Source organism: Clostridium swellfunianum (assembly GCF_023656515.1).
GTDB classification, from domain to species: Bacteria; Bacillota; Clostridia; order Clostridiales; family Clostridiaceae; genus Clostridium_AT; species Clostridium_AT swellfunianum.
In genome coordinates this window covers 4168529-4275000 of sequence record NZ_JAMOFV010000006.1, presented here as the reverse complement: position 1 = coordinate 4275000, position 106472 = coordinate 4168529, and the positions used below count along the sequence as shown (strand labels likewise).

Below are 106472 nucleotides of genomic sequence, written 5' to 3'. Positions count from 1 at the left end.
GCCATATACTTTTATCCCGGCAGTCAGACTGCGAGTGATAAGATCCGTAGTCAAAAGGGAAACAGCCCAGATCATCAGCTAAGGTCCCAAAGTGTAAGTTAAGTGGAAAAGGATGTGGGATTTCTAAGACAACTAGGATGTTGGCTTAGAAGCAGCCACTCATTTAAAGAGTGCGTAATAGCTCACTAGTCGAGAGATCCTGCGCCGAAGATGTCCGGGGCTAAAACTTACCACCGAAGCTATGAATGTACCGTAAGGTACGTGGTAGAGGAGCTTCCTGTATGGGCAGAAGTCATACCGTAAGGAGTGGTGGACTGTACAGGAGTGAGTATGCTGGCATAAGTAGCGAGAAATGAGTGAGAATCTCATTGGTCGAAAACCTAAGGTTTCCTGAGGAAGGCTCGTCCGCTCAGGGTTAGTCGGGACCTAAGCCGAGGCCGAAAGGCGTAGGTGATGGACAATCGGTTGATATTCCGATACCACCAATGGCGTTATTAGAGATGGAGTGACACAGAAGGATAGGATGTGCAGACTGTTGGATTAGTCTGTCTAAGCATTTAGGTATTCAGGTAGGCAAATCCGCCTGGATTAGCTGAGGTGCGATGGGGAGCGAAATTTAAGTAGCGAAGTATCTGATTCCACACTGTCAAGAAAAGCTTCTATCGAGGTAATTGGTGCCCGTACCGCAAACCGACACAGGTAGGTGAGGAGAGAATCCTAAGACCAGCGGAAGAATCGTTGTTAAGGAACTCGGCAAATTGACCCCGTAACTTCGGGAGAAGGGGTGCCACAGCAATGTGGCCGCAGAGAATAGTCCCAAGCAACTGTTTAGCAAAAACACAGGTCTCTGCTAAAGCGAAAGCTGATGTATAGGGGCTGACGCCTGCCCGGTGCTGGAAGGTTAAGGGGATTGGTTAGCCGTAAGGCGAAGCCATGAACTTAAGCCCCAGTAAACGGCGGCCGTAACTATAACGGTCCTAAGGTAGCGAAATTCCTTGTCAGGTAAGTTCTGACCCGCACGAATGGCGTAATGACTTGGGAACTGTCTCAACAACGAATCCGGCGAAATTGTATTGCGAGTGAAGATGCTCGCTACCCGCGATTGGACGGAAAGACCCCGTAGAGCTTTACTGTAGCTTAGCATTGAGATTCGGTATTGTCTGTACAGGATAGGTGGGAGACTGGGAAACAGGGTCGTTAGGCCCTGCGGAGTCATCCTTGGGATACCACCCTGACAGTACTGAGTTTCTAACTGGCGGCCATGAATCTGGTCACAGGACATTGTTAGGTGGGCAGTTTGACTGGGGCGGTCGCCTCCTAAAATGTAACGGAGGCGCTCAAAGGTTCCCTCAGAGCGGTTGGAAATCGCTCGAAGAGTGTAAAGGCAGAAGGGAGCCTGACTGCGACACTTACAAGTGGAGCAGGTACGAAAGTAGGACTTAGTGATCCGGTGGTTCCTCGTGGGAGGGCCATCGCTCAACGGATAAAAGCTACCTCGGGGATAACAGGCTGATCTCCCCCAAGAGTCCACATCGACGGGGAGGTTTGGCACCTCGATGTCGGCTCGTCGCATCCTGGGGCTGAAGTAGGTCCCAAGGGTTGGGCTGTTCGCCCATTAAAGCGGCACGCGAGCTGGGTTCAGAACGTCGTGAGACAGTTCGGTCCCTATCCGTCGCGGGCGCAAGAAGTTTGAGAGGAGCTGTCCTTAGTACGAGAGGACCGGGATGGACTAACCTCTGGTGCACCAGTTGTCACGCCAGTGGCACGGCTGGGTAGCTATGTTAGGACGGGATAAACGCTGAAAGCATCTAAGCGTGAAGCCCACCTCAAGATAAGACTTCTCATAGCGTAAGCTAGTAAGACCCCTTGAAGAACACAAGGTTGATAGGTCAGAGGTGTAAGTGTGGTAACATATTTAGCTGACTGATACTAATAGGTCGAGGGCTTGACCAAATATATTTTAATCTGTGCAATTTTGAAAGAACAAAATTCTTTCTACATATTCCGTGGTAGCTCAATGGCGGAGCATTCGGCTGTTAACCGAAGGGTTGGAGGTTCGAGTCCTCTCCACGGAGCCATTTATCTGGTGATGATGGCGAGAAGGTTACACCCGTTCCCATTCCGAACACGATGGTTAAGCTTCTCAGCGCCGATGGTACTGCTCGGGAGACTGAGTGGAAGAGTAGGACGTTGCCAGGTTGAAAACACTAAGTATTTACTTAGTGTTTTTTTGTTATGTATTTGACGAAAAATCTATTTTTTTAATAAAATATAGAGAAATGCAAAAAAATATGCTATTATATGAATATATAACTATAAAATTGATGTACTGTAAAAAAATTGATAAACTATGTAAGATTTAAGAACTAGGGGGATTTATATGTTCTTTAAAAGGAAAAGGCTAGAAGAGCCAGAGCTTGCTTTAACAAATACTTTTGAGAAGACAGTCAGGCCTAAGGGGATAAATAGGCAAGTCTATCAAAACATAGTTGCTAAAAGAGTTTCGAGTGAAGCTGAAGAAGCACTCGAAGTTACAGAAATACTTATTAGGTCTGTCGAAGATATAAATATGGAGATGGAAAAACACAGTGAGCATATTTTAAAAACTGTAGATGTTTCTTCTGAGGTTGGAGCTTTTTCAGAAGAAGTTAATGCTGGTGCTGATGAGACAATGAAGGTCATTGAGGATACTTTAAATAGAGCTAAAATAGGACAAGTATCTGTAAATAACGTTATTTCAAGTATTGAGACAGTACAGAACACAGTTGAAAATATGAAAGGAACAATCATTGAGTTAGCTGAGAAATCTAATAAAATAAAGGTAATATTAGATACTATTAAAGGTATAGCAAAAACCACACATTTACTTTCTTTAAATGCGAATATAGAGGCTGCCCGGGCTGGAGAAGCAGGAAGAGGTTTTGCGGTAGTAGCCGGTGAAGTAAAAAAACTTGCAGAGAATAGTTCAAAGTCTGCAGATGAAATAGATCGCATAGTAACAGAAATAACTGAAGTAACAGAAGATACATTAAATATAATAATGGATGGTACAGAAAAAGTTTTAGAGAGTACTACGATAGCTGAAAATGCTGGACGAGCAATAAATGATATGATGGAATCTGTTGAGAGAACAAAAATAATTTCAAATCAAATAAGCGGCGCGGTAAAGCAGCAAGTAGATAAAAATCAAAACCTAATTTCTGTAATTGATGAAATGGTGCAGGTGTCAGAAAAAGTAAGGGCTTTTAATGAAAATATATCTGTAAATGCTGATAGGCAAAAGGCTGCGTTAAACAATCTTAAACAGACAATTACTAACCTAAATATGTTATCTGAAATAGAAAGATTAGATAAGGATATTCAAAAAACAAGTTTCACAATGGCAGCAGCTGCTCTAAAAGCCCTAGACCCAGCTATGGCAACAGAAATAAACGATTCTAATGTTTTAACAGCTATTAACCTTGGACTAGTACAATTTGGTCCCGGAACTGAGGTAATAAGTGCTATAGCAAAGACTTGGCATATTGAAAGCGACAACTTAACTTGGAACTTTAATTTAAGAAAAAATATGAAATTTCATAATGGCAGAAATATAACAGCAAGAGATGTTAAGTACACCTTTGAAAGGCTATTAAGCAAGAAGTTGGATTCGCCTAATAGATGGTTCTTGTCTATGGTCAGGGGTGCTGAAGAATTTTATAGCGAAAAAACAAATGAAGTTGCAGGTATTATCGTAAATGGCGACTATAATTTAAAAATAGTATTGAAGTATCCGTACAGTTCATTTATCAATAATTTAGCTCATTGCTCATGCTCAATCTTACCTAAAGAAGAATTTAACAATTTACAGTTAAAGCCTGTAGGGGCAGGACCGTATAAGTTTGCAGATTGGGATAAAGCAACTAATGAAATTATTTTAGAGAAATTTGATGGCTTTGATCTTGGTGAAGCACTAGTTAATAGTATAAGGATTATATGTGATATTGAAGATACTTTTGAACAGTTTGAAAAAGGGAATTTGGACTATATAACAGTTAATGCTTCAAATATTGATAGAATAAGAGAAAAAAACTATAAAACGGATTTATCACAGTGTATAGGACTTAGATTTATTGCCTTTAACTATAGAAGTAATAATCCTATAATAAAGAATAAATTTGCTAGACAAGCTATAAACTGCTGTGTAGATAAGGATAGAATAATTAAAGAAGCTTTAGGAGGGTTTGAAATAGTTTCAAAGGGAGTATTCCCGGCAAGTATTTTAAACAATCCAAGCTTAATTACCTACGGAAGAAATTTAAGTAAAGCAAAAGAGCTTATCAGAAAAAGCGGCATTAGCTCAGGTACTCTAACTTTACAGATATCTAGCAATGGAGGAAATACAGGATTTCATTCAAGGTTGGCAGTGGTACTTAAGGAAAACCTAAAGGAAATAGGAATTGAACTAAGAACTATGGAAGTTAATGGAGCAAAGTATTATGATGAGGAATCTTTTAGAAAGAGTGATTTATTTACTTATGGCTGGCTAGGAGATTCAGGAACTGCAGATAACTTTATCGAGCCGCTTATTGATATAAATAATTCGTCAAACAGGAGTAGATATAACAATCCAGAACTAATGAAGCTTATTGATAAAGCTAAGAAAACCAAAAACCCATATAAATATAGGGAATTATTATGCAAACTGGAAAATATAGTAATGGAGGATGCAGCTTGGGTACCATTGTCTAATATTTGTGTCTCATATGCTTATAGAGATTCAGTTAAAGGTTTAAAGGTTCATCCGCTTAATATTATAAATTTTGCAGATATTTGGAAGGAAGAATAGATTAAAAGCCCAGTAGAATAAACTCTGCTGGGCTATTTCTTATCTCTTTTTTATATTTTTGCCATCAGATTGAAGTACAATTGTACTGTCTATATCAGTTCTATATACCGTATATCCTCTTTTCTTAAATTCAGCCAAGGTTTCTTTGTGCGGGTGGCCATAGTCGTTATCTTTCCCAACACTTATTACTACAATTTTAGGAGCAGCTTTATCAAGAAATTCCTTTGAAGAGGAAGTAGTGCTTCCATGATGACCGACCTTAATTACATCTGCTGAAATATCCGAATTTGTATTTAGAATTTCTTTTTCACTTAATTTTTCAGCATCCCCCATAAACAAAAATTTATTGCTTCCATATTTAAGCTTTAAAACCGCAGAGTAGTTGTTTATGTCTTCATAGTTATTGTTATTTGGAGCCAAAAGCACAGCTTCGGTATTTTCTCCAAGGTCTAGTGTTACATCAGCTCTTGCAGCAATTATCTTCTTTCCATTTAAAGCATTAATCATGTTTTCAAAAGTTTTAGTTGAAGCAGTTTTCTTTGGTGCATAAAATTCACTAATAGGAAATTTTTTAATTATATCACTCATAGCTCCTATATGATCCTCATGAGGGTGAGTAGCTATAACGTAATCGAGTTTTTTTACTCCCTGTTTTTGAAGGTATGAGATAACAGTATCGGCATCACCTCTATTTCCTGCATCAATAAGCATATTCTTACCATTAACCTGTATTAAGATGCTGTCAGCTTGACCTACATCTATATAATGAATAAGCATTAGGGATTTATCCTGGGAGTTTATAGGTGTATTAGTGCTTGACTGAGTGCAGCCTGAAAGAGTTAAAATTAATATCAACAATACTAATGTATATTTTAAATAACCTTTAATGAACTTCATAAATACCTCCTATTTAGAGATTCAAACATCTTTATACATACTAACATATATGCTGCGGTGTTGCAATAAAGTATATATGTTAGTATAATGATGTATATTAGAAAGAAATTGTGATTATCTAATACAACATAGATTTAAGGGGGACAACTATGCCATACTTGTGGTTAATTTACGGTATTTATTTTCTTATTAAATTATTTGTGAAGAAGACTAAATTCCAAATCCTAAAAAAGAAGATGACACCTGAAGAAATAGATAAATATGCATATGAGGAGTTATGGAAACTTGCAACTAGCTTAGTAGTGGCAACAGGTTCCACTGTTAAGATAACTGGTGAAGAGAATATTCCTGAAGGAAGCTGTGTTTTTGTTGGCAATCATCAAGGCAATTTTGATGTATTAGTTCTAGCTGGATATATCCATAAGCCTATTGGATTTATAGCTAAGAAGGAACTTGAGAGTTTTCCACTTGTAAGCTATTGGATGAAACAGCAGCATAGTGTTTTTATGGATAGAGAAGATCCTAGAGCTTCAGTGAAGGCTATATTAGAAGGTACAGAAAATTTAAAGAAAGGCTATTGTATGGCTATTTATCCTGAAGGAACAAGAAGCAAGGGGCCAGATATGGGTGAATTCAAGAAGGGCGCTATGAAGCTTGCTTTAAAAGCGGGAGTACCTATAGTTCCAGTAACAATAAACGGAACCTATAAAATGTTTGAATCACAAAATGGTAAAAAGACAAAGCCAGTAGAAGTAGATTTGATAATATCAAAGCCGATAAATACTAAATCCTTAAGCAAAGAAGAGCAGAATAATTTATCGGAGCATGTGAAAGCAATTATACAAAAGAATTTAGATGAATTAAACGGGTAAAATAGAGCCTTCTGCAAAATGATAGTAATGCAGAAGGCTTTTTAGCATTATTTTAGTTTATGTTTAAAACTACAGACTTGGGTCGACTCATAGCTTCTATACTATATCTAATGCCTTGAGTACCCATTCCTGAAGCTTTTACACCAAGGAAAGGGAAATGATCAGGACCTCTTTCTGTTTTGCTATTTATATGAACAGTTCCAACTTCAAGTTTATTTGCAATATAAAAGGCGTCTTTTATACTACTTGTAAACACAGATGCTTGAAGCCCGTATTGCGATGCATTTGAGATTTGAATTGCTTCATTAGTGTTTTTAACTCGGATTACAGGAAGTATTGGGCCAAAAGGCTCTTCCCAAGCAAGCCTCATATCTGTAGTTACATAGTCAAAGAGAGAAGGATACATTAAGTTATTGTTTCTTTTGTTTCCTATTATAAGTTTTGCCCCTTTAGAAATAGCATCATCAATAAGTTCTTGAACAAAATTTGCCGCTTCATTATTGATAAGTGGAGTAATCTGAGCCCCTTCTAGTGGAGATCCGACCTTAAGCTTACTTATTAAGCAATTCATTTCTGCAATAAGCGTGTCAGCGATTTTATCTACAGCGAGGACTCTTTTAACAGCCGTACAACGCTGACCAGAGTAGCTGTAAGCTCCAGCAACAATTTGCTTTGCTGCTTCACCCACATCTGCATCCTCAAGTACTATGGCAGCATCCTTACCACCTAGTTCCATCAACATTGGAACCTTGCCTGCTACTTTTGCAATATGCTTACCTACCTCTGTGCTACCTGTGAAATTGATAAAATTTATATCTTCATGAGAAACAATATAATCGCCTATTTCAGAGCTTTTTCCAGTAACAGTGTTTAAAACACCACTTGGAAGTCCAGCCCTATTAAATATTTCAGCGAGATGTAGAGCACTTAAAGCACCTTGAGTAGGCGGCTTTAGTATTACGCTGTTGCCTGCAATCAAAGCTGGGGCAAGCTTTGAAGCTGAAAGATTGATAGGATAATTAAAAGGAGAAATAGCAAGTACAACACCTATAGGGATTCTATTTACAATGGAAACTCTATCTCTTTTATATCCTGGAAAATTATCAGGAAATATAGTTTCACCTTCCATGTGTTTTCCCTCATCGGCGGTAAAGCGTATAAAATCTGCTGTTCTTCTTATCTCAGAAGCTGAGGACTCTTTATCTTTGGCTATTTCCATTTGAAGAAGCTGAGATAATTCTTCTAAGTTATCTTCTAAAAGCTCAGCTGTCTTATGTAAAATAGACGCTCTTTCATTTATAGGAGTATCTGCCCATAACTTTTGAGACTGTCGTGAATTTTCAATAGTTTTATTCACTTCTTCTTTTTCAAAAGCCTGAACTTTTCCTATACAAGAGTTATCATTTGGAGAATATATATCTATCGTATTGCCGGATTTAGATACAATCCATTCACCATTATACAAATTTTTAAAGGTTTTGTTTTCTTGAATATTGTCAAACATAGGCGGCACCTCTGTAATTAATTTTTGCACTAAAAGAATTATCAGATGAATAACTTTTATGCTATACTGAACATAGTATTAACTAAAGAGAAGCCCATTATCTATAACACATGCTACTTTTTTAGAAGCAGTTCCTGGATGGCTGAGAGTTTATCTTTTAATAAGCTATTTTCTACTTCAAGTTTTTCAATTCTTTTGGTCAGGCTATTATTTTCTTTTTTTAAAATAGTTAGCTTTAATGAAAGTTCCTCAATGATTTTAATTCTATTTTCTTTTAGTGGTTCATACATTTTTTGAAGTGTTAATTGTTTGCTGAACATAAAAGAAGCTTTTTTATAAGTTTTATAGAAAAAATTCTTAATATAAATCAAAATTTCGCTTAGAGTAATTAATAATTTATCCATATAATATCACCTAATAATATAATCGTAATTTTATATAAAAACCTAACAGGATGGTATAAGTATATGAAAAATTTAAATAAATACTATATAAAACAAAAAGAAAATGAATTTAGTAAGCTCGAAGAAAAAAAACTAAAACTTTCCCGGGAAATAGAACAGGAAAAAGAAATATTTAAGACAAATGAAGAAAAGCTTGGAAAACTAGAAATTCAGAATTTACAGCTTAGGGATCAATATAATAGTTTGAAAAAAATAATTATAAATAGAGGAATTGTACTTGATATTGAAAACAATAGGTATGATATTAAGGAATGGGACAATCTTTATCTTGAGAAGAAAGGAAACAAATATGTTGTAGTGCTTAAAGGTGGAATAGTAATCTATAATTTTGAAAGTTATGTTTATGAAATACTAAAAGATTTATTTGAGGAGCAATTAACCAGCAGCTTAGTAGTTATTAGAATTACGCCTAGACTAATCAAGGTGCAATTAAGGTTTAGAGAAAAGGAACAATAGTGTTTAATCTAAACCTTTTTGTTCCAAAGATATTATTTTTCTTTTTTAGAATTAAAATAGGTATCTATTATTTTTTCAGCCATTCTTTTATGAGTGTTAGCTGAATTTACAAGCATCAAAACAATTAGGATAAGGAGCATAGTTTCCTTGTTTTCAGTTTCGGAGGAACTTAGTTTGTTAGATAAAAAATCTAGTTTGTTTGTAAACCAGCTGCAAAATTCATCTGCTTGAAGTTTGTTAATATCCAAATTTTCATTATATATTTTTTCGAGAGAAACCGAGTTATCTTTTAAATTAAGCCCTTCTAAGATTGGAGCTAGTACTAGGCTTATATCATTTATAGACAATACTTGTTTTAGGTTGTATATAAGAGAAAGTAGAACCATCTGCTCCTTACTGTACTTTTTTCCTTTAACAGGGGTTAAAAGCTTAGCTTTAGCATAATTGTTTATCATTGTTTTAGTAAGTATCTTATCGTCCTTATCTCTCTTAAAGTCCTTCAGCTTTTCGTCAAAAAAAGTAGTTACTTGGTCCATATATAAATCTACCCAAGGAATATCAGTAAGTTTTATATCATCGTAGTTTATCGTTTCATTTAGAAGCTTAAAAAGCTCTTCTTTAGTTAAATCCATGATTATCACACTCCGCTTATTTTAAGCTATTAATTTAGCTATGCATGAATAATTATAATATTAAATTATTAAGTTAACAAGTAAACATTCATTAGTATTAGTGCTTATTAGAAATTAATTAAAACATAGGTATTATTAATGCCAGACTAAGGAATATAATATTTATATATAAACAAGCTGTTAATAAGGGGAAAATTATATGAAATTATTTATCAGCCATAAGAGAATATATATATTTATATGTTTTTTTATTTTTATGTTTAACGGCTGCAATATTTTTAATAAAGGGGAGATTAGGATGACAGATATAAGAATGATTAAAAGATTAGAGGAGTTTCCGTCAAATAGCATAATTACACCAGGAATTGAGAATAAAATGCTGAATTATAGTTTTTGGACGTCTAAGCTACATGACGGCAAAGGTCTTGTTATGAATAGTAAAGATATTAAGCAATTTAATGAAGAAACTATAAGAAAAGCTGATACAGTTTATAATCTTCAGCAATATAAAGAGAGTTTAAGTAAAAAAGAGTTATCAGCTTTTATAAAAGAATATAAGTTTACAGATAAAATGAAAGTAGATGATGAAGGCAAACAAATAAAAAAAGATTTCTTAGATTCTCTTATTAAGAACACTAACTTAGAAGGAATTAAAGAAGAAAACAAAATAGAATATGGAATGAGCATAAAAAAGCTCCAAGTTAGAGGATTTCCAACCGAAGCAGGAACTTATGAATCTGCAGATTCAAACTTGGATAGATTTCAAGAGACAAGTTGTGAGCCTTGTGAGGCTGTACTTATCCTTCACAAAAGCAAAGATAAAAAGTGGTATTTTATTCAAACGTATAATTATAGAGGTTGGGTAAAAGCTGAAGGAATAGCAATTGCTAAGGATAAGAAAACTGTATTTGACTATATAAATTCTGAAAATTTTGTTATAGTTACTGGAAATCATGTGACTATAGACAAGAATGTTAAAGAAAATAATAAATATAATGAAGTGTTTAATATGGGAAACAAAATATCTTTAGTAGCTAATGGAGAAGTATTTGATAAATATAACAGACAGTATTATGTTTTGAATTTGCCTTTAAAAACTGAGGAAGGGTATCTAGGGTTTAAGGAATCACTTATAGCTAAAGGAAAAGATATAGTAGAAGGATACCTGCCCTATACTAGAGAAAACATTATAAAACAAGCCTTTAAGCTTCAGGGAGAAAAATATGATTGGGGCAATAAATTTAGCGGAAGAGATTGCTCAAGCTTTATTGCAGATATCTATAAGACCTTTGGAATAATGCTTCCACGAAATGCAGGCGATCAGGAAAGTAGCCACGGTAAGCACTATAAATTTGATGAAACAGAGTCAGTAGAAGAGAGAAACAAGATATTAGATAATTTAAGTCCTGGCGCAGCTATTTTTTCACCAGGACATGTAATGATGTATCTTGGCAAAATAGACGGAGTACACTACATGATACATGATTTTTTAGCATATGGTAAAAAGATAGAAGATAAATATGTTGCTGTACCTGTAGCAGCTGTTGCTGTAACTTCGACTCTTTTAACCGTTTCTTCAGGAGTACCTTATATTCGAAAGTTTTCTTCGGCAGTTCAATTCGAAAATTAATTATAACCCTCAGCTTAAGGATTTTAAGCTGAGGGTTATTTTATATAAACAAATTACCTTCAGAAACAATACACGCATTACCCCCAATTAGTATTTTTGGTTGTTTATTATCTGAAATTTTGGAAAAAATTCTTGAGGGTTTTCCCATAGAGTCGCCCTGACTGAACATGTAAACTTTGCCTAGGTCTTTTATAACATTATTTTTATAAAGATAGTAGGTAAGCGAAGCATTTGAAGTACCAGTAGCGGCTTCTTCATCGATTCCGTATAGAGGAGCGAAGTTCCTACATTTTGCAGTAAACCTATCAGCGTCTAAAGTAAAAGCGTGAACACCAACTACGGATAGTTCCTTTGAAAGCTTAGAAAGTTTCTTATAGTTTGGATTAATTTTAGCTAATGCAGAAGTAGTTTTAATAGGCAGCATTATGTCATATAGCCCTGTTGATATAATCTCAGGTTTTAAACTCATGCTATAATCTCCAACATCAGAGACAGAGATACCAAGTACTGAACATAATTTTTTTATATTAGCTTCGGCTATAAAAGGACCATTCTTTGGTGCATTGGATTCCATAAACAATAAGTCATCCTGTATATGTACTGGCAATATCCCAGCTAGCGTCTCTATTTTATAACTCTGATAATTTTGAACTATACCCTTATGCAATAACACTTTAAAGCTAGCTATTGTAGCATGACCACAAAGTTCAATTTCAGAAGTTGAAGTAAAATATTTAATACCAAAAAGTTCTGGAGAAAGCCTTGTAATAAAGGCAGTTTCAGAAAATCTGAGTTCTGAAGCTAAATTTTGCATTCTAAACGTGTCAAGTTCTTCGCATAAAACTACTCCTGCTGTGTTGCCACAAAAGGGTTTATCAGTAAAAGCATCAACTATGTATAATTCCATAAAATTCTCCTAATCTTTTTATAATCTAACACTTAATAATATTATAAAGCTTTAAAACCTAAATTTAGAATATGTTTAAAAAATTTTACATAAACTAAGAAATGTACAAATATGTTTAGCAATTTATTATAAAGACTTGATTTTTATTTTCATTTATGTTGAAATGATTATGAAGGGAAAAAGGAAAGGATGGTAATTATGAGTAATAATGTGCTAAAGAATCTAAAACCATATGAAGTTTTTAAATATTTTGAGGAGATTACTCAAATTCCAAGGGGCTCTGGGAATGAAAAAGGTATTAGCGATTATTTAGTTGCTTTTGCTAAAGAACATAATTTAGAAGTTATTCAGGATGAAGCTTTAAACGTTATCATAAAAAAGCCTGGAACTGCAGGTTACGAAGGTGCTCCTACAATTGTTCTTCAAGGACATATGGACATGGTAAATGAAAAAAATCAGGGAACAGAACATGATTTTGATAAGGATCCTCTAAAGTTAAGAGTTGAGGGGGATATGCTTTACGCCACTGGTACTACTCTTGGTGCTGACAACGGTATTGCAATGGCTTATGCAATGGCACTTCTAGCATCAAAGGATATCGCACATCCTCCAGTTGAAGCGTTAATGACAACTGATGAGGAAGCAGGCATGAGCGGTGCTATGGCACTTAATCCAGAACATATTAACGGAAGAATATTAATAAACATAGATTCTGAAGAAGAAGGGAAGCTTTTAGTTAGCTGCGCTGGCGGCGTAAGAGTTTCAGTTACTCTTCCAATTAAATGGGAAGATATAAAAGAGGATAAAACACCGATTGTTATTAGATTGAGAGGCTTAAAGGGCGGACACTCAGGAATGGAAATACATAAGGGAAGAGGAAACTCCAACAAGATTATGGGAAGAATCCTTTATGATCTTCAAGATAGAGTAAGCTATAATCTTTGTTCATTAAATGGCGGAGCAAAGAATAATGCTATTCCACGTGAAGCAGATGCTGTGCTACTAGTTAATAAGGAAGATGTAGAAGGCTTAAAAGCAGTGGCATCAAGCTGGAATGAAGTATTAAAGAATGAACTTAAGGCTTCAGATCCTGATGTAAATGTTCAAGTGGAAGTTCTACCTGACAGATATAATAAAATGTTTTCAAAGGAAACAACCAAGAAGGCTGTTCAGCTTCTTTATTTAATTCCAAGCGGAATCCAAACCATGAGCATGGAAATAGCAGGACTTGTACAAAGCTCAACAAACCTTGGAGTTGTTACTACTAGTAAAGATATGATTACCTATGATAGTGCAACAAGAAGCTCTGTTAAAACTTTAAAGGAAGATTTAGTAAATCAATTTAAACTTTTAGCTGAAGTTGTTGGAGTTGAATGTGAAACCCGTGCTGACTACCCAGATTGGCAGTATGATGCGGATTCAAAAATTAGAAGAGTTTTTGAAAGAGTTTATAAGGAAATGACAGGTAATGATCCTGAGATAGTTGCAATTCATGCTGGTGTTGAGTGCGGATTATTTAAAGAAAAGTTTGGGGAAATGGATATGATATCCTTTGGACCAAACCTATATGATGTACACACACCAGATGAACACATCAGTATTTCATCAACTGAAAGAATGTGGAACTATCTTATTGCTGTACTTAAAGAAATTAAATAGTATATTGCCTCGCACCATAGTGTGCGAGGTTTTTAATTATGTAATAATTTTATTAGAATTGTATAATCTAAAATTGAGTATGTAGAAAGAAGGTGTATTTATGAGCAAGGCAATATTTTTAGATAGAGATGGTGTGATAAATGACAATACAAAGAAACATGTAAATAAGCCTAAAGATTTGATAATATATGATGGTGTCGGTGATGCTTTGAAAAAGGCTGTTGAAGCAGGCTATGAATTATTTATTGTTACTAATCAAGGTGGTATTGAAATGGGGCATTTAACTCATGAACAGCTTCAGGACATTCATCATAAAATGGAAGAGGAATTAAGACCTTATTGCAGTTTTAAGGAAATTAAGTATTGCCCTGACTTTAAAAGGGTATCTGAATGTAGAAAACCTAAGCCAGGTATGATTCTTGAGCTTACTGAAAAGTATGATATAAACTTAAAAGACAGCTGGATGATAGGAGATATGGATACAGATGTTGAAGCAGGTATAGCAGCAGGATGCAGAACTGCAAAAATTGGTGTAAAAAACAAGTTAGCGGATGTAAATGGAGCAAATCTTTCAGAAATAATAGATAAAATATTGAAAAATAGTTAAAATAGTTTAAACATGCTTAGCAAAGTAAATAAAATATGGTATAATTTTATAAATATAATATATAACTAAATAATAGGTTCGTCTATTTTATTTTTATGTGAATTAGAGGGGGAATTTTTTCAATGCCAAGTGAGCCGGATAGTATTTTGCTTCAAGTAATCCTAATTTTTATTTTAGTTTTAATTAATGCGTTTTTCGCAGCCAGCGAAATGGCCGTGGTATCTTTAAACAGAACTAAAATAAATTATATGGCTAATGATGGAAACAAGAAAGCAAAATTACTAGTCAAGTTGTTGGAGGAGCCAAGTAAATTTTTAGCAACCATACAGGTTGGTATAACCTTGGCAGGTTTTTTAGCTAGTGCATCTGCTGCTGTAAGCATATCAGAACACTTAGCTAAGAGAATAGGAGGTTTTGATATTCCATTTATAACATCTGCTAGTGATGAGATTTCATTGGTAGTTGTAACTATTTTATTATCTTTTATAACTCTTGTTTTAGGAGAACTTCTTCCTAAGAGAGTGGCAATGCAAAGTGCCGAAGCAATAGCCCTGTTTGCAGTAAGGCCAATTATTTTCATATCTAAAATAACGTTGCCTTTTGTAAAGGTGCTTACAGCATCAACTAATTTCTTTGCCAAAATTTTCAACGTTCAATCTGAAAAAAATGAAGAAGAAGTTACTGAAGAAGAGATTAGAATGATGATTGATGTAGGAGAGGAAAATGGAGTACTTAATGAAACTGAAAAAGAAATGATTGATGGAATTTTCGAATTTGACAATACGTTAGCTAAGGAAATAATGACTCCAAGAACGAATGTATTTACAGTGGATATAGACACTCCTATTCAAGGACTTATTGATGAGGTTTTGGAAGAACAGTATTCAAGAATACCTGTTTATGAGCATGAAACAGATAATATTATTGGGATACTATTTATGAAGGATATATTTACTGTTTTAAGGAAACAAAAAAGCGAAGATATATGTATTAGAGAACTTTTAAGACCAGCATATTTTGTTCCTGAGACTAAAAATATTGATATATTGTTTAGAGAATTACAAAAAAGCAAAAATCATATGGCGATATTAATAGATGAATATGGCGGATTCTCAGGAATAGTTACCATAGAAGATTTAATAGAAGAAGTAATGGGTAATATCTTTGACGAATATGATGAGGATTATGAGTCGAGTGAATACATCCAAAAGATTGATAATACTACCTATATTGTTAATGGAATGGTTGGAATTGGGGAGATAAATCAAACTTTAAACGTTGAATTGACTTCTGAGCACTGCGATACAATCGGAGGATTAGTTATAGATCTTTTAGGAAGTATACCAAGAGAAAATGAAGAAAATATAGTAGAATATGAAAATCTTATTTTTAAGGTTGAGAAAGTAAATGAGAAGCGTATTGAATTAGTTAAAATATGTTTACAATAAAGGAAGCTAATGAGCTTCCTTTATTGCTTGAAATTGACAGTTTTTTGAATAAGTGCTATTATTGAAGAATGTTATTCAGACTAAATTGGGGCATGGGGGATTATATTGTGTATAAAAAGGTTTTTTCTATTTTATTAGCCGTATTCTTTATTGCTATTGCAGGTTTCCATTTTACCTTAAACTTTAGTAAGAGGGCTGAGCCGCCATCTTATAAATGGGCAAAAGAAGTTTTGATATCTTCGGGAAATCTACAAAGTAATCCATCATTAATAAAATTTAAAGATAATTATATAGTGGTACATAGTGATAGTGATAAAATAAAAGTTATTTCGATTGACAACAATGGAAAAAAACTTAAAGAAAAGACTTTAAATGTTAATGCTCCAGAGCCATTAAGTACAAGCGTAGTAACTGATGGGAAAGAAATTATTGTTTATTGGACCATAATTGAAGAAGGAAAAAGAAATGTTTATAGCCAAAGATTAGATGAAAGACTCAATGCACTTCAACAGTCACGAATTGATGGCACAATGGAAATTGCATCAATTGGAGATAATATCTCAGCATTTAGCTATATAGATAAAGTAATAGTTGAGGATTTTAATACAGGTAAAAGCTTTAGTGTACAAGCTAATGAGCCTCAGCTTATATCTGGGGCAAAAAATAAAAATAGTTACGTTCTGAGCTTTAAGGAAAAAGGCGGGAAAGTAAAATATTTTGATATTACAAATGATAAAGTATCAAAAGTTAAGACAGCAGGAGAGGTTCCAGGGGTTACTTCTATAGTTTATACGGGTGCTTCTCTCACAGTAGATGAAGACTTTGCATACCTAATGATAGAATATAGAAATAAGGGAGAGTTTGGAGAAACAAAGCTCATGAGATTCTCTCTAAAAGAAGAGGGGAATTTTGAGCTAGATGACTTTAAAGTAAATAACTCAAAGGTTGGACTTTCTAATGTAGTAACGTACGCCAACAAAGAGGGAGAAGCAAAATTTTTAGCAATAAAAAGCGTTCCTTATGATAAAAAGGACTCCTATAAAAATATAGTTGAATATAATTTTACCAATCCAACAGGTTTTGTAAATGTCTCAAGGACTAAGGAATTGTCCATGTATCCTGCTGCAGTTGATGATGTGGCTGTATTTTGTGACGTTGTAGGAAAAGATAAGTTTAATGTATACATGACCTCTTCTAGTGAGCAATTTATAAAAACACATAATAATCTAAGAAATTCAGAAATTAAGCTGGCCTTAATGGATACAATTTCAGGAATACTATTTAGCTTTGCTTACATACTGCCTTATGGAGCACTTTGGGTATTACCTTCTATTGGAGTGATATTTTTATATAGTATATTTGAATTTAAATTGTCTCCTATAAAAAAGAAGAGAGGGTTTGCGATTGTATATATAGCTTACTTTATTTTTAAAGTTGCAGGAGTAAAGCTGATATCCTTTGAAAGATTTGCACATTATTTACCAGAGTTTATGACTTTTGGGTTGAGTTTCGTTATTTCATTGATTATTAGTTTGCTGTGTGGAGTATATGCATATTTGAAATATTCTAGTGGAATAGAAGACAACGTGGGTGCAACCAGTTTATTTATACCTATAGTGTGGGACACAGTTTTAAGCCTGATGTTTGTAGTACCTTTTATTGTTTAAACTATAGTGACAAATACTGTGACTGCAATTTTTATATTTATGTGATTTATATTTACATTTAAAGAGTATAAAACCTAGCTTGAAACAACCTTGTAAGGGGTTCAAGCTAGGTTTTTGATTTTCAAAATGTACCTTAGAAGAATTTTATACCTGCCCAGTAATATATTGAACTGCCAAACTTGCCAAAGAAACTGTAAACCATACAATAAGTCCAAGTATCATTGGCTTTACGCCAGTTTTAAGCATCTTTTTAAAGTCTGCGCTCAGGCCAACCGCTGATAGTGCCATAACTATCATAAATTTGCCAAGAGCATTTATTAATTTAACAATCTCAGGGCTAAATAAGCCCAATGTATTCAACAGAGAGGCAACTAAGAACCAAAGTATGAACCAAGGAAATATTTTCTTAAAGCTGAAGTTGACCTTTCCATTGTCTCTTGCTTCTTTCTTTTTCTTAATTGAAACAAGAACCGAAAAAATTAAAGATATAGGAATAATCATTGTAGTTCTTGTAAGCTTTACTATGGTAGCATAGGCTCCTGCCGCATTGCTAAATGCATAACCAGCAGCAACAACTGAAGAAGTATCATTTATTGCTGTGCCAGCCCAAAGTCCAAAGGCATTATCAGAAAAGCCTAGTAAGTGACCTAATGGAGGGAAAACTAATACAGCTATTATATTGAATAAAAATATAGTTGAAATGGAATACGCTATTTCCGTTTCATCTGCTTCAATTATTGGAGATATCGCTGCTATGGCAGAGCCGCCGCATATTGCTGTTCCCACGCCTATAAGAGCCTTTAACTTAGACGGTATTCCCATAAGTTTGCCAAAACCATAAGCTGCTAAGAAGGCTGCAGAAAGCGTGAATATCATAACTGAAAAAGAGCTTAAACCAGTTTTCCATACTTGCTTAAGACTCAAGCCAGCACCTAGAACAATAATGGCCCATTGAAGTATTTTCTTTGACGTAAAAGTAACACCTTTTAAACTTTGACTAGGCTTACCTACTGTATTGTTGATCAGAATACCAATAATAATTGCAAATACTGCACCGCCTATTATTGGAAATTTTTTTCCAAGATATGTAGAAATAAGTGCGATTATAAAAGACAATAAAAAACCATAACCATTTTGTTTTATCCAGTTCATTATTCCATCCTCCTTTTGTTAATACAATTTATATATTAATACTAAATATATAAATAAACAAATAGTAAATTTTTATTTTAGATAAGTATAGTCTATAAGTTATAGTGTATAATGACAAAAGAATATATAAAATTTTCTAGGAGAAGAGAATGAAGAAGAAAATAGTGCTTAGCATACTAGTAGCGGCAGTCATGGCAGTAATTGTCGGGGCTATTATTAATAGTTTTATCAAAAATAACAATATAACAAAAAATAACAAAAATGTATTTTATACTATACCTAAGGAAGCTAATATAGAAGCGTTGTCAAGGGACTTTTATTCAATAGGGATAATTAAAAATAAGCTCTATTTTAAGTTTATTGCAAAAAGAAGGGGCTTAGAAGGAAATATAAGAAACGAAAGGATTATGATACAGCCTAACATAAATATAGAAGAGGTTATAGGAAAACTTAAGTCTAGTAAGCCTGAGTTTGCTATAGTAACCATTCCAGAAGGCTTCAGAGTGTATCAAATTGCTGAAAGATTAGAAAAAAATAATCTTGTAGATAAGAAAGCATTTATGAATTTGAATCTTAAGGATATAAAGGGAGCTCCCTTAATATCTCAAAGAGAATATGTACTTTGGGATTTAGAAGGATTTCTATTTCCTGATACTTATTTTATTCCTACAAGCTTTACAGAAAAGGATATTGCACAGCTCATGTTTAACAGGTTTAAAGAGATTTTCTCTCAAAGGTATATGGATAGAGTTAAGGAATTAAAATTGACTATAAACGATATTATTTCTATTGCTTCATTAATTGAGAGAGAAGCTATAACAGAAGAGGAAAGAAGCAGGATAGCAGGAGTTATATATAACAGGCTAAAAAAAGGAATGCTTTTACAGATAGATGCGGCTGTAATTTATGCAAATACAAATGGAGAAGGTCATTTAACAAAAGTGCTTTATAGTCATCTAAAGTTTGATTCGAAGTATAACAGCTATGTTTATAAGGGATTTCCTCCAGGACCTATTGCCTCTCCTGGAAAACCTTCTATTGAAGCGGCACTTTATCCTGAACAGCATGATTTTCTATATTATGTTGCTGGAGAAAATGGCCATGTATTCAGCAAAACTTATGAGGAACATTTAAATAATGTAAAAAAGTATATAAAAAAGTGACATATTACTTAATTAATAAATAATATATAATTAACAATTACTTTAGGAAGGTTAAAAAGTGGCTGTTAGATTTGTTGTGTTTGGAGATACAAAAGGAAAAAATGATGGTATAAATAGAACTGTTTTGGAAAAAATAATGCGGCAGATTAAACTTCTTGATAAAAAGCCAAACTTTTTTGTAACTCTTGGTGATACGATTGGAGGGAGCAATGATTTAGGTAAGCATAGGAGTCAAATGACAAGCTTTAAGGAAATTGTAAGTCAATACTTTCCTAACAATTTAATTCTGCATGTTGTAGGAAATCATGAGGTTAATAATTTTCCAATAGATGATACCTATGAGAAACTTATAAATGAAGAGTATTTAACTTTTAAGAAGCATGGCAGTTTAAACATTTGCAATGATACCGCTTATTATATGGATCTTCCATACTGTAGATTCATAGTATTAAATTGTTATCATCATGGAGAATTAAGGAAGATTGAAAATAAACAACTGGAATGGTTTAAGAAAATATCAGCAGTTGACAAGAAATTTAAAATTGTATTTATTCATTGTCCCCCATTTCCAACAGGAGCCCATTTAGGAACTTGCTTAGATGAATTTGCAGAGCAAAGAGACGAGTTTTGGAGAGCTGTAGAAAAAAGCAAGGTGAATATTGTATTTGCTGGACACGAGCATAATTATTCTAGGAGGCTCCTGCATGGAATTTCTGATGATATAAGCCAAATAGTAACTGGAGGCGGCGGGGAAAAATTACGAGATAGCTTTAAATCAAAGCAAGGTGTTGTAGTGTCTCCAAAGGCTTTATATCACTTTGTTGTTGTTGATTTAGATAGAGAATGCATTGAGATTAAAGCAATATCAATTAATGGGAAAGTTATTGACGAATTTATGATTAGAAATTAATAAAAGGTTTGCTAGACTTAATAAGTTTAGCAGACCTTTTATTTTAGCCTTTTTAGATGAAGGAAGATAGATAATATTAAAGATCTTAAGGCATATAATATAAAGAAAAAATAATGAGAGGTTATCATGGGGATTTATTATGATTGGCAAACAATAAGACAATTGATTGGAGCAGGTGCATTTAGAGAAGGAAAGATGTTTACCTTGGAGGAATTAGCTCAAAATGATGGAAGCAATGGAAGACCTGCTTATGTTGCTGTTAATGGTATTGTATACGATGTTTCTAATGAGAGAACTTGGGGCGGAGGTACTCATTTTGGACTCATAGCAGGTAAAGATTTAACAATGCAATTCCAATCCTGCCATGGTATGGAGCAAATATTAAGCAGGCTTACAAAGGTTGGAGTGTTAAAAGGAGGCGGAGTAGGAATTGTCTAGTGACTACTGCTGCCCTACAATGAAAGCAAAAGAAACCATGGCTGAGAGTTTATCAAGACTTGCTTTAGAAAAAATTAAAAATGAAGGCTACCGCAAACTAAATGCTGTATGGATAGAGGCTGCTGGCTGTTCTGGAAACATAATATCATTACTAAATGCTAAAGCCCCAGACATGATTTATTTCCTTAGGGAAATGATTAACTTGAAATATAATAACAGCATAATGGCTGCTGAGGGGGAGGCAGCTTATGAGAAACTTCTTTCTGTTTTGGATACAGAATTTATTTTAATTGTTGATGGTGCAGTTTCTATAAAGGAGAATGGAGCTTATAATATTATAGCAAACTATAAAGGAAAGAAAATTACTGGTATGGAAGCCATAAAACTGGCTGGAGAGAAAGCAAAGTATATACTTGCTGTAGGAACCTGTGCATCACATGGAGGCATATCTGCCGCAGCTCCAAATCCTTCTGAAAGTATAAGCCTTGATAAATTTCTTGGAAAAGAGGTAATCAAGCTTCCTGGCTGCCCTTGTCATCCCGATTGGCTTATAGGGACTATCGCACATATCTTAGTTAATGGGAGACCTCAGCTTGATGGAATAGGAAGACCAATAATGTTCTATGGAATTACTATTCATGACCACTGTACAAGGCGATCTTACTTTAATAGAGGGATTTTTGCACAAAAGCTTGGAGAAATAGCCTGCATGTTTAAGCTTGGTTGCAGAGGTCCTGTAACTAGAACAGATTGCCCTACAAGGAAATGGAATGAGTATGTAAACTGGCCAATAGGAGATAATACACCTTGCATTGGTTGTGCACAGGCTTATTTTCCTGATGGCATGGAACCCTTTGTAAGATATTAATTAGTAAGGAGAAATAAATGAGGACTATTACTATAAATCCTTTAACTAGGATAAGCGGATTCTTAGAGATAGAGGTAATGGTTGAAAACCATAAGGTAATAGACGCAAAAAGCAGCGGACTTTTGTTTAGGGGATTTGAAAAAATGTTGAAAGGCAGACATCCATTAGATGCAATATACTTTACAGAACGAATTTGCGGTATATGTTCTACTGCGCATTCAATGGCATCTGCTTTAGCACTTGAAGATGCGCTTAAAATTGTTCCAAACGAAAATGATAAAATGATAAGGGATTTTCTACATGGCTGTGAATTTCTGCAAAACCATTTAAGACATTTTTATCTATACACTCTTCCCGATTTTATTAAGGGTCCCAATGTTGAGCCTGTTTATAATAATAGCCACACAGACTTCAGACTACGTAAAAATTTAAATGACAGATTAGCAAATAGCTATGTGGAGGCAGTAAAATACAGCAGAAAAGCTCACGAAGCTTTAGCTGTCTTAGGAGGAAAAGCTCCTCATAACCATGGTATATTTGTAGGAGGAGTAACGGTAAATTTAGATGCCTCAAAGTATAGTCAGATAAAAGCATTGATTTATGAGATAGATGATTTTGTAACTAATAGAATGCTTGAAGATGTTCAAATAATAGCTGAGTACTACAGTGATTACTTTAATAATGGAGCAGGCTATGGGAATCTTCTTAGCTATGGTGTTTATGATGACTACAGTGAAGTGCAATTAACTTATGTAAAGCCTAAAGTTTCAGTAAATAATAATTTTTACAAGCTAAATGAGAATCGAATAACTGAGGATATAAAAAGAGCTTGGTATAGCGAAGACACAAACCCATCTATTCCGAAGGAAGGGGCATATACTTGGGTAAAAGCACCAAGATATAATGGCTATGCTTTTGAAGTAGGACCGCTTGCAAGAATGATACTTAGTTCAAACTATCCGAAAAAAGTCTCAACTATGGATAGAACTATTGCAAGGGTGCTAGAAGCAAAAAAGATAATAGAAATTATGAAAGAACTTTTAAGAAGGATTAAGTTTCAGCCAGCAGAACAAAAACGATATGATATATTAGACAGCACTACTGGGCGTGGATTAACCGATACAACAAGAGGTGCTTTAGGACACTGGATATCTATAAAGGATAAAAGAATTGAGCATTATAATATTATCACTCCAAGTGTTTGGAACTGTTCGCCAACTGATTCGAATGGAGTAAAAGGCACAATCGAACAGGCCCTTATTGGAACTGAAATAATAGACGAAGAACATCCAGTTGAGATTGGAAGAATAGTGAGATCCTTTGATCCCTGTATATCTTGTGCTACACACGTTATTACTGGAACAACAAAACCAATACAAATAATTGTGTAAAGGAATAGAAGGCTGGCATTTTAATGATTCAGCCTTCTATTATATATTTTTATCTTAAATATGAAAATGGGTTAACTGGAGCACCATTTTTCCTTACTTCGAAGTGAACATGAGGACCGGTAGATCTTCCAGTATTGCCTGATTTAGCAATAATATCTCCAACAGATACTCTTTGCCCATCTTTAACAAGTAGTTTTGAATTGTGTCCATAATAAGTTTGTAGTCCGTTGCTGTGACTTATGATAACTACATTTCCATAGCCGCTTTGCCACCCGCTATAGGTTACCTTTCCATCAGCATAAGCCTTCACGTTTGTTCCTGTTGAAACTGCTATATCAATACCTTCATGCTGTTTGCCCCAACGAGCTCCATATCTAGAAGTTACAGAACCACTAACAGGCCAAATACCGCCTCTGCTTACAGTTTTAGAAGAAGCTTTTACATCTGCTTTCTTAGATTCAGCTTTTGCTTCGGTTTTTAATGCTTCTACTCCTGGAAGTATAATCTTCTGGCCTAATTTAAGCTTGTCTGGTGACCCTAAATTGTTTATTTCTAACAAATCATAAAAGTCTATTTTATATAAAGAAGCTAAGTCCCATAGGTTTTCGCCATCTTTAATCTTATATGCTATGCCATCTATAGAAGGAAATACTAACGATTGTCCTTCTTGAAGGGCTGTATTTGCACTAATTCCATTTGATACAGTAATAGTGCTGACCTTTATTGCATATGTATTTGCTACTGTTTCTACAGTGTCGCCAGCTTTTACTAAATACTCTATTAGTCTTGGTTGACTTATTTGAATATCAAAGGCTTCAGCTATTTGCTGAGAATCTAAGATTAAGGTGTCGTTATCTATTTGTTCTACTGCTGAGACAGATTCCGAGTCAGCATATACCTTTAAAGTGGTAGAGGCTACTGTAATAGAAACAGATAAAGCTATTACTGAAAGCAATGCTATTGATATTTTTCTTTTTTTCATAATTATCCTCCTCTATAACGCCTACGAGGTTAGTTGACGGGTTAGGTCATAGAGTAACCTTCATCAAATGATTCACCCCAAAATTTTAATCCCCCGTTCCATTAGATGGATTCGGCACGTATGTCAAATATTATATACAAAAGTAGACAGGCATGCAAATATAAATTTTGGTATTTATCAATTTGGCATCAAATACAAAGCTTTTAAACAACAAAAATTATAAAAATGTATAAATATATGTTTTTAAGAAAATATAACTAATGAAATACCTATATAGGAGGCAACACAATGAGCGTTACAGTTTACACAACACAAACCTGACCTTGGTGCAAGGTGGTAAAGGATTACCTAAAGTCAAACAATGTAGCTTATGAAGAAAAGGATGTTTCTAAAGATCATGATGCAGCAATGGAAATGATTAGCAAGTCTGGACAACGAGGGGTGCCTGTTGTTGATATTAATGGCAACATAGTTGTAGGTTTTGACCAAGACAGTATTGACGAATTATTAGGAATATAAATTTAAGGGAAGGCTAAATATAGGCCTTCCCTTAAATCTTCAGATAGTTTTTTGGTATTATAAAATAAAATTCTGTTCCATTTTCAAATGAGCTTGTAACTCCATAATGAAAACCATGCATTTTTAATATTTCTCTACATATTGGCAAGCCTAACCCCATACCGCCGCTTTGGGAATTTTTGTAGTATTTATTCCAAATCTCATCAAGTTCATGGGGTTTAATGCCTTCACCGTAGTCTTTTACTGATAATTTTATATTTTCGCCGTCATAGGAAGTAAATACCTCAACTTTGCCATTTTGCATACTAAACTTAATTGCATTATCTAAGAAATTATATAATACTCTTTGGAGGTACTTTAAATCTGCATAAATTTCTATAGATGGTACGTTGACTAATGTAGTTATATTTTTTTGAGCTGATATTATTCTAAATTGATTAGTGCATACATTCACCAATTCAGATAGGTTTACATATTGCCTGTTCAAGATATAGGCCCCATCCTGCAGCTTTGATAACTGAAGCAAATCCATTACCATAGAATTTAACCTATCTACTTCCTTTATTATTTCGTTTGAGTATTTTTTAGTTTCTGATTCATCAACTAGCTCATCTTTAATAGCCTCGCTATAGCTCCTAATAACACTTAGGGGGGTCTTAAAATCATGAGATACATTTGCTATAAAGTCTCTTTGAAGCTGATATTTTTTCTTTAAATCGAGTGCCATCTGATTAATACTGTTTGATAAGGTTTCAATTTCATCCTTAGTTTTAATATTTAGATTAACATCAAAGTCTCCCTTTGAAATTGAGGAAGCTGCTTTTTCAATTTGCAGCACAGGCTTTGTAAATTTTTTGCCTATAAAAGATATCAAAGGTATTGAAAGCAGCAAGGCAGAAATAAATATAAAAAATAAAGTTATGTAAACTACTCTTAGATATTCAGAAGAGTAGTTATTATTTTGAAAAACTACTATATTACCTAAATCTGTTTGAAGGTTATAATATAAGAATTCTGCATCCATGGCATTTGTAAAGATACCTTTCGTTTTAAAGCTTATATTCTCTACAGAGCGAAGAAAGGGCATCATTCCCATTTTTCCATGGGTTAAGGATGTTATATTATCACCATTTATTAGTATAGCACTAATGTTTGTTTCAGCTATTGGTTCCTTATTGCTTAAAGCTTTATATATTTCTCTCGCAGAATTTTCAAGATTGTCATACTGACTGTTAAGATAAAATCTTGAAAGAAACACACTGCTAGCGGCAAAGCATATTACTATAATTATAGTTATTATGGTCAGGAAGTATTTTGCAAGCTTGATAGTTATCTTATCCATTATTAATCTCCTGCTTTAAATCAAATTTATAACCAATTCCCCACACAGTTGCAAGATGCTCCTCGCAAAATTTTATTTTTTCTCTAAGCTTTTTAATATGGGTATCTATAGTTCTTGAATCACCAATAAAATCATATCCCCAAACAGTGCTTAAAAGCTGTTCCCTATTGAAAACTTGACCTGGATTTTTACCTAGGAATAGCAGTAGGTCGAATTCCTTGGGCGTTAGGCTGATTGATTGGCCATCCTCAATCACTTCTCTGCTATCTTCTAAGACAGAAAGATTATTAAAGCTTAGAGATTTGAGAATATTAACTTTACTGTTTATTCTTAGATTTACGCGTAGCACAAGCTCTCTCATGCTGATTGGCTTTACCATATAATCATCGGCACCTAGCTCTAATCCAAATATCCTGTCATCTTCTTCACCTCTAGCTGTAGTTAATATAACTGGGGTGTTGTCCTTAGTTTTTATTTTTCTTAAAAGAGCCCAGCCGTCCTTGCCTGGAAGCATAACATCTAATATTATCAAATCAAAACTATCACTATTTATTAAGTCTTCTGCTTCCCTGCCGTCACTTACAGTTGTGACTGTATAATTTTCTTTTTTTAAATATAAACTCATAACTTCTGATAGTTTAGTTTCATCTTCAATAATTAATATTTTACCCTTCATAATTATCTCCTAAAGTGAACGTATTATATAAAATAATTATATATTAGTTAATTGATTAAAGCTTGTTCTAATTGTGATAAATTTGTGAAAAAAGATCATGGTTTTAGAAATAGAATAATTAGCAGTAAAAAAGTGTAACATAAATTTAAGTGTCATTATTAATATTAACATATAGGGAGAGAATATGAATGGATAAGGAAGTAAAGGAACTGGATTTACTGATAGTAGGTGGTGGACCAGCAGGACTTACAGCAGCTATATATGCTTCTAGAGCAAAAATTAATATGGTTTTATTAGAAAATCAGCTGCTTGGAGGACAAGTAAGGAATAGTTATACTATTGAAAATTATCCTGGCTTTAAGGAAATATCAGGAGGAGAATTGGCAGATATAATTTCTGACCAGGCAAAAGCGCTAGGGGCAACCATACAGAACTTTAGTAATATTACCAGCGTTAAGCTAAGTGACAATGAAAAGATAATTGAAACAAAAAAAGTTATATATAAGCCAAAGGCAGTAATTATTGCAAGCGGTGCAACCCCTAAGAAACTTCCAATAACAAATGAAGAAAAGTACTCAAGCCGAGGGATTCATTATTGTGCTGTCTGTGATGGAGCTATGTATGAGGGAAGTATAGTTGGAGTTGTTGGTGGAGGAAATTCTGCCCTTGAAGAAGCAATATTTCTTACAAAGTTTGCTTCAAAGGTTATTATGATTAGAAGGTATGACTACTTTAAGGGCGAAAAAGCTATGATTGATGAAGTTATGGATAATCCTAAAATTGAAATTATGTATAATTGGGATTTAGTTAATGTAGAGGGAGAAGATTTTGTAAATAAGGCAATTATTAAAAATACTAAAACAGAAGAGCAAAAAGAAATAGAACTAAGTGCAGTGTTTGGATATATCGGCACAGAGCCAAAAACAGAGTTGTTTAAAGAATATATAAGCCTTTCACCTCAGGGATATATCATAACTGACGAGAGTATGCAGACAAATATTAAAGGAGTATACGGTGCTGGAGATATAAGAGAAAAGCTATTTAGGCAAATCACTACTGCAGTTTCGGACGGTACAATAGCAGCATTGGCAGCTGAAAAATATCTCACCGAAAAAAATAAAGATAAACTATAAGATCAATAGTTGTAGGTGTAGCAAATTAGCACATCTACAACTATTATTATGTTAAAGATTCAATATTAATGAAATTATATAATTATAAATTTTACAGTGATATAATAGAGAAAAGAAATTTATGAAAATAAGTTTGGAGGTGTAAGCTACGTGTGGAAATTATATGCGATTTTGTCGGCGGTATTTGCAGCCTTAACTTCAATTCTTGCGAAAATTGGTATAAAGGGTGTAGATTCTAATCTTGCCACAGCTATTCGTACAGTAGTTATTATAATATTAGCTTGGGGAATTGTTTTTGCAACTGGTGCACAAAATGGAATAACCCAGCTTAGTAAGCGAAGTTGGGCATTTTTGGTTCTATCAGGTCTGGCAACAGGTCTGTCTTGGGTGTTTTACTACAAAGCAATATCCATAGGAAAGGTAAATCAAGTTGCTCCTATTGATAAATCCAGCATAGTTCTTACTTTAATTTTATCTTACATAATCTTAAAAGAGCAATTTACAGTAAAAACATTAATTGCAGGAGGGCTTATAACTGCCGGGACCTTTGTAATGTTGTGGAAATAATAGTTAACCTATATCTTTTATATAGTTTTCATAAGGAAGGTGTAAGCACCTTCCTTAGTTGTTTTTGTCAAAGAAATTAAAGAAGGTTGACAGAAGATAAGTGTATTAGTAAGATAAGTATATAATTAATTTCTTATATAGGTTTTGGGGTTAATATTGTAAGTAATATGAAAGGACGATTTTATATGTTAGGTAGGTTAAAAGAGATGGCGGAATTATTAAAAGTACTAGCAAACGAAAACAGATTGGCAATTGTATGTTATTTAATAGATAGACCAATGACTGTAAGCGAGCTGCATGAAAAGCTTCAACATGTGACTCAGCCAGCGTTATCACAGCATCTAGCTGTTCTTAAAATGAATAAAATATTGGATTCTAATAAGAGTGGACTTACAATAACATACTTTATTCAGGATAAAAGAATTATAAATATAGTAGATGCTTTAAAGAAAAATTATTGTAGTTAGAATAAAAAGTGATCTTAAATGGAGCTGATTTAATATGATTATGATGAATTCAAGTGAATCTATAGAAGAATTGATAAGCAATAACGAAGTTGCATTAGTATATTTTGGGAGTGTCGGTTGTAATGTATGTAATGTTATGAAACCAAAGGTAGAGGAACTTCTGAAAGCCTATCCTAAAATTAAAAGTGCACAAGTGGATATTGAGAACTCAATAGAATTATCAGGTTTCTATAATATTTTCACTATACCTGCTATTCTTGTTTATATTGAAGGAAAAGAAATTATTAGAGAGGCAAGGCATATTAGTATACAAGAATTAAATAGCAAAATTGAAAGATATTATAATATGCTGTTTGAGTAATATTTGATTTTTAGGGTTGACAAAGGTGAAGTATGCTCATAATATAAGCATATAAGAAGTTGCTAATATAGTTATGAGTCATTAAGGGAGGAATTTATATGTTTCCATTTATGAAAAAAAGCTCAGTTAAATCCGTTGATGTTAATGAAATAGATAATTTAAAGAAAGAAATAGAATTGATAGATATTAGAGAGCCCTACGAATATAATGCTGGACATTTACCCAAGGCTAAGAACATTCCAATGGATATGATGTTATCACAACCTGAAAAATATCTTGATAAAGAAAAAGAATATCATATCATATGCCATTCTGGCTCAAGAAGCTCCATGGCTTGCGGTATTCTAAAGGACTGTGGATTTAATATAATAAATGTAGCTGGTGGAACTGGAAGATATAAAGGAAAATTAGATAGATAATTATAGGTAAGATAGATACATTATAATAACTTTTTTATGTGTATCTATCTTTTTTATATCTCAGTGAAAGGAATAAGTTACAAGTGAAATATTATAACAGATAATTTTAGTCCTTCCGTAATATATCCTTAGATTTTTCCTCTGAAAACTCCGGAATAAAGTATCTTATTTCTTTAAGCTTTGTTTCTTCTGGTACATTTTTAGGAATGCTAGCCTTTTATATAGTTCTTTTATGTCAATTTTTAGTCCGTTGGATACCTGTATTAAGGGCATATATCCCCTTATTTCATCAGCAGTAAGTACTGCACTAACAGTTATAGGTTCAGGAATAGTATTATAAATACCAACAGATTTACTTATGAGTATGTCACCAATGAATATTGAAATAACCAATGTTAATGCTAAATATGGTTTTAACGCCTTTGTAGCTTGGTTACTTTCCCGACAGCCTTCCTTAGGACATGCTAGTACGCAAAGTTGGCAATTTATACATTCTGCCGAGGTTATATTTTTGCTGTTGGCTACTTCTATGTTCATAGGGCAGCTTTTTGTACAAACTTTCTAAGCCGCCATAAGGACACAAAGCATGTGTAGAAGCCCCTTCTCCACCCCCCTTAACATTATGAAGATAGCCTTGAACAGTGAGCACAATTAGAAAAAATGCTAATATAGACCACCTTATAAATTTAGTTTTCTTGTTTTTTTTCATGTTAAACACATACGAATAAATGTACAATTAAATGTTAATTTATAGAAGTGATTAACTTATGAGATGTATGTGATATGATTGTGAAAATAAATTTATATTTAAATTATAATTTTTTGCAATTTCATCACAATTAGACCAATATTTAAACAAAAAGAGTGGTTATTATAAAGATACACCACATGAGTGGCGAAAACTAAGCATGCTTAAAACAAAGAAAACAAGGAGGAATTAATAATGAAGAAGAGAAGTATTGTTTCAGCTTTAGCGCTAACCTTAGCAATAGGAATGGGAGCAACTGCATATGCTGCCTCTGCAGATAGCACAGCAGCAAGTATACCAGGGCAAAGACTAGGCTTAGGAAGAATAACAGCTATGAGAGGGTATGACTATATAACAAATATCCTTAAAAACAAATTAGGACTATCAGACGAAGACATTACTAGAGCTATGAATTCAGGAAAAACACCTTATGATATAGCTGCAGAAAAAGGACTGTCCCAAGAACAATTAAAATCAGCTTTACTTGAGGAGAGAACTAAGGCAATTGATGCTGCTGTAAGTAAAGGAACAATAACCAAAGAAGATGCAGAAACATTAAAGAAAAATTTAAATGAGAATATAGAAAATTGTACTGGTAATTTTGGGCAGAGACAAGGAAGAGGTCAAGGTCGAGGAATGATGGGTAACGGACAGGGAAGAGGATACTATGCAGCACCTAACATGGGAACCTCTAACTAAGATATATAAGTATTTTGTATGATTAGAGTTTATAAAAGCGGTATATTTGAAAGCTATATAAAGTAAAAGAAGCAGAGCAACTCTGCTTCTTTTACTTTATATAAAAATTCTTAATAAGGTTGGGTAATATATTATGATAATAGACGCTGAAGCTGAAAGCCAAAATATTAGTTTTGTTTTTTTACTGGAATTCTTTCTTTCAATAATGCTATAAGACAAGTATAGCATTAAGGCTGTAATTATAACAAATATTGGCTTGTATTTCGTAAAATTTGAAAAGTATGCTGCTCCAAAGGTCCCCAAACCTAGGGACGCCAATATAAGACCTCCGCCTCAGCAAAAGGCAGCGAAGAAAGCAGGTATAACAGAAAATATGCTGAGTAGTCTTTCTTTCATAAAACATGTCCTCCGAAAACTAAAAGTTAATAAAATTCAGGTAGTTGCTTAATATTCCAATTTTGTTAGTAAAAATCAATACTCCCATTAAAATCATTAAAATACCACTTATTATAGATATTAGTTTTAAGTATTTTCCTAAGTTGTTTATTTTTGACGATAAAGAATCAATTACTAAGGCAGTTAATATAAATGGAATTGCAAGACCTAAGGAGTAAACAACTAGCAGCATAATACCCTTACTTATAGTATCCATACTGCTTGCATAAGCAAGAATAGAATATAGTATAGGGCCAACACAAGGGGTCCAGCCAGCAGCAAAAGCCATTCCAAGTAAAACTGATCCAAAGGTGCCTCGAGTATTTTTAAAGGATAAAAACTTTTTTTCTTTTGAAAATACACTTAGTTTCAGAATACCTGAGGTATGCAATCCAAATATGATAATTAAAATCCCGGACAATCTTCTGAACAAGCGAAGATTCTGATTAAAGATTTTCCCAAGAGAAGTAACGGAAGCTCCCATTACTACAAAAATAATAGAAAAACCAATAACGAAACCCAATGATTTATAAAATACTGTAAGTTTTGAACTTTTATTATGTATATCATTAATAGATGCACCAGTTAGATAACTTATGTATGCAGGAACTAAAGGTAAAACACAGGGAGATAAAAATGAAAGCACTCCTGCTGAAAAGGCCAATATAAATGAAACATTACTCAAATTCAGATCACCATCCTTTTAATTATTCATAAAAAATCTAAAATCATATTATTTCAACTATCCGTATGTTAATATTATATGATAATTACTATTAAATATAAACATAAAAATTGTGAACAGATTAATAAAAACAGCGTTATATTACAATATTACGATATTTAGTTACAAAATTGCAATACATAGCTTGACATATTAGCGAATACTAATATAATATTTATATACCGGGTATGGGTATGTGAATTGGCATATAACAGGAGGGATGGTATGAAAAATTTATTTAAGCTATGGAAAAAGTATTCATATGTGCTTTTACTAGCGTTTATTATTGTGAGCCTATTTGATTTTAGAGTAGGTATGATAGCAATTATTTGTATGATTGCACCTATTATCGTTTCTATTTTTAGAGGAAGATTTTGGTGTGGAAATTTGTGCCCAAGAGGAAGCTTTTATGATAATTTAGTATCTAAATTTAGCAACAAAAAATCAGTTCCTAAATTTTTAAAGTCTATACATTATAGATTATTTGTAGTTATATTTATGTTCACTATGTTTAGCATAGGAGTTAAAAATAACTGGGGTAATCCTGCTGGAATTGGTATGGTATTCTATAGAATTATTGTAATCACAACTATAATTGGTGTACTCCTATCCTTGTTCTACAATAATAGAGTTTGGTGTAACTTCTGTCCTATGGGAAGCATAGCATCATTTATATCATATTTAAAGAGGGATAAGAAGGTATTAGAAGTATCTAATACTTGCGTTAATTGTAAGATATGTGCTAAGAAGTGTCCTATGGGTATATCTCCCTATGAATATAGAGGTAATGTGTTAAGTCACCCAGATTGTATTCAGTGTGAAAAGTGTGTGATAGCTTGCCCTAAAAAATCTATTGGATATAGCATGATAGATAATCATATAGACAGCTAGAAAGATAACTTTTTAACTTGTTAACTTTTTCCTTAAGTGATTTACAATATTTTCTAAATAAAGATCGGTAAAATGTTAGGGAAGGTATTAGAGGAAAAAGTTATTTGTATATTAAATATTTAAAGGTATATTGACTAATTTAGGATAAAGTAATACTATGTATATGTACCATACAGGGGTATGTAATTAATTTGTTACTAAAAGTTCATATAAATTATAGACGTTTAAATAATAGGAGGCAATAATTATGACAATAAGTATTAATGAAGCAAATTTCAATAAAATAGTAAACAGTGACATACCAGTAGTAGTAGATTTTTGGGCACCGTGGTGCGGACCATGCAAGATGCTTGGTCCAATTATAGAAGAGATAGCAATTGAACTAGAGGGTAAGGCTGTAGTTGGGAAAATAAATGTTGATGATAATCAAAGTATTGCGATGCAGTACAAAGTATTAAGCATTCCAACAGTGCTTATATTTAAAAATGGGCAAGTTATTGACCAAATTGTTGGATTTATGCCTAAAAGTGCTATAATGGAGAAGATACAAAAACACATATAAAATTTAATTAAAGATAAAATGTGGTTAATGTACAAAAGAAGTACTCTTATGAGGTGGTAGTTTTATGAGCGAGAGATATGATATAGCGATAGTAGGAAGTGGTCCAGCAGGAATTACAGCTGCTATTAATGCGAAGATAAGGAACAAAAGGATAATAATTTTTGGTTATGAGAATCTAAGTAATAAACTATACCTTGCACCTAAGATAAACAATTATGTTGGTTTTCCAGGGATAAGTGGCAAGGATTTAACAGAAAAGTTTAAAGATCATCTAAAAGAGATGGATATTGAGATAACCTATGAAAGAGTTGACAGTATATATGCCATGGGTGATTATTACGCTTTAATGGTTAATGACAAAACCTATGAAGCTACCGGTATAGTATTAGCTACAGGGGTTTCCTTTGGAAAGCCTTTTAAAGGTGAGAGTGAGTTTCTTGGAAGAGGTGTAGGGTATTGTGCAACCTGCGATGCTCCTTTATATAAAAATAAAGTAGTTACAATAATAGGTTATAATAAAGAATCCATTGAAGAAGCAAACTATGTAAGTGAACTTGCAGCTAAGGTATACTATATACCAATGTTCAAAGGTGATGTTGATCTAAACAGTAATATAGAGGTTATAAATGACAAGCCTGTAGAGATAATAGGCGATAGTCATGTTAATAAGTTAGTATTAAAAAACAGTGAAGTAGAAACAGATGGATTATTTATTTTAAGAGATAATATATCACCAGATCAATTAGTGCCAGGTCTTTTAGTTGAGGAGGGGCACATAAAAGTAAGTAGAGATATGGAGACAAATCTTAAAGGCTGCTATGCAGCAGGAGATGCTGTGGGTAAGCCTTATCAATACTTGAAGTCAATGGGAGAAGGTCAGGTAGCTGCTTTAAATGCAGTTTCTTATTTAGATAAATTATCTCGTGAAAAATAATATAATATCTTTTATATTAAAATGCGGCAACTGATAAACAGTATGGCCGTTTTTTTTCGTCTCATAGGTAATACCTATTATATTGATTATATAATTATATTTTACAATATATAGTTAAGGCATTATCATATAAGTAAAGTAAATTAGCTTATAAGGAGGAGATAAGATGAACACTGGCCTTAATAGTAGAAAGTTTAACAATAAAAACGGCTTTAAAAAAATTATATCAACAAGAAAACTAATCTCTATGCTGATTTTAACTGGTTTGATTACACAGATATTTATAGGGTGTAAAGCAAAGACAATATCAATAAATAATAAATATTACTATAGCTTTACTGATTCATTGAAAAATACTATCCACTTAAAAGACAAGCCCCAAAGGGTGGTTTCGCTTGTCGGCTCCTATGCTGAAACTTGGATTTTAGCTGGTGGTGAGCTTGTAGGTGTTACTAATGATGTTATTAGCGAAAGGAAAATGGAAGTATCTAAGGAAACAAAAATGCTAGGTACAATAAAAGATCCAAATGTAGAAGAAATTATAGCACTATCTCCTGAATTTGTTTTGCTTTCTACAGATATAGAAAGTCATGTAAGGATTTCAGAAACTCTTAAGAAATCTAATATACCTTTTGCATTTTTCAAGGTAGAGCATTTTGAGGATTACCTAAATATGCTTAAAGTATGCACAGAAATAACAGGAAATAAGGAATTATATGAGAAAAATGGATTAGCAGTTAAAAAACAAATTGAAAATATCTTAGCCAAAATCGACAAGAAGAATAATCCTGATGTACTGTTTATTCGTGCTTTTTCAAGCGGTGCAAAAGCTAAAAATGATGATAATATGGCCTGCAAAATTCTTAATGATTTAGGTACTGTAAATATAGCCTCAAAGCATAAGTCTCTTTTAGAGGATTTGAGTATTGAAGAAATTATTCAAGAGGATCCAGACTATATTTTTGTAGTAACAATGGGGGACAGCAAAGAAGCCTTAAAAGCTTTAAAAGATGGAATAGAGAAAAATCCAGCATGGAGCAGTTTATCAGCAGTAAAAAATAATCGATATATTGTGCTTCCAAAGGAATTATTTCACTATAAGCCTAATGCAAGATGGGGTGAAAGCTATGAATATGTTGCAAAAATTCTCTACCCGGATACATTTAAATAAAAACAGTAAGAGCTATAACTGCAGCGTTATAGCTCTCCTTACAATTTTGCTTCTAATTGGAGTTTTTATGAGTATCAGCATTGGTTCTTCAAAAATATCTTTATCAGAAATAATTTCTTCTATGCAGCAGGGAGATAATGCATCGAAAACATATAGAATCATAAGCTTTGTAAGGATACCAAGAACATTGGCTGCAGTTCTTTCAGGCTGTGCTTTGTCAATGTCAGGTGCTATACTCCAGTCCGTATTGAACAATTCTCTTGCAAGTCCCAATATTATTGGTGTAAATTCTGGAGCAGGATTATTTACTGTATTAATAGCAGCTTTTTTTCCTGCAAATCTGTATTTTACAACAATTGCTTCTTTTATAGGGGCGCTCCTAGCTATGCTTTTAGTTTATTTTATAGCACAAAAGACAGGAGCTTCCAGAATGGCTATAGTTTTATCGGGAGTTGCTGTATCAAGCTTTATAGGTGCAATGACGGATACTGTACTAACTCTAAAACCTGATACAGCGATTAGTCGAACAGCATTTATGATAGGAGGCTTTTCTGGTATAACAATGGACAAGGTAAGTTTTGCCGGCTGGTTTATTGTTTTTGCCTTTATTATAGCCTTAATTCTAGGCTATGATATGAATATACTGGCTCTAGGAGATGAAAGTGCAAAGTCCTTAGGTTTAAATGTAGTTAGGATTCGCTTTGTGTTTTTAATCCTTGCAGCAATGTTAGCAGGAAGTGCTATAAGTTTTGCTGGTCTATTGGGCTTTGTTGGACTTATTGTTCCTCATGTATCAAGATTTTTGGTTGGATATGATAATAGAATTTTGCTTCCAGTGTCAGCACTGTTAGGAAGTATTTTTACTCTGCTTTGTGATTTACTGGCACGAGTACTTTTTGCTCCCTTTGAAATTCCTGTTGGAATTATAATGTCCTTCTTGGGAGGACCATTCTTTATATACCTATTAATAAAGGGTAAGAGAGGTCAGCTTTATGATTAAATTAAATAATATAACTTCAGGGTATAATGGAGTTGAAATCATTAAAGATATAAATATAGCTTTTGAAGAAGGCAGTATCACGAGTATTGTAGGTAAAAATGGCTGTGGAAAAACTACCGTACTAAAGACAGCAGCAAATCTGCTAAAGCCTTTTAGTGGTGAAATTACTATAAAGGGTGAGGATATTTCTAGTATTTCAAGCAAGGAGCTTGCAAAGAAGGTTTCTTTTCTACCTCAACTTAGAACTGTGCCAAATATAACTGTGTATAATTTGGTTATGCACGGCAGATATCCGTATTTAGGCTTTTCACGTACTCCTCAGAAAACAGACAAGGAAATTGTAGAGAAGGCTATGGAAAATATGGGTCTTAAGGATTGTATAAATAAAAGTATTCAAGAGCTTTCCGGAGGACAGCGTCAAAAAGTTTATATATCAATGATTTTAGCTCAGGATACAGATATAATCTTTTTGGATGAGCCTACTACCTATTTGGATATTAATCATCAGCTTGAAATATTAGAAATAATAAAAAAGCTTAAAAAAATGGGTAAGACTATAGTTATGGTGCTCCATGATTTAAGCAATGCTCTTTCCTACTCGGACAAGCTATGTCTTATGGAGAAAGGTCAGGTAGTAATATATGATACTCCACAAGCAGTATTTGACAGCAAGGAGATGGATAGAATCTTTAAGATTTCTTCTGAACAGGTATTAGTTGAAGAGAAGGCCTCACCGCAGTATGTATTCTATCTAAAGTAAAATAAAAAGCCTTCATTGCTCTAAAACTTTAGTATAGGACAATAAAGGCCTTTTAATATTTAACCTACATAAGCTGCAAACAGCTTTACAAATATTAAGGATGATAGGGCAACAGCTGCCCAGGTACAGCCTCCAAGTATGATTGGTTTAATACCCTTTGTAATTAAATCTTTGAATTGAATTTTAAAGCCTACACCAGCTAAAGCTGCTGCAATTAAAAATTTATATCCTTTTTTAAAGAAATTTGAGGCACCCCCAATGTTTTGAAATACTCCTAGGGTGTTTAAAATAGCCATAACTAGGAATATAAGAATAAACCATGGGAAAACCTTTATTATAGTTTGGCCTATCGACATTTTCTTTTGAGCATCTGAAGCTGCTGAAGGCTCGCCTAAAGAATCAATGGACTGAGCTTGCTTTCTTACAGTCATTACAGTAAATATAACTGCAAGTACAATAAGCATTGTAGTTCTTGTAAGCTTCACTGTTATGGCCAGGTTTAAGTCAAGATTATTTAAAACGTTATATGTAGCTTCTGCAGCGGCAACACTTGAAGTATCGTTAATAGCAGTACCCGCAAGGAAACCAAATTGGTTGGCAGTTAAACCAAGAAAGCCTGATGCATATGGGTAAACTAGAGCCGCAAATATGTCAAATAAAAAGATTGCTGTCATAGCATAAGCTATTTCAGTTTCTTTAGCTTTAATTATGGAGGCTAAGGTTGCAATAGCAGTACCACCACAAATGCATGTACCACCACCCACTAAGGTACAGGTATTTTGTGATACCTTTAATTTTCTACCTACAAAATAGGCAACACTAAAAGCAATTATTATGTTGAATATAATAAGTGGAAGTGCTTTTGCTCCATAGCCTAAGATTTCTTTAAAGTTAAGAGTAGCACCAGCTAAAATAATACCAAAGCTTAAGAATTTTTTTCCTGCAAAAGTAGTTCCAGCTTTGAAATCCTTATCTACAGATGGCATAAAGTTTACAATAAGCATGCTTATAAACAATCCAATCATAGGAGCCCCAATAAGCTTTTGCGTTCCTCCTAAGTAGGTTGCTACCGTAGCAATGCCAACGCATAAGGCGATAGCAAAGTGTTTTTTTAGGTTAAAATTGGTAGTTGGTTTAGTGTTTAAATTAGTGTTCATGAATGATAACCCCTTTCAATTAAGATGAAATTTAAAGTTGTTAATAAAGTAACAAAACAACTTAAAAAAATAAAGGTTTAAAAACATAAGGTTATTATATAAATAAGTGTTAAATATATAACAAAGCAATGCAAAAAAATAATTAGTGCCCAGAAGAAAGCCTTGTACAGAGGCTTTCTTCTGAAACTATAATTAAACTGAGTGGGTTTAGGGTATATAGAAACCTAGATTAACAGGTAGCTCCGCCTACGATGTGAAGCTTTGCATCCAGGATTTCCTGCTTTCTTTCTAAAATATCATTTGATAATAATTGAGCTTGTACATTTTCAAAGCCAAGCCTTTCAATAGTTTGAGATAAACGCTCTCCTGTCTTTCCTTGTTCTCTATATAAAAGTATAGTCTTTTCTATTACATCCATAGCTTCTTCTTTGCTGGTAAAGATTTTGCTTAGAGGTATTCCTTGCGCAACGCGTTTTCCCCATCTTCCGCCTATATATATTTTGTATCCAACTTTTCCATCTTCTATAGCGTCAAAGTGGCATTTTCCAACACAGCGTCCACAGTTGTTGCACTCGTCTTGGTCAATAGCAAGCATACCATCAAATATCTTTGCAGCATTTACTGGGCAGGCATCCTCTACAGAACACTTCTTGCATCCATTGCATGAATCCTCATCAAAGTTAGGTATTAACTGACCAATAATTCCTAGGTCATTTAAATCAGGTTTAACACAGTTGTTAGGACAACCCCCAACACCAATTTTAAATTTATGAGGAAGCTTAACATCGTTATAGCCATTAAAAAATCTTTCGTGAATTTCCTCTGATAAGCCAAAGGTATCTATTAAACCATACTGACAGGTTGTACCCTTACAGGATACTACTGGACGAACCTTTGAACCAGTGCCTCCTGTTACAAGACCTTCCTTAGCAATGTAAGCTCTAAAGTCTTCAATTTTGTCATAGGGAATTCCTTGACACTCAATAGTTAGTCTAGTTGTAAAAGTTACAATGCCATTACCAAAAAGCTGTGCAGCTTCTGATAAGCATTTGTTTTGAGCAGCTGTAATTTTGCCATTTACAGTGATAATTCTTCCTGAAAAGTTGTCAGTACCCTTGTTACTTAGAAAGCCTAAGGCCTTTACTCTTTTTTCGTCTGCAGCACTTACAGTTAAACATGCCATAATTCTAATCCTCCAGTTAAATAAATAATAGTTTTATATTGATATTTCATTAAAGGTAGTACCACCTTCAAGAACTAGTGTGTTAGTATACCCAAAATACTTTAAGCGGTTTTGAAGCATATAAGCTCTTTTTCCCTTAGCACACACTAAGAGAAGCTTTTCATCCTTAGCAAATTCGGGAAGTTCTCCGTTAACCTTTGTAAGATCTACGTAAGGAACTCCTTCAATGCTTGGGGTAAGAGAGGCATCAATTATTTTGTAGTCTTCAGCATTTCCAGCAGCATACTCAGCAGGTGTTATAGTTTCAAAAGCACCACTGATCTTATTTAATAAAATGTTCACAGTATGTGAGAAAGGATGGATTGCTGTTGAGAATGGTGGAGCATAAGCTAAATCCATATTTTCAATTTGCTCAAGAGTTGCCCTCATTGATATTGCTGTGACAGCAATATCAACCATTTTATCTACAGCACCCTTGCCAAGCACTTGTAGACCTAGTAATTTATTAGTTTCTATATCTGCTATCATCTTAACAATAAAGGATGAAGCGCCAGGATAGTATTGTGCTTTATCGTCTACAACAGTTACAACACTTACAGCATTATAACCAGACTGTTTTGCAGCAGCTTCTGTTAAGCCTGTTCGTCCTACATTAAGCTCAGGAAGCTTAGCAACTGCTGTTCCTAGAACACCTTGATAAGCTACATTAGCACCGTTAATATTTTTAGCAGCAATACGACCAGCGATATTAGCTGAAGAGCCCATAGGAGACCAAGCAGGTTCTTTAGTAAGCTTATTAGTTACAGTAGCACAGTCGCCAACTGCATATATATCTTCTATATTTGTTTGCAAGAACTCATTTACTTTAATAGTTTTATTTGGCATTAATTTAATGTCTGTGTCAGCTAGAAAAGCTGTGTTAGCTCTTATTCCTACAGAAAGTATAACAGCATCAGTTTTAATAGCGCGCTTGTCTGTTTTAATTTTTTCGACTTTTGTTTCACCAAGGATAGCTTCAAGTTTTGTTTCAGTAAAGGTCATGATGCCTTGATTAGCTAAATGGTTTTCAACATACTCAGCGAACTCTTCATCAAAACCAGGAAGTACATGCTTTGCCATATCTATGACAGATACCTTAACTCCTTGAGTAGATAAATTTTCAGCAACCTCAAGTCCTATGTATCCGCCACCAACTACAACAGCACGCTTAATTTCACCTTCTTCAATAGCTTCCCGTAAGGCGATAGCATCATCTGGAGTTCTCATAAAGAACACACCTTTTAAATTTACCCCATCTACTGGAGGCTTTATGGCTTCAGCACCAGAGGCAATAACTAACTTGTCATATTTATAATTAAGAGTTTCCTTTGTATTTAAATCTAGTGCATCTACAGTTTTATCTACAGGATTAACATTTTTTACTTCTACTTCGGTGAGTACTTGAACTCCAGTCAATCTTGAAAAATTATCGGGAGTATTAACAATTAATTGACTGCGTTCTGGAATTACTTTGCCAACATAGTAAGGGAGTCCACAACCTGCATAGGAAATTTCTTTGCTTTTAGTTAAAATCGTAACCTCGCAGCTGCGGTTTTCACGTTTTAGCTTTGCAGCAACCTTAGTACCGGCAGCTACACCACCAATAATAAGAACCTTCATGTATTCAACCTCCTTATATTCCTTTTGAGAGCATAATAATTGTCAATTATTATGCTCTTTGTTTATTTTTTAACATCATTTACAATACTAATATAACACTTGTTAAAATAATAATAAAATGATATTATCTTATAATACTCATAGGTAAAACCTATCAATGATTCAAAGTAGTGTTAATATTGGGGGGGGTAAATGTGACAATAAGGCATTTAAAAATATTTATTGAAGTAGCAGACAGTGGAAAGATGAGTATGGCCGCAGCTAAGTTTTTTATTTCACAGCCGACTGTAAGCCAGGTCATTAGAGAACTTGAGGAGCATTATGGGGTGCTCTTATTTGAACGTCTGTGCAAGAAATTATTTATAACAGAAAAAGGGAAAAAACTTCTTTCTTATGCAAGAAGTGTAGTAAAGCAGTTTGATGATATGGAAGAAATGATGTTTCAGGCTAATTATGTAGATAAAATCAAAATTGGGGCTACTATTACAGTAGGTAATTGTATTCTTAGCGATGTTATCAAAAGTTTTAAAGAGGTTAATCCTGAGGTTGAGACATATTCTTATGTAAACAATACAAGAGACATAGAAGAAAAATTGTTAAGGTCAGAACTAGATATTGGTATAGTAGAAGGTAAAGTTAAAAGTCCAGATTTAATTTCTATTCCAGAAGTAAATGATTGCTTGATTCTTGCCTGCAGCACAAAACATAGCTTTGCCAGAAAGAAAACAGTTAAACTATCCGAATTGGCTTACGAGAGGTTTGCTATGCGCGAGCAAGGCAGCGGAACAAGAGAGCTTTTTGAAAGATATATGATGGAAAACGGAATGGAAATAAAAATAGCTTTTGAAGGAAACAGTTCTGCTTCTATTAAAAAAGCAGTAATGGAAAACCAATGTTTGGCGGTTATTTCTATACGCTTAGTAGAAGAGGAAATTAAAAATGGATATATACATGTTATTCAGAATATGGAATGTGACTGGGACAGATCCTTTAGCGTGGTATATCATAAAAATAAGCTTGTAACTAACGAAATGAAAAGTCTTATTGATATAGTAAAAAACTATAAGCATGCAGATATTCTTCAGAGAATAGATTCAGGTAAGTTAATAAGAGGATAAAATAGGCAATGCTATAAAGAGTATAGTGCTTTATGGCGTTGCCTATTTATAAAAAATATATACTAAATACTTATTTACTTTTCATATAGCTTTTTAACATATCTATAAATACTACAGTACCCCTTGAAGGGATGATTCCCTTTTGCAGTACATAGGAAAAACTTCTATAATATGTCTGTCCAGTTTCTATAACAGATAGTTCTTTGCTTGTTGCTGAAGCTTCAGTAACAAGAGATGAAATAAAAGTAATGCCTAAGTTGTTTCTTACTGCTTCTTTAACTGCATAATTACTTCCAAATACAATAAAATTTTTAGGACTTATATTGTTATTGGACAAAAAAAGCATCAAATATTCTCTTGTACCAGAACCGATTTCTCTAGTAATCCAGGTTTGATTCTGCAAATTATCCATTGAAAATTTTTTGTTAGTCAAGGAATGATTATAAGGAACTGCAATTTTCATTATGTCTTTATAAAAATGTTCAATTGTTAAACTAGAACTTGGGACTGTACCTTCCACTAATCCTAAGTCAATTTGAAAGTTTTTAACTCTCTCGCAAATACTCTGAGTATTTTCAATTGTAATTTCTAACTCTAAATCTGGATATGTTTTTGTAAACTTACCTAAAAAGTCTGGCAGCAGATATTCTCCAATAGTAAAGCTTGCGCCTATACGCAAACGCCCTTTTACCATGTGTTCATAATACATTAAATCATTTTTGGTATCATCTAATAATTTAGTAATTTGTTTCGAACGTTCGTAAAGCAGATGACCAGATTCAGTAATATATATATTTTTCTGCTTAACTGAACGCTGAACTAAGATTGTATTAAAATATTGTTCTAGGTGTTTAATATGAAGACTAACACTTGCTTGAGATAAGTTAATATTTTCAGCGGCCTTGGTAAAGCTATTATATTCTACAACTGCTATGAAAGTTCTAAGTTCGTCTATCATTATAAATGTCCTTTCTAAGACTATTATATATTAATGATTATAATAAAATATCTTTGTTTTACTCATGATTTAAACCTATGAATTAACTTGAAATTACAAAAGCTTAATTATACTATCAGCAGCCTCTTCAATAGTGGTATCATTTAAAACTTCTAAATCATTGAACTGCATATATAGAGGGTACCTTTCTTCAAACAATTTATAAAGCTTTGATTGTCCTTCTAAAAGCAGCGGGCGGGTGGAGGTATCTATATCTTTTATTATATTTTCTAATGGTCTGTTTATAAATATAATTATAGAATTTTTTTGTAATATCTCCATATTTCGAGGAACTTTTACAGCACCGCCTCCAGTTGAGATTACCGAAGGGCAGTTATTGACTATTTCTTTTATGGAGCTACTTTCAAGTTCTCTAAAATATGCTTCTCCTTTAAGAAAAATATCTTTTATAGGTTTGCCTTCTTTTGCTTCTAGGTATTCATCAACATCATAGAAAGGTAAGAATAGTTTTTCGGAAACAATTTTTCCGATAGAAGTTTTCCCGCAGCCAGGCATTCCAATAAGTACAATATTTTTATTTAACATTTTAATATCCTCACTTATGTTCAAGTTTCCTCAATAATTCTACAATAAAGTTTAAAATCTTCATAGTATCTTTAAACTAAATTGTTATAATAATCTTACAAGCATAAATATTTAGCTGTATAAGAGGTGAAGTTTAGTTGCAGACAATTAGAAAAAGACTAAGTATTTTATTCGTTATATGTTCTATATTAGCAATATTTTTAATTACTTTATTTGTTAATACAACTATAAATAAAAAATTCAATCAATACATGGCAGATATTCAAAACAAAAGATATGAAAGAATCGTAGTTTACCTTGAAGAAATTTATAAAAGAGAAGGTAATTGGAATGATAATTCTGGCATTGAGTTAATGCATGAGGCATACATGGGAAACTACTGTTTAACTTTATTAGACATCAATAAGAAAACTGTATGGGGAATGGACCCTAATGAAATAAAAAATAATTTGCATTTTAATACAATGCTTACTCAAGATAAAGGAGTTTATAATTCAAAACGATTTGAAATTCATTACAATGGTAAGGTTGTTGGATTCGTAGATATTGGGCAGTATGCTCCGATTTTACTTACAGAGGAAGATGTAAATTTCAAAAAATCAATAAATGAGAGTATTATAGCAAGTGGAATACTAACGCTGCTAATTATTATATTTGTAAGTTTATACTTTTCCAAGCAGTTTTCAAGACCAATAAAAGCTGTAGCCAATATGTCTGTAAATCTTTCAAAAGGAAATTTTGATGCAAAATCCAATGTTGAAAGCAATATTGAAGAGCTTGAAAATTTAAGGAATAGTGTCAATATACTAGCTGAAAAGCTAAAATATCAAGATAGCCTTAGAAAAAGATTGGTTTCAGATATATCACATGAGATTAGAACTCCTCTAAATGTGCTGCAAAACAATCTTGAAGCCATGATAGATGGTGTTCTTCCTGTTACGAGTGAGAGATTAAGTAACCTCAATGAAGAAGTAGTGAGATTTGGAAAGCTTTTGAATAGTCTAAATGCTCTAAAGGAGTTTGAGACAGAAAGTATAAAACTTGATTTTGAAACAATTTTATTGAATGAATTAATTAAGGATATTTGTAAGGATTTTCAAACAGCGGTAGAAAAGAAAAATATAAAGTTAAGATGTAAATTTCAGAATAATTCAGATTATAGCATAACCGGAGATAGAGATAAGCTAAAACAGGTTTTCATAAATCTGTTATCCAATTCTGTTAAATTTACCGAAGCAGAAGGAGAAATAACCTTTGAACTGTATGAAACCTATAAAAATATTGTAGTTGAAATAAAAGATACTGGTGTCGGCATTAAGAAAGAAGACTTGCCTTTTATTTTTGAAAGACTCTATAGAGGGGATAAAAGCAGGAGTGAAATTGAAGGAAGTGGTCTTGGGCTTACTATTGTTAAAAATATTCTTAAACTGCATTCTGCAAGCATTGAAGTGAAAAGCGAAGAGGGTAAAGGTACAACCTTCAAAATCAGTTTTATCCATAGTGTAGATAAATAAAAAACTGATATTAAAATAACAAAGGAGAAGTCTATTTCAGACTTCTCCTTTCATTATTGAAGATACTTTTCTCTTATTTTTTCTGCATCTGCAGATTTTAAATCATCAACTACTTCGATAATTCCTAGAATACCGTTGTCTTTTAAAATTGCATAACCGCCTGATTTTTTTGGATTGAATTCAACTTCATTTATACCTTTCTTAGCCTTAAAGGAACTAACCTTACTTCCTGTTTCAGCATCTAATATAAGATACTCACCCTCAACGTTATCGAAAGAACTTAGGTCAAAAGTTAATTTTGTGCTTGAACTGTTTCCTGTAATAACTATCAAAGGTTGAAGCTCATAGCCAATACCTTTAAATTTTGCGCTTTGATATTTTCCGGCAGATAATGCTTTACCTACCAAATTTTCTGTTGGAATTTTTGTTAAATCATTTCCGTAAATGCTTGGCTGAGCTGGAGCCTCAGAATCATCTCCTACAGGACCAGCGCAGCAGCTAGGGCCATTGCTAGCAGGGGGAATAGTAGGGTCAGCTTTTGAAGCATCCACATTGTCAAGCTTATCTACAACCTTTATTACACCTCTTATCATACCCATCCAGCAGCTAAAGTTTATATCTTTATCTCCAGGAGTAAATTCTATAACATTTTCACCACTTTTTAATTTATGCTGCTTGTTATCTATTGCTTTAGCAACAATTGCATTATTACAAGAATTAATTTGTTTTCCATCGATTATCCATTTGACAGGTATATCTTTTTGAACATAAAAAGCGTTAGGGGTATAGCCTCTGTTATCAGCAGTCATTCTTATGACTTGAACACCGTTTTCTAAAGAAGCTTTGGCTGCATTTGAACTAGAAGAATTACTTGATCCACTGCCTAATAGTGATTTCGAACTGCTTGAAAGTGCTCTCATAGGATTAATATTGATTCCAGCGAGTGCAAAACCTCTATTCCCCATAATTAGACCTAGGATTATAACAAGAATTCCGCTAAACTTAAGTATCTTCTTAGTATATCCTTTGCTTAAAAGTCCTGATAATGCTCCAAATGTAAGCATAAGCGGTACTGTTCCTATAGAGAACATAAACATGGACAAGGCTCCTTTTACAGGACTACCTGTTCCAAGAGCAAACAGCTGCATGGTTTGAAGAGGACCGCAGGGCATAAATCCATTCAATAATCCAACAATAAATGGTGATCCAGATTTATTCTTAGCTTTACAGGCTGCATGAGGAAGTTTTATCTGAAACCTTCTAAAAGCGCTGAATCCAGCCATGTTAAAGCCCATCATAATCATGAAGAGTCCTGCTAAAATTTGAAGTATTGCTTGTGTAGTAATTGAAAGCGAAAATACCGACCCAATTGCTCCTATAACTCCGCCAAGGATAGTATAAGATACAACTCTTCCAAGGTTGTATAGAATTGCTGGTTCTAGAGCATCGAATTTATTTTTGCTTTCTTTTGAAAGGGTTTGGGAAAGCATTATTCCACCGCACATGCCTACACAATGTATTGAGGTAAAAACACCCACTATGAAAAGAACAGCATAGGAAGCGTTTGTGAGCTTCGATTCCATATCATACCCAGAGGTATTTAGACTTAGTAATATTATTGCAGCTGCTATTATAAGAATCCCAAGGAATTTAAAATCACTAGAACCTTCTGTTGTATATCCAGCCTTTTTTACTGCTGTTTTAACTTTTGCTAGGCTGCAGATCTCGTCATCGTATTCTACTTCAGCAAATTGGCCGCTGTAGCTTGCTTTAGCGGTTAATACACCATCTAAACTTTTAATAGCCTTCTCAACTCGATTTTCACAAGAACCGCAGGTCATGTCATACACTTTAAACCTATCTTTCCTAATACCCATAAATTCCCTCCTAATATGTATTTAAAAGATATAGCAGGATGATCTCGACATAGTAAAGTACAATTTTTAATTTGCTACATACTAGAGTATATAAAAAACTTGTGTGGATTTTATGAAGATATAGATTCAAAATCAAAAGGTAATCATAATTTTACAGCTAGCATGAGTATTTGATTTTATCACGATCTTTGTTTATAATTGACTATGATTATCTATGTAAAATAATTAAGCTGGTATTATTAAAAAAGATTGAAGCATTGCAAGTTAATAATTATAGGGAAATGAGGATGAAGCTTTATGGCTATAACTGTTAAGGAAGCTTTAGATCTTGATATACTTAAAGGTTTTAAAGTTATTGCTGGTAAGAAGGGACTATCAAAAGAAATAACTCATGTGGCAGTTTGGGATTATGAAACTGGCGATTTAATAGAACAAAATTTTAGCAGAGGAGATTTTGCTCTAAGTACATTAGTTGCCATAAAAGATAATATTGATCAGCTTTATGAGATTGTAGAAAGAATGATCAAAGTTGGTATAAGCTGCCTCGCAGTTAAAGATATTTATATAAAGGAAATTCCAGGGGAAGTTATCAAGCTTGCTGATAAGGAGCACTTTCCTATTATGATGTTTAACGGTACCTTCACTGAAGATGTAATTGTTTATGTAAATTTAGCTATAAGCGAGAAAAAACAGTATGAAGATTTAGCATCACAAATAGATAGTATTTTATATAATAATTTAAATGAGCTGCGAATAAAGCAAATCGCTCTCAAAATAAATATTAACTTTAAAGATAAAAACATAGTGGCCTTCTGTAAGAGAAAAAGCAACAAATTATCTGGAATTAAAAGTCCTTTTAATAAAGAAATGGAACAGGTTTTTAGTGAGATTATACCATATGAAGACGGGTATCTTTTTATAAATACCTTTGAAGAAGGGGAAGAACAGGATGTCACTAAGACTGTTCTGAGAAGATTAAAGTGGTGCGGCTTTGACGAGAAAACTTATATTATAGGGGTAAGCGGGTTGTATGAAGGACTAGGAAATCTTGACAAGTCCATACATGAAAGTTTATACGCATATAAACACTCGGCATGTTATAGAAAAGATATTTCATTCTTTCATGAGATAGGCATTAATAAGATAATACTGCCGCTTTTAGACAATCCATGGGTATTAAAATATTACGATGAAATGATATGGCCTCTTATTGATTATGATAAAAATCATGAAACTGAATTGTTAATAACTGCAGTAAAATATGTTGAACATAACGGAGATATAAAAGCAGTAGCAGAGGAGTTGTTTCAGCATGGTAATACTATTAGATACAGAATAGATAAGATAAATAAAATATTATTTAATGCTTATAAAAGCGAGCATTTTTATGAGGAATTAGCTATGGCAGTTAGAATATATACTTTACTAAACAACTCTTTGTAATTTTTACAAAGGGTTATATTTTTTTATTTGAATTATTACAATTCCTAAATGTCGCTAAAAGGTGTATTATATCGAATGTAGATAAATTAATGAATTTTTTGTAAATAAGTATGGTTGGAGGAGAACAATGAAACATTTAAGAATTTCATACACTTCAGAAGCACAAAAGTTTTTTAAAACTGATAGAAATCTTGTATTAGCTGAAAATACAGATTATACAGATGTAGCTGCTGTTGTAATTACTGATTCAGAAATAGATGTTTTTAATAGTGTTGTTAGTACAAAGTTTGGAATTCCAATATTTGTTATAGCGAAAAACGTGGACAATCTTAATGATGATGTAAAAAGAACAGCTTGCAAGGTCATAGAAGAAAACGGATTAGATATAGAGCTTGTCAGCAGAGAAATAGAAACTGCTGCTAAGCAGTATGAAGAGCACATGCTTCCACCTTTCTTCAAAACTTTAAGCGAGTATGTAGAAAGAGAAAATCTTCAGTTTGATTGCCCTGGACACCAAGGCGGTCAATACTTCGCAAAACATCCAGCAGGAAAATATTTTTATGATTTCTATGGTCAAAATGTTTTTCGTTCAGATATATGCAATGCAGACGTAGCACTTGGAGATTTATTGATACATGAAGGCCCAGCTGTTGACGCTGAAGTGCATGCTGCGAAAGTATACAATGCAGATAAAACTTATTTTGTTATGAATGGTACAAGCACTTCTAATACAGTAGCTATAAATGCTGTAGTTGCTCCTGGAGATTTAGTTTTATTTGATAGAAACAATCATAAGTCAGTATATAATGCTGCTTTGGTTTTATCAGGTGGTAAACCAGTTTACTTAGAAACAGCTCGTAATCCATTTGGATTCATTGGTGGTATTGATGCACATTGCTTTGATGAAAATTATTTAAGAGAAGCAGCAGCAAAGGTTGACTCTGAAAAGGCAAATGCTAAAAGACCGTTTAGACTAGCTGTAATTCAGCTTGGAACTTACGATGGAACTATTTATAATGCTAAACAAGTTGTTGAAAAAATAGGACATCTTTGCGACTATATTTTATTCGATTCAGCATGGGTTGGATATGAGCAATTTATACCAATGATGAGAGATTGTTCACCATTATTAATAGACCTAAAGGAAAGTGATCCTGGTATATTAGTAACTCAATCTGTCCATAAGCAGCAGGCAGGATTCTCTCAAACTTCACAAATTCATAAAAAGGACAGCCATCTAAAAGGTCAAAGCAGATATGTAGACCACAAAAGATTTAACAATGCCTTTAGACTACATGCATCAACAAGTCCTTTCTACCCATTGTTTGCATCTTTAGATGTTAATGCAAGAATGCAGGATGGGGAAGCAGGCAGACGTTTATGGGATGACTGTATAAAGATGGGAATTGAAGCTAGAAAGTCAGTTATAAGGAATTGTTCAATGTTCAAACCATTTATACCACCAGTGGTTAATGAAAAAAAATGGGAAGAATACGGTACAGAAGAAATTGCTAATAACATTGAATTCTTTAAATTTGTGCCAGGTGAGAAGTGGCATTCCTTTGAAGGCTATGGTGAGAATCAATATTTTGTTGATCCAAATAAATTTATGCTTACCACACCAGGAATAAATGTTGAAACTGGAGAATATGAAGACTTTGGTATTCCAGCGACAATACTTGCAAACTACTTAAGAGAAAATAGAATAATACCAGAAAAGAACGATTTGAATTCTATATTATTTTTATTAACTCCTGCAGAGACTACAGAAAAAATGGATAAGCTTGTAGCACAGCTTGTTAAGTTTGAGCAGCTTGTTAAAGCAGATGCTCCTTTAAGCGAGGTTCTTCCAACTCTATATAAGAATAACGAAGGACGTTATAAAGGTTATACAATAAGAAGACTTTGTCAGGAAATGCATGACTTCTATAAGAAGAATGATGCAAAGAACTATCAAAAGAAACTATTTAGAGCTGATTACTTGCCAAAGCCAGCATTGATTTCACAGAAGTTTGATTGGGAGTCCTTAGGAGAAGTAGCTGCGACATTACAGGATGTTCTTCCTAAGCTTATGACTGAGAGGGCTATGACTCCACAGGAAGCTAATTGGGAGTTAGTAAAAAATAATGCTAAGTTAGTTGCTTTAGAAAATATTGTAGGTGAAGTGGCACTTGAAGGTGCTCTTCCATATCCACCAGGAATCTTCTGCGTTGTTCCAGGGGAAGTATGGAATGAAGTTGCACAAAAGTACTTCTTAATACTACAAGAGGGAATTAATGAGTTTCCAGGTTTTGCTCCAGAGATTCAAGGTGTTTACCTTGAAAAGGAAAATGGAAGAGTTAAGGCTTATGGATATGTATTAGACAAGAAGAACTAGTCAAAAAATAAACTAATAGCTAGGATATAGTAAAACTTTATCCTAGCTAATTATAAAAAGGAGTAATTAACTATGAGTAACGAAAAAAACAAAATGAGCGTTGTTCAGTTAACCATTATGACTACAATTAATATGATGGGTTCAGGAATAATAATGCTTCCGACTAACTTAGCAAAGGTTGGAACCATGTCTATACTTTCATGGCTCGTTACAGCAGTGGGCTCAATGGCTCTTGCTTATGCTTTTGCTCAAGCTGGCATGTTCAGTAGAAAAGCTGCCGGAATGGGAGGCTATTCTGAGTATTCTTTTGGAAAAGCTGGTAGCTTCATGGCAAACTACACTTATGGAGTTTCATTATTAATTGCAAATGTGGCAATAGCAATTTCGGTGGTAGGTTACGCTTGTGGATTTTTAAGCAAAGAGTTATCACCTGTTTCAGTGGCAATATGGACAATATTTACTTTATGGTTAGCTACAGTGCTTAACTTTAAAGGCGCTAGATACACAGGTAAAATTAGTTCAATAACTATTTGGGGCGTTATAGCACCAGTTGTAGTACTTTCAGTTTTTGGATGGTTCTGGTTTAGTGGGACCTTATATGTATCTTCATGGAATCCTAATAAATTACCTTTCTTTACTGCTGTTAGCAAATCTATATCAATAACTTTATGGGCATTTTTAGGACTTGAATCTGCTTCTGCGAACATGGATGCAGTTGAAAATCCAAAAAGAAACGTTCCAATAGCCTGCCTAGGTGGAACAATTGGCGCTGCAATTGTATATGTTATTTCTACAAATGTTATGGCTGGTATAGTACCAAATGCTGACCTTTTAAATTCAACAGCTCCATTTGGATTAACTTTCGCACGTATGTTTAACCCAGCCGTAGGTAAACTAGTTATGGGATTGATGGTAATTTCCTGTTTTGGTTCATTATTTAGTTGGCAGTTTACAATCGCACAAGTATTTAAAGGATCTGCAGTAGAAGGTTATTTCCCTAAATTCTTAGGCAAGGTTACAAAAGACGAGGCTCCTATAGCAGCAATGGTTGTTATTACAATTATACAAAGCTTGCTTGCACTTATGACAATCAGTCCAACCTTGGCGACACAGTTTAATGTATTAGTAAACTTAGCTGTTGTTACAAATGTTATACCATATCTACTATCTATGGCTGCGGTTAATGTAATACAAAGGTCGGAAAACTTACCTTCTAGCAAGATAAAAATGACAAGCTTTATTGCTGTTGTAGGCTCATTATACAGTTTATACGCACTTTATGCTTCAGGCTCAGAAGCATTGGTATATGGTTCCATAGTAACTTTTGCTGGATGGACTTTATACGGATTCGTTTCACATCGCTTTGATTTAAAGAAAGAAAAAATCAATGAAAGTTACGATATAAGTGCCTAAAAGATAATACAGAGCTTATTAAGAATGGCTTTTGATATCTATAAAAGATGTCAAAAGTCATTTTTGTATTAATTAAAATCCACTTAGGGTTATGCTGCTATAGTTTTAGTAACATAATCTTAAGTGGATTTTAATTATATAGCTGGCTTTCCACACATTTTTAATAATTCTTCTTTAACTAATGCTGCATCCTTTTCACTTGCTAAAACATGTATATAATCTCCGGATTGCAGGACTGTATTACCTCTAGGTATGATCTCTTTTTCTCCTCTCTTTATTGCAACTAACAAGAAGTTTTTAGAGAATTTAAGATCCTTAATTGCTTTACAGTCCATTTTAGAATCTAAGCATACTGGGATTTCTAATATTACTTTATTTTTACTATCTCCGTTAAATTCATATACACCATTGTTTTTCAATAGTCTTTCAAGCAAGGATTCATATATTGGTTCTGATTTAAGCAAATCTGCAACCGCATAGGCAATAAGTGATATCATGCTTAGAGAAAGCAAATGTGAAAAAGATCCTGTCATTTCAGTAATTAGAATACTGCCTGTAATAGGAGCTCTCACTATAGCAGTGAAGTAACCGGCCATAGCCAGGATTATAAAGTTATTAATATAACCAGCATTAAAACCAAAAAATTTAACTAATACTTCCCCATAGATAGCACCAGTTAATGCACCTAAAACCAAAAGTGGGAAAAAGATACCACCAGGGGCTCCAGACCCGTAGCTTACCATGGAAAATAAAAATTTGACACAAAGAATTATGAATAGCATTTTTAACGTAAAACTTCCTTCGATCATTGACTCTATGATTGAATGTCCGCCACCTAATACTTGGGGTATAACCAAAGCTAATAGACCTGAAAGTAAAAAAGGAAGCATAGGCCTAAATTTTACCTGAAGCCATTTTTGCTTACTATAAATATCTTGAGTTTTTAATAAAAAATAGTTATAGAAGGCTCCGAAAATTCCTACGATTACCCCAAGAAGTACAATATATCCATAGCTTTCAAGAGGCAATGGAGTAATATTATTAAAACTGAAAACTGGTTTTAGGCCAAAAAAATGCTTTGATATAAAGTCAGCAGTTAGTGATGCTGACATTGCTGACAAAAGCACCAAAGGAGAAAAATGTTTATGAACCTCTTCCAGAGCAAACATTACACCAGCCAAAGGCGCGTTAAATGCAGCTGCAAGGCCTGCAGATGCTCCACTTGTAATTAAATATTTCTCTTCAACTTTAAGTCTCTTGAAAATTCTGCTTACACCTTGTCCCATTGCTGCACCAAGTTGTATAGAAGGACCTTCTCTTCCAAGTGATAAACCTGCTCCAATGGAAATTACTCCACCAATAAATTTTTTAATTATAACGGAAAGCCAATTCATATTAATTTTTCTAAGCAGTACGCCCTCTACCTGAGGTATTCCACTGCCGCTTATCAATGGTTCATTAGTTATTAGTTTTCCAACGATGAACGCCGCTACTACCAAAAACAAAAACCATAAAGGCATAAGTTTGTATTTTGAAATATTGAGATTTAAGATAAAACTTCTTAGACTCTCAGCTTTCTCAAGAACAATTCTGTAAAATACAATTAAAAACCCAGAGAAAATACCTACAATAATACCTTGTAATAAAAGTTTAAGTCTTAAGCTTTGCCAATGTGATAGTGTATTATATACATCATTCTTATTTGTACTATCCATTATTCAACCTCCTACCTAGTGTTGATAGAACCTATGTTTTCTCTATCTGGAATACAATTCCAATGAGTTTAATATTTCTGTATTCAGAGCTGAGACTTTTGTTCTATAAATACTACACGTCTTATTTAATTTTTCTGTATTACATTTTTATTATAGCAGTTTAATTAAAAATTATTGAGGTTATAACGAAAAAAGCTAAGGATTATATGGTTTTGTTACTTTTTTAATTACTCTCTACATATAAATTTAAAAATCGGTGCACACTTTTATAGGCGCCGAATACTATAATTTGTGGAATATAATTGCAATGGAGGAAGACATATGGAAAAGAAGAGGGAAGTTTTAAATTTAACAAAAGAGATGCTAGAGGATTTATATATCATAGCAACAGTATATGGGACAACAGTAGAAGAGGTCATAAGAGAGTTGGTTGGAGTGGAGTATGATATTGAATACGTTGCATAGAAATATAGGGACAGTTAGTAATGCTAACTGTCCCTATATTTTTATAAAATAATTTTTCTAAGGCAATTTACGTGTTTTTTCTTCTACAGAAATTCTAGGAGGGGCAGCAGGGATATTACTAGAATAGCCAATAGCCAGGATTCCGCCTATAAACCCGCCTTCATTAATTTCAAGTATTGATTGGGCCTCTGGGTTAATACCGAAGGAGAGCCATACGCCAGCAACTTCATTATCCCAAGCCTCTAATAGCATATTTTGTATTACTGCACCAGCGGTTAATGGAAAGTCATATCTATCCATATCATTAGAAGCTGGGGGGCATGCTACCGCAATTAAGACAGGTGCATCACCAAAATTTGTAGCAAATTTTCTAATAGCTGCTTTTCTGTCCTCAGGAAATGAAGGGTTTTTTAGTGGCCCATTTTCCATCATGTTTAAGTAAGTTTCAGATAGCTTTCTTCGTGTATTTGGACCAATTACAATAAATTCCCATGGCTGAGTATTACCATGGGAAGGAGCCCAGATTCCCGCTTCTAAAATCTTGTTAAGCACATCATCGTTTAAAGGTTTTTCGGTAAACATACGCACGGTTCTTCTATCATGTATAGCCTTTATCACTTCCATTAGCGTCACCTCTTAAAATTAGATTGGTATTTGTGGTTAGTATATAACTTAAAAACATTTATATACAGCTAAAGCAAAATATAAATAATTTATCATGGAAATACTTTTTTACTTAGTTAAGCATTATAAATTATCATAAAACCTGACAAGTATGAATATAAGTTACAGGGAGTGGTATTATGAGTAAATTTGAAAGAACAGCATGCTGTCCAAAATGTGGCTCCGTGCTCTTAGTGGCAATGCCTGCTTTTTCTAAAGTTGATTATATTTGTTCGGAATGCAATGAATATGTAGCAACAGTTAACTATAAGCAATATGAGACATTAAATTCTTTATGTGAAAAGTGTAATAATGATACCTTTAAGGTAAGAGTCACAGAGGAGGAGGGCGAAAAGCACTGGACCCCTTTCTGCAGTAAATGCAACGAAGAGGGTACAGAGCGCTATACTGATAAGGAAGGAAAAACAATAGATGCTGCTACAAGGGAGATTTATATTGTTAAAGATACTGTAACTGAACTTGTTGATAGAGTAGATTCACTGAAGAACAATTTAGCTGATGCGGACAGTACAATTGATGACGTTGAAGAAAATGGATTAGATGAGGTTGCTTATACACTAAAGCTTCAAATTGGTGCGTGTAATGATGATGCTGGTTGCATAAATGAATTAGCATTAATACTGGCAAGAAAATTTGATATTATCAATGAATAACATTAGTATGAGAGCTCATTTAGGAGCTCTTTTTTGCGCTCTCATTATAAATATTGAAAAATTGTCTTCATAAGTTCTACACATAAAAATGTTAAGATATATTTTAAATGAAAAAACATGTGTACACCTAGGAGGAAAAGATGAAGAGAACATCAAGATATATTGCAATAATGCTTACATTAAATGTTATCGTATATAAACCAGTATTTGCAGCACCATCATCTAATCAGATTCAAAGCGAAAGAGAGCAGCTTCAAGCTGATAAAAATGAATTAAAGAGGGCACAAGAAAAAAGATTTGAAATAGAGCAAAGAATAGAAAATCTAGATAACCAAATTGAAGAAGTAATGGTTCAGGTAGAAGAAAATAAGAAGAAAATTTTAAAAGGTAATCAGGATATTAAAATAACTGAAAAGGATTTAAATGAGTCAGAAGAAAATTTAAGGAAAGAACAAGAGCTATTTAGTAAAAGAATGAAAGCCATGTATGTTAATGGTATTGATAGTTACATACAAATAATACTTGAATCAAAAGGGTTCAATGATTTTCTGTCAAGGGTAGAGATAGTGAAAAATATTATAGAAACAGACAAAAAGATTACTGCAAATCTAAAAGCAAAACAAGAGGAACTAAACATCAAAAGAAAAAAACTAAGCGATATAAACAATCAGCTAATAGCAATAAATAATGAAAATAATAAAAAGATGAGCAACCTTAAGTTAAGTAAGGACGAGCAAAATGAGCTGATTAAAGAGGCAGAAAGGCAAGAAAGATCGTTAGCGGCCGAGGTAAATGAATCGCAGGCAAGATTAAATGAAACCTTAAGACAAATACAATCAATAAGAAACTCAACACCTAAATATACACCATCTAGAGGAGCTGTATCAGTTTCAAGCAATGCCGTAGTAGCTTACGCATCCAATTTTTTAGGTACGCCTTATAAGTGGGGTGGAACTACACCAGCAGGATTTGACTGTTCAGGATTTACTCAATATGTGTACAGGCACTTCGGAATAAACCTAGGAAGGACAACCTATAATCAAATAAATGACGGTTATTCTGTTTCTAGAGACGAACTCCAGCCGGGAGATTTAGTTTTCTATGGCAAGGGAGGAAGTCCAAGTCACATGGGGATATATGTTGGCAATGGAATGTATATTCATGCGCCAAGAACTGGTGATGTTGTAAAAATATCATCTTATAGTAGGCCGGATTATATTACAGCTAGAAGAGTTATGAAATAAAAAATTTATGAAACATATTGTTAGACAGTTAGAGATAAAAGCAGCAAAGGAGATTGATAACGAACGAAGTACACTTAAAGCCATATTGAAAGAATTGCTCTAGAATATATTGACACAAATTGAATACAATAATATAATATAGTGTAAATATTTAAAGAAAAATTCTTTGATGAGAAGAGTACTTTTTTGAATTTCTTAAAGAGAGCAGGGAAGGGTGGAAGCCTTGCAGAATATAAAAAAGGAAGAGAGCCTCTGAGAAGCTGCCTGAAGTATACGAAAACAAACGTAAATCTATTTATAAGATGATAAAATTGCGAGGCTTCATTGCTTTTAGCAGATTGTAAATTATCTTGGTGTTGTTTTTCTACATGAGTAGGGCAAGCCGCTGACAGCGTTAAAGTTTCGAGTGGATGTGAATTATATTTGCATCAACTAGAGTGGTACCACGGATACAATGCCCGTCTCTATATTTTTAGAGGCGGGCTTTTTATATACATATAATGATGTGTTTATTGTGGTCTGCATATGGAAAGCATATAGTGTGTAAAAATTTAACTTTTTAACTTCTTATCTTCTTATCTTCTTATCTAGATATCTAGTTATAGTTAAAATGTTAAAGACTTAACTCATCAAAAAAGTAAATATATTAAAGGAGATGGTTTTATGGATTACAAAGCACTAGTTGCGCAAAGGATTAAGGAGCATGTTGATTTAGAACTTGATTTAATAGAAAGACTTATAGAGATTCCACCAAGGTCAGAAATGGGAGACTTTGCATTTCCTTGCTTCCAGCTTTCAAAGGCTTTAAGAAAAGCTCCAGTTATGATAGCTCAGGAACTTCAGGGAAAAATAAATAAAGAAGGCTTTGAAAAGATTGAAAACCTTGGACCATATCTAAATTTTTTCATGGATAAGTCTTTGTTTATAAAGGAGACTTTAGATAAGGCTCTTGAAGAAGGAGACAAATATGGTTCATCCAAAATTGGAGAGGGAAAAAATGTTGTGGTTGAATATTCTTCACCTAACATAGCTAAAAACTTTCACGTAGGACACCTTACAACTACAGTTATAGGTAATTCGCTATATAGACTTATGAATTTCGAAGGCTATAAGGCCATAGGAGTTAATCACCTTGGAGACTGGGGTACTCAATACGGAAGACTTATAGCTGCTTACCATAGGTGGGTAGATATAGAAGCTCTTCACAAAAATGCAATACGTGAGCTTGAAAGGCTTTACGTTAAATTCTATGATGAGGCTGAAAAAGATCCTTCTCTTGAAGATATTGCAAGAAAACATTTTAAGAACCTTGAAGACGGATGCGAAGAGGAAGTTAGACTTTGGAATGAGTTTAAGGAATTAAGCTTGAAGGAATTTAAGAGAGTATACGATATGCTTAACGTAAACTTTGATTCTTATGCTGGTGAAAGTTTCTACAGTGATAAGATGGATGCTGTAGTTGACGAGATAGAACAAAAGGGACTATTGGTTGAAAGCAATGGTGCAAAGGTAGTAATGCTGGATGAATACAATATGCCTCCATGTATAATTAAAAAGTCTGATGGGGCAACAATTTATGCTACAAGAGACCTAGCAGCTGCTTTTTATAGAAAAAAAACATATGATTTTCATAAGAATATTTATGTTGTTGGAACTTCACAAGCTTTACATTTTAAGCAGGTATTTACCACTATAAAACTTATGGGGCATGACTGGGCTGATGACTGCAAGCATGTTGGCTTTGGTCTTGTGAAGTTTGCTGAGGGAAAGTTCTCAACAAGAAGCGGTAATGCTATTTATCTTGAAGAACTATTAAATGAAGCTGTAGTTAAGGCTTTAGAAGTAATAAATGAAAAGAATCCAAACCTTGAAAATAAGGAAGAGGTAGCTAAGAAGATAGGTATTGGATCTATAGTATTCACATACCTTAAGAACAATAGAGAAAAAGATATAATATTTGATTGGAAGGAAATGCTTAACTTTGAAGGTGAGACTGGTCCATATGCTCAGTACACCTATGCAAGAGGAAAGAGTATTTTAAGAAAGGCTGGAGAAACCACTGGCAACGCAGATTTCAGTAAGATAACTTCACCAGAAGAATTTGAACTAGTTAAACTTATTTCAAGACTTCAGGATGCGATACTTGCTGCTATTGATAAGCTAGAACCTTCAATATTGACAAGACACGTTATTGAAATTGCCAAAGCCTTTAACAAATTCTACAACGCACACAGTATATTAAATGCGCAAGATGAGGAAGTTAAGATTGCAAGGCTAAAGCTAGTTGAAGCTACCTGTCAGGCTGTTAAAAACGGCTTAAGCTTAATAGGACTTGAAGTAGTAGAAAAGATGTAATTATGACTCCATAGAGTTTTTACGTACTCTATGGAGTTTTTCTATTTTAAAATCTTCCAATATGTTATATAATCTATTAGTAAGCCTTTGACTAGACGGAGGAAATGATGTTTATTAGAGAGTATAAAGATAAAATTAAAGTTGATAGAAAAGTCATAGATAAATACGATATGCATAATATTGCTTATTTTGATATAGAGACTACAGGGTTTGAGAAGGACAAGGATCATATAATTTTAATATCCTTGGGGTATTTTAATGAAGAAGGACTTCTTACAATAAAACAGTATTTCGCTGAGGAACTTGAGGATGAAACTGACATATTACATGCTTTCAGCAGTGATTTAGAAAAGTTTTCAAAATGGTGCTCCTATAATGGAATAGCCTTTGATGAGCCTTTTGTAGTGAGAAGATCAGAAAAGAATAATATATATTTTAATATTCCTTCTGAACATATTGACTTGTATAGAATGATAAGACCTTATTACAGACAGCTTGGCATGGAACGCTGCAATCTAAAAACAGTTGAAAAGTTTTTAGGTGTTGAAAGAGAAGATCAAATAGATGGGGCTATTAGCGTTGAGATGTATAATCAATATCTTCAAACTAAAGATGAAGAGTTAAAGGATATCATTATGCTTCATAACTATGAAGATGTATTAAACCTTCCTAGAATATTTACTCTTATATATAAGGTCCAAAGCAGTGATACTATCGTAAGGGATGATTGTATAACAGAAAAACAGCTTAGGTTTTTAAGAAGTTTGATAAAAAAGAATAAAATAGAGTTGAATGTAGATGTTGAAAGAATTTCTAAAAAAGCTGCCTCAAAGGTGATTGATGCAATACTAAGAGGAACCAAGGATGAAACAGAATTGACAGCTATTGCAAATAACAGCTATTAAAAAAAGCAGGAACTAATCCTGCTTTTTTTCTTTTGACATTGAATACTTTGGACAGCTATTTGAGCAGCTTCCACAGTTACATTCACCAGAGGCGCTCTTTTTAAAGTTTTTATAAAATATATATCCTGCAGCAGCTATTAGTACAGCAGCTATGATTATTTCAGGCATTAAGACCACACTCCTTTTTAAGGACACTACTAAGAAGTAATATGTCCAATTAAAATATTCTTAATATTAAGCTTCCTATATTAAATACCAGGAAGGAAACTACCCATGCTAGTATAAATTGATAAGTAACTGAAAAAGTAGCCATCTTTGTTCCGTACTCTTTTTTCATTGTAGCTATTAATGATACACATGGTGTATATAAAAGAACAAATACTAGAAAGCTGTAAGCTGAAAGAGAAGTAAATACTGTTGGAAGTATTTCTGTTAATTCACCGCCATATATAACTCCCATAGTACCAACTACAACTTCTTTAGCCATTATTCCAGCAAGCAAAGATACTGCATTTTGCCAGGAAGCAAAGCCAAGAGGATAAAATATAGGACTTATAGCTCTTCCAATATTGGACATGAAGCTTGAATTTATATCTGTATATCCATTAAAGTTAAAGTTTGAAAGTACCCACACAATAATAGATACTGAGAATATTATTGTTCCAGCTTTCTTTAAAAAGCCTTTTCCTTTTTCCCAAGTATGAAGTGCCAGTCCTTTTGCCTCAGGAAGCTTATATTCAGGGAGTTCTATTATAAAAGGTTCATCATCCTTTTTAAATAAAGTATTCTTAAATAATATTCCTATTATAAATGCAATTATTACACCAATTAAATAAAGTGAAGCTACAACTAAGGATTCATGACCCTTAAAAAATGCTCCAGCAAATACTAAATAAACAGGTAATCTTGCGTTGCAGGACATAAGTGGAACTATTAAAGCTGCCAGCTTTCTGTCTTTTTCACTTTCAAGGGTTCTTGCGGACATTACTCCTGGAACAGAACAGCCAAAACCAATTATAAGTGGAATAAATGCTTTTCCGGAAAGTCCCATCTTTCTAATTATTCTATCCATTATAAAGGCAACTCTAGCCATGTATCCGCTATCTTCTAAGAAAGAGATGCATAAAAACAATGCCAATATTACAGGAAGAAATACTATGACTGAGCCAACACCGCCTATGATACCATCTATTATCAATGATTTGAACCAATCACTGCTGCTAGAGAGCATCACATCAACTGCAGGAACAAGTTTATCTGATACTAGTGCATCAAGCCAATCCGCAAGGGGTTGACCTACCCAGCTAAAAGTGAACTGAAATATAAAAAATAGTATAAGCAAAAATAATGGATAAGCTAAAAATCTATTTATAACATACCGATCTATTTTTTCAGTGGTGGAAACTTTATTTTTAGAAGTATAGGTTAAGCATTTACTTAATACAGTTTCAATATAGCCATAGGCTTCTTTTTCTGTGTGAAACTGAAAGTTATTATCATCAGAATCTTTTAAAAAAACAGAACTATTCAAAAGTTCCTTCAGTTTATCGATGCCTTTACCTTTTGAAGCTATTATTGGAACTACAGTTACTCCAAGCTCTTTTGAGAGCATTTCATAATCAAATTTTATACCCTTGCTTTCAGCGGAATCTATCATGTTTAAAACTAAGACGATAGGCTTTTTAAACTGTTTAAGTTGTGTTGTAAGATAGAGATTTCTATTTAGATTAGAGGCATCAACTATGTTGATGATTAAATCTACATTTCCATTAACAATGAAGTTTTTAGATACCTTTTCTTCGTAAGAATAAGTATCCATGGCATATATTCCAGGCAAATCTACGATCTTAATGTTATTTCCAAGAAAACCTTCCTTTTTTTCAACAGTTACTCCAGCCCAATTTCCTACGTGTTGATTTGAACCTGTAAGCAGATTAAAAAGAGTTGTTTTTCCTACGTTAGGATTACCAAGCAATGCAGCTGTAATCATCTAAATCCCCCTTGTATTCCTATTTAGTACTTAAGAATTATTAATACCTAAACTCTTTGTATTCTTTGTTTTGAACTCTACACTTAACAATCCTTAAGTTGTTTGTTTCTATTTTGCGTTTCTTACTACAATGTTTCTTGCATCTTGCTTCCTAATTGCTAAATCGAAGCCTCTAAAATTGATTATAATTGGATCACCTAGTGGAGCTGCTGTTTTAACTGAAACCTCGGTACCCTCTATAGCGCCTAAAGCTAGCAATCTCTTCGCTAGTTTTTCATCTCCTACAATTCTAGTGACAAATGCTTTTTGTCCTGGCTTTAAATCATAAATGCTCATTATTACCACCCCACACTGAAAATCATTCTCAAGTAAATATTACCACTAATATATTTGTCTGTCAAGGAAAAAGGTTAAAATTCTAACGGACTAATGAAAATAGTATGCATTAAAAGGTTTACAAGAGGAATAACAATAAAGTTTTTATATCATAATAACAATTAATAAATAATAAATATCGAATGATACAGCAAATGTGAGAAAATGAAACAGAATAGTAAACTGTTCTAATATAATGAGCAAAAATGGCTGAAAACAACAAAAATTACTATTGATACAGATGAAAAAACATTGTATAATAGAACTGTAATAAGACGAAGCAAGGAGTGAAGTTAATGTTTAAACAATGGGAAGGTTTTATACAAGGCGAATGGATGGATAATATCGACGTTAGAGATTTTATTCAAAAGAACTATAAATTATATGAAGGTGACAAGAGCTTCTTAGCAGGTCCAACTGATAAGACTAAGAAGGTATGGGAAAAATGCAGTGAATTAATATTGGAAGAAATCAAAAAAGGTATTCTAGATGCTGACACTGAAACTGTATCAGGTGTAGATGCATTCGGACCTGGCTATATAGATAGAGAAAATGAAGTTGTTGTTGGACTTCAAACAGATGCTCCTTTAAAGAGAATAACAAATCCATGGGGCGGAATCAGAATGGCTGAAAGTGCTCTTGAATCCTATGGCTATAAGATAAGCGAAAGAATGGATGATATATTCAGTAACTACAGAAAGACTCATAACCAAGGTGTTTTCGATGCTTATACAGAAGAAATAAGAGCAGCTAGAAAAACTGGAGTATTAACTGGACTTCCAGATGCTTATGGTAGAGGAAGAATAATAGGTGACTACAGAAGGATAGTGCTTTACGGTGTAGACAGATTAATAGCTGAAAAGAAGAAAGATCTTAAGAATACTAAAGGAATAATGGTTGAAGAAACTATTAGACTTAGAGAAGAATTAAACGAGCAAATAAGAGCTCTTGCTAAAATAAAGAATATGGCAGCTTCTTATGGCTTTGATATATCACAGCCAGCTACTAACGCTGTTGAAGCAGCTCAATGGTTATACTTTGGTTATCTTGCAGCTGTTAAAGAAAACAATGGTGCTGCAATGTCATTAGGAAGAACAAGCACATTCTTAGATATATTCATTGAGAGAGATTTAGAAGCAGGTTTAATAACTGAAGAGCAAGCTCAAGAAATAATTGATCAATTCATAATCAAGCTAAGACTTGTAAGACATTTAAGAACTCCAGAGTACAATGATTTATTTGCTGGAGACCCAACTTGGGTAACTGAATCAATAGGTGGTGTTGGTGTAGACGGAAGACCTCTTGTTACTAAGAGCTCTTATAGATACCTGCACACATTAATTAATCTTGGAACAGCTCCAGAACCAAATATGACAGTTCTTTGGTCACAGCAATTACCAGAAAACTTCAAGAAGTTCTGCGCTGAAATGTCAATATTAACTGACTCAATTCAATATGAAAATGATGACGTTATGAGACCAACTTACGGAGACGACTATGCTATAGCTTGCTGTGTATCTGCAATGCAGGTTGGAAAGCAAATGCAGTTCTTCGGAGCAAGATGTAACCTAGCTAAGGGATTACTACTTGCTATCAACGGTGGTGTTGATGAAAAGCAAGGAATAAAAGTTGTTCCTGGAATTGACCCAATAATGGATGAAGTTCTTGATTATGAAAAAGTTAAAGCTAACTATGTAAAAGTTATGGAATACTTAAGTGAGCTTTATGTAAATACAATGAATATAATCCACTACATGCACGACAAGTATGCTTATGAAGCAGCGCAATTAGCTTTACATGATACTAATGTTGGAAGACTTATGGCCTTTGGAGTAGCTGGTTTATCTGTTGCTACAGACTCATTAAGTGCTATTAAGTATGCTAAGGTTAAGCCTATAAGAGAAAATGGAATAACTGTAGACTTTGAAGTAGAAGGAGATTTCCCTAAATACGGAAACGATGATGATAGAGTTGACAGCATAGCAATAGAGTTAGTTAACTTCTTCTCAAACGAACTTAAGAAGACTCCAACTTACAGAGGTGCAAAGCATACATTATCTATACTAACTATAACTTCAAACGTTGTTTATGGTAAGAAGACAGGTTCAACACCAGACGGAAGAAAGGCTGGAGAGCCATTTGCACCTGGAGCTAACCCAATGCATGGAAGAGACTTAGAAGGTGCACTTGCATCACTTAACTCAGTTGCTAAGGTTCCATATTCAAGCTGCGAAGACGGGGTATCCAATACATTCTCAATACTTCCAGATGCACTAGGAAAAGATCATGAATCAAGAATAAACAACCTTGCATCAATAATGGACGGATACTTTGGTCAAGATGCTCACCACTTAAATGTAAATGTATTAAACAGAGAAACATTAATGGATGCTATGGAACACCCAGAGAAGTATCCAACATTAACAATAAGAGTTTCAGGATATGCAGTTAACTTCAACAGATTAACAAAATCACAACAAAAAGAAGTTATAAGCAGAACATTCCACGAAAAAATGTAATCAAATAGGCTCTCCATGCCTATGGCAGGGCTTAATTCTGAGACTTAAATAGGCACTTGCTTTGAGCTGAGCAACAGACTATTGTAGGCTGCTTCTGGCAGGGCTCAACTCTAAAGCTTAAGGTGGTACTCGTTTATACGATTACCACCTTAAATTAACAGTGGTTTTAATATAGTTAATAAATTCTGAAGGAGGGGATTTAAATGCTAAAAGGCAGAATACACTCAATTGAAAGTATGGGGCTAGTAGATGGACCGGGAGTTAGAACGGTTGTGTTTTTTCAGGGATGCAAGCTGAGATGCGCTTATTGTCATAATCCAGATACTTGGGCTATGGATGGAGGAAATGAAATGACTCCAGAGGAGCTTTTAAGAAAGATTATGCGATTTAGACCATACTTTGAACGCTCAGGCGGTGGTGTTACCTTTTCAGGAGGAGATCCTCTTCTTCAGCCTGAATTTCTGCTGGAAATGCTTAAACTTTGTAAGGAAAAGGGAATACACACTGCGTTAGATACAGCTGGATATGGCTTTGGAGAATATTCTGAAATACTAAAGTATGTAGATTTGGTACTTTTAGATATAAAGCATGTAGATGATTTTGGATACAAAAACCTTACAGGCAGAAGTAAGCATGGTCTAGATCAGTTTCTTGAAGAATTAGATAAATCTAATACAAAGGTTTGGATTAGACATGTGGTTGTACCAGGAATAACAGATTCTGCAGAGCATATTGAAAAGCTTAAGGGCATTATAAAAGAAATTAAAAATGTTGATAAAGTTGAACTTCTTCCTTATCATACAATGGGAGTTTCCAAATATGAGCAACTTGGCATTCCATACAGATTAGAAAATTTAGAACCTATGGACAAAAAATATACTAAGGACTTAGAAAAGCAACTAAACGATTTCATTAAATATGCTTAACAATTGCAAAATATGAAAATAAAAATTGCAAAAATCTATTGACATATACACCAAATGTTAATATAATTAAATCAATGCAGGAACACAGTATTACTGCATTTAACTAAAGTAATTTAATATTGATGATATACTTATCTAGAGAGGTGGAGGGACTGGCCCTATGAAGCCCGGCAACCGGCATTGTTATTATAACAATGCAATGGTGCCAATTCCTGCAGTGTTTTATAAACACTGGGAGATGAGGAAACACGGAATGCTTATAGAGCCCCGAGGTTTTCTCGGGGCTTATTTTTATATTTTTAATTAGAATAGTTATTAATATCAATTGATAGTATTTGGATTCTTAAATAAGTATGTAAGGGGGAAATGAATGATTCATATAAGTAAAGTTTCAAAAAGCTTTGGAAATACAGAGGTGCTTCGTGAAGTAAGCTTAGAAGTAGAGCAAGGGGAAATCTTTGGAATAGTTGGACATAGCGGAGCAGGAAAGTCAACATTGCTTAGGTGTCTTAATGGTCTTGAGGGCTACGATAGTGGAAGTATAATTGTTATGGATAAAGAGGTTAGGAGCCTTAAAACTAAATCATTAAGAGAATTTAGAAAAGAACTGGGAATGATATTTCAAAGTTTTAATCTATTAAACAGAGTAAATGTGTATGAAAATGTCGCTCTACCAATGCAGCTATGGAGAGTTCCTAAAGAAGAAATAAAGGAGAGAGTACACAGCCTCTTAAAGCTGGTAGGTTTGGAGGAAAAGACGAAAAGTTATCCTAGGGAGCTGAGCGGAGGACAAAAACAAAGAGTTGCAATAGCAAGGGCTCTTGCTCTTCAGCCTAAAATACTTTTATGTGATGAAGCTACTTCAGCTTTAGACCCTAAGACTACAAAATCAATACTTCAGCTTTTAAGAGAAATAAACCAAAAGCTTAATATAACAATAGTTATAGTTACACACCAAATGGAGGTTATAAAAGAGGTGTGCAGCAGAGTAGCTTTAATGGAAGACGGTGAAGTTAAAGCTATTGGTGTGGTTGAAGATTTATTCCTTGAACCTCCACATGAATTGAGGGACCTTATGGGCGAGGAAGAGCTTTTGCCTCGTGAAGGCTCAAATATAAAAATATTCTTTCCAAAAGATCAAAGTCAAAGGACTATAATAACCTCAATGGCTAGAGATCTTGATATAGATTTTTCAATAGTTTGGGGTAAGCTTGAAAGGTTTAGAGAGGATGTTTTGGGAAGCTTAGTCATAAATGTAGAGGAAAGATATGAAAAACAAATATTCGAATTCTTAAGAAAGCAGGAAGTAAGCTGGGAGGTAATAAAAGATGCCGTTAAATAAATTATTATTAGATATACTTTTGCCCGGGTTATGGGACACATTGTACATGGTACTGCTATCAACTCTTTATGCGGTAATTATTGGTTTTATTCCTGCTATTGCTTTGGTAATAACAGATGCTAAAGGTTTGAAGCCTAATAAAGCAGTAAATAGCATTTTGAATTTTTTTATAAATCTTTTAAGATCCTTCCCATTTATAATATTGATGATAGCAATATTTCCACTAACAAAGCTTATTGCGGGAACTACCATTGGAAGGGAAGCAGCTATAGTGCCTCTTACAATTGGGGCAGCTCCTTTTGCAGCTAGAGTTATTGAATCAGCTCTTAAAGAAGTTGATCCAGGAATTATTGAAGCAGCAAAATCCTTTGGTGCAAGTACTTGGCAGATAATAATTAAAGTTATGATAAAAGAGGCTCTTCCATCTATAATCCTTGGAATAACACTTACAGTTATAAGTGTTATTGGCTATTCAGCAATGGCTGGTACCATAGGTGCAGGAGGTCTTGGGGACATAGCTGTCAGGTATGGGTATCAAAGGTTTAAGACAGATATAATGATTTACACTGTTATTATACTTATTATTGTGGTTCAGATACTTCAAGGCTTAGGTAATCTAGCTTATAAAAAGCTAAGCAAATAAATTTTAAAATATTATATTTTTAAAGAGGGGGTTTTTAAAAATGAAAAAAACATTAAGTATTTTATTAGCTGTAGCATTAACAGCAGGACTTGCAGGCTGCGGAGCAAAACAAACATCTCCGGCGTCAGGCACACCAACAAGCACAGGTTCATCCGAAAAAAAGATAATTAAGGTCGGAGCAAGCCCGGTACCGCATAAAGAAATATTAGAGGTTGTTAAGCCGTTACTTGAAAAGAAAGGCTATAAACTTGAAATAACAGAGTTTACTGATTATGTTCAGCCAAATCTTGCAGTAAATGACGGTCAATTAGATGCAAATTTCTTTCAACACGTGCCTTATCTTCAGAATATGGTTAAGGAAAAAAATCTTTCATTAGATTATACTGTTAAAGTTCACCTAGAACCAATGGGAGTTTATTCTAAGAAGGTTAAGGCAATAACTGAATTAAAAGACGGAGCTTCCATAGCAGTACCAAATGATCCAACTAATGAAGCAAGAGCTTTAAGAGTTCTTGAAAATGCCGGTCTTATAAAACTCAAGAGCGGAGATTTAGTAACAGCTATAGATATTACTGAGAATCCTAAGAACTTAAAATTTAAAGAACTTGAAGCAGCACAGCTTCCAAGAACTCTAGATGATGTTGATGCAGCTGTTATTAACGGGAATTATGCATTGGAAGCTAAATTAAATCCATCTAAGGATGCACTTGCAATTGAAGCAAAAGATTCTCCATTTGCAAATATTTTAGCTGTAAAAAAGTCTGATAAGGATAAGGATTATATCAAAGCACTTTCAGAGGCGCTAACTTCACCAGAGGTTAAACAGTTCCTTCAAAATAAGTATACAGACGGCAGCGTAATACCAGCATTTTAAAAAAATGAAGAATGTGAGATTCTTACTCTCCATTCTTCATTTTTTATTCTTACTTTCATTACAAATGAAAGATTTGGTTATACTTAATATATATCTTACAAAATATTGATAGCATAATTACCGTATTTATAATATTATATTATTAAACATGGTATTGGAGGCAGGAATGAGCAAAAATATAGGAGCTTTTTTTGATATTGATGGTACTCTTTACAGAGAAGGACTTATTGCTGAGATATTCAAAAAATTGGTTAAATATGAGATAATAGACCCTGAAAGATGGTATAATGATGTAAGGCTTGAGTATCAGAAATGGGATAAGAGACAAGGGAACTATGATAATTATCTATTAAGAATGGCAGACATATATGTTGAAGCAATAAAAGGATTGCATAGGTCTCAGGTGGAGTTTATTGCTAGAAATGTAGTTAATCAGAAAGGTGACAGAGTTTATACTTTTACAAGAGACAGGATAAAGTGGCATAAACAACAGGGGCATGTACTTATAACTATTTCAGGCAGCCCTATAGAACTTGTTAGAGAAATGGCTCAAAAGCACGGATTTGATGACTATAAGGGTGCTGTTTACATGCTTGATAAGAATGAGCTTTACACGGGCGAGGTTGTCCCTATGTGGGACAGCAAGAGCAAGAAAGTAGCTATACATCATTTTGCAGATAAATATAATATAGACCTAAGTAAGAGTTATGCTTATGGAGATACTGCGGGAGATTTTACAATGTTTCAGCTGGTAGGTGCGCCAGTGCTTGTAAATCCAACAAGAGAGCTTATTAAAAAAGTACAGGAGAGCAAGGAAACTAGAGAAAAATCCTTAATTGTTGTTGAAAGAAAAGATATGGTATACAAATTGACCCCAGATTTGATTCAGATTGATTAGGAAAGAGTGGTTTTGTGATAGCTAGAGAAAATGAAATATATATTGGAGAGGTTGATAATAGTTTTGCCTTAGATATCGAAAATAGAAAAGATTTATATAAGAATGCTCTATTCTTTGATTTGGAGCATTATGTCTATAAAAAGCCTATATGTGTTGGAGTATTTGGTTGCTGCTATTATGATGAAAAGGATAAAATATTAAGAGTTACTCAATATATGATTGAAAATAAAGATGATGCTTACGATATATTGGTGTTGGCTAAGGACTATTTTGATCAAATGCTTAAGCTTGGAAAGAAATATATCGTTACTTTTTCAGGGAATAATGATTATACTATTATTAACTATTTGTTCAATAAGTATAAGATGGATTTTAATGTAGAAGAAATTTTTAAGGGTATAGATTTGCAGAAAGAATATGAAAAAGTCAGAAAAACATCTATAGGACTTAAGGCACTTGAGAAAGAATTTGGTATATCTAGAGACAGCGAGCTTATAAGCGGCGCAAATCTTGCAAAGACCTTCCATAAAATTATGCAGGATGAGGATTATGTAAACAGAATGCCTGAAGAAAAGAAAGAAAAAATACTTCTTTATAATGATCAGGATGTGGTAAGCCTATTTCATATGTTTGTAAATTGGAATAGTTTTATTAGAGCTGTGGAGGAAAAAGAAGAAACGGAAAAAAAAGATGCTGTGGAGTAAGAACTTCACAGCATCTTTTTTTTTGCCCATTTTTAAAAGTGTAATATATTTAATCTTCCTTAATATAAATTAACAAGAGTAGAAATAGCTAGAGCGGTTTGACTGTTACATAAAGGGGGGCATTATGTGAGATATATTGGAAAAGAGTTTAATAGGGTAGACGGAAAAATTAAGGCTGATGGAACACATAAATATCCATCTGACTACAACGAGGAGAGTACTCTTATACTTGGTGTAAGGAGAGCTGAAATTCCTCATGCAAATATACTTAGTATTGATTTGGAGAGGGCATTGAAAGTGCCAGGTGTTGTAGCGATTTACACTGCAAAGGATATACCAGGAAGAAATAGATACGGAATTGTGCATAAGGATCAGGAAATTTTAGTAGAAAGGAAGGTCAGATGCATTGGAGACCCTATTTGTCTGGTAGTTGCAGAAAATAAGTGGGCTGTAGAAGAAGCTATACGAGAAATAAAAATAGAATATGAGATACTTGACATAATAACAGATCCTTTTAAAGGATTGAGTGAAGGAGCAGAAAAGGTTCATGAGGGTGGAAATCTGCTTCATCACATAGAAGTGTCAAAGGGAGATATAGAAAAGGCTTTTAAAGAAGCAGATATAATTATAGAAAACAAGTATAGTGTGCCATTTCAGGATCATATGCCCCTTGAAACAGAAGCAGGGTTCGGGAAAATAGACGAAGATGGAAAGCTTGCTATATGGGCAGGCACACAGACTATTTACAGAGATATTTCGGAAATCTCCTATGCTTTCGGAATTGCGCAGGAAGATATAAGGGTTTCGGCGCCTTTTTTTGGAGGAGGTTTTGGAAGAAAGGATGGTATAACGATTCAGCTATTGATAGCTTTGGCGGTAATAAAGCTCAAAAGACCTGTAAAAATTTTTCTTGAAAGATCTGAGTCTATAAATTCAAGTTATCATAGACATGCTGCTTATATGCATTATAAGACTGCCGCTAAAAGAGACGGAACAATAATTGGCTGCGAAGCCAAGCTTTACTTTGATAAAGGAGCTTATGCAAGTCTTGGGGCGGAGGTTCTGAATCTTGCGGTAGAGCATTTTGCGGGTCCTTATAGAGTTGACAATACTCACGTAGAGGGTTTCGCAGTTTATACGAACAATCCAATTGGAGGAGCATTTAGAGGCTTTGGAGTGCCTCAAGTAAATTTTGCTTTTGAATCACAAATGGATATACTGTCAGAAAAATGTAATATAGAGCCTCTTGAATTTAGAAAACTGAATGTTATTAAGCAATGGGATACTTCATGTATTGGGCATACCTTTATATACAGTACAGGGCTTAAGGAATGCTTGGAAGCTTTAGAAAGAACGGAACTATATAAAAATAGAGAGCAGTATCTAGAAAATGTTAAGCCTAATAAAAAAAGAGGACTTGGAATAGCATGCTCTTATCAAGGAGGAGGTCTAGGAGTAAACATACCAGACTTTGCTCAAGCCAAACTAGAGCTTTGCGGCAACGGAAGCCTCATTGTTTATGGAGGAATTTCGGACATGGGGCAGGGAAACACAACCGCTTATGTTCAAATTATTGCAGAACATTTCGATATGGATAGGTCTAAAATTAAGTACACCACACCAGATTCAAAGTTCACATTAGATTCAGGACCAGCCTCTGCTTCACGAACTACCTATATATATGGAAAAGCGTTAGATGGTGCAGCAAAGATAATGAAAGATAGGATGCTTAGTGCTGCGGCTATGTTATTACAAGAAAATAAGGAAAACTTAAGTTTTAAGGAAGGTAAAATAAAAGGAAGAAAAGGCAATATAAGTTTTGACGTTGTGTGCAAAGCGATTTCAAAGGAGGATAGAATTGCAGTATGCTATGCAGATAATCCAGTGGCGAAAGATAAGCACGAGATAGGTCACGGACTGCCTCATATAATTTATTCGCATGCAGCTCATATGGCATTAGTTGAAGTTGATTTGCTAACAGGTGAAGTTAGTGTGGTTAAATATATAACTGCTACTGAATGCGGAAAGGTTATTAATCTGCAATCTCTTAAGGGACAGATACATGGAGGAGCGGCACAAGGGATAGGTTATGCTCTTTATGAAGGATTAAAGCTTAAAGACTCAAGGGTATTAAATAATAAAATGTCAACTTATATTATTCCAAGCATAATGGATGTGCCTGATATTGAAACTTTGCATGTTGAGACTTATGAGACTACAGGTGTTTTCGGCATGAAGGGAGTTGGAGAGATAAGCATAGATGCACCTGCACCAACTATTTCAAATGCTGTTTATAATGCTGTTGGATACAGGTGTTTCAGTTTACCAGTAAGTGCAGAAAAAATACTGCTTAGAGACAGCCACACTTGGTAAGAATGGAGGAGGTTTAATGAATTATATTGGCAAAGAGTACGACAGGGTAGATGGACTTGAAAAGATTAAAGGTTCAGCAATATATGTAGACGATTACAAATTTCCTAACATGCTTTATGTGTCTGTAGTAAGAAGTTCTATACCTTCTGGAAGGATATCTTCAATTGATACAAGCAAAGCGTTTATTGAAGGTGTGGTTGGAATATATAAGGCTGAGGATTTTGAAGGTGACAACAGCTACGGATTTCCAATTTGCGATAATCAAATTCTTTCAAAGGGTGAGGTTAAATATATAGGTGATGCTGTATGTATAGTTTGCGCCAAAAATAAAGAAACAGCTGATAAAGCTGCAAAGCTAATTAGAGTTGAGTATGAAGCTTTAAAGCCTAAATTTAATATAGAAGACTCAGAAGATATGTTTAACAAGCTTGTACTTAAGAAAAATGTTGAGCAAGTCTCAATGAATTTAGAAGATGTTGTAGTTGAATTAGAACTTAGTACAAAGCATCAGGAACATATGTATATAGAGCCAGAAGGTGCTGTGGCTTGTTACGAGGACAATGTGCTTAATATATATTCACCCATGCAAACTCCATTAACTGCTAGAAATATTGTTGCCAAGGTTTTAGGGTTAGGCAGTAACAAAGTAAGAGTAATACAGTCTACAGTAGGAGGTGCATTTGGAGGAAAAGATGATGTAGTTTACGAGGCTTGCGGCTTTGCAGCTCTTGGTACGTTTAAAACTGGAAGACCATGTAAATTTGTAGCGTCCAGAGAGGAATCAATTATATCAAGCTATAAGAGGCACCCTATAAAAAGCAAAATACAGCTCGTAGCGAACAAGGAAGGTAAGCTTAAAGGTATAAAAGTAAGAAATAAAATGGATGGTGGGGCGTATGCTTCTGTAAGTACTTTCGTGCAGTATAGAAACACAACCCATTCAGCAGGTCCGTACGTATATGACTGGGTAGATGTAGAAAATGAGGTTTATTATACAAATAATGTGTATTGCGGAGCTTTTAGAGGGTTTGGAGGATTACAGGCATGTTATTTCTATGATACAGCTATAGATGAAATGTCTTACAAGCTTGATATGGATCCAATAGATTTAAGACTAAAAAATGTTTGGAGAAAAGGAAAAACCACTTCAACAAATCAACAGGTGGATTGGGAACCACCAATTGAAAATATCTTAAATAGAATAAGAGAGATTTCTAACTGGGACAGAACCATTAGGGAATTTGAAAAATTTAACAGAACCAATAAGTATCTTAAAAAAGGGATAGGAGTTTCTTTGGGTTACCATGGTATAAGTCTAGGAGCAGAAGGTGCAGATTATGCTCAATCTGAGGTGATTTATCTTACTGAGGAAAGAAAACTACTGGTTACTTGTGGTATATCTGAGCTTGGCCAAGGATCTAGAACTGTATTTTCTCAAATTGCCAGCGAGGTTTTTAATATTGAGGCTAGCTTCATAGAGGTAAATAATTATGATACCGCTAAAATTTTAGACAGCGGTCCAACTGTTGCCTCTCGCGGGTCTACTGTAGGGGGAAGAGCAGTAAAGATTGCCTGTGAAAACTTTATTCATCTTTTAAAGCAAGAGCTAGCTGAATATGAAGGTATAACTCCAGAAAGTATTTGTTTTAAAGAAGGATATCTATATATAAACGATAAAAAGAGAGTATTTATAATAGATTTTTGCAGAATGCTTTCACAGAAAAAAGAAGTTAAAGCTGTAGGTCGCTTTGATATGCCAAATATAGATTGGAATGAACAGACGGGCCTTGGAATACCTTATGTAGCATATCACTACGGAGCACATGTAAGCTGCATAACTGTAGATATTACTACAGGTGAGGTATCAGTAGATAAATACTTCGCAGTTCATGATATAGGAAAGGTTATAAACCCAACAGCCCTTAAGGGACAAATAAACGGAGGAATAGCAACAGGCATAGGGTATGCGCTTATGGAAGATTTGGAGATTCATGATGGAATTATAGAAAACATAAATTTTGACGGATATATAATACCAACCTCACAGGATATTCCGCAAATTTACAGTGAGGCTTACGAAAGCGATGAGCCTGTAGGACCTTATGGAGCAAAGGGTACAGGAGAGCCAGTACTAACACCAGTACCAGCTTGCATAGGCAACGCCATAAGATTTGCAACAGGCAAGAGACTTACCCATTTGCCCTTCAGCCTTGAAAAAATAGTATTAGGTAAGGAGCTGAGCAAGTATGATAAAAAGCTTTGTAAAGCCTAAAAAACTTCAAGAAGTATTGGAGATTCTGAATCAGGGAAGCGTTACTATTTTAGCAGGTGGAACTGATATTATGGTAGAAGCAAGAGGCAGGAAAGAACTTTTGAACAGTGTTGTAGATATATCAGGAGTGGAAGAACTGAAAGGAATTATATACACGGATAATGTTGTTTCCATATTGGCTGGAACTACCCATGCTGAAGTAGAAAAAAGTGAAATAATAAAGACTAATATTTCAATGCTTTCAAAAGCCTGTAGTTTAGTAGGCTCAACACTTATAAGAAATAGGGCAACCATTGGGGGAAATATTGCTAACAACGCAAATTGTGCTGATAGTATACCACCTCTTTTAATATACGATGCAAAGTTAGTACTCAAAAACCTTAATGGCGAAAGGGTCTTAAGCCTTGATGAGTTTTTAGGAAAGAATGGCTCAGTAAATTTACGACCTGATGAAATTTTATATTCAATTGAAGTGGAAAAGCTTGTAGGCTACAAGTGGGAGTTGGTGAAGGTTGGCAGAAGAAAGTCGCTTGCCATATCAAGAATGACTTTGGCTATTGCGTTAAAAGAAAAGGATGGATTCATAGAGGACCTAAGATTATGTCCAGGAGCAATGCTGCCCAAACATACAAGACTATATAATACTGAGAAAAATTTTAAAGGACAAAAGCTTACAAGTGAAGTCATAGAATCAATAGCTGGCAGTGCGGTCGAAGAGGCTATAGCAATGAGTGGAAGACGCTGGTCTGCGGAATACAAGGAGCCTGTACTTAAAGGATTAATAATAAGAACTCTTGAACAATGGAGGATTTAATATGGAACTTGAATTTATCTTAAACGGAACTAAAGTGATTACTGATGCAGACCCAACTAAAAGTCTTTTAGATTTTATAAGAGAAGATATGGAACTAACAGGAACTAAAAAAGGCTGTGCTATAGGTGAATGCGGTGCTTGTACAGTCCTTATAGATAAAAAAGCGGTAAATTCCTGCATGGTTATGGCAGGTCAGATTCAAGGCTGCGAAATTATAACTATCGAAGGAGTTGGGGCAGAGGTGCTTCATCCTCTACAACAAAAGCTGCTTAAAGGAGGTGCAGTGCAGTGTGGTTTCTGTACTCCTGGAATGATCATGGCAATATTGGGGCTTTTATATGAAAATACAGAGCCAAACGCAGAGGAAATAAAGAGAGCCATAGATGGCAATTTATGCAGATGCACAGGCTATAATCAGATAATTAAGAGCGTAGAGGAACTAAAGCTTAATGAACTTGTGCTTTAAAAATGGGGGGATTAAGGTGAAGATAACCTTTAAAATAAATGGGGAACAGAGGACGGCTGATGTTAATCCAAGAGACAGATTATTAGATTTTATTAGAGAAGAGTTGGGATTAACAGGAACTAAAGAAGGCTGTGGTGAAGGCGAATGTGGTGCCTGCACGGTAATAATGGAAAATAGAACGGTTGCTTCTTGTATGGTATATGCTTACCAGGCAGATGGCAAAGATATTTACACCATAGAAGGAAAGAACACTTTGGAGGAGCTTGAACTTATTCAGCAGGCTTATGTAGATGCGGGAGCAGTACAATGCGGCTTCTGTATACCAGGTATGGTTATGTCCACAAAGGTGCTTTTAGACAAAAACTTAAGCCCAACTCGTGAGGAAATTCGTGAAGAGCTTCAAGGCAATTTATGCAGATGTACTGGATACGTAAAAATAGTTGATGCTGTTGAGCTGGCAGCAGAAAGGTTTAGAAATAAAAAGGAAACTAGGAGGGCAGTGAGATGATGGAAGTATTCATACCTAAAACTATTAGTGAATTGCTGCCTAACATAGACAATGAAAAAAGAAGAATATCAGCAGGCTGTACTGATATAACAGTAGCTTTAAGAAGCAATAAGTATATCTGCAAGCCAACTACAGATATAACAGAAATAGCTGAGCTTAAGGAAATACTCGAAAAGAAAGACAGAATTTATATAGGCTGTAATGTAACTTTAAGCGAAATATGTGAAAATGATCTTATAAAGAAAGATTTTAAGGTACTGGTAGATGCTGTTAAAACTATAGGCTCCCCTCAAATTAGAAACAGAGCTACCTTAGCAGGGAATGTGCAAAATGCTTCTCCAAGCGGTGATGGAACTTTAGCCTTAGTTCTTTTAGAAGCTTCTATTGTTCTTAGAAGTTTAAGGGGAGCAAGGGAAGTTCTAGTTGAAGACTTTATTCTTGGAGCAGGAAAGACAGATCTTAAGAATGATGAATTTATAGAATATATTGTTTTAAATAAAGCCTATAGAGACTATTCCTCTTACTTTGAAAAAGTAGGATTAAGAGGAGCGATGGTTATTTCAGTTGCTTCCATGGGAGCTTTAATTAACGCAGAAGAAAGGGTTATTAAAGATATAAGGCTTGTATTTGGCGCTGTTGCTCCTAAAATATTAAGGCTTAAAGAAGCAGAGGAATTTTTAAAGGGAAAGAAACTTGAAGAAAAAACTTTAAAAGAAGCAGGAGATATAATAGGCAAAAGTGTTACTCCAATAGATGACTTAAGAGCTTCAGCAGAATATAGAAGAACAGTTTGCAGAAATCTTATTCTAAGACTTTGGGAATAAAAGAAGGAAGGTTGAATTATGAAAACCTTGATTAAAAATGTCTTTATCTTAACCATGGACGAGAAGCTTTCAAAGTTTAAAGGAAACCTTCTCATAATTGATGACAAAATTGAAAGAATCTGCACTGAAGAAATATACGGAGATTTTGATAAGGTTATAGAGGCTGAAGGAAAGGTGGCAATGCCAGGCTTTGTTCAGCCTCATATTCACCTCTGCCAAACTCTTTTTAGAGGCTTGGCAGATGACATGGAGCTTTTAGACTGGCTTAAGTACAGAATTTGGCCACTGGAAGGAGCTCATGATGAGGAAAGCATTTATTACTCTGCCAAGCTTGGCTTAAGTGAACTTATAAGAGGAGGAACTACTTCAATTGTTGATATGGAAACAGTACACCATACTGACAGAGCAATTCAAGCTATATATGAAAGCGGCATAAGAGCTATAACTGGAAAGGTTATGATGGATTATGGTTCTGATGTCCCTGAAAGCCTTATGGAGCGTAAAGAAAGTTCTATTAAAGAAAGCATAGAGCTTCTTCAAAAGTGGCACGGAAGAGACGGAGGACGAATTGAATATGCCTTTACTCCAAGATTTGTAGTATCCTGCTCTGAAGAGCTTTTGCTTGAAGTTGAAAAGCTTTCAAAGCATTATGGTGTCAAGGTTCATACTCATGCCTCAGAAAACAGAGGAGAAATAGAATTTGTTGAAAAAGATAGAGGCATGAGAAATATAACTTATCTTAAAAAGCTTGGACTCTTAAATGAAAATTTGATATTGGCGCACTGCATCTGGCTGGATGAAGAAGAAGAAGACTTAATCCAAGCATCAGGAACAAAGGTAGTTCACTGCCCAGCCTCAAATCTTAAGCTTGCTTCGGGAGTAGCTAAAATTCCAAAGCTTATGGACAAAGGAATAGACATAGGTCTTGCTTCAGACGGTCCTCCCTGTTCAAACAATCTCGATGCCTTTATAGAAATGAGATTGAGTTCTTTAATTCAAAAGCTCAGTCTTGGACCAAAGGCTATGGATTGCAGCAAAGTCCTTTATCTTGCTACCATGGGCGGTGCAAAGGTAATGGGAAAGGAAAAGGAAATAGGCTCTCTTGAGGAAGGAAAGAAGGCTGACATAGTACTTTTAGACCTAAACAAGGTATATAATGCACCAAGCTTTAGAAATAATGTTGAAAGCCAGATCGTGTTTTCTGGAAAGACGGAAAATATAGATACAACCATAGTAAATGGAAAGATTTTAATGGAAGATAGAAAATTGCTTACCTTGGATGAAAAGGAAATAATTACAAAGGCCAATGAAAGCATTGAAAGAATATGGAAGAGAGCAGGCATAAATTGCTGATATATTATGGAGCAGTTTTTAAAATTAGGCTTAGACGACCCAACACTATATTGATAGGAGGCGTAGTTTTATGGATTTAATAGAGGTTTTTCAGCCAGAGACTTTGCAGGAGGCAAAGGAACTTTTAAACAACTTGTCAAAGGTAAAGCTTTTAGCTGGAGGCACGGATTTAATTATAGACTTGAATAAGAACAAAACTGAAGCAGACTATCTGGTGGATTTAACTAAGATTGAGGAACTTAAAAAAATTAAAGATTTTGCTCATCACATTATTATAGGAAGCATGGCTACCTTCACTGATATATTGGAAAATGATATCTTTATAAATAGATTTACCTGCCTTAGAGACTGTTCAGAGTTAATGGGATCACCACAAATAAGAAACAGGGCAACCATAGGAGGCAACATAATAAATGGCGCTGCGGCAGCGGATATAGTTCCATGCCTTATGAGTCTGAACGCTGTACTTATAATTGAAAGCATAAGTACACGTAGGCTTGTAAGATGCGATGACTACTTCTTAAAGCATAACCAATACAAAATTGAATCTAATGAGCTATTAGTTGGAATTATTCTTAATGATAGGAATGAATTAAGCGGTTTCTACAAGCTAGGCAAGAGAAATTCTCTGTCCATAGCAAGGTTAAGCGCTTCAATAAGTTTTAATCTTGTAGAAAATAAGCTTCATAATATCAAGGTTGCCTTAGGTGCTGTGGGCAAGCATCCTTTTAGGGCTTATGAGCTTGAGTATCTTGCACACGGAAAGGACTATAGATATCTTCTTAAAAGAGAACTTTTAGATATACTTGAGGAAAGAGTATACAGGAGCATAAAAGACAGACCTACGCTTCCATTCAAAAGAGAGGCAGTAAAAGGTGTTTATACAGAAGCGGTTAAAAAAGCACTAGCTAAAGGTGGTGTAGCCATTGAGTAAAATAAGTGTTATTGTAAATGGAAAGCTATTTGTAGGGCATGTTTCTCCAAGCTTAAGACTTGTGGATTTTTTAAGAGAGGAGCTCAAACTAAAGGGAACTAAAGAAGGTTGCAGCCAAGGGGAATGCGGTGCATGTACAGTTATTTTAGATGGAATGACCGTTAACTCATGTCTGGTTTTAGCTTCTTCCTGTAATAATTCACAGATAACAACTATAGAAGGTATTTCTACTGAAGAGCTCCATCCCATTCAAAAGGCTTTTTTGGATTCAGGAGCAGTTCAGTGCGGTTACTGTATACCAGGAATGGTCTTAAGTGCCAAAGCTTTACTAGATAAAAATATTGATGCTACAGTGGAAGAAATAAAAGAAGGTATCTCTGGCAACCTCTGCAGATGCACAGGCTATCAAAAGATAGTCGAAGGTGTAGGGCTTGCTCAAAAATATATGAAGGGCAGGGGATAAGGTGCTAAAGGTTGTAGGTATGAATATAAAAAAGGAAGATGCCTTGGAAAAGGTAATGGGTAAGGCAATTTATCCTGATGATATAGAATTTGAAGGTATGCTTTATGCAGGTGTATTTAGAAGCTCAATAGCTTATGGCAAAGTAAAAAATATTGATATGAAAGCAGCAAAAATGCTTAAAGGTGTTGCAGCTGTAATAGATCATACTATGATACCAGGTGAAAAGCTTCACGGAGTAGTATTTAAGGATCAGCCCGTATTGGTTCACAATATGATTAAGAGAGCTGGCGACCCAATAGTTTTAATTGTGGCTGAAAGCAAGGATATTTTAAAGAAAGCTTTGAGTCTTATTAAAGTTGAGTATGAAGAATACAAAGGCATTTTCAGCATAGAGGAAGCACTTGCTGATGATGCACCAATCTTAGGAGAAAACGGCAATATATTGTATGATCTTAAAATAAAAAAAGGCAGTATGGAGGAAGGTTTTAAAAAAGCTGTTTATACAGTTGAGAACTGGTATTCAACTCCGCATATAGACCATGCAGTGCTTCAACCTGAGGCGGCTGTTGCTAGATATGATGAGGATGGGAATGTTGAGGTAAATGTAGCGACACAGTACCCCCATTATGATAGAGAAGAAGTTGCAAGAAGTCTTGGTATTCCTGAAGATAATGTAATAATAAAAAATACAGCTATTGGTGGAGCCTTTGGCTGCAGAGAAGATATAACTCTTCAATGCCATGCTGCTTTAGCCGTTTATCATACGAAAAAGCCTGTCAAGATAGTGTATTCAAGAGAAGAATCTATGGTTACGCACTGTAAACGTCATGCTATAAAAATGCATTATATAACAGGTGTAGATGCTCAAGGTAAGCTTTGTGCACTTAAGGCTACAATATATGGAGATACGGGAGCATATTGCTCTTGGGGGATGAATGTTCTGAGAAAAGCTGCTGTTCATGCAGTTGGACCATATGAGGTGCCTAATGTGGATATTCAAGCTCTTGCAGTCTATACAAACAATTCCTTTTGTGGTGCGATGAGAGGCTTTGGAGCAGCTCAGGCGGCGCTAGCTTATGAAAGCCAGATGGATGAACTTGCTAGATTGATGCAAATCCACCCACTACAGTTTAGGTACATGAATGCAGTAGAGGATGGCAGTGTTATGCCAACAGGACAAATACTTGAAACTAGTGTAGGCATGAAAAAATGTATTGAAGAAATAGCTAATCTTGAAGAAATAGTTCTTAAGTAGGGGGGATAGCTTTGAAAAAAATTGGTGTGGGATATGGCTGTATGATTTACGGTACAGGTTACGGCAATGGCTTCCCTGATGAGTCAAGAGCTACTGCTGAGCTTAACAGCGATGGAACAGTTACGGTGTATGTAGAGGTTACAGATGTTGGACAGGGTGGAAAGAATATAATGAGTCAGATTGCCAGTGAGGCACTTAATATGAATCTCGATTATATTACTATCAAAAATACAAATACAGCTTATATGAGGGATTCAGGAACTGCTGCAGCCAGCAGACAAACTTATAATACAGGAAATGCAGTACTAGATGCTTGTAAAAAGTTGAGGCAAAATATTGATAATTGTAATATAGAGAATTTTAAAATAGCTTTTGCTTATATGAGAGAAAACAATATATCTTTAAAAGCTGAAGGCTACTTCAAAGCTAATACTACCTCAGTAAATTTAGAAACAGGAGAGGGAAACCCATACTGGCCCTATACCTTCTCAGTAAACAAGGCTGTGGTTGAGGTGGATGATGAAACAGGAAAAGTTAATGTTTTAGAGATAACAGCATGCCATGATTCAGGAAAAATAGTAAATCCTCTCCAAGCAGAAGGGCAAATTCAAGGAGGATGTGCTATGGGACTTGGTTATGGTATTATGGAGGAAATAATTTTTAGTAAAGGAGTTATTAAAAATTCAAACTTCAATGATTATATAATTCCAACTAGCAAGGATGTGCCAAAGATTAAAACCATATTTGTAGAAGAGATTGAAGACAGTGGTCCCTACGGCGCTAAGGGTCTTGGAGAACCATCTATGATAGCTACAGCGCCAGCTATAATAAACGCTATTTATGATGCTGTAGGAGTAAGAATTTACGATTTGCCAGCTTCACCGGATAAGGTTATGAAAGAGCTTGTAGAAAAGAGGCGGTCCATATGAGAGAACTAAAGAAAGATATTGATATTGCTGTAGGAAGAATTAAAGCACCGTTGGTTTTGAAAAACGCTAATATAATAAATGTTTTCGTTCAATGCATTGAAAAAAATGATATAGCAATAAATGGAGATAGAATAGTCGGAATAGGAAATTATGAAGGTGAACAGGAGCTTGATTGCACTGGGCTTTATGTCTCTCCAGGTTTCATAGATGCTCATGTACACGTAGAATCCTCCATGGTAACCCCGGAGGTTTTCTCTCAGCTTTTAATAAGAAGAGGTGTTACTACAGCTATTGCGGATCCTCATGAAATAGCGAATGTTCTGGGTTTAAAAGGAATAGAATTTATGCTGGAAAACAGTAAAAGAAGTGTTATGGATATTTTATTTATGCTCCCTTCATGTGTACCAGCCACAGAATTTGAAGATTCAGGGGCAGTACTTAAAGCTGATGAGTTCTCAGAACTTATAGGAAACGATAGGGTTTTAGGCTTGGGAGAGGTTATGGATACTCCTGCAGTAGCAAGTGGAAGACAGGATATGATTGACAAACTAATGATGTTTCAGGGGAAGAATATTGATGGGCACTGCCCAGGAATTTCTCAAAAGTTGCTGAATGCATACTTAAGCTGTGGAATTAAAACAGATCATGAATGTTCTAACTATACTGAAGCTCTTAAAAAGATACAGCTGGGCATGTATGTTATGCTTAGGGAAGGCTCGGCTACAAGAAATTTGAAAGATTTGCTCCCCGCTATTAATATGGATAATTACAGCAGATTTCTATTTTGTACCGATGATAGGCATATTGAGGATTTGATTGAAGCTGGAACTATTGATAACTCTATAAGGCTTGCAATAGAACAAGGACTTGAACCGATAAAGGCTTACACAATTGCTGCCTATAACGCAGCTTTATGCTATGGACTGAGAGATAAAGGCGCAGCAGCACCAGGCTATATTGCTGACTTAGTGATCTTTGAGGATTTAAATAGGTTGAATATAAGAACGGTAATTAAAGATGGGAAGATATACAACAAAGAATTAAGCTTTTCAAAAGCTGACTTAGGAAATTCAATAGTTCTTAAAACTGTGACCACTGAAGATTTTAAGGTTGAAGCAAAAGGAGAATATATAAACACAATAAAGCTTGTACCTCGCTCTGTAGAGACAATAAAAAAGAGAAGAAAAGCTCTAGTTGATAATAATTTGGTAGTTGGAACAGAAGCTTCAGACTGTCTTAAAATTGCAGTTTTTGAAAGACACAAGGCTACAGGAAAAAGAGGTATCGGTTTTGTTGAGGGTTTTGGACTTAAAAACTGTTCAATTGCACAAAGTATCGCCCATGATTCTCATAATATTATAGTTATTGGTGATAATGATGAGGATATGTCTCTGGCAGTAAAAGCTATAATTGAACTTGGTGGAGGAATTGCCCTAGTATCTGAAGGAAAAGTGTTAGAAAGCTTAAGTCTGCCTATTGGAGGTTTAATAACTTCAGAAAATCCTTTTATAGTTTTGGAAAAAATAAAGAGTTTAAACAAGCTTGCAAGAAGTTTTGGCGTTAAGGAGGATTTTGATCCTTATCTCACTCTTGGATTTTTGGCTCTACCAGTTATACCAGATATAAAACTTACCGCAAGAGGATTATTTAACTTTGAAGAGTTTAAGTTTATAGATTTATTTTGCTAAAGGATTTACAAAGGAGGAACTATCGTATGCTCATAAGAGGAATTATACTTGGTGCTGGAAAGGCATCCAGGATGGGAAAGGATAAACTTAACCTAAAGCTTGAAAATAAATCAATTATTGAAACAGTAATAGAAAACGCCAAAGAATCCAAACTAGATGAACTTGTTTTGGTATATGGGAAGTATGATATAAATACAGATATTAATAAGCTGTATAATGCAGACTTTGAACGAGGGATGAGCACCTCTATTAAAAAAGGTCTTGAAAACTTTGAAGGAGATGCTGTAATGATTCTTTTAGGAGATATGCCCTACGTTACACCTAATATAATTGATAAATTGTGTGATGAATTTATTTCAGATAACAAAGCTATAGCTGTACCAGTTTTCAATGGGAAAAGAGGAAATCCAGTTATTATAAGCAGAAAATATTTTAAGGAGCTTTTAGAAAATGAAGGTGACAAGGGTGCTAGAGCTATAATAAAAAGCAATCCTAATGATATTCATTGGGTGGAAGTAATGGATAATAGTATCTTTGTTGATATTGATGATGAAGTTAGCTATAATTCTATAAAGAAATAGTTTGCAATTACGCTGCCTGTTATTGAGGCAGCTTTTTTGTGTTATAAAACAATATTTTTAGGTTTAACAAATTTATTACTTAATAATTGAAAAAGTGCATAGAAAAATAAACCTTGAAAAACATAGTAAAGAGGTGAAATACAAATGGCTAAGAAACTAACTAAAATGCAGCTTAGAATGGCTGCGCTAGGTAATAATATGATGGAAGCAGGTGCTGAACTATACAGCAATCCAGAGGTAAGGGAGAAGATAAAAGATAGTATTACAAAGGAAAGTGAAAAAGCTGATACACAAAATAGTATACAGTAGCTTAATGAGGATTAATGTGTGGCAGGTAGACTCTCTCTTTCATAGAATATATACAAAGCTTATTATTTTAAGGAGTCTTTTATGTATATTAACTATTTTAGAGAAGATAAAGTGCGTCCACAAGTTGTTGCCTATGCAAGAGGGGATGTGAATGGAGATAAAATTACTGACATAGTCTACTTAGTCGGCACAAAAACGCCAGACAGTCCTTTTGTACAGAATATTACCTTAATAATAAAGGATGGAATGACAGGAAGAATTGCTGCAATAGTTCTCAAGGAAAATGCGGGCTATGACCCAACCTTGTTTTTAGGGGATTTTACAGGGGATGGAGTAAAGGATATACTTATAAGCATTGTTACTGGAGGCAGCGGGGCAACTATGTATCATTACATTTATTCTTATGTAGACAACAATTCTAAGCTGATTTTTGACTTTGAGGTGTACAACGAGGAGTATAAATATTTAGTTGCTTATAAGGATAATTATAAAGTTCAGGTTGTAAGTGAAAAAAACAATAAAGAATATATAATAGATATTTCCCAAAGAGATAAAGATTACTTAAATGAGATTTATGACGAGAACGGACAGCTAAAAGAACCTCTTGAAGGCTTTGTAAATCCATTGAGTGGTTTATATCCGGTTGATTTTGATTATAATGGCGTATATCAGTTGCTTGCATATCAAAAGGTAGCAGGAAGATTTAATGCAGATGCTCTAGGGTTTATTTTAAACACACTACAATGGCAAAACAATAATTTTGAGTTGGAAAATCAAAATATAGCTATTATAGGAGCGGGAAAATAACAAAAAAACTGTGCAAACTCAATTTGAATGATATGTTATAATGTTATTCAAAAGAGGTTGCACAGTTTTTTGTGGAGGAAAATATGAACACAGTAAAAATTAGAAATGTAGTGATAGGCGAAGGTATTCCTAAAATTTGTGTGCCTATTGTGGGAAAAACAAAGCATCAAATAATAAGAGAGGCCTTAAAACTTGAAAATATGCATGTAGATATTGTGGAATGGCGCGTAGACTATTTTGAAGATGCTTTAGAGGTAGAAAAAATTAAAGAAGTTTTATTTGAATTAACTTCTGTTTTAAATAATATTCCACTTTTATTTACACTTCGAACAGCTAATGAAGGGGGAAAAAAAGAAATACATAAAAATGAATATGTGAAAATTAATAAAATTATTTCTGTATCAGGTTTGGTTGATTTGATGGATGTTGAAGTTCTCACAGGTGATGAGGAAGTTGCGGATATTATCAAAACAGCACAGGCTTCAGGAGTAAAGGTTATTGCTTCCAATCATGATTTTGAAAAAACTCCTGTTAAAAATGAAATTATACATAGGCTAAGGAAGATGCAGGAACTAGGAGCTGATATTTTAAAAATAGCAGTGATGCCTAAATCAAAATTAGATGTGCTGGAATTGATGACGTCCATAGTAAAAGCGAATGAAGAATATATTGACAGGCCTATAGTGGCAGTAGCAATGTCAGATTTAGGCGTTGTCACAAGATTTATTGGAGAAATGTTTGGTTCTTCGTTAACATTTGGAAGCGTTGGGCAATCTTCTGCGCCAGGGCAGATAGAATCAGATGCTCTTTACGAAGCCCTACAAATAACACATAAAATTTTGAATAATAAACCAGTCTCAGAATTTTAAAATTCTGAGACTGGTTTATTATTATTTCTTTAAAAAACATATTTTACTGGTAGTTATAGTCTAGCTTGCTATTTAGGCTTGCTGACAAACATTTGTGAAAACATATTTCCATAAGGACCGCCATTTCTTATTCCAAGACCAATATGAGTGTAATCTGGATTTAGTATGTTTTTTCTATGCCCCGGTGAATTCATGAGGGCATTGTGAGCGTTTTGAATGGTTTGATTTCCTGCTATATTTTCGCCAGCTTCTACATAACTTACACCAAAGGCTTTAAGCATATCGAAAGGGCTCCCATACTTTGGAGAATTATGACTGAAATAATTATTATCAATCATATCCTGAGCTTTTACTCTAGCAACATTTGTTACCTGCATATCTATTTGAAGAGGTGAAACATTATTTTGCGCTCTTGCCTGATTAATTAACTTAAGCATTTCCTGCTCCTGGGAAGTTAAGGTGCTTGAATTTGTTTGTGCACTAGGAGTTTTAGGAGCCGTTGAATTGGTAACCCCGCCTGAAGCTTGTGAGGGGGCAGCTCCTGAACCGGAGGCATCAGTAGTAATTTGAGGAGTTTTATTTTCTACTACTATTGGCTTTGCCTGTGACTTAGGAACAAAACCAATCTGATTGTTTGGAAGCTTTACTGCAAACCAGTCGGATACTTGGCTTACAACATCAAGGGTATTATTTTTTGCTGCTGACTGAAGCACTGAAGTATTGCTTCCACAGCCAGAGGTAATATTTGCTTTATCGACTATAACTTTCACCTTTTGAATATCGCCAATTTTAGAGACTGAAGACTCTATGCCTTGAATAGGCTGACTATGTCCAGTTATTTGTCCATTGTTAGGCAGTTTGTTGTTTATAAAACTTTTTTGCCGAGGAGTACAGGAAGCAGTAAAAATTAAGGATAAGCCTAATGCAAAAACATAAATTTTTCTTTTCACGATTTTTCATCCTTTCGCCTACGCGGTTATTAATAATTTTTTATACAGTATTATCATTTGTTTAAATTAGAAATTTATAAACGGTATTTGGGTTAAAATGATAAGAAATATTTTCTAAAAGCAGTTGACACTATTTAAATTAATAGTATAATAATTAATAATATAAATAAAAATAATGTTAATAAAAGCTTTGATAAAGAGGAGTAAAGGTTAAGGAGTATTTAGAGAGGAAGGTTCAGCGGCTGTAAGACCTTCTATACAAAAAGCCTTGAAGGTAGCTTTTGAGCTTCTTGCTTGAAATACTAGTAGAGCAAGACGGTGTTCTTTGCCGTTATGATTTTGAGAGCCTATCGACTGCTGTCTGTAGGAAAAAAGGTGGTACCGCGAGTATGTCTTCGTCCTTTTATGGATGAAGACTTTTTTATTTGTCAAAAATAATCATTATAAGGAGATGAAATATATGGAAGAAACAAAAAATATTGCAACGACCTATAGCCCTAAAGAATTTGAAGAAAAAATTTATAAGACTTGGGAGGAAAAAGGATATTTTACTCCAAAAGTTGATAAAGAAAAGAAGCCTTACACAATTGTGATGCCACCTCCAAATATAACAGGAAAGCTGCATTTAGGGCATGCCCTAGACAACACTATTCAAGATTTTTTGATAAGAGTTAAAAGAATGCAGGGTTACAGTACTCTATGGCTTCCAGGAGAGGACCACGCCAGTATAGCTACTGAAGTTAAGGTGGAAAACGAGCTTTTAAAGCAGGGTTTAAAAAAGAAGGAAATGGGCAGAGATGCCTTTCTGGAAAAAGTTTGGGAATGGACTGACGAGTACAGAGAGAGAATAAGACAGCAGCTTAAGAAAATGGGAGCTTCAGCAGACTTTACAAGAGAAGCCTTTACAATGGATGAAAACTTAAACAAAGCTGTTAGAACCGTATTTGTTAAACTGTACAATGAAGGCTTAATTTATCAGGGAAACAGAATAACCAACTGGTGCCCAAAATGTAAGACTGCTCTTTCAGATGCTGAGATAGAATATGATGAGCAGAACGGACATTTCTGGCATATAAAGTATCAGGTAGTTGGCACAGGAGAGTTTATTGAGATTGCAACAACCCGTCCTGAGACCATGCTTGGAGATACAGCTGTTGCAGTGAATCCAAAGGATGAAAGATACACTCATCTTGTAGGAAAAACATTGATGCTTCCTTTAGTAAACAGGGAAATTCCAATAATAGCAGATGATTATGTAGATTTGGAGTTTGGAACAGGAGCAGTTAAGATAACACCAGCTCATGATCCTAACGACTATCAGGTAGGAAAGAGGCACAATCTTCCTGAAATCAATATGATGAACGATGATGGAACCATCAACCATCAAGGTGGCAAGTACACTGGCATGGACAGATACGAAGCTAGAAAAGCTATCATTAAGGATCTAGAGGAGCAGGGCTTCCTTGTAAAGATAAAAGACCATGTTCACAATGTAAGTACTCATGACAGATGCGGCACAACCATTGAGCCAATGATTTCAAAGCAGTGGTATTTAAAGATGGAAGGTCTTGCAAAGCCTGCTATCGAAGTTGTAAAGGATAAAAAAGTAAAGTTTGTTCCAGAGCGCTTTGAAAAGATTTATTTCAACTGGATGGAAAATATACAGGATTGGTGCATATCAAGACAGCTTTGGTGGGGACACAGAATACCGGTTTGGTACTGCAAGGACTGCGGTGAGATGATAGTTGCTGAAGAAACTCCAGCTAGCTGTTCAAAGTGCAGCAGTGAGAAACTTGAGCAGGAGAATGATGTTTTGGACACCTGGTTCAGTTCAGCACTATGGCCTTTCTCAACACTAGGCTGGCCAAATGAAACAGAGGACCTTAAGTATTTCTACCCAACAAGCACGCTGGTAGCTGGTTATGATATCATATTTTTCTGGGTAGCAAGAATGATATTCTCAGGGCTGCATAATATGAAGGAAATTCCTTTCGATACTGTTTTAATGCATGGAATAATAAGAGATGCTAACGGTGTTAAGATGTCAAAATCCTTAGGCAATGGTGTAGATCCTCTTGACATCATAGATCAGTATGGTGCAGATGCACTTAGGTTTATGCTTATAGCAGGAAATTCCCTAGGCAACGATGTAAGATTCCAGCAGGAGAAGGTTGAAGCAGCAAGAAACTTTGCAAACAAGATTTGGAATGCTTCAAGATTCGTTATGATGAATCTTGATAGAGACCTTATGGAAAAGTATAAGGATGTTAAAGAATATACTTTAGCTGATAAGTGGATGCTTTCAAGATTAAATACAGTAGTTAGAGAGATAACTGATAATATAGAAAAGTTTGAGCTTGGTATAGCATCACAAAAAATATATGATTTTATATGGACAGAATTCTGCGATTGGTATATAGAATTAGTTAAGCCAGTATTCTATGGAACTGATGAAAGGCAAAAGGGTATAGCTTATAACGTACTTTACAAGACATTAACTACAAGCTTGCAGCTTTTGCATCCAGTAATGCCGTTTATAACTGAAGAAATATATACTCATCTTGGTGCAGAATACGAGTCAATCACGATATCAAAATGGCCAGAGTATGAAGAAAATCTGAATGATAATGAAGCAGAGCAAATGATGGGATATATCATCGATGCTATAAGAAGTATAAGAAATGTAAGAGCAGAAATGAATGTACCACCATCAAGAAAAGCAAAGCTTATGGCGTATGTAGCAGCAGAAGCAAAGGAAGCATTTGAATCAGGAAAAATTTACTTCGAAAAACTAGCTTCAGCTTCAGAGCTTGATTTATTAGCTTTTAAGGAAGGAATTCCTGAAAACGCTGTATCAGTAGTAACTTCAGGTGCTGAAATATATATTCCTCTTCTTGACTTAATAGATAGGGAAAAAGAACTTGAAAGATTGAGTAAGGAAAAATCTAAGCTTAAAGCCGAAATAGACAGAGTAGAGAAAAAGCTTTCAAATGAAAGATTTGTAAGCAAGGCTCCAGCTGATGTTGTTGAAGAGGAAAAAGCAAAGGGTGAAAAGTATAAAGAAATGCTTAAGGCTGTAATGCAAAGAATTGAAAGCTTAAATTAATATTGACTTTAAAAGCATACAAATTGAAAAATATAAGAATATAAGAAGATATCTTCTTATATTCTTATATTCTTATAAATACATATTCTTATAAATATATATTTATTAAATTTCCTCATTTAATTTTAGTAAGAAGGTGGTCTCATGAATTATTATGAAGCAATGACTTACATAAAAAACACTTCCAAGTTTGGCAGTAATCTTGGCCTTGAGAGAACTGAAAAGGTATTGGAGCTTTTAGATAATCCGCATAAAAAACTTAGGTGCATACATATAGCAGGAACAAATGGTAAAGGCTCAACCACTGCTATGCTTACTGAGATTCTAAAGAAAGCAGGCTATAAGGTTGGCATGTATACTTCTCCTTATCTTGAAGAATTTGAAGAGCGGATACAGATTAATGGAGCCAACATATCAAAGGTCGACTTAAGCAGAATAGTTACAAGGGTAGCGGAAGCAGTGAATAAGGTTTTAGAGCTTGGATATGAACATCCTACTGAATTTGAAATTATAACTTGTGCTATGTTTTTGTATTTTCATGAAGTGAAGGTAGATTATGCTGTGGTGGAAGTTGGTCTTGGAGGAAGGCTAGATTCTACCAATGTTATTACTCCAATTTTAAGCATAATTACTTCTATAAGCTATGATCATATGAAAATATTAGGGGATACTCTAGATAAGATAGCCTATGAAAAGGCAGGAATTATAAAATCGGGAGTGCCCGTGATAGTTTATCCCCAAGAGTTGGATAGCCTACGGGTTATAAAAAAAGTTGCAGAAGAAAAGTGTTCTAAGATAATTGAAGTTCCTAATGAATGCGCAAAATTAAATGCTTTAGATGAAACAGGCAAAAACAGAATCACTCAGACAGTATTAATAAGAACGGATAAACAGAGCTATGATATAGAACTATCGCTTTTAGGAATACATCAGCTTCTAAACTGTGCTGTTTCGGTTTTTGCAGCAGAAGAATTAATTAAGCAGGGAATAAATATTAGCGAGCAAAATATAATATCAGCACTGAGGAAAGTTAAATGGCCAGGAAGGCTAGAAGTTATAAATCAAGATCCGCTAGTGGTTATAGACGGTGCTCATAACATAGACGGAATTAAAAAGCTTACTGAAAGTATAGAAAGGTACTTTAGCTATGAAAAAGTAGTTCTAATACTGGGTATCCTTGCAGATAAGCAAGTGAAGGAAATGATAGATACTATAGTGCCAAAAGCATATAAGGTCATAGCGGTAACACCAAACTCTGAAAGAGCAGAGCTTGCTAGTGAATTGGCTGAAGAAATAAAAAAGATTAATTCTAATGTTCAGGTTATAGAAAACTACGAACAAGCCTATAAAGAGGCGTTCTCCTATTGTAATAATAAGGATTTACTGCTTATATCAGGTTCGCTATACATGATTGGAGATATGAGAAAGATAGTTGTAAGGCATTAAAAAACAATTTAAACATTATGTTCTTCGGCAGTCTGATTTTAAATTTAATCTTACTTTTTATTAACAGTTTCTCACTCTCTACATATTATATATTAATATAGCGGGGGTGAATAAAATGAGTAGTTTGTTCATATGCAATACTTCTTCAGATTACATTTCGCAAATCAATTTAGCTGAGTTTTATGAAGAAAGAAGAATACCCTTAGGTGTGGACAAGATTAGCAGGATTGGACCGCAAGGAATATGTGCATATAAAGATAAACTTTTAGTTGCTAATAGTTACAACAACAGCCTGTCTATATTGGACATGGCTCAGATGATGCAGATAGAAGAGTATTTTATTGGTATGCATTGTAATGGGGTTGAAGTTTCCGAAGATAATGCCTATGTTGTATGCGGAGAGCTTAATAGTATCATTATCTTCAATTTAACTAAAAAGAAAATAATTGAAGAAATTCCTTGTGGAAGCTTCCCATACAGCATAAGTATTGACAAAACAAAAGGATTTATTGCTGTTGCTAATATGCACAGTGATAGTATAACTCTTATAGATTGCAGAAACAAAGAAAATATCTTGAACATAAGGTCTTCGAATTATCCGACAAAGGCAGTTTTTGATGAAAGTTCACAGTTTATATTAGTAGCAGAAAGCAATATGGGAATAAAGAGTAATGGGACCTTAAGCATTATAGAGCTAAACGGTTTAAAAAGGGTTGGTAAGATAAAGGTAGGCAACTCCCCGGTTGATATTTTTACTGAGAAAAATTACTGTTATGTATCAAATCTTGGAGATGGAACAATAAGTATTGTGGATATTAAAAATTTAAAGGAAATTAAAAGGATAAAAACAGGAGGCATGCCAAGAGCTATTATAAAGCATGAGGAATATATTTATGTAAGTGACAGCTATAATGATATAATACTGCAGCTAAATCTTAAAAATGGAAACAAAAAAGTCATTTCCGTAGGAAAAGAACCTACAGCAATGACTATATACTAATCTATTAACTGCCTCATTATATTATTGTAGAGTTCTGCTGAGTTATTTTTCCATTTGCTGCAAAGTTCACGAGCCTGCTTATTAGTAGGAACATTTACTTTTAGGTCTATAAGTATTATTTTATTTTCCATTGCCTTTAGGTTTACTATATAATTATTGTCGTTTTCTATAGTATAGTCAGCAGATACAGTAACTTCTTTCTTGATTTTTTCCAAGTTTGATTTCAAGTATTTATCAATTGTTTCTATTTTATTTTTTGAAAGTCTTTCTCCAAACATTGATAGAACTTTCGAGCCTGTTTCAGTTATGACTAGTCTATGCTTGGATTCTTCACCAGCATATTCTAGAAACTTTGATGCTACAAGCTCTGATATGTATTGGTGAAGAGTGAAGTAGTTTATAAAATTATTCTCTAGTATAATTTGCGTTATTTGTATATTTGAAATTGGAAGCTTTATTTTATCAAAAATATAAAGCAAGAGCAATTTGTTTTCTGCTAATTCTGAAGTATCTCCAAACATATTTTACCCCCTGTATAGTCCTCTATGTGCGCAGAGAGCAGCAGTGTTGCTGCCTTTTAAGCTGATAATAAAATTATATATAATACATTATAGCATAAAAAGCACCGAAATAAATCGGTGCTTTTTATTTTATGTATAGTTTTATAATTATTTTCCATTTAATAATTCTTTTTCGGCCAGACTTATAAGTCGTTTAACCATTTCTCCGCCAACACGGCCGCAGTTTTTTGAGGATACGGAACCCCAATAATCTTCGGAACCTTGATGTACTCCAAGATCTAATTCTTCTGCAATTTCATACTTCATATTGTCTAGTATTTTATGAACTTCTGGAACCAATTGAGTTCTTCTGCTGCCTGATGATCCTAATGCCATGATAGTGCCTCCTTTATCCATATTTACTTACTCATTATGTATCCATTTATATTTTGTACAGGCAATATTGCTTTATACTGTACTATTAAAGGAATTATTGCCTTAATTAACCACTGCTAAATTTGGTCATATAATCTCATCTAGAGAATAAAATTATAGGGTAAAGAAATTTAACAGAGGGAGAGATATGAGAAAGTGGAAAATAAAAGATTTAAGCACTAAAAGATTTATATTAGCTTTAATGTTACTAGCAGCAAGTTCATTTATAGCAATAGGGCTAAACTACAAGAATATGGGTGTTTTTAGACTAGTACATAAAAAAGTGCCAATTTATTCGGTAGATACAAAGGAAAAGAAAATAGCCTTAACCTTTGATATAAGCTGGGGTGAAGATACTACAGCAAAAATTCTTGATATTCTTGACAAATATAATGTTAAGGCAACTTTTTTTCTTGTAGGAGGGTGGATTGATAACAACGGGGAACTGGTTAAGGAAATGGCTAAAAGAGGACATGAACTTGGAAATCATACTAATAAGCATCCTAATATGAGCAATATATCTAAGGAAAGGCTTATAGAAGAAATAATGCTTTGCGATTCAAAAATAATGAAGCTTACTGGGCAAGGTACTAAACTTTTTAGGTGCCCTGAGGGCTCTTATAATGATACTGTTTTGGATACGGTTCAAAGTTTAGGACGTTATACAATTCAGTGGGACGTAGACAGCATTGATTGGAAAGAACACGGACCAAGTATTGAATATAATAGAGTTATGAAAAAGACCAAGCCTGGCTCAATATTGTTGTTTCATAATACTGCAAAATATACGCCTGAAACTTTGCCGCAGTTAATTGATAAACTTCAACAAGATGGATATAGTTTTGTTAAGGTATCAGATTTAATTTATAAGGATAATTTCTACATCGATGCTTCAGGAAAGCAGATATCGAAATAAAAAACACTATAAAAGTAAGTTTAAATACAGTATAATGGAAATAAATTCCTTAAAATATTGGACAGTATAAAATAGCACGTCCTGCTTAAAATAAAGTTAAATAACCTTTAAGACAGGAGGAGATTATATGATAACACTAGCAGTTGTTGAGGGTTTTAATGAAAAAAGTTTTAAAGCCTATTTAAGCAATGTATTAGATTTGCTGCATATTGACCACCGTTTCTTAAGCATTGAAAACTTAAAGGATAAAGACCTTGATTATGTAATACTTAATAAAGCTAAAAAAAGTAATAATGAAATTAATTTAAGAGCAGGTTACTGTTTCGTAAATATGGATGCAAAACTGGAAGGCAATATAAATATTTATGGGAATATGATAACTTATGGTTTTGGGATCAAGAACACAGTTACAGTATCCAGTGTTGAAGATAATGGAGAAAGTTTTGTTTACTGCCTCCAAAGGTATCTGAGTGAAAGAATTGGGGAAAATATAGAACCTCAAGAAATTCCGGTGTACATAAAATTTTATGATGATAATGAACTTTACGCAGCTATGGTAGCTATAACAATATCTATACTAGAAGGAAAAAATATAACTTATCTAGAGAAAACACTACAGAAAAAATTATTAGTTTTAAATTAAAAAAGTTATATTTTATTTTGTTTTTGAATATTTATATTCTGTGATGGAATTTAAAACGAAGGGAAAGAGGGGTTACTAATGGATAATTTAATGTTAAACAATAAGATTTATTTGGAGGGCCAGATAGGCTCTGACCTCCAATTTAGCCACGAGATGTACGGTGAAGGATTTTATACCTTTAATCTTGAAGTCCCAAGGTTAAGCGATGCTAAAGATATTTTAAGCGTGACAGTTTCAGAAAGACTTATAGGAGGAATGGAACTTAAGGCAGGAAGTGAAGTAATAGTAGAAGGACAATTAAGATCCTATAATAAGTTTGTAGATGGAGCAAACAGACTTATACTTTCGGTTTTTGCAAGGAATGTGGAGTTTTGTATAGAAAAGAGCAAAAATCCAAATCAAATATTCCTTGATGGTTATATATGCAAGCAGCCCGTTTACAGGACAACTCCTTTTGGAAGAGAAATTGCTGACATGCTGTTGGCAGTTAACCGTTCCTATAATAAATCTGACTACATACCAACAATAGCTTGGGGAAGAAATTCTAGATTCTGCCAGGGACTTCAAGTTGGTGATAATATCAGGGTATGGGGAAGATTGCAAAGCAGAGAATACGAAAAGAAAGTATCTGAAACTGAAACTATTAAGAAAATAGCCTATGAAGTTTCAATCTCAAAGATGGAAAAGGTAGGTAAGGATTCTCCATCATTAGAGGATGCTAATGCAGAAAGCATCTTAGAAGAGTTAGAAGATTAATAATTGAAAAACTCAGCAGTGCGAGTAAATGCACTGCTGAGTTTTTATTTTCTAAGATCATCAAGTATTTCAGTTTTTCCTTTTGTTTTTTCGTCTACTGTTTTTACTATTTTAGCAGGAGTTCCAGCTACTACAACTCCAGCAGGAACATCTTCTGTAACTACTGAACCTGCAGCAACTACTGAGCCTTTTCCTATCTTAACACCTTCAAGTATTACAGCATTTGCTCCAATAAGTACATCATCCTCAACTATGCAAGGTTCTTTGCTTGGTGGTTCAAGAACGCCTGCAACTACTGCTCCAGCACCTAAGTGAACTCTTTTCCCTATCTTGCCTCTAGCACCTACAACTGCATTCATATCAATCATGGTACCTTCACCAATTTCAGCTCCTATATTTATTACAGCACCCATCATTATTACTGCATTTTTTCCAATGGATACTTTATCTCTTATAATAGCGCCAGGTTCTATTCTAGCTTCTATATCTAAAATATCCATTAGTGGTATAGCTGAATTTCTCCTATCATTTTCAAGTTTGAACTTTTCTATTTTTCCTTTGTTGTTTAATATAAAGTTTGTAACTTCATTGCTTTCTCCAAATAGTATGTAAAATCCTTCGCTGCCATAAACATCTATGCTGCCGAAGTTACTGCCTTTAAGATTACCTGATACATAGGCTTTTACAGGAGTAGTCTTTTTTGCTTCCTTTATGTAGCGTGCAATTTCATAAGGATCTGTTAAATTGTATTCCATATTATAGCCTCCTCTTATACTGTATAAATTTAATAAAAACATTTTATATTAAATGGAGTAGTAATGCAATAGAAGAAAATCTTTATAATATTAGAAATAAAGTATATAATGTTTAATAATTGGATACAAAAGAAGGTGGCATATAATATGAAGGATATGTTTTCGCTAAATGTACAAAGTATAGAAATATCTGGGATTAGAAAATTTTTCAATAAAGTAGCAGAAGTGCCTGAGGCCCTTTCATTAACACTAGGGCAACCGGATTTTAATGTGCCCGAAAAAATAAAAGCTTCCATGATAAAGGCCATTGATGAAAATAAAACAGGATACACGTCAAATGCAGGGATAATAGAATTAAGACAACAAATAGCTTCTTATTTAAAAGGCTTCGATATAAATTATGAAGCAGAGGAGATATGCACAACCATAGGAGGCAGCGAGGCTTTATTATCTGTATTTATGTCTATTATAAACCAAGGAGATAAAGTGCTTATACCTTCTCCTGCCTATCCTGCTTATGAAAGCTGCGTAAAGCTTGTTGGCGGAGAAGTAGTTAACTATCAACTAAATGAAGATTTCACTATAAATTTTGAAGAAGTTAAAGCTGTTATCCAAAGGGAAAGACCAAAGGTGTTAGTCGTATCTTATCCAAGTAATCCAACAGGAGCTTTTCTTTCAAAGGAAGACAGGGATAAGCTTTACGAATTTCTTAAATATGAAGAAATTATAGTAGTAAGTGATGAGATATATAGTGCATTATGTTATGAAATTAATTACTACTCGATTTGCCAGTTTAAGGATATAAAACATAAGGTAATCTTAGTAAGTGGCTTTTCAAAAATGTTTTCTATGACTGGATTAAGACTGGGTTATGTTTGCGCTCCTAGTAATTTCATGCATCAAATAATGAAAGTTCATCAATACAACGTGTCTTGTGCTCCATCAATTGTGCAATGGGGAGCTTACGAGGGTCTGAAATCATGTTTGGGTGATGTAGAGGAAATGAAAGAAGAGTTTAAAAAAAGAAGAGATTACTTGTATGACAGACTTACAGCTATGGGAATGGATGTTGTACTACCCAAAGGTGCTTTTTATATGTTTCCTTCGATAAAGAAATATGGGTTAACCAGCGAAGAATTTTGTGAAAGACTTCTTAGAGAAGGTTATGTTGCTGTAGTGCCAGGGTCAGCATTTGGAGTTGGAGGAGAAGGATATATTAGAATATCTTATTCCTACAGCATGGAAAGCCTAGAAGAGGGAATGAATAGACTTGAGAAGTGGTTAAAGGAAAGTTTCTAACATTAATAAAATAGGGACACACCGTAAAGGTGATGTCCCTATTGAAATTTATATAGCGTTTTCTAAAACATTATCCATGGAGTAAAGCCCAGCAGATTTTCCAGCCATATACTCACAGGCTTTCAAGGCACCTGCAGCAAAAACATCTCTTGATACTGCATAGTGATTTATTTCTATAGACTCTCCCTGTCCGGCAAAGATTACTTCATGATCTCCAACTATGCTTCCGCCTCTTACTGCATGAATGCCGATATCTTTATGGCTTCTTTTTCCTATGCCTTCTCTTCCATACACGAAATTTGTTTCTTCTGGAATTGCATTCTTTATTGTGTTAGCAAGAAGAAGGGCAGTTCCACTAGGAGAATCAACCTTTTGATTATGATGCTTTTCAATTATTTCAATGTCATAATTACTATATAAGAGGGAGCTTACCTTCTTTAATATATTATTTACTATATTTACTCCTAAGGACATATTTGCAGAACGGAATACAGGAATAGTTTTACTGTATTCATTAATTTTTTCAATCTGTTCATTAGTATAACCAGTTGTACATAATACAACCGGAATATTATTTTGCTTGGAATAATCAAGCAAATTATCTAGGGAATCAGGCCTGGAGAAATCAAGAACAACATCAATCTTCTCGGTGCAGGCAAGAATATTTTCATATACTGGATAATCAGAAGACTTGCCAAATTTGTCAACTCCAGCGGCTATTTTTAAATTAGGATAGCTTTTAGAAAGAGTTGATATAGTAGCTCCCATCTTTCCACAGCAGCCATTTAATAAAATATTTACCATATAATTCATCCTTTCACTGCAAGTTTTATTCTGAAAGCTTTAAGCCATAGTTAATAAGTTCTTTTTTTAGAACCTCTAAATTCCCATCGCTCATTTCGCAAAGTGGAAGCCTTAGGTTTCCAACTTTCATGCCTAAAAGATTCAATGAAGTTTTTACAGGAATAGGATTCGTTTCAATAAACACAGCATCATTTAAAGCTAAACAGTTTAGTTGAAGTGCAAGTGCCTCTTCATGCTTTCCATCTAAGAATAGATGGCACATATCGTGCATATCCTTTGGAATAATATTTGCAAGCACAGATATTACTCCAAGTCCACCTAACGCCATAATAGGTATTATTTGATCATCATTTCCTGAATATATATCTATTCTATCACCGCATATAGCTTTAATCTTTGTTATCTGGCTAATATTACCACTAGCTTCTTTTACAGCAACAATATTTTTATATTTAGTAAGAGTAAGAAGTGTCTTAGGCTCAAGATTCATGCCCGTTCTTGAAGGCACATTATACAGTATTATTGGAATATCAACACTTTCTGCTATAGCTTTAAAATGCTCCACAAGTCCTTTTTGTGTAGTCTTATTGTAGTAAGGAGTTATAACAAGAAGCCCATCTACGCCTATGCTTTCAGCCCACTTGCTCATGCTGATGGAAGCAGCTGTGTTGTTTGAACCTGTTCCTGCAATGACTGGTATTCTCTTGTTGACAGTAGCAACGGTAAATTTTATTGTCTCTTTTCTTTCAGCCTCTGTCATAGTAGAAGCTTCACCTGTTGTTCCGCATACTATTATGGCATCAGTAGATTGGGATATATGCCACTCAAGAAGCTCTCTCAATTTTACAAAATCCACTCCGCTTTCGTTAAAGGGAGTAACAATAGCAACTCCAGAACCTTTAAAAATACTCATTTCATAGCCTCCTCTTATTATATTGACTAAATTGTTTTACTTTTATTTATTTGCATTCATTTATGATATATTCTGCAATTTGTACTGCATTTGATGCTGCACCCTTTCTTATGTTATCTGCAACTACCCATAAGTTTAGTCCATTATCAGTGCTGAAGTCTCTTCTGATTCTGCCAACAAAGACTTCGTCTTTTCCAGCAGCGTCTATAGGCATAGGATATTGAAGGTTAGCTACATCATCCTTTAAAACAATTCCTTTAAAGTTTTTATAAAGCTGAAAAATATCTTCAAGGCTGAATTCTCTCTTAAGTTCAACATTTATGCTTTCGCTATGACCATAATAAACAGGTACTCGGACAGTTGTAGCTGTTACCTTCAAAGAATCATCATGCAGTATTTTTCTTGTTTCAAGAATCATTTTCATTTCCTCTTTTGTATATCCATTTTCGGTAAATACATCTATATGAGGAAGAATATTATTAGCAATGGGGTAAGTGAATTTTTTTGGAGCAGCGCCTTTTAAACCTTCTTCCAAATCAGAATAACCTTTCATTCCAGCACCAGATACAGCTTGATAAGTGGAATAAATTATTCTCTTAACCCCGTATTTATCATGTAGAGGCTTTAAAGCAACCACTGCTTGAATTGTAGAACAATTTGGATTTGCGATAATCCCCTTGTTCCATTTTATATCCTCAGGATTTACTTCAGGTACTACTAGCGGAACCTCAGGATTCATTCTCCAAGCGCTACTGTTATCTATAACAACTGCGTTATACTTTGCAAATACTGGAGCATATTCTAAACTTATATCCCCGCCAGCTGAAAATAAAGCAAAGTGTATTGTTTTATTTTTAATATTGTCTTCTATTAGTTCTTCAACCTCAAATTCCTTACCGCTGAATAAAATCTTGGAACCAGCTGATCTTTTAGAAGCAAATAAATATAAATTTTCTACGGGGAAGTTCCTTTCCTCTAGCACTTCAATGAACTTTCTTCCAACCATACCAGTGGCGCCAACTATTGCTACATTGTAGTTCATAATAAAACCTCCTAAAAAATACTATAATACATTATATAATTTATGATAGAAAAATTATATACTTTTATCCACTAAATTCAAAATTAAATAGGTAACAACTTTAGGATTACCAATTATACAATAAAAAAATGGAATATTATTTTTGTTTGTAAATACTAATGTAATAGGAGGGTTTAATAGTTAATTTATGAACTAGTCTACTATAGATTTTATATAGTTTATCTAATAAGATAGTGTTAATACTTAATAAACGCTTAAGGCAAAAGTAAAATATTTTATTCATATTTTTCAAAAAAACCGCAAAAAAGAATAAAATCAGTCAAATGACAGAAAATTAGAATATAATATTTGGAGCACACTGGGTATTAAGATACTAAAGCGGTACGTTGACAAGCTATAAAATCTATGCTACTATGGTAAAAATGAAAAAAACGACACGTCATAATTCAATATTACAACAATTTTGTATATATAGATTATGGACAAGAATTGATGAAAATCATTTGTGTTCACAAAAGCCAACCATTTAAAATATTCCGTAAAAATATAAAATTTAATATTTTCAGTAAATTACAGAAGGAATTTAGAATTTTTGGTTGAATATATATATACAGACTAACTTAGCCAGTAATAAGTAGAAATACTTATTATATATATAAATAAAAAGGGGGAATTTTAGTGAAAAGCAAAAAAATACTTGCAACTGTAATGGCTGCTGCAGTAGTTGCTACAACTTTTATAGGTTGTAAAAGCGAAACACCAGCACCGGGAAACAATCCAGCGGCTCCAGCTGGACAAGATAAGGAGCAATACTTAAATGTTGTTCTAGCTGCTGAACCAAAGACTCTTGATGCATCTAAGGCAACAGACTTATACTCTTCTCAAATCCTTCAAGAAGTTATGGAAGGACTTACAAGAGTTGAACAAGAAAATGGAAAGGATGTTGTTAAGCCAGCGGGAGCAGAAAAATGGGATGTTTCAGCAGACGGTTTAACTTGGACCTTCAAGTTAAGAGATTTTAATTGGAGTGATGGTCAAAAGGTTACTGCTCAGCAATTTGAGTATGGTATAAAGAGGACACTTGCTCCAGATACAGCATCACAGTATTCATTCTTGCTATTCCCAATCAAGGGTGCTGCAGAGTACAATGGCAAGAAGGGTTCAGCTGATCAAGTAGGAGTTAAGGCAACTGACGAAAAGACATTAGTATTCACACTTGCTGCTCCAACACCTTATTTCTTAGATTTGACTTACTTTAAGGTATTCCAACCACAAAGAGAAGACTTAATTAAGAAGTATGGAGACAAGTTCGGAACAGAAGCTGAAACTATGGTATATAATGGACCATTCGTATTAAAAGAATGGGTTCACGGAAGTAAGGTTGAACTTGCTAAGAATGATAAGTATTGGGATAAAGACAAAGTTAAGTTAAACACAGTTACAATGAAGGTTATAACTGATGTTAACGCAAGAATGCAGGAACTTCTAAGTGGTGGACTAGACTCAGCTGCAGTTAACAAGCCAGAGTGGATAAAGCAATTTGATGCAACTGGCAAGTTTGACGTTATTAAGGGTAATGACCCATCTGCAAGTTATTTCTACTTCAACCAACAAAAGAAGCCATTTAATAATATAAAGGTTAGAAAAGCATTCTCACTAGCAGTTACTAGAGAAGATATAGTTCAAACCCTTTATAAAGGCTTAGCTGATCCAGCTTATGGATGGTCACCTCCATCACTTCAAATAGCTGGTGAAGATTTCAGAAAGAAGGCTGCTTATGAGCCTATAACTGACTTAAAGAAGGAAACTCCAGATCCTAAGGCGCTTCTTGCTGAAGGCTTAAAGGAATTAGGAATGGATCCAGATCCATCCAAGTTAACAGTTACATTCTTATCTTCAGGAACAGATGCAACTTCTAAGGAATTTGCTGAGTATTTCCAACAAATGTTTAATAAAAATCTTGGCATCAACGTAAAGGTTGAAGCTATGGAATGGGCAGTATTCTCAAAGAGAACTGACGATGGAGATTATGAAATAGCTAGTGCTGGTTGGACAGGTGACTACAATGACCCAATGACAATGTTTGATATGTGGGTAACTGGAGCTAACATCGTTCCAACATTCTGGTCAAATAAGAAGTATGACGATCTTATAAAGAAGGCTGGTTCAACAGCTGATCAAAATGTAAGATTCCAAGCATTCAAAGATGCAGAAAAGATACTTCTTTATGATGATGCTGTTATAGCACCATATGTTTACAGACAAAGAAATACCTATAGATATAAGTATGTTAAGAATGTAATGGTTCCATTATTTGGTTCAGGTTCAGAACTTAAGTATGCTTATACTCAAGGAAGACCATAAGATAAATATAAAAATGGCTTAGGTTGCACCAGAGACAGTTGTCTCTGGCGCAGCTGTCTTTATATATTGATGGAGGGATGACGATGCTAAAGTTTGTATTAAAGAGGTTTGGCTATATGTTGGTAACTCTATGGATAGTAATCACCATAACTTTTATGTTGATGCATGCTATGCCTGGAGACCCAATGTCCAGTTTAGCTAGGAAACTGCCGCCACAAACTCAAGAAAACTTCAGAATAAAATATGGGCTAGAAAAGAGTGTTCCAGAGCAATATGCTATGTATTTGAAAAATATAGTGACAGAGGCTAACTTTGGAGAATCACTATTATACCCTGGAAGAACTGTTATGGGGATTGTAGAAAAACATTCACCTATTTCTGCTAGAATTGGTATACAAGCAATATTTATAGGTTTTACAATTGGTGTTATACTAGGTATAACAGCTGCTTTTAAAAGAAATACTTGGGCTGATTATACTATTATGTTCTTTGCGTTACTTGGCGTATCCATACCAAGCTTCGTATTTGCAGCACTGCTCCAGTATGTATTTGGAGTAAAATTTGGAATTTTGCCTATCACGGGGTGGGCGAAGGGCGCAGCACAGTTTAAGTACACAATACTGCCTTCGATAGCGATGAGTATGGGCTCTATAGCAGTGTACGCTAGATATATGAGAGCTAATACATTAGATGTTATTGGACAAGACTATATTTTAACTGCTAAATCAAAGGGTGTTTCAAAAGTTGCCCTTGTTTGGAAGCACATAATAAGAAATGCTATACTTCCTGCAATTACAATATTAGGACCACAAATTGGCAATATATTTGTAGGATCATTTATTATAGAAAGTATATTTGCTATACCTGGACTTGGAAATAAATTTGTTGAAAGTATTACAGGTAATGACTATACAATGATAATGGGTTTAACGATAATGTTTTCAATGATCTACATTGTTGCACTAACTTTAGTTGACTTAATTTACGGATTAGTTGACCCAAGAATCAGAGTATCTGGAGCAAAGAAATAGGAGGGGAAGTTATGGCAGAATTATCTAGAGAAAAATTTCAGATTATTGGTTGCGATAATGCCAATGCCGAAGAAATATTAAGGCCAAACATGACCTATTGGCAAGACGCCTGGAGAAGATTAAAGCAAAATAAAGTTGCTATAACTTCTTTAATTGTGTTAAGCATTATAGCTTTAATGACTGTTTTTGGACCATTTATGGTTCCATATAAGCATTTTGAGAATAACACTAAAATAGTAAACCAACTTCCAAGTGTAGCTCACTGGTTTGGTACTGACAATCTTGGTAGAGATATGTTTGCCAGACTTTGGGTTGGCGGTAGAGTTTCTGTTTTAATTGCTATTCTTGGAGCTATAGTTGACACAGTTGTAGGTGTTACCTATGGTGGTGTAGCTGGCTATTTCGGAGGCCTTGTTGATGATATAATGATGAGAATAGTAGAAATACTAGTAAGTATTCCATATTTAATTGTGGTTATACTTTTATCCTTGATATTAGGTAAGGGAATAGCTTCGTTGATTATAGCTATGACTATTACTGGTTGGGTAGGTATGGCTAGAATGATAAGAGGACAGATTCTTCAGATAAAAGAGCAGGAATATGTTCTT

Annotated in this window: 98 protein-coding genes, 1 tRNA gene, 2 rRNA genes, 2 riboswitches and 2 other annotated features (2 of these 105 running past the window's edge); of the genes, 72 read left to right on the top strand and 29 right to left on the bottom strand. The window is 34.2% G+C overall.

Translation table 11 applies throughout. The features are described 5' to 3' along the window. The 4 genes from NBE98_RS20330 to NBE98_RS20315 all read left to right on the top strand — a co-directional run. Nucleotides 1-1953: ribosomal RNA gene (locus NBE98_RS20330) — 23S ribosomal RNA — on the top strand (it extends 954 nt beyond the left edge of the window). A 50-nt stretch (nt 1954-2003) separates the two neighbouring features. Further along, nucleotides 2004-2078 (top strand) — tRNA-Asn (locus tag NBE98_RS20325). Nucleotides 2079-2082: 4 nt separating this feature from the next. Beyond that, nucleotides 2083-2199, top strand: a 5S ribosomal RNA gene (gene rrf, locus NBE98_RS20320). Between the two features lie 181 nt (nt 2200-2380). Beyond that, complete coding sequence (locus NBE98_RS20315; RefSeq protein ID WP_250816835.1) at nt 2381-4828, top strand: ABC transporter substrate-binding protein; 2448 nt, start codon at nt 2381-2383, stop codon at nt 4826-4828. 39 nt (nt 4829-4867) lie between these two features. On the opposite strand, the gene NBE98_RS20310 is transcribed toward NBE98_RS20315, so the two are convergent. Further along, complete coding sequence (locus NBE98_RS20310; RefSeq protein WP_250816834.1) at nt 4868-5725, bottom strand: ComEC/Rec2 family competence protein; 858 nt, start codon at nt 5723-5725, stop codon at nt 4868-4870. Nucleotides 5726-5874: 149 nt separating this feature from the next. Here NBE98_RS20310 and NBE98_RS20305 point away from each other — a divergent pair, with 149 nt between their 5' ends. Next, nucleotides 5875-6597 (top strand): lysophospholipid acyltransferase family protein, encoded by a 723-nt coding sequence (locus tag NBE98_RS20305; RefSeq protein WP_250816833.1) that lies wholly within the window; start codon nt 5875-5877, stop codon nt 6595-6597. Nucleotides 6598-6649: 52 nt separating this feature from the next. Here the strand turns inward: NBE98_RS20305 and NBE98_RS20300 are convergent, their stop codons facing one another. Both NBE98_RS20300 and NBE98_RS20295 read right to left on the bottom strand, forming a co-directional pair. Next, entirely contained in the window at nt 6650-8101 is a 1452-nt protein-coding gene (locus NBE98_RS20300; RefSeq protein WP_250816832.1) for an NADP-dependent glyceraldehyde-3-phosphate dehydrogenase, read from the bottom strand. A 113-nt stretch (nt 8102-8214) separates the two neighbouring features. Further along, the gene (locus NBE98_RS20295; RefSeq protein WP_250816831.1) at nt 8215-8505 is read right to left on the bottom strand and encodes a hypothetical protein; all 291 of its coding nucleotides are present in this window, start codon (nt 8503-8505) and stop codon (nt 8215-8217) included. A gap of 63 nt (nt 8506-8568) precedes the next feature. On the opposite strand from NBE98_RS20295, the gene NBE98_RS20290 reads away from it, so the two are divergent. Continuing rightward, complete coding sequence (locus NBE98_RS20290) at nt 8569-9021, top strand: hypothetical protein (protein ID WP_250816830.1); 453 nt, start codon at nt 8569-8571, stop codon at nt 9019-9021. Nucleotides 9022-9053: 32 nt separating this feature from the next. Here the strand turns inward: NBE98_RS20290 and NBE98_RS20285 are convergent, their stop codons facing one another. Then, a complete protein-coding gene (locus NBE98_RS20285) occupies nt 9054-9653 on the bottom strand; it encodes a DUF1836 domain-containing protein (RefSeq protein ID WP_250816829.1) in 600 nt (199 codons plus the stop codon). Between the two features lie 298 nt (nt 9654-9951). Between NBE98_RS20285 and NBE98_RS20280 the strand changes: the two genes are divergently transcribed. Next, entirely contained in the window at nt 9952-11283 is a 1332-nt protein-coding gene (locus tag NBE98_RS20280) for an SH3 domain-containing protein (RefSeq protein ID WP_250816828.1), read from the top strand. A gap of 40 nt (nt 11284-11323) precedes the next feature. Here the strand turns inward: NBE98_RS20280 and NBE98_RS20275 are convergent, their stop codons facing one another. After that, entirely contained in the window at nt 11324-12190 is an 867-nt protein-coding gene (locus tag NBE98_RS20275; protein ID WP_250816827.1) for a PhzF family phenazine biosynthesis protein, read from the bottom strand. A gap of 198 nt (nt 12191-12388) precedes the next feature. On the opposite strand from NBE98_RS20275, the gene NBE98_RS20270 reads away from it, so the two are divergent. From NBE98_RS20270 to NBE98_RS20255, 4 genes are all read left to right on the top strand, one after another. Next, complete coding sequence (locus NBE98_RS20270; protein WP_250816826.1) at nt 12389-13849, top strand: aminoacyl-histidine dipeptidase; 1461 nt, start codon at nt 12389-12391, stop codon at nt 13847-13849. A gap of 100 nt (nt 13850-13949) precedes the next feature. Next, complete coding sequence (locus tag NBE98_RS20265) at nt 13950-14456, top strand: D-glycero-alpha-D-manno-heptose-1,7-bisphosphate 7-phosphatase (protein ID WP_250816825.1); 507 nt, start codon at nt 13950-13952, stop codon at nt 14454-14456. A gap of 122 nt (nt 14457-14578) precedes the next feature. Further along, a complete protein-coding gene (locus NBE98_RS20260; RefSeq protein ID WP_250816824.1) occupies nt 14579-15904 on the top strand; it encodes a hemolysin family protein in 1326 nt (441 codons plus the stop codon). Nucleotides 15905-16011: 107 nt separating this feature from the next. Further along, nucleotides 16012-17571 carry a hypothetical protein gene (locus tag NBE98_RS20255; RefSeq protein ID WP_250816823.1) on the top strand — a complete coding sequence of 520 codons (1560 nt, stop codon included), beginning with the start codon at nt 16012-16014 and terminating at the stop codon, nt 17569-17571. Between the two features lie 144 nt (nt 17572-17715). On the opposite strand, the gene NBE98_RS20250 is transcribed toward NBE98_RS20255, so the two are convergent. Next, a complete protein-coding gene (locus tag NBE98_RS20250; RefSeq protein WP_250816822.1) occupies nt 17716-18723 on the bottom strand; it encodes a YeiH family protein in 1008 nt (335 codons plus the stop codon). A 149-nt stretch (nt 18724-18872) separates the two neighbouring features. Here NBE98_RS20250 and mltG point away from each other — a divergent pair, with 149 nt between their 5' ends. The 5 genes from mltG (at nt 18873) to NBE98_RS20225 (ending at nt 23493) form a co-directional block, all read left to right on the top strand. Continuing rightward, complete coding sequence (mltG, locus tag NBE98_RS20245; RefSeq protein WP_250816821.1) at nt 18873-19886, top strand: endolytic transglycosylase MltG; 1014 nt, start codon at nt 18873-18875, stop codon at nt 19884-19886. Between the two features lie 58 nt (nt 19887-19944). Beyond that, nucleotides 19945-20796, top strand: a complete 852-nt coding sequence (locus NBE98_RS20240; RefSeq protein WP_250816820.1) for a metallophosphoesterase family protein — start codon at nt 19945-19947, stop codon at nt 20794-20796. Between the two features lie 126 nt (nt 20797-20922). Then, nucleotides 20923-21234, top strand: a complete 312-nt coding sequence (locus NBE98_RS20235; protein ID WP_250816819.1) for a cytochrome b5 domain-containing protein — start codon at nt 20923-20925, stop codon at nt 21232-21234. Between the two features lie 19 nt (nt 21235-21253). Next, nucleotides 21254-22102: a hydrogenase small subunit gene (locus tag NBE98_RS20230; RefSeq protein WP_250817641.1), complete on the top strand. Its 849-nt coding sequence runs from the start codon at nt 21254-21256 to the stop codon at nt 22100-22102. 17 nt (nt 22103-22119) lie between these two features. Continuing rightward, the gene (locus NBE98_RS20225) at nt 22120-23493 is read left to right on the top strand and encodes a nickel-dependent hydrogenase large subunit (RefSeq protein WP_250816818.1); all 1374 of its coding nucleotides are present in this window, start codon (nt 22120-22122) and stop codon (nt 23491-23493) included. A 49-nt stretch (nt 23494-23542) separates the two neighbouring features. Here NBE98_RS20225 and NBE98_RS20220 read toward each other — a convergent pair whose 3' ends face one another. Beyond that, nucleotides 23543-24475, bottom strand: coding sequence for a M23 family metallopeptidase (locus tag NBE98_RS20220; RefSeq protein ID WP_250816817.1), 933 nt, complete (start codon nt 24473-24475; stop codon nt 23543-23545). A gap of 3 nt (nt 24476-24478) precedes the next feature. After that, nucleotides 24479-24602, bottom strand: a riboswitch (cyclic di-AMP (ydaO/yuaA leader). Nucleotides 24603-24808: 206 nt separating this feature from the next. Here NBE98_RS20220 and NBE98_RS20215 point away from each other — a divergent pair. Continuing rightward, entirely contained in the window at nt 24809-24994 is a 186-nt protein-coding gene (locus tag NBE98_RS20215; RefSeq protein WP_490016180.1) for a glutaredoxin family protein, read from the top strand. 31 nt (nt 24995-25025) lie between these two features. Here NBE98_RS20215 and NBE98_RS20210 read toward each other — a convergent pair whose 3' ends face one another. Beyond that, nucleotides 25026-26336: a sensor histidine kinase gene (locus NBE98_RS20210; protein ID WP_250816815.1), complete on the bottom strand. Its 1311-nt coding sequence runs from the start codon at nt 26334-26336 to the stop codon at nt 25026-25028. After that, nucleotides 26329-27012 carry a response regulator transcription factor gene (locus tag NBE98_RS20205; protein ID WP_250816814.1) on the bottom strand — a complete coding sequence of 228 codons (684 nt, stop codon included), beginning with the start codon at nt 27010-27012 and terminating at the stop codon, nt 26329-26331. The genes NBE98_RS20210 and NBE98_RS20205 overlap by 8 nt, the downstream gene beginning before the upstream one ends. A gap of 188 nt (nt 27013-27200) precedes the next feature. On the opposite strand from NBE98_RS20205, the gene trxB reads away from it, so the two are divergent. From trxB to NBE98_RS20180, 5 genes are all read left to right on the top strand, one after another. Continuing rightward, complete coding sequence (gene trxB / locus NBE98_RS20200; protein ID WP_250816813.1) at nt 27201-28145, top strand: thioredoxin-disulfide reductase; 945 nt, start codon at nt 27201-27203, stop codon at nt 28143-28145. Nucleotides 28146-28295: 150 nt separating this feature from the next. Then, nucleotides 28296-28712 (top strand): EamA family transporter, encoded by a 417-nt coding sequence (locus NBE98_RS20195; RefSeq protein ID WP_250816812.1) that lies wholly within the window; start codon nt 28296-28298, stop codon nt 28710-28712. A 185-nt stretch (nt 28713-28897) separates the two neighbouring features. Beyond that, on the top strand, nt 28898-29179 hold the full coding sequence (locus tag NBE98_RS20190; RefSeq protein ID WP_250816811.1) for an ArsR/SmtB family transcription factor: 282 nt from the start codon (nt 28898-28900) through the stop codon (nt 29177-29179). Between the two features lie 34 nt (nt 29180-29213). Next, the gene (locus NBE98_RS20185) at nt 29214-29540 is read left to right on the top strand and encodes a thioredoxin family protein (protein ID WP_250816810.1); all 327 of its coding nucleotides are present in this window, start codon (nt 29214-29216) and stop codon (nt 29538-29540) included. Nucleotides 29541-29638: 98 nt separating this feature from the next. Further along, nucleotides 29639-29959, top strand: a complete 321-nt coding sequence (locus NBE98_RS20180; protein WP_250816809.1) for a rhodanese-like domain-containing protein — start codon at nt 29639-29641, stop codon at nt 29957-29959. A gap of 165 nt (nt 29960-30124) precedes the next feature. Here the strand turns inward: NBE98_RS20180 and NBE98_RS20175 are convergent, their stop codons facing one another. Further along, a complete protein-coding gene (locus tag NBE98_RS20175) occupies nt 30125-30496 on the bottom strand; it encodes a hypothetical protein (protein WP_250816808.1) in 372 nt (123 codons plus the stop codon). Nucleotides 30497-30902: 406 nt separating this feature from the next. Here NBE98_RS20175 and NBE98_RS20170 point away from each other — a divergent pair, with 406 nt between their 5' ends. Continuing rightward, on the top strand, nt 30903-31406 hold the full coding sequence (locus NBE98_RS20170) for a YckD family protein (protein WP_250816807.1): 504 nt from the start codon (nt 30903-30905) through the stop codon (nt 31404-31406). Between the two features lie 415 nt (nt 31407-31821). Here NBE98_RS20170 and NBE98_RS20165 read toward each other — a convergent pair whose 3' ends face one another. Beyond that, the gene (locus NBE98_RS20165) at nt 31822-32526 is read right to left on the bottom strand and encodes a cytochrome c biogenesis CcdA family protein (RefSeq protein ID WP_250816806.1); all 705 of its coding nucleotides are present in this window, start codon (nt 32524-32526) and stop codon (nt 31822-31824) included. Nucleotides 32527-32790: 264 nt separating this feature from the next. Between NBE98_RS20165 and NBE98_RS20160 the strand changes: the two genes are divergently transcribed. The 6 genes from NBE98_RS20160 to NBE98_RS20135 all read left to right on the top strand — a co-directional run bounded on the left by NBE98_RS20160 (nt 32791) and on the right by NBE98_RS20135 (nt 37883). Continuing rightward, nucleotides 32791-33456 (top strand): 4Fe-4S binding protein, encoded by a 666-nt coding sequence (locus NBE98_RS20160; protein WP_250816805.1) that lies wholly within the window; start codon nt 32791-32793, stop codon nt 33454-33456. A gap of 247 nt (nt 33457-33703) precedes the next feature. Further along, a complete protein-coding gene (trxA, locus tag NBE98_RS20155) occupies nt 33704-34018 on the top strand; it encodes a thioredoxin (protein WP_250816804.1) in 315 nt (104 codons plus the stop codon). Between the two features lie 64 nt (nt 34019-34082). Then, complete coding sequence (locus NBE98_RS20150; RefSeq protein WP_250816803.1) at nt 34083-34952, top strand: NAD(P)/FAD-dependent oxidoreductase; 870 nt, start codon at nt 34083-34085, stop codon at nt 34950-34952. A gap of 166 nt (nt 34953-35118) precedes the next feature. After that, entirely contained in the window at nt 35119-36123 is a 1005-nt protein-coding gene (locus NBE98_RS20145) for an ABC transporter substrate-binding protein (RefSeq protein ID WP_250816802.1), read from the top strand. Next, nucleotides 36059-37123, top strand: a complete 1065-nt coding sequence (locus tag NBE98_RS20140) for a FecCD family ABC transporter permease (protein WP_349305965.1) — start codon at nt 36059-36061, stop codon at nt 37121-37123. The genes NBE98_RS20145 and NBE98_RS20140 overlap by 65 nt, the downstream gene beginning before the upstream one ends. Beyond that, nucleotides 37116-37883, top strand: a complete 768-nt coding sequence (locus tag NBE98_RS20135) for an ABC transporter ATP-binding protein (RefSeq protein WP_250816800.1) — start codon at nt 37116-37118, stop codon at nt 37881-37883. Before NBE98_RS20140 ends, NBE98_RS20135 begins: the two co-directional genes overlap by 8 nt. Nucleotides 37884-37942: 59 nt before the next feature. Here NBE98_RS20135 and NBE98_RS20130 read toward each other — a convergent pair whose 3' ends face one another. From NBE98_RS20130 to NBE98_RS20120, 3 genes are all read right to left on the bottom strand, one after another. Next, complete coding sequence (locus NBE98_RS20130; protein WP_250816799.1) at nt 37943-39040, bottom strand: YeiH family protein; 1098 nt, start codon at nt 39038-39040, stop codon at nt 37943-37945. Nucleotides 39041-39269: 229 nt separating this feature from the next. Continuing rightward, on the bottom strand, nt 39270-40223 hold the full coding sequence (locus NBE98_RS20125) for a 4Fe-4S dicluster domain-containing protein (protein ID WP_250816798.1): 954 nt from the start codon (nt 40221-40223) through the stop codon (nt 39270-39272). A 33-nt stretch (nt 40224-40256) separates the two neighbouring features. Beyond that, entirely contained in the window at nt 40257-41882 is a 1626-nt protein-coding gene (locus NBE98_RS20120; protein WP_250816797.1) for an FAD-dependent oxidoreductase, read from the bottom strand. A 194-nt stretch (nt 41883-42076) separates the two neighbouring features. On the opposite strand from NBE98_RS20120, the gene NBE98_RS20115 reads away from it, so the two are divergent. Continuing rightward, a complete protein-coding gene (locus NBE98_RS20115) occupies nt 42077-43000 on the top strand; it encodes a LysR family transcriptional regulator (protein ID WP_250816796.1) in 924 nt (307 codons plus the stop codon). 70 nt (nt 43001-43070) lie between these two features. Here NBE98_RS20115 and NBE98_RS20110 read toward each other — a convergent pair whose 3' ends face one another. Both NBE98_RS20110 and NBE98_RS20105 read right to left on the bottom strand, forming a co-directional pair. Then, a complete protein-coding gene (locus tag NBE98_RS20110; RefSeq protein WP_250816795.1) occupies nt 43071-43958 on the bottom strand; it encodes a LysR family transcriptional regulator in 888 nt (295 codons plus the stop codon). A gap of 93 nt (nt 43959-44051) precedes the next feature. Continuing rightward, nucleotides 44052-44543 (bottom strand): shikimate kinase, encoded by a 492-nt coding sequence (locus tag NBE98_RS20105; RefSeq protein WP_250816794.1) that lies wholly within the window; start codon nt 44541-44543, stop codon nt 44052-44054. A 137-nt stretch (nt 44544-44680) separates the two neighbouring features. On the opposite strand from NBE98_RS20105, the gene NBE98_RS20100 reads away from it, so the two are divergent. Further along, entirely contained in the window at nt 44681-46057 is a 1377-nt protein-coding gene (locus NBE98_RS20100) for a sensor histidine kinase (RefSeq protein ID WP_250816793.1), read from the top strand. Nucleotides 46058-46110: 53 nt separating this feature from the next. Here NBE98_RS20100 and NBE98_RS20095 read toward each other — a convergent pair whose 3' ends face one another. Continuing rightward, on the bottom strand, nt 46111-47934 hold the full coding sequence (locus NBE98_RS20095; RefSeq protein WP_250816792.1) for an urease accessory protein UreH domain-containing protein: 1824 nt from the start codon (nt 47932-47934) through the stop codon (nt 46111-46113). A gap of 297 nt (nt 47935-48231) precedes the next feature. On the opposite strand from NBE98_RS20095, the gene NBE98_RS20090 reads away from it, so the two are divergent. From NBE98_RS20090 to potE, 3 genes are all read left to right on the top strand, one after another. Then, nucleotides 48232-49377, top strand: coding sequence for a PucR family transcriptional regulator (locus NBE98_RS20090; RefSeq protein WP_250816791.1), 1146 nt, complete (start codon nt 48232-48234; stop codon nt 49375-49377). 127 nt (nt 49378-49504) lie between these two features. After that, a complete protein-coding gene (speC, locus tag NBE98_RS20085; RefSeq protein WP_250816790.1) occupies nt 49505-51754 on the top strand; it encodes an ornithine decarboxylase in 2250 nt (749 codons plus the stop codon). A 72-nt stretch (nt 51755-51826) separates the two neighbouring features. Then, entirely contained in the window at nt 51827-53167 is a 1341-nt protein-coding gene (gene potE, locus NBE98_RS20080; RefSeq protein WP_250816789.1) for a putrescine-ornithine antiporter, read from the top strand. A gap of 134 nt (nt 53168-53301) precedes the next feature. Here the strand turns inward: potE and NBE98_RS20075 are convergent, their stop codons facing one another. Then, the gene (locus NBE98_RS20075) at nt 53302-54882 is read right to left on the bottom strand and encodes a ClC family H(+)/Cl(-) exchange transporter (protein ID WP_250816788.1); all 1581 of its coding nucleotides are present in this window, start codon (nt 54880-54882) and stop codon (nt 53302-53304) included. Between the two features lie 321 nt (nt 54883-55203). Here NBE98_RS20075 and NBE98_RS20070 point away from each other — a divergent pair, with 321 nt between their 5' ends. After that, nucleotides 55204-55347, top strand: coding sequence for a hypothetical protein (locus tag NBE98_RS20070; protein WP_250816787.1), 144 nt, complete (start codon nt 55204-55206; stop codon nt 55345-55347). Between the two features lie 57 nt (nt 55348-55404). Here NBE98_RS20070 and NBE98_RS20065 read toward each other — a convergent pair whose 3' ends face one another. Continuing rightward, nucleotides 55405-55971 carry a nitroreductase family protein gene (locus NBE98_RS20065; protein ID WP_250816786.1) on the bottom strand — a complete coding sequence of 189 codons (567 nt, stop codon included), beginning with the start codon at nt 55969-55971 and terminating at the stop codon, nt 55405-55407. Between the two features lie 179 nt (nt 55972-56150). Between NBE98_RS20065 and NBE98_RS20060 the strand changes: the two genes are divergently transcribed. The 4 genes from NBE98_RS20060 (at nt 56151) to NBE98_RS20045 (ending at nt 61188) form a co-directional block, all read left to right on the top strand. Further along, nucleotides 56151-56684 (top strand): hypothetical protein, encoded by a 534-nt coding sequence (locus tag NBE98_RS20060; protein ID WP_250816785.1) that lies wholly within the window; start codon nt 56151-56153, stop codon nt 56682-56684. Between the two features lie 140 nt (nt 56685-56824). After that, nucleotides 56825-57928 carry a C40 family peptidase gene (locus NBE98_RS20055; protein WP_250816784.1) on the top strand — a complete coding sequence of 368 codons (1104 nt, stop codon included), beginning with the start codon at nt 56825-56827 and terminating at the stop codon, nt 57926-57928. A gap of 157 nt (nt 57929-58085) precedes the next feature. Next, nucleotides 58086-58397 (top strand) — a binding site (T-box leader). A gap of 194 nt (nt 58398-58591) precedes the next feature. Further along, complete coding sequence (gene argS, locus NBE98_RS20050; RefSeq protein WP_250816783.1) at nt 58592-60283, top strand: arginine--tRNA ligase; 1692 nt, start codon at nt 58592-58594, stop codon at nt 60281-60283. 107 nt (nt 60284-60390) lie between these two features. Continuing rightward, on the top strand, nt 60391-61188 hold the full coding sequence (locus NBE98_RS20045) for a ribonuclease H-like domain-containing protein (protein ID WP_250816782.1): 798 nt from the start codon (nt 60391-60393) through the stop codon (nt 61186-61188). A 12-nt stretch (nt 61189-61200) separates the two neighbouring features. Here NBE98_RS20045 and NBE98_RS20040 read toward each other — a convergent pair whose 3' ends face one another. The 3 genes from NBE98_RS20040 to NBE98_RS20030 all read right to left on the bottom strand — a co-directional run bounded on the left by NBE98_RS20040 (nt 61201) and on the right by NBE98_RS20030 (nt 63514). Further along, complete coding sequence (locus NBE98_RS20040; RefSeq protein ID WP_250816781.1) at nt 61201-61356, bottom strand: FeoB-associated Cys-rich membrane protein; 156 nt, start codon at nt 61354-61356, stop codon at nt 61201-61203. 49 nt (nt 61357-61405) lie between these two features. Beyond that, complete coding sequence (gene feoB, locus NBE98_RS20035; RefSeq protein WP_250816780.1) at nt 61406-63178, bottom strand: ferrous iron transport protein B; 1773 nt, start codon at nt 63176-63178, stop codon at nt 61406-61408. Nucleotides 63179-63286: 108 nt separating this feature from the next. Beyond that, on the bottom strand, nt 63287-63514 hold the full coding sequence (locus NBE98_RS20030; RefSeq protein WP_250816779.1) for a FeoA family protein: 228 nt from the start codon (nt 63512-63514) through the stop codon (nt 63287-63289). Nucleotides 63515-63849: 335 nt separating this feature from the next. On the opposite strand from NBE98_RS20030, the gene pflB reads away from it, so the two are divergent. The 23 genes from pflB to aroD all read left to right on the top strand — a co-directional run bounded on the left by pflB (nt 63850) and on the right by aroD (nt 87904). Beyond that, nucleotides 63850-66072 carry a formate C-acetyltransferase gene (pflB, locus tag NBE98_RS20025; RefSeq protein ID WP_250816778.1) on the top strand — a complete coding sequence of 741 codons (2223 nt, stop codon included), beginning with the start codon at nt 63850-63852 and terminating at the stop codon, nt 66070-66072. A 203-nt stretch (nt 66073-66275) separates the two neighbouring features. After that, on the top strand, nt 66276-66998 hold the full coding sequence (pflA, locus tag NBE98_RS20020) for a pyruvate formate-lyase-activating protein (protein ID WP_250816777.1): 723 nt from the start codon (nt 66276-66278) through the stop codon (nt 66996-66998). Between the two features lie 128 nt (nt 66999-67126). Then, nucleotides 67127-67243: riboswitch (SAM riboswitch) on the top strand. Between the two features lie 125 nt (nt 67244-67368). Next, a complete protein-coding gene (locus tag NBE98_RS20015; RefSeq protein ID WP_250816776.1) occupies nt 67369-68340 on the top strand; it encodes a methionine ABC transporter ATP-binding protein in 972 nt (323 codons plus the stop codon). Continuing rightward, the gene (locus tag NBE98_RS20010; RefSeq protein WP_250816775.1) at nt 68327-68983 is read left to right on the top strand and encodes a methionine ABC transporter permease; all 657 of its coding nucleotides are present in this window, start codon (nt 68327-68329) and stop codon (nt 68981-68983) included. The genes NBE98_RS20015 and NBE98_RS20010 overlap by 14 nt, the downstream gene beginning before the upstream one ends. A 40-nt stretch (nt 68984-69023) precedes the next feature. Beyond that, nucleotides 69024-69857, top strand: coding sequence for a MetQ/NlpA family ABC transporter substrate-binding protein (locus tag NBE98_RS20005; RefSeq protein WP_250816774.1), 834 nt, complete (start codon nt 69024-69026; stop codon nt 69855-69857). Nucleotides 69858-70023: 166 nt separating this feature from the next. Further along, on the top strand, nt 70024-70755 hold the full coding sequence (locus tag NBE98_RS20000) for an HAD-IB family hydrolase (RefSeq protein ID WP_250816773.1): 732 nt from the start codon (nt 70024-70026) through the stop codon (nt 70753-70755). Between the two features lie 14 nt (nt 70756-70769). Then, nucleotides 70770-71459: a ribonuclease H-like domain-containing protein gene (locus NBE98_RS19995; RefSeq protein WP_250816772.1), complete on the top strand. Its 690-nt coding sequence runs from the start codon at nt 70770-70772 to the stop codon at nt 71457-71459. Between the two features lie 126 nt (nt 71460-71585). Next, on the top strand, nt 71586-73832 hold the full coding sequence (locus tag NBE98_RS19990; protein WP_250816771.1) for a xanthine dehydrogenase family protein molybdopterin-binding subunit: 2247 nt from the start codon (nt 71586-71588) through the stop codon (nt 73830-73832). A gap of 16 nt (nt 73833-73848) precedes the next feature. Continuing rightward, nucleotides 73849-76104, top strand: a complete 2256-nt coding sequence (locus NBE98_RS19985) for a xanthine dehydrogenase family protein molybdopterin-binding subunit (RefSeq protein ID WP_250816770.1) — start codon at nt 73849-73851, stop codon at nt 76102-76104. Continuing rightward, nucleotides 76079-76918: an FAD binding domain-containing protein gene (locus NBE98_RS19980; RefSeq protein WP_250816769.1), complete on the top strand. Its 840-nt coding sequence runs from the start codon at nt 76079-76081 to the stop codon at nt 76916-76918. The genes NBE98_RS19985 and NBE98_RS19980 overlap by 26 nt, the downstream gene beginning before the upstream one ends. A gap of 1 nt (nt 76919) precedes the next feature. Continuing rightward, entirely contained in the window at nt 76920-77384 is a 465-nt protein-coding gene (locus NBE98_RS19975; protein WP_250816768.1) for a (2Fe-2S)-binding protein, read from the top strand. Nucleotides 77385-77400: 16 nt separating this feature from the next. Then, complete coding sequence (locus NBE98_RS19970; protein ID WP_250816767.1) at nt 77401-77892, top strand: (2Fe-2S)-binding protein; 492 nt, start codon at nt 77401-77403, stop codon at nt 77890-77892. Then, nucleotides 77889-78716: an FAD binding domain-containing protein gene (locus NBE98_RS19965; protein ID WP_250816766.1), complete on the top strand. Its 828-nt coding sequence runs from the start codon at nt 77889-77891 to the stop codon at nt 78714-78716. Before NBE98_RS19970 ends, NBE98_RS19965 begins: the two co-directional genes overlap by 4 nt. 18 nt (nt 78717-78734) lie before the next feature. Further along, nucleotides 78735-80069: a 5'-deoxyadenosine deaminase gene (locus NBE98_RS19960; protein ID WP_250816765.1), complete on the top strand. Its 1335-nt coding sequence runs from the start codon at nt 78735-78737 to the stop codon at nt 80067-80069. A 70-nt stretch (nt 80070-80139) separates the two neighbouring features. Next, nucleotides 80140-81003, top strand: a complete 864-nt coding sequence (locus NBE98_RS19955) for an FAD binding domain-containing protein (protein WP_250816764.1) — start codon at nt 80140-80142, stop codon at nt 81001-81003. After that, entirely contained in the window at nt 80996-81466 is a 471-nt protein-coding gene (locus tag NBE98_RS19950) for a (2Fe-2S)-binding protein (protein ID WP_250816763.1), read from the top strand. Before NBE98_RS19955 ends, NBE98_RS19950 begins: the two co-directional genes overlap by 8 nt. 19 nt (nt 81467-81485) lie before the next feature. Next, on the top strand, nt 81486-82721 hold the full coding sequence (locus NBE98_RS19945; RefSeq protein WP_250816762.1) for a xanthine dehydrogenase family protein molybdopterin-binding subunit: 1236 nt from the start codon (nt 81486-81488) through the stop codon (nt 82719-82721). 11 nt (nt 82722-82732) lie between these two features. Continuing rightward, nucleotides 82733-83650 carry a xanthine dehydrogenase family protein molybdopterin-binding subunit gene (locus tag NBE98_RS19940; protein ID WP_250816761.1) on the top strand — a complete coding sequence of 306 codons (918 nt, stop codon included), beginning with the start codon at nt 82733-82735 and terminating at the stop codon, nt 83648-83650. Further along, nucleotides 83647-85338: an adenine deaminase gene (gene ade / locus NBE98_RS19935; protein ID WP_250816760.1), complete on the top strand. Its 1692-nt coding sequence runs from the start codon at nt 83647-83649 to the stop codon at nt 85336-85338. Before NBE98_RS19940 ends, ade begins: the two co-directional genes overlap by 4 nt. Before the next feature lie 26 nt (nt 85339-85364). Then, a complete protein-coding gene (locus tag NBE98_RS19930) occupies nt 85365-85919 on the top strand; it encodes a nucleotidyltransferase family protein (RefSeq protein ID WP_250816759.1) in 555 nt (184 codons plus the stop codon). Nucleotides 85920-86063: 144 nt separating this feature from the next. After that, nucleotides 86064-86228 (top strand): hypothetical protein, encoded by a 165-nt coding sequence (locus NBE98_RS19925; protein ID WP_250816758.1) that lies wholly within the window; start codon nt 86064-86066, stop codon nt 86226-86228. An 81-nt stretch (nt 86229-86309) separates the two neighbouring features. After that, nucleotides 86310-87035, top strand: coding sequence for a YybI family spore inner coat protein (locus tag NBE98_RS19920; RefSeq protein WP_250816757.1), 726 nt, complete (start codon nt 86310-86312; stop codon nt 87033-87035). 83 nt (nt 87036-87118) lie between these two features. After that, a complete protein-coding gene (gene aroD, locus NBE98_RS19915; RefSeq protein ID WP_250816756.1) occupies nt 87119-87904 on the top strand; it encodes a type I 3-dehydroquinate dehydratase in 786 nt (261 codons plus the stop codon). A 68-nt stretch (nt 87905-87972) separates the two neighbouring features. Here the strand turns inward: aroD and NBE98_RS19910 are convergent, their stop codons facing one another. Continuing rightward, nucleotides 87973-88854 (bottom strand): CAP domain-containing protein, encoded by an 882-nt coding sequence (locus tag NBE98_RS19910; RefSeq protein ID WP_250816755.1) that lies wholly within the window; start codon nt 88852-88854, stop codon nt 87973-87975. A gap of 181 nt (nt 88855-89035) precedes the next feature. Then, nucleotides 89036-89260, top strand: a binding site (T-box leader). A gap of 54 nt (nt 89261-89314) precedes the next feature. Here NBE98_RS19910 and NBE98_RS19905 point away from each other — a divergent pair. The 3 genes from NBE98_RS19905 (at nt 89315) to NBE98_RS19895 (ending at nt 94406) form a co-directional block, all read left to right on the top strand. Further along, nucleotides 89315-91960, top strand: coding sequence for a valine--tRNA ligase (locus NBE98_RS19905; protein WP_250816754.1), 2646 nt, complete (start codon nt 89315-89317; stop codon nt 91958-91960). A 144-nt stretch (nt 91961-92104) separates the two neighbouring features. Next, nucleotides 92105-93406 (top strand): bifunctional folylpolyglutamate synthase/dihydrofolate synthase, encoded by a 1302-nt coding sequence (locus NBE98_RS19900; RefSeq protein ID WP_250816753.1) that lies wholly within the window; start codon nt 92105-92107, stop codon nt 93404-93406. 115 nt (nt 93407-93521) lie between these two features. Beyond that, nucleotides 93522-94406, top strand: coding sequence for a YncE family protein (locus tag NBE98_RS19895; RefSeq protein ID WP_250816752.1), 885 nt, complete (start codon nt 93522-93524; stop codon nt 94404-94406). Here NBE98_RS19895 and NBE98_RS19890 read toward each other — a convergent pair. Both NBE98_RS19890 and NBE98_RS19885 read right to left on the bottom strand, forming a co-directional pair. After that, nucleotides 94403-94927: a DUF4364 family protein gene (locus tag NBE98_RS19890; protein ID WP_250816751.1), complete on the bottom strand. Its 525-nt coding sequence runs from the start codon at nt 94925-94927 to the stop codon at nt 94403-94405. The genes NBE98_RS19895 and NBE98_RS19890 overlap by 4 nt on opposite strands. Before the next feature lie 147 nt (nt 94928-95074). Continuing rightward, nucleotides 95075-95302: an alpha/beta-type small acid-soluble spore protein gene (locus tag NBE98_RS19885; RefSeq protein WP_250816750.1), complete on the bottom strand. Its 228-nt coding sequence runs from the start codon at nt 95300-95302 to the stop codon at nt 95075-95077. Nucleotides 95303-95504: 202 nt separating this feature from the next. On the opposite strand from NBE98_RS19885, the gene pdaB reads away from it, so the two are divergent. From pdaB to NBE98_RS19870, 3 genes are all read left to right on the top strand, one after another. Further along, entirely contained in the window at nt 95505-96257 is a 753-nt protein-coding gene (gene pdaB, locus NBE98_RS19880) for a polysaccharide deacetylase family sporulation protein PdaB (RefSeq protein WP_250817639.1), read from the top strand. A 127-nt stretch (nt 96258-96384) separates the two neighbouring features. Continuing rightward, nucleotides 96385-96900, top strand: coding sequence for a hypothetical protein (locus tag NBE98_RS19875; protein ID WP_250816749.1), 516 nt, complete (start codon nt 96385-96387; stop codon nt 96898-96900). Nucleotides 96901-96978: 78 nt separating this feature from the next. Continuing rightward, on the top strand, nt 96979-97656 hold the full coding sequence (locus NBE98_RS19870; protein ID WP_250816748.1) for a single-stranded DNA-binding protein: 678 nt from the start codon (nt 96979-96981) through the stop codon (nt 97654-97656). A 44-nt stretch (nt 97657-97700) separates the two neighbouring features. Here the strand turns inward: NBE98_RS19870 and dapD are convergent, their stop codons facing one another. Next, nucleotides 97701-98411, bottom strand: a complete 711-nt coding sequence (gene dapD / locus NBE98_RS19865; protein WP_250816747.1) for a 2,3,4,5-tetrahydropyridine-2,6-dicarboxylate N-acetyltransferase — start codon at nt 98409-98411, stop codon at nt 97701-97703. 147 nt (nt 98412-98558) lie between these two features. Here dapD and NBE98_RS19860 point away from each other — a divergent pair, with 147 nt between their 5' ends. Then, a complete protein-coding gene (locus NBE98_RS19860; protein ID WP_250816746.1) occupies nt 98559-99710 on the top strand; it encodes a pyridoxal phosphate-dependent aminotransferase in 1152 nt (383 codons plus the stop codon). 48 nt (nt 99711-99758) lie between these two features. Here NBE98_RS19860 and dapB read toward each other — a convergent pair whose 3' ends face one another. From dapB to NBE98_RS19845, 3 genes are read right to left on the bottom strand one after another with little or no spacing between them, the layout of a single operon-like run. Further along, entirely contained in the window at nt 99759-100514 is a 756-nt protein-coding gene (gene dapB, locus NBE98_RS19855) for a 4-hydroxy-tetrahydrodipicolinate reductase (RefSeq protein ID WP_250816745.1), read from the bottom strand. Nucleotides 100515-100539: 25 nt separating this feature from the next. Then, nucleotides 100540-101427, bottom strand: coding sequence for a 4-hydroxy-tetrahydrodipicolinate synthase (gene dapA / locus NBE98_RS19850; protein WP_250816744.1), 888 nt, complete (start codon nt 101425-101427; stop codon nt 100540-100542). 46 nt (nt 101428-101473) lie between these two features. After that, nucleotides 101474-102469 carry an aspartate-semialdehyde dehydrogenase gene (locus NBE98_RS19845; RefSeq protein WP_250816743.1) on the bottom strand — a complete coding sequence of 332 codons (996 nt, stop codon included), beginning with the start codon at nt 102467-102469 and terminating at the stop codon, nt 101474-101476. Nucleotides 102470-103147: 678 nt separating this feature from the next. Here NBE98_RS19845 and NBE98_RS19840 point away from each other — a divergent pair. From NBE98_RS19840 to NBE98_RS19830, 3 genes are all read left to right on the top strand, one after another. Continuing rightward, the gene (locus NBE98_RS19840; RefSeq protein WP_250816742.1) at nt 103148-104833 is read left to right on the top strand and encodes a peptide ABC transporter substrate-binding protein; all 1686 of its coding nucleotides are present in this window, start codon (nt 103148-103150) and stop codon (nt 104831-104833) included. An 83-nt stretch (nt 104834-104916) separates the two neighbouring features. Next, nucleotides 104917-105864: an ABC transporter permease gene (locus tag NBE98_RS19835; RefSeq protein ID WP_250816741.1), complete on the top strand. Its 948-nt coding sequence runs from the start codon at nt 104917-104919 to the stop codon at nt 105862-105864. 11 nt (nt 105865-105875) lie between these two features. Continuing rightward, nucleotides 105876-106472 carry the 5' portion of an ABC transporter permease gene (locus NBE98_RS19830; RefSeq protein WP_250816740.1) on the top strand. The gene runs 321 nt beyond the window's last position, so the window shows 597 of its 918 coding nt (coding positions 1-597); its start codon is at nt 105876-105878; the stop codon falls past the right edge of the window.

Excerpts from the sequence above, each read along its gene's own strand:
- NBE98_RS20315 (WP_250816835.1), top strand. The coding sequence starts at position 2,381 with ATGTTCTTTAAAAGGAAAAGGCTAGAAGAGCCAGAGCTTGCTTTAACA.
- NBE98_RS20310 (WP_250816834.1), bottom strand. The coding sequence starts at position 5,725 with ATGAAGTTCATTAAAGGTTATTTAAAATATACATTAGTATTGTTGATA.
- NBE98_RS20305 (WP_250816833.1), top strand. The coding sequence starts at position 5,875 with ATGCCATACTTGTGGTTAATTTACGGTATTTATTTTCTTATTAAATTA.
- NBE98_RS20300 (WP_250816832.1), bottom strand. The coding sequence starts at position 8,101 with ATGTTTGACAATATTCAAGAAAACAAAACCTTTAAAAATTTGTATAAT.
- NBE98_RS20295 (WP_250816831.1), bottom strand. The coding sequence starts at position 8,505 with ATGGATAAATTATTAATTACTCTAAGCGAAATTTTGATTTATATTAAG.
- NBE98_RS20290 (WP_250816830.1), top strand. The coding sequence starts at position 8,569 with ATGAAAAATTTAAATAAATACTATATAAAACAAAAAGAAAATGAATTT.
- NBE98_RS20285 (WP_250816829.1), bottom strand. The coding sequence starts at position 9,653 with ATGGATTTAACTAAAGAAGAGCTTTTTAAGCTTCTAAATGAAACGATA.
- NBE98_RS20280 (WP_250816828.1), top strand. The coding sequence starts at position 9,952 with ATGACAGATATAAGAATGATTAAAAGATTAGAGGAGTTTCCGTCAAAT.
- NBE98_RS20275 (WP_250816827.1), bottom strand. The coding sequence starts at position 12,190 with ATGGAATTATACATAGTTGATGCTTTTACTGATAAACCCTTTTGTGGC.
- NBE98_RS20270 (WP_250816826.1), top strand. The coding sequence starts at position 12,389 with ATGAGTAATAATGTGCTAAAGAATCTAAAACCATATGAAGTTTTTAAA.
- NBE98_RS20265 (WP_250816825.1), top strand. The coding sequence starts at position 13,950 with ATGAGCAAGGCAATATTTTTAGATAGAGATGGTGTGATAAATGACAAT.
- NBE98_RS20260 (WP_250816824.1), top strand. The coding sequence starts at position 14,579 with ATGCCAAGTGAGCCGGATAGTATTTTGCTTCAAGTAATCCTAATTTTT.
- NBE98_RS20250 (WP_250816822.1), bottom strand. The coding sequence starts at position 18,723 with ATGAACTGGATAAAACAAAATGGTTATGGTTTTTTATTGTCTTTTATA.
- mltG (WP_250816821.1), top strand. The coding sequence starts at position 18,873 with ATGAAGAAGAAAATAGTGCTTAGCATACTAGTAGCGGCAGTCATGGCA.
- NBE98_RS20235 (WP_250816819.1), top strand. The coding sequence starts at position 20,923 with ATGGGGATTTATTATGATTGGCAAACAATAAGACAATTGATTGGAGCA.
- NBE98_RS20230 (WP_250817641.1), top strand. The coding sequence starts at position 21,254 with ATGAAAGCAAAAGAAACCATGGCTGAGAGTTTATCAAGACTTGCTTTA.
- NBE98_RS20225 (WP_250816818.1), top strand. The coding sequence starts at position 22,120 with ATGAGGACTATTACTATAAATCCTTTAACTAGGATAAGCGGATTCTTA.
- NBE98_RS20220 (WP_250816817.1), bottom strand. The coding sequence starts at position 24,475 with ATGAAAAAAAGAAAAATATCAATAGCATTGCTTTCAGTAATAGCTTTA.
- NBE98_RS20210 (WP_250816815.1), bottom strand. The coding sequence starts at position 26,336 with ATGGATAAGATAACTATCAAGCTTGCAAAATACTTCCTGACCATAATA.
- NBE98_RS20205 (WP_250816814.1), bottom strand. The coding sequence starts at position 27,012 with ATGAAGGGTAAAATATTAATTATTGAAGATGAAACTAAACTATCAGAA.
- trxB (WP_250816813.1), top strand. The coding sequence starts at position 27,201 with ATGGATAAGGAAGTAAAGGAACTGGATTTACTGATAGTAGGTGGTGGA.
- NBE98_RS20190 (WP_250816811.1), top strand. The coding sequence starts at position 28,898 with ATGTTAGGTAGGTTAAAAGAGATGGCGGAATTATTAAAAGTACTAGCA.
- NBE98_RS20185 (WP_250816810.1), top strand. The coding sequence starts at position 29,214 with ATGATTATGATGAATTCAAGTGAATCTATAGAAGAATTGATAAGCAAT.
- NBE98_RS20180 (WP_250816809.1), top strand. The coding sequence starts at position 29,639 with ATGTTTCCATTTATGAAAAAAAGCTCAGTTAAATCCGTTGATGTTAAT.
- NBE98_RS20175 (WP_250816808.1), bottom strand. The coding sequence starts at position 30,496 with ATGAACATAGAAGTAGCCAACAGCAAAAATATAACCTCGGCAGAATGT.
- NBE98_RS20170 (WP_250816807.1), top strand. The coding sequence starts at position 30,903 with ATGAAGAAGAGAAGTATTGTTTCAGCTTTAGCGCTAACCTTAGCAATA.
- NBE98_RS20160 (WP_250816805.1), top strand. The coding sequence starts at position 32,791 with ATGAAAAATTTATTTAAGCTATGGAAAAAGTATTCATATGTGCTTTTA.
- trxA (WP_250816804.1), top strand. The coding sequence starts at position 33,704 with ATGACAATAAGTATTAATGAAGCAAATTTCAATAAAATAGTAAACAGT.
- NBE98_RS20150 (WP_250816803.1), top strand. The coding sequence starts at position 34,083 with ATGAGCGAGAGATATGATATAGCGATAGTAGGAAGTGGTCCAGCAGGA.
- NBE98_RS20145 (WP_250816802.1), top strand. The coding sequence starts at position 35,119 with ATGAACACTGGCCTTAATAGTAGAAAGTTTAACAATAAAAACGGCTTT.
- NBE98_RS20140 (WP_349305965.1), top strand. The coding sequence starts at position 36,059 with ATGCAAGATGGGGTGAAAGCTATGAATATGTTGCAAAAATTCTCTACC.
- NBE98_RS20135 (WP_250816800.1), top strand. The coding sequence starts at position 37,116 with ATGATTAAATTAAATAATATAACTTCAGGGTATAATGGAGTTGAAATC.
- NBE98_RS20130 (WP_250816799.1), bottom strand. The coding sequence starts at position 39,040 with ATGAACACTAATTTAAACACTAAACCAACTACCAATTTTAACCTAAAA.
- NBE98_RS20125 (WP_250816798.1), bottom strand. The coding sequence starts at position 40,223 with ATGGCATGTTTAACTGTAAGTGCTGCAGACGAAAAAAGAGTAAAGGCC.
- NBE98_RS20120 (WP_250816797.1), bottom strand. The coding sequence starts at position 41,882 with ATGAAGGTTCTTATTATTGGTGGTGTAGCTGCCGGTACTAAGGTTGCT.
- NBE98_RS20110 (WP_250816795.1), bottom strand. The coding sequence starts at position 43,958 with ATGATAGACGAACTTAGAACTTTCATAGCAGTTGTAGAATATAATAGC.
- NBE98_RS20105 (WP_250816794.1), bottom strand. The coding sequence starts at position 44,543 with ATGTTAAATAAAAATATTGTACTTATTGGAATGCCTGGCTGCGGGAAA.
- NBE98_RS20095 (WP_250816792.1), bottom strand. The coding sequence starts at position 47,934 with ATGGGTATTAGGAAAGATAGGTTTAAAGTGTATGACATGACCTGCGGT.
- NBE98_RS20090 (WP_250816791.1), top strand. The coding sequence starts at position 48,232 with ATGGCTATAACTGTTAAGGAAGCTTTAGATCTTGATATACTTAAAGGT.
- speC (WP_250816790.1), top strand. The coding sequence starts at position 49,505 with ATGAAACATTTAAGAATTTCATACACTTCAGAAGCACAAAAGTTTTTT.
- potE (WP_250816789.1), top strand. The coding sequence starts at position 51,827 with ATGAGTAACGAAAAAAACAAAATGAGCGTTGTTCAGTTAACCATTATG.
- NBE98_RS20075 (WP_250816788.1), bottom strand. The coding sequence starts at position 54,882 with ATGGATAGTACAAATAAGAATGATGTATATAATACACTATCACATTGG.
- NBE98_RS20070 (WP_250816787.1), top strand. The coding sequence starts at position 55,204 with ATGGAAAAGAAGAGGGAAGTTTTAAATTTAACAAAAGAGATGCTAGAG.
- NBE98_RS20065 (WP_250816786.1), bottom strand. The coding sequence starts at position 55,971 with ATGGAAGTGATAAAGGCTATACATGATAGAAGAACCGTGCGTATGTTT.
- NBE98_RS20060 (WP_250816785.1), top strand. The coding sequence starts at position 56,151 with ATGAGTAAATTTGAAAGAACAGCATGCTGTCCAAAATGTGGCTCCGTG.
- NBE98_RS20055 (WP_250816784.1), top strand. The coding sequence starts at position 56,825 with ATGAAGAGAACATCAAGATATATTGCAATAATGCTTACATTAAATGTT.
- argS (WP_250816783.1), top strand. The coding sequence starts at position 58,592 with ATGGATTACAAAGCACTAGTTGCGCAAAGGATTAAGGAGCATGTTGAT.
- NBE98_RS20045 (WP_250816782.1), top strand. The coding sequence starts at position 60,391 with ATGTTTATTAGAGAGTATAAAGATAAAATTAAAGTTGATAGAAAAGTC.
- NBE98_RS20040 (WP_250816781.1), bottom strand. The coding sequence starts at position 61,356 with ATGCCTGAAATAATCATAGCTGCTGTACTAATAGCTGCTGCAGGATAT.
- feoB (WP_250816780.1), bottom strand. The coding sequence starts at position 63,178 with ATGATTACAGCTGCATTGCTTGGTAATCCTAACGTAGGAAAAACAACT.
- NBE98_RS20030 (WP_250816779.1), bottom strand. The coding sequence starts at position 63,514 with ATGAGCATTTATGATTTAAAGCCAGGACAAAAAGCATTTGTCACTAGA.
- pflB (WP_250816778.1), top strand. The coding sequence starts at position 63,850 with ATGTTTAAACAATGGGAAGGTTTTATACAAGGCGAATGGATGGATAAT.
- pflA (WP_250816777.1), top strand. The coding sequence starts at position 66,276 with ATGCTAAAAGGCAGAATACACTCAATTGAAAGTATGGGGCTAGTAGAT.
- NBE98_RS20015 (WP_250816776.1), top strand. The coding sequence starts at position 67,369 with ATGATTCATATAAGTAAAGTTTCAAAAAGCTTTGGAAATACAGAGGTG.
- NBE98_RS20010 (WP_250816775.1), top strand. The coding sequence starts at position 68,327 with ATGCCGTTAAATAAATTATTATTAGATATACTTTTGCCCGGGTTATGG.
- NBE98_RS20005 (WP_250816774.1), top strand. The coding sequence starts at position 69,024 with ATGAAAAAAACATTAAGTATTTTATTAGCTGTAGCATTAACAGCAGGA.
- NBE98_RS20000 (WP_250816773.1), top strand. The coding sequence starts at position 70,024 with ATGAGCAAAAATATAGGAGCTTTTTTTGATATTGATGGTACTCTTTAC.
- NBE98_RS19985 (WP_250816770.1), top strand. The coding sequence starts at position 73,849 with ATGAATTATATTGGCAAAGAGTACGACAGGGTAGATGGACTTGAAAAG.
- NBE98_RS19980 (WP_250816769.1), top strand. The coding sequence starts at position 76,079 with ATGATAAAAAGCTTTGTAAAGCCTAAAAAACTTCAAGAAGTATTGGAG.
- NBE98_RS19975 (WP_250816768.1), top strand. The coding sequence starts at position 76,920 with ATGGAACTTGAATTTATCTTAAACGGAACTAAAGTGATTACTGATGCA.
- NBE98_RS19965 (WP_250816766.1), top strand. The coding sequence starts at position 77,889 with ATGATGGAAGTATTCATACCTAAAACTATTAGTGAATTGCTGCCTAAC.
- NBE98_RS19960 (WP_250816765.1), top strand. The coding sequence starts at position 78,735 with ATGAAAACCTTGATTAAAAATGTCTTTATCTTAACCATGGACGAGAAG.
- NBE98_RS19955 (WP_250816764.1), top strand. The coding sequence starts at position 80,140 with ATGGATTTAATAGAGGTTTTTCAGCCAGAGACTTTGCAGGAGGCAAAG.
- NBE98_RS19945 (WP_250816762.1), top strand. The coding sequence starts at position 81,486 with ATGAATATAAAAAAGGAAGATGCCTTGGAAAAGGTAATGGGTAAGGCA.
- ade (WP_250816760.1), top strand. The coding sequence starts at position 83,647 with ATGAGAGAACTAAAGAAAGATATTGATATTGCTGTAGGAAGAATTAAA.
- NBE98_RS19930 (WP_250816759.1), top strand. The coding sequence starts at position 85,365 with ATGCTCATAAGAGGAATTATACTTGGTGCTGGAAAGGCATCCAGGATG.
- NBE98_RS19925 (WP_250816758.1), top strand. The coding sequence starts at position 86,064 with ATGGCTAAGAAACTAACTAAAATGCAGCTTAGAATGGCTGCGCTAGGT.
- NBE98_RS19920 (WP_250816757.1), top strand. The coding sequence starts at position 86,310 with ATGTATATTAACTATTTTAGAGAAGATAAAGTGCGTCCACAAGTTGTT.
- aroD (WP_250816756.1), top strand. The coding sequence starts at position 87,119 with ATGAACACAGTAAAAATTAGAAATGTAGTGATAGGCGAAGGTATTCCT.
- NBE98_RS19905 (WP_250816754.1), top strand. The coding sequence starts at position 89,315 with ATGGAAGAAACAAAAAATATTGCAACGACCTATAGCCCTAAAGAATTT.
- NBE98_RS19900 (WP_250816753.1), top strand. The coding sequence starts at position 92,105 with ATGAATTATTATGAAGCAATGACTTACATAAAAAACACTTCCAAGTTT.
- NBE98_RS19895 (WP_250816752.1), top strand. The coding sequence starts at position 93,522 with ATGAGTAGTTTGTTCATATGCAATACTTCTTCAGATTACATTTCGCAA.
- NBE98_RS19890 (WP_250816751.1), bottom strand. The coding sequence starts at position 94,927 with ATGTTTGGAGATACTTCAGAATTAGCAGAAAACAAATTGCTCTTGCTT.
- NBE98_RS19885 (WP_250816750.1), bottom strand. The coding sequence starts at position 95,302 with ATGGCATTAGGATCATCAGGCAGCAGAAGAACTCAATTGGTTCCAGAA.
- NBE98_RS19875 (WP_250816749.1), top strand. The coding sequence starts at position 96,385 with ATGATAACACTAGCAGTTGTTGAGGGTTTTAATGAAAAAAGTTTTAAA.
- NBE98_RS19870 (WP_250816748.1), top strand. The coding sequence starts at position 96,979 with ATGGATAATTTAATGTTAAACAATAAGATTTATTTGGAGGGCCAGATA.
- dapD (WP_250816747.1), bottom strand. The coding sequence starts at position 98,411 with ATGGAATACAATTTAACAGATCCTTATGAAATTGCACGCTACATAAAG.
- NBE98_RS19860 (WP_250816746.1), top strand. The coding sequence starts at position 98,559 with ATGAAGGATATGTTTTCGCTAAATGTACAAAGTATAGAAATATCTGGG.
- dapB (WP_250816745.1), bottom strand. The coding sequence starts at position 100,514 with ATGGTAAATATTTTATTAAATGGCTGCTGTGGAAAGATGGGAGCTACT.
- dapA (WP_250816744.1), bottom strand. The coding sequence starts at position 101,427 with ATGAGTATTTTTAAAGGTTCTGGAGTTGCTATTGTTACTCCCTTTAAC.
- NBE98_RS19845 (WP_250816743.1), bottom strand. The coding sequence starts at position 102,469 with ATGAACTACAATGTAGCAATAGTTGGCGCCACTGGTATGGTTGGAAGA.
- NBE98_RS19835 (WP_250816741.1), top strand. The coding sequence starts at position 104,917 with ATGCTAAAGTTTGTATTAAAGAGGTTTGGCTATATGTTGGTAACTCTA.